The organism is Streptomyces flavofungini (assembly GCF_014650815.1).
GTDB classification, from domain to species: domain Bacteria; phylum Actinomycetota; class Actinomycetes; order Streptomycetales; family Streptomycetaceae; genus Streptomyces; species Streptomyces flavofungini.
The window spans coordinates 561,155-674,820 of record NZ_BMVR01000005.1 but is presented as its reverse complement, the minus strand read 5'-3'; the positions used below and the strand labels follow the sequence as shown (position 1 = coordinate 674,820).

Annotated in this window: 103 protein-coding genes, 1 tRNA gene and 1 riboswitch (2 of these 105 running past the window's edge); of the genes, 49 read left to right on the top strand and 55 right to left on the bottom strand. The window is 71.7% G+C overall.

What is annotated here, in order from left to right; all coding sequences use genetic code 11:
* From IE274_RS16425 to IE274_RS16405, 5 genes are all read right to left on the bottom strand, one after another.
* Positions 1–579 carry the 5' portion of an SIS domain-containing protein gene (locus IE274_RS16425; protein ID WP_190116446.1) on the bottom strand. It extends 720 nt beyond the left edge of the window, so the window shows 579 of its 1,299 coding nt (coding positions 1–579); it begins with the start codon at positions 577–579; its stop codon lies off the left edge, out of view.
* A gap of 96 nt (positions 580–675) precedes the next feature.
* The gene (locus IE274_RS16420; RefSeq protein WP_190116445.1) at positions 676–852 is read right to left on the bottom strand and encodes a Trm112 family protein; all 177 of its coding nucleotides are present in this window, start codon (positions 850–852) and stop codon (positions 676–678) included.
* A 112-nt stretch (positions 853–964) separates the two neighbouring features.
* Positions 965–2,329 carry a phosphomannomutase/phosphoglucomutase gene (locus IE274_RS16415; protein WP_190116444.1) on the bottom strand — a complete coding sequence of 455 codons (1,365 nt, stop codon included), beginning with the start codon at positions 2,327–2,329 and terminating at the stop codon, positions 965–967.
* 86 nt (positions 2,330–2,415) lie between these two features.
* Positions 2,416–4,032: an L-lactate permease gene (locus IE274_RS16410; RefSeq protein ID WP_190116443.1), complete on the bottom strand. Its 1,617-nt coding sequence runs from the start codon at positions 4,030–4,032 to the stop codon at positions 2,416–2,418.
* Positions 4,033–4,254: 222 nt separating this feature from the next.
* The gene (locus IE274_RS16405; RefSeq protein WP_190116442.1) at positions 4,255–4,680 is read right to left on the bottom strand and encodes a DUF3499 domain-containing protein; all 426 of its coding nucleotides are present in this window, start codon (positions 4,678–4,680) and stop codon (positions 4,255–4,257) included.
* Between the two features lie 262 nt (positions 4,681–4,942).
* On the opposite strand from IE274_RS16405, the gene IE274_RS16400 reads away from it, so the two are divergent.
* A complete protein-coding gene (locus tag IE274_RS16400) occupies positions 4,943–5,401 on the top strand; it encodes a metallopeptidase family protein (RefSeq protein WP_190116534.1) in 459 nt (152 codons plus the stop codon).
* 113 nt (positions 5,402–5,514) lie between these two features.
* Here the strand turns inward: IE274_RS16400 and IE274_RS16395 are convergent, their stop codons facing one another.
* The 3 genes from IE274_RS16395 to IE274_RS16385 all read right to left on the bottom strand — a co-directional run bounded on the left by IE274_RS16395 (position 5,515) and on the right by IE274_RS16385 (position 11,329).
* Complete coding sequence (locus IE274_RS16395) at positions 5,515–7,008, bottom strand: DUF5719 family protein (RefSeq protein WP_190116441.1); 1,494 nt, start codon at positions 7,006–7,008, stop codon at positions 5,515–5,517.
* Positions 7,005–10,796: a glycosyltransferase gene (locus IE274_RS16390; protein ID WP_190116440.1), complete on the bottom strand. Its 3,792-nt coding sequence runs from the start codon at positions 10,794–10,796 to the stop codon at positions 7,005–7,007. The genes IE274_RS16395 and IE274_RS16390 overlap by 4 nt, the downstream gene beginning before the upstream one ends.
* A gap of 269 nt (positions 10,797–11,065) precedes the next feature.
* The gene (locus IE274_RS16385) at positions 11,066–11,329 is read right to left on the bottom strand and encodes a WhiB family transcriptional regulator (RefSeq protein WP_016642094.1); all 264 of its coding nucleotides are present in this window, start codon (positions 11,327–11,329) and stop codon (positions 11,066–11,068) included.
* 741 nt (positions 11,330–12,070) lie between these two features.
* Between IE274_RS16385 and IE274_RS16380 the strand changes: the two genes are divergently transcribed.
* The 3 genes from IE274_RS16380 to IE274_RS16370 all read left to right on the top strand — a co-directional run bounded on the left by IE274_RS16380 (position 12,071) and on the right by IE274_RS16370 (position 15,081).
* Positions 12,071–12,574, top strand: coding sequence for a cysteine dioxygenase (locus IE274_RS16380; RefSeq protein WP_190116439.1), 504 nt, complete (start codon positions 12,071–12,073; stop codon positions 12,572–12,574).
* A gap of 75 nt (positions 12,575–12,649) precedes the next feature.
* Entirely contained in the window at positions 12,650–13,606 is a 957-nt protein-coding gene (cofD, locus tag IE274_RS16375; RefSeq protein ID WP_190116438.1) for a 2-phospho-L-lactate transferase, read from the top strand.
* A gap of 59 nt (positions 13,607–13,665) precedes the next feature.
* A complete protein-coding gene (locus IE274_RS16370; protein WP_190116533.1) occupies positions 13,666–15,081 on the top strand; it encodes a coenzyme F420-0:L-glutamate ligase in 1,416 nt (471 codons plus the stop codon).
* A 75-nt stretch (positions 15,082–15,156) separates the two neighbouring features.
* Here the strand turns inward: IE274_RS16370 and IE274_RS16365 are convergent, their stop codons facing one another.
* The 3 genes from IE274_RS16365 to IE274_RS16355 form a co-directional block, all read right to left on the bottom strand.
* Positions 15,157–16,161 (bottom strand): DNA-3-methyladenine glycosylase family protein, encoded by a 1,005-nt coding sequence (locus IE274_RS16365; protein ID WP_190116437.1) that lies wholly within the window; start codon positions 16,159–16,161, stop codon positions 15,157–15,159.
* Positions 16,162–16,417: 256 nt separating this feature from the next.
* Entirely contained in the window at positions 16,418–17,500 is a 1,083-nt protein-coding gene (manB, locus tag IE274_RS16360) for a mannose-1-phosphate guanylyltransferase (RefSeq protein ID WP_190116436.1), read from the bottom strand.
* Positions 17,501–17,594: 94 nt separating this feature from the next.
* A complete protein-coding gene (locus IE274_RS16355; RefSeq protein WP_190116435.1) occupies positions 17,595–19,013 on the bottom strand; it encodes a peptidoglycan recognition protein family protein in 1,419 nt (472 codons plus the stop codon).
* Between the two features lie 137 nt (positions 19,014–19,150).
* On the opposite strand from IE274_RS16355, the gene IE274_RS16350 reads away from it, so the two are divergent.
* The 4 genes from IE274_RS16350 (at position 19,151) to IE274_RS16335 (ending at position 25,505) form a co-directional block, all read left to right on the top strand.
* On the top strand, positions 19,151–19,903 hold the full coding sequence (locus tag IE274_RS16350) for a TIGR03089 family protein (protein ID WP_190116434.1): 753 nt from the start codon (positions 19,151–19,153) through the stop codon (positions 19,901–19,903).
* Positions 19,904–20,125: 222 nt separating this feature from the next.
* The gene (locus IE274_RS16345; protein ID WP_190116433.1) at positions 20,126–21,490 is read left to right on the top strand and encodes an LCP family protein; all 1,365 of its coding nucleotides are present in this window, start codon (positions 20,126–20,128) and stop codon (positions 21,488–21,490) included.
* A gap of 235 nt (positions 21,491–21,725) precedes the next feature.
* Complete coding sequence (locus tag IE274_RS16340; protein ID WP_190116432.1) at positions 21,726–23,540, top strand: LCP family protein; 1,815 nt, start codon at positions 21,726–21,728, stop codon at positions 23,538–23,540.
* A gap of 141 nt (positions 23,541–23,681) precedes the next feature.
* Complete coding sequence (locus IE274_RS16335) at positions 23,682–25,505, top strand: LCP family protein (protein ID WP_229909574.1); 1,824 nt, start codon at positions 23,682–23,684, stop codon at positions 25,503–25,505.
* Positions 25,506–25,620: 115 nt separating this feature from the next.
* Here IE274_RS16335 and IE274_RS16330 read toward each other — a convergent pair whose 3' ends face one another.
* A complete protein-coding gene (locus IE274_RS16330) occupies positions 25,621–26,652 on the bottom strand; it encodes a glycosyltransferase family 2 protein (protein WP_269821367.1) in 1,032 nt (343 codons plus the stop codon).
* 195 nt (positions 26,653–26,847) lie between these two features.
* Between IE274_RS16330 and IE274_RS16325 the strand changes: the two genes are divergently transcribed.
* Complete coding sequence (locus tag IE274_RS16325) at positions 26,848–28,347, top strand: LCP family protein (protein ID WP_229909572.1); 1,500 nt, start codon at positions 26,848–26,850, stop codon at positions 28,345–28,347.
* Positions 28,348–28,366: 19 nt separating this feature from the next.
* On the opposite strand, the gene IE274_RS16320 is transcribed toward IE274_RS16325, so the two are convergent.
* Both IE274_RS16320 and IE274_RS16315 read right to left on the bottom strand, forming a co-directional pair.
* Positions 28,367–28,849, bottom strand: coding sequence for a nuclear transport factor 2 family protein (locus IE274_RS16320; RefSeq protein WP_190116430.1), 483 nt, complete (start codon positions 28,847–28,849; stop codon positions 28,367–28,369).
* Between the two features lie 54 nt (positions 28,850–28,903).
* Entirely contained in the window at positions 28,904–29,446 is a 543-nt protein-coding gene (locus IE274_RS16315; protein ID WP_190116429.1) for an acyl-CoA thioesterase, read from the bottom strand.
* 161 nt (positions 29,447–29,607) lie between these two features.
* Here IE274_RS16315 and IE274_RS16310 point away from each other — a divergent pair, with 161 nt between their 5' ends.
* Together IE274_RS16310 and IE274_RS16305 are read left to right on the top strand one after the other, a co-directional pair.
* The gene (locus tag IE274_RS16310; protein WP_190116428.1) at positions 29,608–30,972 is read left to right on the top strand and encodes an LCP family protein; all 1,365 of its coding nucleotides are present in this window, start codon (positions 29,608–29,610) and stop codon (positions 30,970–30,972) included.
* A gap of 282 nt (positions 30,973–31,254) precedes the next feature.
* Positions 31,255–32,418, top strand: coding sequence for a dipeptidase (locus IE274_RS16305; RefSeq protein WP_190116427.1), 1,164 nt, complete (start codon positions 31,255–31,257; stop codon positions 32,416–32,418).
* 87 nt (positions 32,419–32,505) lie between these two features.
* Here the strand turns inward: IE274_RS16305 and IE274_RS16300 are convergent, their stop codons facing one another.
* Entirely contained in the window at positions 32,506–32,919 is a 414-nt protein-coding gene (locus tag IE274_RS16300) for a VOC family protein (protein ID WP_190116426.1), read from the bottom strand.
* Between the two features lie 99 nt (positions 32,920–33,018).
* Between IE274_RS16300 and IE274_RS16295 the strand changes: the two genes are divergently transcribed.
* Complete coding sequence (locus IE274_RS16295) at positions 33,019–33,543, top strand: CGNR zinc finger domain-containing protein (RefSeq protein ID WP_190116425.1); 525 nt, start codon at positions 33,019–33,021, stop codon at positions 33,541–33,543.
* Between the two features lie 55 nt (positions 33,544–33,598).
* Here the strand turns inward: IE274_RS16295 and IE274_RS16290 are convergent, their stop codons facing one another.
* Positions 33,599–34,942 carry a UDP-glucose dehydrogenase family protein gene (locus IE274_RS16290; RefSeq protein WP_190116424.1) on the bottom strand — a complete coding sequence of 448 codons (1,344 nt, stop codon included), beginning with the start codon at positions 34,940–34,942 and terminating at the stop codon, positions 33,599–33,601.
* Positions 34,943–35,131: 189 nt separating this feature from the next.
* Between IE274_RS16290 and IE274_RS16285 the strand changes: the two genes are divergently transcribed.
* On the top strand, positions 35,132–36,289 hold the full coding sequence (locus IE274_RS16285) for an acyl-CoA dehydrogenase family protein (protein ID WP_268255573.1): 1,158 nt from the start codon (positions 35,132–35,134) through the stop codon (positions 36,287–36,289).
* 200 nt (positions 36,290–36,489) lie between these two features.
* On the opposite strand, the gene IE274_RS16280 is transcribed toward IE274_RS16285, so the two are convergent.
* Positions 36,490–37,668, bottom strand: coding sequence for a tyrosine-type recombinase/integrase (locus IE274_RS16280; protein ID WP_190116423.1), 1,179 nt, complete (start codon positions 37,666–37,668; stop codon positions 36,490–36,492).
* Positions 37,669–37,796: 128 nt separating this feature from the next.
* Between IE274_RS16280 and IE274_RS16275 the strand changes: the two genes are divergently transcribed.
* The 6 genes from IE274_RS16275 to IE274_RS16255 all read left to right on the top strand — a co-directional run bounded on the left by IE274_RS16275 (position 37,797) and on the right by IE274_RS16255 (position 43,794).
* Complete coding sequence (locus IE274_RS16275) at positions 37,797–38,339, top strand: hypothetical protein (protein ID WP_190116422.1); 543 nt, start codon at positions 37,797–37,799, stop codon at positions 38,337–38,339.
* A 79-nt stretch (positions 38,340–38,418) separates the two neighbouring features.
* On the top strand, positions 38,419–38,583 hold the full coding sequence (locus tag IE274_RS16270) for a helix-turn-helix domain-containing protein (protein ID WP_229909571.1): 165 nt from the start codon (positions 38,419–38,421) through the stop codon (positions 38,581–38,583).
* A 1,095-nt stretch (positions 38,584–39,678) separates the two neighbouring features.
* A complete protein-coding gene (locus IE274_RS16265) occupies positions 39,679–40,584 on the top strand; it encodes a phage major capsid protein (RefSeq protein WP_190116421.1) in 906 nt (301 codons plus the stop codon).
* Between the two features lie 182 nt (positions 40,585–40,766).
* Positions 40,767–41,108: a phage terminase small subunit gene (locus IE274_RS40565; protein ID WP_443732145.1), complete on the top strand. Its 342-nt coding sequence runs from the start codon at positions 40,767–40,769 to the stop codon at positions 41,106–41,108.
* A gap of 474 nt (positions 41,109–41,582) precedes the next feature.
* Positions 41,583–42,335 (top strand): Lsr2 family DNA-binding protein, encoded by a 753-nt coding sequence (locus tag IE274_RS16260; RefSeq protein ID WP_190116420.1) that lies wholly within the window; start codon positions 41,583–41,585, stop codon positions 42,333–42,335.
* A gap of 88 nt (positions 42,336–42,423) precedes the next feature.
* Positions 42,424–43,794 (top strand): DUF3987 domain-containing protein, encoded by a 1,371-nt coding sequence (locus IE274_RS16255; RefSeq protein ID WP_190116419.1) that lies wholly within the window; start codon positions 42,424–42,426, stop codon positions 43,792–43,794.
* A gap of 57 nt (positions 43,795–43,851) precedes the next feature.
* Here the strand turns inward: IE274_RS16255 and IE274_RS40560 are convergent, their stop codons facing one another.
* The 4 genes from IE274_RS40560 to IE274_RS16240 all read right to left on the bottom strand — a co-directional run bounded on the left by IE274_RS40560 (position 43,852) and on the right by IE274_RS16240 (position 45,246).
* Positions 43,852–44,073: a DUF7848 domain-containing protein gene (locus IE274_RS40560; RefSeq protein ID WP_198897902.1), complete on the bottom strand. Its 222-nt coding sequence runs from the start codon at positions 44,071–44,073 to the stop codon at positions 43,852–43,854.
* Positions 44,070–44,567: a hypothetical protein gene (locus IE274_RS16250; protein WP_190116418.1), complete on the bottom strand. Its 498-nt coding sequence runs from the start codon at positions 44,565–44,567 to the stop codon at positions 44,070–44,072. The genes IE274_RS40560 and IE274_RS16250 overlap by 4 nt, the downstream gene beginning before the upstream one ends.
* A 95-nt stretch (positions 44,568–44,662) precedes the next feature.
* On the bottom strand, positions 44,663–44,893 hold the full coding sequence (locus IE274_RS16245; protein ID WP_190116417.1) for a DUF397 domain-containing protein: 231 nt from the start codon (positions 44,891–44,893) through the stop codon (positions 44,663–44,665).
* A gap of 38 nt (positions 44,894–44,931) precedes the next feature.
* Positions 44,932–45,246 (bottom strand): hypothetical protein, encoded by a 315-nt coding sequence (locus IE274_RS16240; protein WP_190116416.1) that lies wholly within the window; start codon positions 45,244–45,246, stop codon positions 44,932–44,934.
* Positions 45,247–45,399: 153 nt separating this feature from the next.
* Here IE274_RS16240 and IE274_RS16235 point away from each other — a divergent pair, with 153 nt between their 5' ends.
* From IE274_RS16235 to IE274_RS16225, 3 genes are read left to right on the top strand one after another with little or no spacing between them, the layout of a single operon-like run.
* A complete protein-coding gene (locus IE274_RS16235; protein WP_190116415.1) occupies positions 45,400–45,654 on the top strand; it encodes a hypothetical protein in 255 nt (84 codons plus the stop codon).
* Positions 45,626–46,141 carry a DUF6879 family protein gene (locus tag IE274_RS16230; RefSeq protein ID WP_190116414.1) on the top strand — a complete coding sequence of 172 codons (516 nt, stop codon included), beginning with the start codon at positions 45,626–45,628 and terminating at the stop codon, positions 46,139–46,141. The genes IE274_RS16235 and IE274_RS16230 overlap by 29 nt, the downstream gene beginning before the upstream one ends.
* Before the next feature lie 14 nt (positions 46,142–46,155).
* Complete coding sequence (locus IE274_RS16225) at positions 46,156–47,004, top strand: helix-turn-helix domain-containing protein (RefSeq protein WP_190116413.1); 849 nt, start codon at positions 46,156–46,158, stop codon at positions 47,002–47,004.
* Between the two features lie 246 nt (positions 47,005–47,250).
* On the opposite strand, the gene IE274_RS16220 is transcribed toward IE274_RS16225, so the two are convergent.
* From IE274_RS16220 to IE274_RS16205, 4 genes are all read right to left on the bottom strand, one after another.
* Complete coding sequence (locus tag IE274_RS16220) at positions 47,251–48,162, bottom strand: alpha/beta fold hydrolase (RefSeq protein WP_190116412.1); 912 nt, start codon at positions 48,160–48,162, stop codon at positions 47,251–47,253.
* Positions 48,163–48,334: 172 nt separating this feature from the next.
* Positions 48,335–49,531, bottom strand: coding sequence for a dipeptidase (locus IE274_RS16215; protein ID WP_190116411.1), 1,197 nt, complete (start codon positions 49,529–49,531; stop codon positions 48,335–48,337).
* 4 nt (positions 49,532–49,535) lie between these two features.
* On the bottom strand, positions 49,536–50,078 hold the full coding sequence (gene purE / locus IE274_RS16210) for a 5-(carboxyamino)imidazole ribonucleotide mutase (protein ID WP_190116410.1): 543 nt from the start codon (positions 50,076–50,078) through the stop codon (positions 49,536–49,538).
* Complete coding sequence (locus IE274_RS16205) at positions 50,075–51,247, bottom strand: 5-(carboxyamino)imidazole ribonucleotide synthase (protein ID WP_190116409.1); 1,173 nt, start codon at positions 51,245–51,247, stop codon at positions 50,075–50,077. The genes purE and IE274_RS16205 overlap by 4 nt, the downstream gene beginning before the upstream one ends.
* 263 nt (positions 51,248–51,510) lie before the next feature.
* Here IE274_RS16205 and IE274_RS16200 point away from each other — a divergent pair, with 263 nt between their 5' ends.
* Entirely contained in the window at positions 51,511–52,053 is a 543-nt protein-coding gene (locus IE274_RS16200) for a GtrA family protein (RefSeq protein ID WP_190116408.1), read from the top strand.
* Positions 52,054–52,111: 58 nt separating this feature from the next.
* Here IE274_RS16200 and IE274_RS16195 read toward each other — a convergent pair whose 3' ends face one another.
* Both IE274_RS16195 and IE274_RS16190 read right to left on the bottom strand, forming a co-directional pair.
* Complete coding sequence (locus tag IE274_RS16195) at positions 52,112–53,404, bottom strand: sensor histidine kinase (protein WP_190116407.1); 1,293 nt, start codon at positions 53,402–53,404, stop codon at positions 52,112–52,114.
* Positions 53,405–53,504: 100 nt separating this feature from the next.
* Positions 53,505–54,182 (bottom strand): response regulator transcription factor, encoded by a 678-nt coding sequence (locus IE274_RS16190; RefSeq protein WP_016644465.1) that lies wholly within the window; start codon positions 54,180–54,182, stop codon positions 53,505–53,507.
* Between the two features lie 546 nt (positions 54,183–54,728).
* On the opposite strand from IE274_RS16190, the gene IE274_RS16185 reads away from it, so the two are divergent.
* Positions 54,729–56,219 carry a peptide MFS transporter gene (locus IE274_RS16185; protein WP_190116406.1) on the top strand — a complete coding sequence of 497 codons (1,491 nt, stop codon included), beginning with the start codon at positions 54,729–54,731 and terminating at the stop codon, positions 56,217–56,219.
* A gap of 108 nt (positions 56,220–56,327) precedes the next feature.
* A complete protein-coding gene (locus tag IE274_RS16180) occupies positions 56,328–57,287 on the top strand; it encodes an alpha/beta hydrolase family protein (RefSeq protein ID WP_190116405.1) in 960 nt (319 codons plus the stop codon).
* 45 nt (positions 57,288–57,332) lie between these two features.
* Here the strand turns inward: IE274_RS16180 and IE274_RS16175 are convergent, their stop codons facing one another.
* The 6 genes from IE274_RS16175 to IE274_RS16150 all read right to left on the bottom strand — a co-directional run bounded on the left by IE274_RS16175 (position 57,333) and on the right by IE274_RS16150 (position 63,317).
* A complete protein-coding gene (locus tag IE274_RS16175) occupies positions 57,333–58,718 on the bottom strand; it encodes a hypothetical protein (RefSeq protein WP_190116528.1) in 1,386 nt (461 codons plus the stop codon).
* An 83-nt stretch (positions 58,719–58,801) separates the two neighbouring features.
* A complete protein-coding gene (locus IE274_RS16170) occupies positions 58,802–60,016 on the bottom strand; it encodes a hypothetical protein (RefSeq protein ID WP_229909570.1) in 1,215 nt (404 codons plus the stop codon).
* Complete coding sequence (locus tag IE274_RS16165) at positions 60,009–60,986, bottom strand: COG1470 family protein (protein ID WP_190116404.1); 978 nt, start codon at positions 60,984–60,986, stop codon at positions 60,009–60,011. The genes IE274_RS16170 and IE274_RS16165 overlap by 8 nt, the downstream gene beginning before the upstream one ends.
* Positions 60,987–61,024: 38 nt before the next feature.
* A complete protein-coding gene (locus IE274_RS16160) occupies positions 61,025–61,780 on the bottom strand; it encodes an LPXTG cell wall anchor domain-containing protein (protein WP_229909569.1) in 756 nt (251 codons plus the stop codon).
* A 377-nt stretch (positions 61,781–62,157) separates the two neighbouring features.
* Positions 62,158–62,667, bottom strand: coding sequence for an ATP-binding protein (locus IE274_RS16155; RefSeq protein WP_190116403.1), 510 nt, complete (start codon positions 62,665–62,667; stop codon positions 62,158–62,160).
* Positions 62,668–62,948: 281 nt separating this feature from the next.
* Positions 62,949–63,317 (bottom strand): STAS domain-containing protein, encoded by a 369-nt coding sequence (locus tag IE274_RS16150; protein WP_190116402.1) that lies wholly within the window; start codon positions 63,315–63,317, stop codon positions 62,949–62,951.
* A gap of 260 nt (positions 63,318–63,577) precedes the next feature.
* Between IE274_RS16150 and IE274_RS16145 the strand changes: the two genes are divergently transcribed.
* A complete protein-coding gene (locus IE274_RS16145) occupies positions 63,578–64,609 on the top strand; it encodes an RNA polymerase sigma factor SigF (protein WP_372447222.1) in 1,032 nt (343 codons plus the stop codon).
* 127 nt (positions 64,610–64,736) lie between these two features.
* Here the strand turns inward: IE274_RS16145 and hutI are convergent, their stop codons facing one another.
* From hutI to hutU, 4 genes are all read right to left on the bottom strand, one after another.
* Complete coding sequence (gene hutI, locus IE274_RS16140) at positions 64,737–65,906, bottom strand: imidazolonepropionase (protein ID WP_190116401.1); 1,170 nt, start codon at positions 65,904–65,906, stop codon at positions 64,737–64,739.
* A 231-nt stretch (positions 65,907–66,137) separates the two neighbouring features.
* Complete coding sequence (locus IE274_RS16135) at positions 66,138–67,532, bottom strand: formimidoylglutamate deiminase (RefSeq protein ID WP_190116524.1); 1,395 nt, start codon at positions 67,530–67,532, stop codon at positions 66,138–66,140.
* Positions 67,529–68,755: an allantoate amidohydrolase gene (locus IE274_RS16130; RefSeq protein WP_190116523.1), complete on the bottom strand. Its 1,227-nt coding sequence runs from the start codon at positions 68,753–68,755 to the stop codon at positions 67,529–67,531. Before IE274_RS16130 ends, IE274_RS16135 begins: the two co-directional genes overlap by 4 nt.
* A 203-nt stretch (positions 68,756–68,958) precedes the next feature.
* Positions 68,959–70,617: a urocanate hydratase gene (gene hutU / locus IE274_RS16125; RefSeq protein ID WP_190116400.1), complete on the bottom strand. Its 1,659-nt coding sequence runs from the start codon at positions 70,615–70,617 to the stop codon at positions 68,959–68,961.
* A gap of 116 nt (positions 70,618–70,733) precedes the next feature.
* Here hutU and IE274_RS16120 point away from each other — a divergent pair, with 116 nt between their 5' ends.
* Positions 70,734–72,173: a type III PLP-dependent enzyme domain-containing protein gene (locus tag IE274_RS16120; protein WP_229909568.1), complete on the top strand. Its 1,440-nt coding sequence runs from the start codon at positions 70,734–70,736 to the stop codon at positions 72,171–72,173.
* 43 nt (positions 72,174–72,216) lie between these two features.
* Here IE274_RS16120 and IE274_RS16115 read toward each other — a convergent pair whose 3' ends face one another.
* Positions 72,217–73,104 carry a LysR family transcriptional regulator gene (locus IE274_RS16115; protein ID WP_190116399.1) on the bottom strand — a complete coding sequence of 296 codons (888 nt, stop codon included), beginning with the start codon at positions 73,102–73,104 and terminating at the stop codon, positions 72,217–72,219.
* Between the two features lie 130 nt (positions 73,105–73,234).
* Between IE274_RS16115 and IE274_RS16110 the strand changes: the two genes are divergently transcribed.
* The 10 genes from IE274_RS16110 (at position 73,235) to IE274_RS16065 (ending at position 80,993) form a co-directional block, all read left to right on the top strand.
* Positions 73,235–73,876, top strand: a complete 642-nt coding sequence (locus IE274_RS16110; RefSeq protein ID WP_190116398.1) for a hemerythrin domain-containing protein — start codon at positions 73,235–73,237, stop codon at positions 73,874–73,876.
* A gap of 134 nt (positions 73,877–74,010) precedes the next feature.
* A complete protein-coding gene (locus IE274_RS16105; RefSeq protein WP_229909567.1) occupies positions 74,011–75,018 on the top strand; it encodes a GNAT family N-acetyltransferase in 1,008 nt (335 codons plus the stop codon).
* Between the two features lie 78 nt (positions 75,019–75,096).
* Positions 75,097–75,669, top strand: coding sequence for a dihydrofolate reductase family protein (locus tag IE274_RS16100; protein ID WP_190116397.1), 573 nt, complete (start codon positions 75,097–75,099; stop codon positions 75,667–75,669).
* On the top strand, positions 75,666–75,842 hold the full coding sequence (locus IE274_RS16095) for a hypothetical protein (RefSeq protein ID WP_190116396.1): 177 nt from the start codon (positions 75,666–75,668) through the stop codon (positions 75,840–75,842). Before IE274_RS16100 ends, IE274_RS16095 begins: the two co-directional genes overlap by 4 nt.
* Positions 75,827–77,029 carry a glycosyltransferase gene (locus IE274_RS16090; RefSeq protein ID WP_190116395.1) on the top strand — a complete coding sequence of 401 codons (1,203 nt, stop codon included), beginning with the start codon at positions 75,827–75,829 and terminating at the stop codon, positions 77,027–77,029. The genes IE274_RS16095 and IE274_RS16090 overlap by 16 nt, the downstream gene beginning before the upstream one ends.
* A 154-nt stretch (positions 77,030–77,183) precedes the next feature.
* A complete protein-coding gene (locus IE274_RS16085) occupies positions 77,184–78,551 on the top strand; it encodes an APC family permease (RefSeq protein ID WP_190116394.1) in 1,368 nt (455 codons plus the stop codon).
* A gap of 231 nt (positions 78,552–78,782) precedes the next feature.
* Positions 78,783–79,256: a hypothetical protein gene (locus IE274_RS16080; RefSeq protein WP_190116393.1), complete on the top strand. Its 474-nt coding sequence runs from the start codon at positions 78,783–78,785 to the stop codon at positions 79,254–79,256.
* A gap of 59 nt (positions 79,257–79,315) precedes the next feature.
* Positions 79,316–80,053 (top strand): transcriptional regulator, encoded by a 738-nt coding sequence (locus tag IE274_RS16075; RefSeq protein WP_190116521.1) that lies wholly within the window; start codon positions 79,316–79,318, stop codon positions 80,051–80,053.
* A 97-nt stretch (positions 80,054–80,150) separates the two neighbouring features.
* Positions 80,151–80,543, top strand: a complete 393-nt coding sequence (locus tag IE274_RS16070; RefSeq protein WP_190116392.1) for a roadblock/LC7 domain-containing protein — start codon at positions 80,151–80,153, stop codon at positions 80,541–80,543.
* A 75-nt stretch (positions 80,544–80,618) separates the two neighbouring features.
* Positions 80,619–80,993, top strand: a complete 375-nt coding sequence (locus tag IE274_RS16065; RefSeq protein ID WP_190116391.1) for a hypothetical protein — start codon at positions 80,619–80,621, stop codon at positions 80,991–80,993.
* A 121-nt stretch (positions 80,994–81,114) separates the two neighbouring features.
* Here IE274_RS16065 and IE274_RS16060 read toward each other — a convergent pair whose 3' ends face one another.
* Both IE274_RS16060 and IE274_RS16055 read right to left on the bottom strand, forming a co-directional pair.
* Positions 81,115–81,948: a MurR/RpiR family transcriptional regulator gene (locus IE274_RS16060; protein WP_190116390.1), complete on the bottom strand. Its 834-nt coding sequence runs from the start codon at positions 81,946–81,948 to the stop codon at positions 81,115–81,117.
* Entirely contained in the window at positions 81,945–83,558 is a 1,614-nt protein-coding gene (locus IE274_RS16055) for an aromatic amino acid ammonia-lyase (RefSeq protein WP_190116389.1), read from the bottom strand. Before IE274_RS16055 ends, IE274_RS16060 begins: the two co-directional genes overlap by 4 nt.
* A gap of 141 nt (positions 83,559–83,699) precedes the next feature.
* Between IE274_RS16055 and IE274_RS40385 the strand changes: the two genes are divergently transcribed.
* The 5 genes from IE274_RS40385 to IE274_RS16030 all read left to right on the top strand — a co-directional run bounded on the left by IE274_RS40385 (position 83,700) and on the right by IE274_RS16030 (position 86,813).
* Positions 83,700–83,828: a hypothetical protein gene (locus tag IE274_RS40385; protein WP_372447221.1), complete on the top strand. Its 129-nt coding sequence runs from the start codon at positions 83,700–83,702 to the stop codon at positions 83,826–83,828.
* A 29-nt stretch (positions 83,829–83,857) separates the two neighbouring features.
* A complete protein-coding gene (locus IE274_RS16045; RefSeq protein WP_373305742.1) occupies positions 83,858–84,004 on the top strand; it encodes a hypothetical protein in 147 nt (48 codons plus the stop codon).
* Positions 84,005–84,031: 27 nt separating this feature from the next.
* Positions 84,032–85,456 (top strand): purine-cytosine permease family protein, encoded by a 1,425-nt coding sequence (locus tag IE274_RS16040; protein WP_190116388.1) that lies wholly within the window; start codon positions 84,032–84,034, stop codon positions 85,454–85,456.
* A gap of 126 nt (positions 85,457–85,582) precedes the next feature.
* Positions 85,583–86,299 carry a carbonic anhydrase gene (locus IE274_RS16035; protein WP_190116387.1) on the top strand — a complete coding sequence of 239 codons (717 nt, stop codon included), beginning with the start codon at positions 85,583–85,585 and terminating at the stop codon, positions 86,297–86,299.
* 85 nt (positions 86,300–86,384) lie between these two features.
* Positions 86,385–86,813 carry a hypothetical protein gene (locus IE274_RS16030; RefSeq protein WP_190116386.1) on the top strand — a complete coding sequence of 143 codons (429 nt, stop codon included), beginning with the start codon at positions 86,385–86,387 and terminating at the stop codon, positions 86,811–86,813.
* A gap of 345 nt (positions 86,814–87,158) precedes the next feature.
* Here the strand turns inward: IE274_RS16030 and IE274_RS16025 are convergent, their stop codons facing one another.
* Entirely contained in the window at positions 87,159–88,550 is a 1,392-nt protein-coding gene (locus IE274_RS16025) for a cystathionine beta-synthase (protein WP_190116385.1), read from the bottom strand.
* 262 nt (positions 88,551–88,812) lie between these two features.
* Between IE274_RS16025 and IE274_RS16020 the strand changes: the two genes are divergently transcribed.
* From IE274_RS16020 to IE274_RS16010, 3 genes are all read left to right on the top strand, one after another.
* Positions 88,813–89,826, top strand: coding sequence for an SGNH/GDSL hydrolase family protein (locus IE274_RS16020; protein WP_190116384.1), 1,014 nt, complete (start codon positions 88,813–88,815; stop codon positions 89,824–89,826).
* 356 nt (positions 89,827–90,182) lie between these two features.
* On the top strand, positions 90,183–91,403 hold the full coding sequence (locus tag IE274_RS16015) for an acetyl-CoA C-acetyltransferase (protein ID WP_190116383.1): 1,221 nt from the start codon (positions 90,183–90,185) through the stop codon (positions 91,401–91,403).
* A 316-nt stretch (positions 91,404–91,719) separates the two neighbouring features.
* A complete protein-coding gene (locus IE274_RS16010; protein WP_190116382.1) occupies positions 91,720–92,535 on the top strand; it encodes a hypothetical protein in 816 nt (271 codons plus the stop codon).
* Positions 92,536–92,676: 141 nt separating this feature from the next.
* Here IE274_RS16010 and IE274_RS16005 read toward each other — a convergent pair whose 3' ends face one another.
* Entirely contained in the window at positions 92,677–92,988 is a 312-nt protein-coding gene (locus IE274_RS16005) for a hypothetical protein (protein ID WP_190116381.1), read from the bottom strand.
* 101 nt (positions 92,989–93,089) lie between these two features.
* Between IE274_RS16005 and IE274_RS16000 the strand changes: the two genes are divergently transcribed.
* Positions 93,090–93,320: a DUF4287 domain-containing protein gene (locus IE274_RS16000; RefSeq protein ID WP_190116380.1), complete on the top strand. Its 231-nt coding sequence runs from the start codon at positions 93,090–93,092 to the stop codon at positions 93,318–93,320.
* A 153-nt stretch (positions 93,321–93,473) separates the two neighbouring features.
* Here the strand turns inward: IE274_RS16000 and IE274_RS15995 are convergent, their stop codons facing one another.
* Positions 93,474–94,397 carry a Bax inhibitor-1/YccA family protein gene (locus tag IE274_RS15995; RefSeq protein ID WP_190116379.1) on the bottom strand — a complete coding sequence of 308 codons (924 nt, stop codon included), beginning with the start codon at positions 94,395–94,397 and terminating at the stop codon, positions 93,474–93,476.
* A 150-nt stretch (positions 94,398–94,547) separates the two neighbouring features.
* The gene (locus IE274_RS15990) at positions 94,548–95,723 is read right to left on the bottom strand and encodes a 4-hydroxybenzoate 3-monooxygenase (protein WP_190116378.1); all 1,176 of its coding nucleotides are present in this window, start codon (positions 95,721–95,723) and stop codon (positions 94,548–94,550) included.
* Positions 95,724–95,956: 233 nt separating this feature from the next.
* Here IE274_RS15990 and IE274_RS15985 point away from each other — a divergent pair, with 233 nt between their 5' ends.
* A complete protein-coding gene (locus IE274_RS15985) occupies positions 95,957–96,754 on the top strand; it encodes a VOC family protein (RefSeq protein ID WP_190116377.1) in 798 nt (265 codons plus the stop codon).
* 68 nt (positions 96,755–96,822) lie between these two features.
* On the opposite strand, the gene IE274_RS15980 is transcribed toward IE274_RS15985, so the two are convergent.
* Positions 96,823–96,906 (bottom strand) — tRNA-Leu (locus tag IE274_RS15980).
* Positions 96,907–97,390: 484 nt separating this feature from the next.
* Between IE274_RS15980 and IE274_RS15975 the strand changes: the two genes are divergently transcribed.
* Entirely contained in the window at positions 97,391–98,164 is a 774-nt protein-coding gene (locus tag IE274_RS15975) for an ABC transporter ATP-binding protein (RefSeq protein WP_190116376.1), read from the top strand.
* 188 nt (positions 98,165–98,352) lie between these two features.
* The gene (locus IE274_RS15970; RefSeq protein ID WP_190116375.1) at positions 98,353–100,869 is read left to right on the top strand and encodes an ABC transporter permease; all 2,517 of its coding nucleotides are present in this window, start codon (positions 98,353–98,355) and stop codon (positions 100,867–100,869) included.
* A 112-nt stretch (positions 100,870–100,981) separates the two neighbouring features.
* Here the strand turns inward: IE274_RS15970 and IE274_RS15965 are convergent, their stop codons facing one another.
* The 10 genes from IE274_RS15965 to IE274_RS15920 form a co-directional block, all read right to left on the bottom strand.
* Positions 100,982–102,298, bottom strand: a complete 1,317-nt coding sequence (locus IE274_RS15965) for a class I SAM-dependent methyltransferase (RefSeq protein ID WP_190116374.1) — start codon at positions 102,296–102,298, stop codon at positions 100,982–100,984.
* Positions 102,299–102,519: 221 nt separating this feature from the next.
* Positions 102,520–103,920 carry an NAD(P)/FAD-dependent oxidoreductase gene (locus IE274_RS15960; RefSeq protein ID WP_190116373.1) on the bottom strand — a complete coding sequence of 467 codons (1,401 nt, stop codon included), beginning with the start codon at positions 103,918–103,920 and terminating at the stop codon, positions 102,520–102,522.
* A 414-nt stretch (positions 103,921–104,334) separates the two neighbouring features.
* Positions 104,335–105,279, bottom strand: coding sequence for a Ppx/GppA phosphatase family protein (locus tag IE274_RS15955; protein WP_190116372.1), 945 nt, complete (start codon positions 105,277–105,279; stop codon positions 104,335–104,337).
* 266 nt (positions 105,280–105,545) lie between these two features.
* A complete protein-coding gene (locus IE274_RS15950) occupies positions 105,546–106,070 on the bottom strand; it encodes a DUF501 domain-containing protein (RefSeq protein ID WP_190116371.1) in 525 nt (174 codons plus the stop codon).
* Between the two features lie 74 nt (positions 106,071–106,144).
* Positions 106,145–106,657: an FtsB family cell division protein gene (locus IE274_RS15945; RefSeq protein WP_190116370.1), complete on the bottom strand. Its 513-nt coding sequence runs from the start codon at positions 106,655–106,657 to the stop codon at positions 106,145–106,147.
* A 120-nt stretch (positions 106,658–106,777) separates the two neighbouring features.
* The gene (eno, locus tag IE274_RS15940) at positions 106,778–108,064 is read right to left on the bottom strand and encodes a phosphopyruvate hydratase (protein ID WP_190116369.1); all 1,287 of its coding nucleotides are present in this window, start codon (positions 108,062–108,064) and stop codon (positions 106,778–106,780) included.
* Positions 108,065–108,418: 354 nt separating this feature from the next.
* Complete coding sequence (locus IE274_RS15935) at positions 108,419–109,153, bottom strand: LysM peptidoglycan-binding domain-containing protein (RefSeq protein WP_190116368.1); 735 nt, start codon at positions 109,151–109,153, stop codon at positions 108,419–108,421.
* A gap of 4 nt (positions 109,154–109,157) precedes the next feature.
* Positions 109,158–109,342: riboswitch (cyclic di-AMP (ydaO/yuaA leader) on the bottom strand.
* Positions 109,343–109,545: 203 nt separating this feature from the next.
* Entirely contained in the window at positions 109,546–110,652 is a 1,107-nt protein-coding gene (locus IE274_RS15930) for a transglycosylase family protein (RefSeq protein WP_190116367.1), read from the bottom strand.
* A 168-nt stretch (positions 110,653–110,820) separates the two neighbouring features.
* Positions 110,821–112,107: a cytochrome P450 family protein gene (locus tag IE274_RS15925; protein WP_190116366.1), complete on the bottom strand. Its 1,287-nt coding sequence runs from the start codon at positions 112,105–112,107 to the stop codon at positions 110,821–110,823.
* Between the two features lie 29 nt (positions 112,108–112,136).
* Positions 112,137–113,666, bottom strand: the 3' portion of a protein-coding gene (locus IE274_RS15920; RefSeq protein WP_190116365.1) for a tetratricopeptide repeat protein. It continues 282 nt past the right edge of the window; 1,530 of the gene's 1,812 nt are visible here — the last part of the coding sequence; the start codon falls outside the window, past its right edge — the gene reads right to left on this strand; it ends in the stop codon at positions 112,137–112,139.

Genomic DNA, 113,666 nt, shown 5'->3' with positions numbered 1-113,666 from the left:
GGGGTCCGCCTGCGCGGGGTCGGCGGGCTCCTCGCGCGTGCGGACGCGGCTCTCCGCCTCGCCGTACGTGCCGTACGCCGCCGCGGGCGAGGTGGCCATCGGGACCGTCAGGCCGTGCGAGCCCTCGACGCTCTCCGCCAAGGGCGTGCGGGCCGGGGCCACCGCGACGACGGTGCAGCCTCGGCGGTACGCCTGCTCGGCGAGGAGCGGCAGGCCCGGTTCCGTGCCGTCCGGGGTGACGATGAGCAGCAGGTCGACGGGGCCCGTCCAGCCGGGCAGGGACCAGCGCAGGGCGCCCGCGGCGGGGGCGACTCCGGTGGGCGCGAGGCGTACGACGGGGCAGCCGGTGCCCGCGAGCGCGCCGATGAGGTCGGCCACGCCGGTGGCCGCGGTGCCCGGGCCCGCGATCAGGACGGCGCGGGGGCGGCCGTCCGGCTTGAGCTCCGTGAGGCCGGACTCCGTGGCGTGCCGGACCGCGGTCCGCACGCGGGCGCCCGCCTCGGCGGCGCCCCGCAGCAGATCGTGCAGGTCGGCCCGGGCCAGGGCCTCGGGGGCGTCAAGGAGCGAGTCGTCGAGCATGAGGGGCGGCCTCCGATCGCCGCGCGCGGCGGGTGGCGGGCTGGGTGGTCGTACGGAGTGCCGGTCGCGGCGTCGTACGGTGCGCCTCTTCGATCGTTACGCGGGGCGGCGGGCCTCGTCGACCAGGAGGACGGGGATGTCGTCGCGGACCGGGTAGGCCAGGCCGCAGTCCGTGCCGCTCGCCGTGCAGACCAGCTCCGTGTCCGTCTCCTTGAGGGGGGCGTGGCAGGCCGGGCAGGCGAGGATCTCCAGGAGGCCGGCTTCGAGCGGCATGGTGCGGGTCCTTTCGGGCGTGCGGGTATGTGGCCGTGTGGCCTGGTCAGGGTACCGCTGGGCGGGGGGCCCGGGCTTGGTCGAGGCGGGGCTGCGCCGGGGCGGGGGCGGCTCAGCCCCTGATGATCGCCAGGGCCTCGTCCCGTACCTTCGCCATCGTTTGTTCGTCGCGGGCCTCCGCGTTGAGGCGGAGGAGGGGCTCCGTGTTGGAGGCGCGGACGTTGAACCACCAGTCCGTGGACGTGACGGTCAGGCCGTCGAGTTCGTCGATGGTCACGCCCTCCTGGCCCTCGTACGCGGCCCGGATCGCCGCGAGGCGCGCCGTCTGGTCGTCGACCGTGGAGTTGATCTCGCCGGAGCCCGCGTAGCGGTCGTACTGGGCGACGAGGCCGGACAGCGGGCCGTCCTGGCCGCCGAGGGCCGCGAGGACGTGCAGCGCGGCCAGCATGCCGGTGTCGGCGTTCCAGAAGTCGCGGAAGTAGTAGTGCGCGGAGTGCTCGCCGCCGAAGATGGCGCCCGACTTGGCCATCTCCTCCTTGATGAAGGAGTGGCCCACGCGCGTGCGCACGGGCGTGCCGCCGTTCTCGCGGACGACCTCCGGGACCGACCAGGAGGTGATCAGGTTGTGGATGACCGTGCCGGAGCCGCCGTGCTTGGCGAGTTCGCGGGCGGCGACCAGGGCGGTGATCGCGGACGGCGAGACGGGGCCGCCGTTCTCGTCGACGACGAAGCAGCGGTCGGCGTCGCCGTCGAAGGCGATGCCGAGGTCGGCGCCCTCCTCGCGCACGCGCGCCTGGAGGTCGACGATGTTGGCCGGGTCCAGTGGGTTGGCCTCGTGGTTGGGGAAGGTGCCGTCCAGCTCGAAGTACATCGGGACGAGCGTGAGGGGCAGGCCGTCGAAGACGGTGGGGACGGTGTGGCCGCCCATGCCGTTGCCCGCGTCGACGACGACCTTCAACGGGCGGATGGTGGTGAGGTCGACCAGGGAGCGCAGGTGGGCCGCGTAGTCCTTGAGGGTGTCGCGCCGCGTGACCGTGCCGGGGGTCGCGGCGGCCTCGGGGGCACCCTCGTCCGACCAGCGCTCGACCAGGGCGCGGATGTCCGCGAGGCCGGTGTCCTGGCCGACGGGGGCGGCGCCCGCGCGGCACATCTTGATGCCGTTGTACTGCGCCGGGTTGTGCGAGGCCGTGAACATCGCGCCGGGCAGGTTCAGCGCGCCGGAGGCGTAGTAGAGCTGGTCCGTCGAGCACAGGCCGATCTCGGTGACGTCGACGCCGAGTGCCGTCGCCCCGCGCGCGAAGGCGCCCGAGAGGCCCGGCGAGGAGGGCCGCATGTCGTGCCCGACGACGATCGCCGTCGCGCCCGTCACCTTCGCGAAGGCCGCTCCGAACAACTCGGCGAGGGACTCGTCCCACTGGTCCGGGACCACCCCGCGCACGTCGTACGCCTTCACGAGCTGGGACAGGTCAGCAGTCACGGCAACCCTCTCTGCAAGGTTCAGGGAGCTCGGCAAGCCCACGTCGGTGGCAACAAACTACCCGCACCGCCAAGCCCGAAGGCGCCTCAGGGCAGCATCCACCCCAGCACCGGCGTGCTCTGGCCGACCACGATCAGGCACATCACCAGGAGCAGCCCGAGGCTCCAGGGCAGCACCTTGCGCAGCAGGTCGCCCTCCTTGCCCGCGAGGCCGACGGCCGCGCAGGCGATCGTCAGGTTCTGCGGGGAGATCATCTTGCCGAGGACGCCGCCCGAACTGTTCGCGGCGGCGAGGAGTTCGGGCGAGAGCCCCGACTGCTGGGCGGCCGTCACCTGGAGCGACCCGAAGAGCGCGTTGGCGGAGGTGTCGGAGCCGGACACGGCGACGCCGAACCAGCCGAGCACGGGCGACAGGAAGGCGAGGCCCGCGCCCGCGTCGGCCACGAAGTGCCCGATGGTGGCGGCCTGTCCGGACAGGTTCATGACGTACGCGAGCCCGAGGACGCTCGTCACGGTGAGGATCGCGAACCGCAGTTCGTGCACGGTCGCCACCCACTCGCGCACGGCCACGCGCGCGTGGACGCCGAGGACGACCGCCGTGCCGACGCCGGCGAGGAGCACGAGCGTGCCGCCGGTGGACACGATCGGCAGCGAGAAGACGTTGCCGCCGACCGGCTTGCCCGTCGGGTCGCCGACGTTCAGGAAGGGCCAGTCGAAGGTGCGGGTCGCCTCGGCGAGGAAGTCCTTCACGGGCGGGATCTGGGCGACGGAGAAGATCGCGACGATGAGGGCGTACGGGGCGTAGGCGCGCACCACGTCCGCGCGCGGGTCGTCGTGGTCCAGGTCCTCGCTGCGGGCTCCGGTCAGGACGGCGGCGCGGACGGGCTCGGCGGCCGGTCTGCGGGCGCCCGGGACAGCGACGAGCGCCCCCGCGCCCGCCAAGGCGGCACCGATGTCCGCCAGTTGCGCGGAGACGTAGTTGGAGGCCGCGAACTGGGCGGCGGCGAAGGCGAATCCGCAGGCCGCAGCGGGCACCCAGGTCTCGCGGAGGCCGCGCCGCCCGTCGACCAGGACGACGAGCAGCAGCGGCACGACGAGGGCGAGCAGCGGTGTCTGGCGGCCGACGACGGTCGCGACGGTGTCCAGCGGGATGCCGGTGACCTGGGCGAGCGTCACCACGGGGGTGCCCATGGCGCCGAAGGCCACGGGTGCGGTGTTGGCGACGAGGGCGACGACGGCGGCGCGCACCGGGTCGAAGCCGAGCGCGACCAGCATCACCGAGCAGATCGCGACGGGGGCGCCGAAGCCGGCGAGCGCTTCCAGGAGCGCGCCGAAGCAGAAGGCGATGACGAGCGCCTGGATGCGCGGGTCGTCGGAGAGCCGTCCGAAGGAGCGGCGCAGGATGTCGAAGTGCCGGGTGCGGACGGTCATCCGGTACACCCACAGGGCGTTGACGACGATCCACAGGATGGGGAAGAGCCCGAAGACGGCGCCCTGCGCGGCGCCGGACGCGGTCTGGCCGAGCGGCATGCCGTACGCGAGCCAGGCGACGGCGACGGCGACCGCGAGGCCGATGAGTCCCGCGCGGTGGGCCTGCACGCGGACGGCGCCGAGGAGGACGAGGACGGTGAGCAGGGGCAGGGTCGCGACGAGGGCGGACAGGCCGAGCGAGTCGGCTACGGGCTCCAGTTCCTGGACGTACACAGGGGCCTCCCCGGACGTTCCGTGGGCTCGCGGTCAGCGACGGCCGAAACGGCCGACGCGGCACCACGAGCGTTTCCGTGATGCGGAAAGCGATCTCTCACGGATGAGGGGAATGGTCGTGTCCGCGCCAACGTCACGTCAATGGGGCGTGCGGGGCGGGTTGTTCAAGAGTGAAGGGCCGGTTGTTCAAGAGTGAATAACGGACCTCTACGGAGAGGGCCTTCAGGACTCCGGTGAGCGCAGCACCCGCAGGTGCCCCCGGCGGGCGACCTCCATCGGGTCCGCCGCCCGCGCCCCGCCGCCACCGGCTCCCGCGGCCCGTTCCTGCGGCCGCGCGGCCTCCCGCACGGCGTTGGCGAGCGCTTCGAGGTCGTCACCGCTGGGCCGGGCCGGACCGGAGCCGTCGGCGAGGCGGACGACCTCCCAGCCGCGCGGCGCGGTGAGGCGCTCGGAGTGCTCGGCACACAGGTCGTAGCAGTGGGGTTCGGCGTAGGTGGCGAGGGGGCCGAGGACCGCGGTCGAGTCGGCGTAGACGTACGTCAGCGTCGCGACGGCGGGACGGCCGCAAGCGGTGCGCGAACAGCGACGTACAGGGCTCACGACGTTGGACGGTACCGCACTCTTGAGCGGGCCGCGACGACTCTCCATGAGGTCACTCCCCCGTGTCGTGTCGTGATCCCGCGCCCGGGGCCGTCCGTGGGCGCGCCGCTGACCTGCGAAGACGCAAGGGACCAGTGGGGTCAGCGGTGTTGAACGCGGTCACCACTCGGTACAAATGCGGCCAATCGTCGCGAGATCGACGGTCCCGGAGAGATACGCAATCGAGCCCAAGCTTGGCTGGAATGGTCAGGAAGCGACATGCCGTGCTCCGTGCGGAAAGGGCGATCTCGAGGACTACGCTTCCCCAGTGATGGACGACCCCGTACAACCCCGCTCCAGTGAGCCGAGGCCCCGCCGACGCGACCGTCACGGCAGGGGCATGCGCGGCCCCGTGGCGCCGCCCCAGGTGCCGCTCTCGGCCAGCCGTGCGGAGGCCTTCACCGACCTCGTGCAGGACTCCGTGGAGCGCCTGGAGCGGCGCTGGCCGCAGCTCACCGAGATCGACTTCCTGGTGCTCGACGTGCCGCCGACCATCGGCGGGGACGCCACCGACGAGGAGTGGAGCACCGGGACGGTGCCGCTCGGCGGGACGATCTCGGCCTCCGAGGGGCGGCCCGCGCGGGTCGTCATCTACCGGCGGCCCGTCGAGATCCGCACCAAGGGCCGGGACGAGCGGGCCGCGCTGGTCCACGAAGTGGTCGTGGAACAGGTGGCGGAGCTGCTCGGCCTCTCACCGGAGTCGGTGGACCCCCGGTACGGCGAGGAGTAGGCCGGGGCCCTGGAGGAGCAGGCCGGGGTGCCCGCGGGGCGCCCCCCCCGGCCGCAGCAGGAAGCCCCTGGCCTCAACAGGAAGCCCCCGGCCTCAGCGGGAAACCCCCGGCCTCACTTCTGCAGCACGTCCAGGTCCTGCTCGGCCTCAGGAACGGCCACCATCCCCCGGTCGTCCGGCAGCGTCTGGACCGTGAACATCGGGATGCCGTTCTCCGGGAGCTCCAGCATGCGCGCGGCGTGCACGGGGCCGCCGGACTGGGTCTCCAGGGTGAGGGCATACGACCCCTTGAGCCCGGACGGGACCGGCGGTTCGACCGCGAGGGTCGTGCCGCCCTTGACCGTGTACGTCTTCGTGACGGGCTCCCCCGCCTCCGTGCCCGCCGACGCGGTGACCTTCACGCGGCCCGTCTTCCCGGGGGCCACGAGGGACAGCGTGGAGCCCTTGGCGCGGTTGTCGGCGACGGTGGCGCGGGCGCCGACGGGGCTCGTCGCCGGGATGAACGCGGTCTCCTGCTTGTCGCCCTTGCCGCGCGTGACCCGCAGCCCCGCGACCACGGGAACCGCGTCCTCCGTAGGCGTCAGGAGCAGCGAACCGGGCTCCCCCTTGGTGACGTCGCCCAGGTCGACGGCGGCCGTCATGCCGGACTTCACGTGCAGCGTCTCGTTCCCGGCCGGGGTGATCGGGCCCGTCGGCGAGGCGAGGCGCACCTTCAGGTCGGCGTCGTCGGCGCCGGGCGCGAAGGCGACCAGGCGCACCGACGTGGCGTCCTTGGGGATGCCGGGCAGGACCAGGCTGGGGGCGGGGTCGGTGGAGGCGGGCAGCCAGTCGCCGCCGAGCTTGTCGTCCGAGGAGTGCACGGCCGCGGCCACGCGCCCGCTGCGCGCGGCGACGTGCATCGTGATGTTCGTGTACGGCTTGCCGGTGAGCGTGGACAGCAGCACGGGGACGCTGGAGTGCGGCTGGATCTGGATGGACTGGCCGACGTCGGCCTTGATGCTCCCGTCGCGGCCGTACAGCTCGACGTCCACCACGGCCGCCGCGTCGTCCGGGTTGGTCAGGTGGATGTAGTCGCTGCGGCCCTTGGCGGTGCTGGCGCCGGGGAACCAGAACTCGGTGTCCGGGGCGACGCAGTTGGCACCCTGGACACCGCGCCCGGAGCCCGCGCTGACCGTGGTGGTCTGCTGGACGGTCCAGCCGGGCGCGAGGGCGCCGTCGGCGCTGCCCACGAGCGCGGGCGCCTCGGCACCGGACTCCTCCCCGGTCACGGGCTTGCCCGGCGCCTTCTGCGTGAGGAACGGCTTGAGGCCCTTCGTGCGGTCCTTGCTGCCCTGGTGGGTGTCCGTCAGGACCTTGGGGGCCGGGAGGAGCTCGGCCTTGCCGCCGCTCACGGCGCCCCCGGAGGAGGGCGTGAAGGCCGTGTAGCTCGTCTCCGCGAGGTCGGACGTGCTGGGCTCGGGGCAGAGCAGGCTGGTGCGCTCCACGGGCAGCCGCTTGGCGGTCTTCGCCGCGTCGTCGCCGCCGTCGGGGGCGTTGACCGAGGCGAAGCCGGTGACGGCGGCCAGGGCGGCCGTCGCGGCGATCAGGGACACGGTGGTGCGGTTCACTGCTGGCTCCCGTCGGGACGCTCACTGTCGGGGCCGCGCGGGGGCCGCGGCGGCATCGGCGGGGACTGCGGCGGGACCGGTGGGGGCTGCTGGGCGTAGCCGCCGTCCCCGCGGCCGGCCGGGTCCGCCTCGCCCGGAGCGCCGGAGCCCACCGTGCCCGCGGGGTCGTACGTCTGCCCGTAGCCCGGCTGGTCGCCCCCGTAGGACCCTCCGTAGGCGTACGGGTCGTACTGGCCGCTGTGCCCGGCGCCGCCGGGGCCCGCCTGGTAGGGGTCGGCCTGGTACGGCTGCTCGTAGGAGCCGTACTGCCCGCCCTGGTAGCCCTGTTCGCCGCCGTACGCGCCCTGGTCGGCGCCCGCCGGGGCGGGGGTCTGCCACGCGTCGTACCCGGGCGCCTGGTCCGGGGTGTGCTGGGCCGGGACGGCGCCCAGGCCCTCCGCGTCGGAGCCGTCCGGGCCGTCGGGGCTCGCCTCGCCCTGGGCCCGCAGCCTGCGCGCCCTGCGGCCCTCGCCCGCGACCGCCTGGGCGGGCACGACGGGCTCCTCGGGCAGGTCGTCGTCGACGTCCCGGCGCCGCCCGGGCAGCGCGAGGACCACCAGGACCACGGCGAGCGCGCCCTGCGCCCACAGCCAGCCCGTGTGACCGGCCGTCGGCTCGTACGTGACGTCGAGGCGGCCCGCGGTCGCGGGCAGCTCGAAGCCCTGCGCCCAGCCGTCCACGGTCGTACGGGTCAGCGTCCGGCCGTCCAGGGTGGCCGTCCAGCCCGCGTCGGCCGAGTCGGCCAGGCGCAGGACGCGGCCCTCCTTGCCCGCGGGGATGCGGGTGTGCAGCTCGACGGGGCCCGCGGCCACCGGCTCCGGGTCGCCGGACTTCGGCACGATGGCGGCGCGGGCGACCTGCCGGTCCACCCGCCACAGGGCGCTGCCGTCCTCCTGGCTGAGCCGGGTCAGGCCGGGGGTGGCGTCGAGGGTGCGGCCGAGCTGACGGGGGGCGCCGTCGCGGACGAGGACGTAGCGCACCGCGTAGCCGCCGAGCTGGTCGGCCTGGTCGGCGCCGGAGCCCGCGAGGAGGCGGCCGACGATCCGGTCGAGCCGCTCGTGGGTGCCGTCGGCCGCGGCGAGTTCCGCGTCGCCCAGGCGGGCGCCCGCGCCGCGCACGAGGGTGTACGACACCTCGGCGGTCGTGGCGCTGTCCAGGACGAGCGTGCGGGCCTGGTCCTGGGTGCCGCTCTCCTCGGCGACGAACGCGGGCACCTGCACCGGATCGCGCCGCTGCAGGGGCCCGTCGGCGCCGCCGATCATCCACCCGGCGGCGGCGAGCAGCGGCCCCGCGGCGGCGGCGAAGGCGATGAGCGCGGCCACCGGCTGCCGCCAGCCGAAGCTCTGCTCGGCGACCCGCGCGCGGGCCCCGTCGGCGCCGAGCGCGGCGGCGGCGAGCAGCGCGATGCCGTACGCGAGCGTGGCCGGGCCCGCCCAGGCCGAGCCGTTCGACAGGGCCGCGAAGACCAGTGCCACCAGGGCGACGGCCCAGGCGGTCCGGATCGCCGCCTGCCGCTGCCCGCGCAGCAGCGCACCGAGCGCGGCGAGGACGATGCCGATGAGCAGCAGGCCGCTGACGGTGCCGGGCCCGCCGGGGCTGGCGCCGAGCAGGTCGAGCGCCGACGCGGCGCCCGTGCCGTACTCGAGCCCGGCCTCCTTGAAGAAGCCGAACGGCAGCAGCGACAGCGACCACGGCGCGAGCACGAGCAGCGGCGTGCCGAGCGCGGCGAGGAACCGGGGTCCGTACGCGGTGAGGTCGCGGCGGTGCACCGCGAGCAGCGCCACGCCGAGGACGGCCGCGATGGGCCACACGATCGGCGTGAAGGCGGTCGTGACGGTCAGCAGGAGCGCGTACGCCCAGGTGGCGCGCCAGCTGCCGCGCGCGCCCTCCGGAGCGGCCAGGCCGCTGGCCGAGACGCCCGCGCGCGCGATGAGCGGCAGCAGGATCGCGAGGACTGCCGTGCCGATGCGCCCGCCCGCGAGCGCGCCCGTGGCGGCGGGCAGGAAGGCGTACGCGACGGACGCCCACGCGCGCAGGAGGCGCGACTGGACCAGCGGCCGCGACGCGAAGTACGCCGCGAAGCCCGCCAGCGGCACCGAGCCGACCAGGAGCACCGTGACGGCGAGGCCGCTGGAGCCGAGCAGGAGGGTCGAGAGGAAGCCGAGGAACGCCAGGTAGGGCGGCGCGGACTCGGTGCCGCCGATACCCACCGGATGCCAGCCGTCCAGGAACCGCGACCACAGCCCGGAGGCGTCGGCGGGCGCGGGCAGCAGCGCCCCGCCCGCGAGCGCGCCGCCGCCGAGCAGGGCCCGGCAGGCGATGAGCGAGACGAACAGCAGCACTACGAAGAGCACCGGTCCGGGCTTGCGGGCGATGCGCTTGACGCGGGCGAACTGCTCGATCTCCAGGAAGTCGGCGTCGTCGCCGCCGGGTCCGGACTCGACGGCGCCGCCGTGCCGGCCCGCGGCCGTGACCTCCGCGTCGGAGCGGCCGACCAGGTTGCTCGCGACCTGCTCGACGGTGGCGCGGACCGTGGCTCCGGGCGGCGGGAACAGCGGCCGGGTCTCACTGGCCTCGACGACCGGCTTGCCGCGCTTCCGGCGTCCGGCGAGGATCCGCTCGGGCCGCAACAGGGTGCCGAAGAGACCGGCGACCTCGTCGAGCGCCTGGCCGGGAGCCTTGCCGACGAGGTAGGCGAGGGTGCGCAGGACCGTGCCGACGACGAGCCGCACGAGGACCCAGGGCAGCACCGCCGTGCGGGAGTTCACCAGCAGGGTGTACGCCGCGCCCGCCTTGTCCACGCGGTGCGGCGAGGTGGCCGTGCGGCCCACGCAGTCGACGGTGCGGCGCTCGCGCGAGGACGCCTCGGCGTGCCGCACGACGGCGTCCGGGGCGACCAGGACGCGCAGCCCGGCCGTGTGCGCGCGCCAGCACAGGTCGACGTCGTCACGCATCAGCGGCAGCCGCCGGTCGAAGCCGCCGAGCCGTTCGTAGACCTCGCGCCGGACCAGCATCCCGGCGGTGGAGACGGCGAGCACGGGCCGCACCTGGTCGTGCTGGCCCTGGTCCTGCTCGCGCCGGTCCAGGCCGGTCCAGCGGCGGCCGGAGTGGGCGATGGAGACGCCGACCTCCAGGAGCTGCCTGCGGTCGTACCAGCCACGGAGCTTGGGGCCGATGATCGCGATGTCCTGGGTGTCCTGGCCGAGCTCGCGTTCGTTCTCGACGGCGCGCAGCATCTCGGCGAGGGCGCCGGGCTCGGGCGCGCAGTCGTCGTGCAGGAACCACAGCCACTGCTCGGGCTCGCCGTGCGGCAGCTCCGGCAGGTCGTACGCCTCGTCGCGCCAGCTGCGGCTCACCGGGTCCCAGCCGCTGGGGCGCTTGAGGTACGGCAGTTCCTCGGGGGTGAGCACGGGCGCCGTGCGGACCGCCTCGTCGACGGCGGTGCCGAAGCCGGAGCGGCGGGCCAGGTGCAGCACGCGGTCGGGGCCGAGGGCCTCGGTGAGCAGGCGCGCGGAGTCGTCGGCGCTGCCGGTGTCGGCCGCGATCGCGTTCTGCACGGGGCGGTCCTGGCCGAGCAGCCCGGCGACGGCGTCGGGCAGCCAGCGGGCGCCGTCGTGGGAGACGAGCACGGCGGTGACGACATGCCGCGGGAACTCGGGTGGGCTTGCCGGGTCGAGGCCGGCCGCGCGGGACGGGTCGAACCCGGCGGCAGCGCCTTCGTGGGCTGCCGGGTGGCTGTGCACGGACATCGAGGTACGGGCCCCGGTTCGCTGGACTGCGGTGGACGCGCGCGCCCCGTGGGGGCGCTGTGGCGTCTCGGACGGGGCCCCACACTAACGGCTGGCACCACAACAGCCCGCCGCCTGTGGATAACCCTTGGGCGACGGGCTGTTCGTTGTGCGGCGGGCAAGTGGCGTCAAGCGGCAACAAGGGGTATGTGTGCCGCTCGAAGGGGGCAGTGCGGAGGATCGGCACGGGTGGTCGTACGGCCCCGGGGCGGGGGCGGACGACTGCCCGGCTAGACGGCCGCCTTCTTCAGGCGGCGGCGTTCGCGCTCCGAGAGGCCGCCCCAGATGCCGAACCGTTCGTCGTTCGCAAGCGCGTACTCAAGGCATTCGGAGCGGACCTCGCAAGCGAGGCAGACCTTCTTGGCCTCGCGCGTGGAGCCGCCCTTCTCGGGAAAGAAGGACTCGGGGTCGGTCTGGGCGCACAGTGCGCGCTCCTGCCAGCCGAGTTCCTCGTCCGCGTCCTCGACCAGCAGTTCCTGAACCAGCTCGGTCATGTGCGCCCCTCGTCTGTCTTTGCGTCCCCGTGATGCTGCCGTTACCGATTTCGGCTGAACGACACGAGTGAAATTACAAGTGTGCCGATCCGGGGCAGTCAAGCCGAGATCTGCTATTGGGCCCCTTATTCACTCTGCGGAACCAAGGCTTTGCGGAAAGTGTTCAAATCTACCTAAAACGTGACACTTCCCAGCGGCCGGTCCGCCGCCCGCCCTGTCACGGGCACTCAATGACAGGGACGCCACGGCACTCACTCCCGTTGCATCGGACGACACCGAAGCGAACCGGATCACATTCGGATCACAGGATCACAACGGCGGACGAGCGCCGGTTGACGCGCCGGTTGACGCGCCCGCGAGCGCCGGTTGATGCGGCATGTGTCCCGCGGGGCGACTGCACAAACCTTTCGCCGCTCAGGGGAACCGGATGAGATGAAACATTGTCCACATTTCGGACGTCGAGTTGACACCACGGGTGTGAGCCGCTGTCCTGGTGGGCATGCTCGCGAACTTGGCGCTTTCCGTGACCCGCACTGGCGGGTCTTCCGGTGCTGCCCCCGCGCGCTGTCGCTGTCTCTGTACGTGCGCGTGTTCCAGCTGTTGAGGCGACCCGCCTCCCGCTGTTGAGCCACTCCCCCGCGTACAGCTCGTTTCCTACGTAGAGCTCGTTCTCCTCGTACGCCTGTGTACGACCCCTTCCTGCGACACCCCAGCACTCACACGTTGAGGAACCACCGCACCATGAACAGCGACAGCGACCTCCAGATCGCCGGCGACATCCTCGAAGTCCCGCACCTCCTCCAGCCCGCGCGCGAGCACCCCGCCACCGTCGCCGAGTTCGCGGGCCTCGCCCGCGCCATCGCCGCCGACCGCTCCCAGTGGGCACCCCTCGTCCAGTACGACGCCGCCACCCGCTGGTACCACCGCCTGCGCACGGGGCCCGGCTACGAGGTGTGGCTCCTGTCGTGGGTGCCCGGACAGGGCAGCGGATCCCACGACCACGGGCGCTCCAGCGGCGTACTGACCATCCTCCAGGGCGAACTGACGGAGCGTACGGAGCGCGGCACCCGCGCCCTGGACTCCGGCGCGCAGCGCGTCTTCGCGCCCGGGTACGTCCACGAGGTCGTCAACGACTCCCTCGAACCGGCCGTGAGCCTGCACGTGTACTACCCCGGCCTCACCGAGATGCCGATGCACACGGCCCACTGCGAGGCCCGCGCGCCGCAGGACCCCGTCACCGCCTGAGCCAGGACGCCTGTTCGGCCGCGGGATCCCGTGACCGCCTGACACGATGTCGTACCCGCCTGCGATGCTGGGCGCATGCGCATTGTGGTTCTGGCCGGCGGCATCGGCGGCGCCCGTTTCCTCCGCGGCCTCAAGAAGGCCGCGCCCGACGCGGCGATCACGGTCATCGGCAACACCGGTGACGACATCCACCTGTTCGGCCTGAAGGTCTGCCCCGACCTGGACACGGTGATGTACACGCTCGGGGGCGGCATCAACGAGGAACAGGGCTGGGGGCGGGCCGACGAGACCTTCAAGGTCAAGGAGGAACTCGCGGCGTACGGCGTCGGACCCGGCTGGTTCGGGCTCGGCGACCGGGACTTCGCCACGCACATCGTGCGCACCCAGATGCTCGCCGCCGGATATCCGCTCAGCGCCGTCACCGAGGCGCTGTGCGAGCGCTGGCAGCCCGGCGTGCGGCTCATCCCCATGTCCGACGACCGCGTCGAGACGCACGTCGGCATCGAACTCGACGGCGAGCGCAAGGCCGTGCACTTCCAGGAGTACTGGGTGCGGCTGCGCGCGTCCGTCGACGCGCACGCGATCGTGCCCGTCGGCGCCGAGCAGGCCAAGCCCGCGCCCGGCGTCCTCGAAGCCATCGCCGAGGCCGACGTCGTGCTCTTCCCGCCGTCCAACCCCGTCGTGAGCGTCGGCACGATCCTGGCCGTGCCCGGCATCCGCGAGGCCATCGCCGAGGCCGGGGTCCCCGTCGTCGGCCTCTCCCCCATCGTCGGCGACGCGCCCGTGCGCGGCATGGCCGACAAGGTCCTCGCCGCCGTCGGCGTGGAGACCACGGCCGCCGCCGTCGCCGAGCACTACGGCAGCGGCCTCCTCGACGGCTGGCTCGTCGACACCGTGGACGCGTCCGCCGTCGAGCGCGTCGAGTCCGCCGGGATCCGGTGCCGAGCCATCCCCCTCCTGATGACGGACGAGGACGCCACCACGGCGATGGCGCGGGAGGCACTGGCGCTGGCTGAGGAGGTGCGGGCGTGAGAGGGGCCGAGGGCGCGGGGCCGGGGGCGGCGGAGTCGGGTTCGGCGCGGTCGGGCCCTGTGGGGGCCCGGGCGGCAGGGTCCGGGGCGGGTTCGGGGGGTGTTCCGGGATTTCGGGTGTGGGCCGTGGGCGGGCTGCCCGAGGTGCGGCGCGGTGACGATGTCGCGAAGCTGATCGCCGCCGCCGAGCCCGCGCTCGCCGACGGGGACGTCGTGCTCGTCACCTCGAAGATCGTCAGCAAGGCCGAGGGGCGTGTCGTCGCCGCGGCCGACCGGGAAGCGGCCATCGACGCGGAGACCGTACGCGTCGTGGCGCGGCGCGGGACGCTGCGCATCGTCGAGAACCGGCAGGGCCTCGTCATGGCCGCCGCCGGGGTCGACGCCTCCAACACCCCCGCCGGGACCATCCTGTTGCTCCCCGAGGACCCCGACGCCTCCGCCCGCGCCATCCGCCGCGGCCTGCGCGACGCGCTCGGCGTCGACGTCGGCGTCATCGTCACCGACACCTTCGGGCGGCCCTGGCGGGCCGGGCTCACCGACGTCGCCATCGGTGCCGCGGGCGTGCGGGTCCTCGACGATCTGCGCGGCGGCACGGACTCGTACGGGAATCCGCTCGTCGCCACCGTCGTCGCCACCGCCGATGAGCTGGCCGCCGCCGGTGACCTCGTCAAGGGCAAGGCCACGGGGCTGCCGGTCGCCGTCGTCCGGGGGCTTTCGCATGTGGTCGGCCAGCAGGGGGCGGGCTCCGCGGGGTCGGGCTTCCAGGGGGCGGCGGCCGAGGAGCCGGGCTCCGAGGCGTCGGTCGCGGGTGCCGAGGACGTCGGGGCTCGGGCCCTCGTGCGGAACGCTCGGGACGACATGTTCCGGCTCGGCACGTCCGAGGCCGTGCGGGAGGCGTTGTCGCTGCGGCGGACCGTCCGGGAGTTCACCGACGAGCCCGTCGACCCCGGTGCCGTACGTCGTGCCGTCGCCGCTGCCGTCACCGCGCCCGCTCCGCACCACACCACTCCGTGGCGGTTCGTGCTCCTTGAATCCGCGGCGTCGCGGGTGCGGTTGCTCGACGCCATGCGGGACGCCTGGATCGCGGATCTGCGGCGGGACGGCAGGTCCGAGGACGCCATCGCCCGGCGGGTGCGGCGGGGGGACGTGTTGCGGAACGCGCCCTGTCTCGTGGTGCCTTGTCTCGTCATGGACGGGGCCCACACGTACGGGGACGCCCGGCGGGACGGGGCCGAGCGGGAGATGTTCGTCGTGGCCGCGGGGGCCGGGGTGCAGAACTTCCTCGTCGCGCTGGCCGGGGAACGGCTCGGGTCCGCGTGGGTGTCCTCGACGATGTTCTGCCGGGATGTCGTTCGGGGGGCTCTTGAGCTTCCTGGGGACTGGGATCCGATGGGAGCTGTTGCCGTGGGGCATCCGGTGTCGCCTCCGGCGGGGCGGGTGGGGCGGGAGGTCGAGGGGTTCGTGGCCGTGCGGTAGGGCCCTGCGGGGCTTTCCCCGGTCCCGCCCCGTCCCGTGACCAGGGGCGCCGCGCCCCCTGGACCCCGGCTCTCGTCAGAGTGCCGCGATGTTCGCCTTGCGCATCTTCGGGGTGCGGCGCGGCGGGGTGCGGCCGCTCAGGAGGATCAGGCGGGCCGCTCTGTGGCGGTGGCCCTGGTAGGGGGCCAGGAGTTCCAGCATGCGGGTGTCGTCGGCCGTGCGGTCGCCTGCCAGGGCGTAGCCGATGATGCCGGGGAGGTGGAGGTCGCCGACGGTGACCTCGTCGGGGGCACCGTTGCTGCGCTGGACGGTTTCGGCGGAGGTCCAGGGGCCGATGCCGGGGACCAGTTCGAGGCGGGTGCGGGCGGCCACGGGGTCCATCGCCGCCGCTTCCTCAAGCCGGGGGGCCACCCTTGCGGCGCGCAGGATCGTCGACGCGCGTTTGTTGTCGACGCCTGCCTTGTGCCACTCCCAGGACGGGATGCGGGACCACGTACGGGGGTCCGGCATCACGTGCATGGGGGCCCGGGCGGAGGTGGGGCCGGGGGCCGGTTCGCCGTACTTGCGGATCAGGAGGCGCCAGGCCCGGTAGGCCTCGTCCGTCGTGACCTTCTGTTCCAGGATCGACGGGATCAGGGACTCCATGACCAGGCCGGTGCGGAGGAGGCGCAGGCCCTGGCGGCGGCGTTCGGTTTGGGCGACCAGGCGGTGGCGGGGCTCGAAGTCCTCCGGGGTGTCCGCGGCGCCGAGGAGGCTCGGGAGGCCGTCCAGGAGCCAGCCCGCGCCCGGGCCCCAGGCTTCCGCCTCCGCGGCGCCTGCGCGGAGGGCCACGCGGAGGGTGGCGGGGCCCTGGGGGGTGCGGGTCGCCCGCCACACCGAGCCGTCCGGAGTGGTGCGGAAGGTGGGGTCCGCGGGGCCTCTGCGGAGGGGGCCGAGGGTGAGGCTCAGGTTCAGGGGGGTGGGGGGTGTCCAGGTGCGGGTGGCCGCTGCGGTGTGCCGGCGGGGGGTGCCCTGGGGGATCGGTGCTTCGCCGCCGCGCACTGTGGTGCGGGTGGGGCGCGGGACGAAGCGGGACGACACCCGTCGAGGGTACGTGGTGGCCCTTCCCCGATCCCGCCCCTTCCCGAAACCGGGGCGCTGCGCCCCCTGGACCCCAGCCCTCCCGCCGACGTCCCCTTCGGCTGGGACGGATCCGCGCCGGTCGCGCTCCGCGCCCGTCCGCAAACTCCCCCAAGCTCTTAAGGAGCAGGGGGACCCCCACGACGGGCTGACATACCGCCGGGGGCGGGCCGCCGTCCGGCAGGTGGCTCGGCGACCTGCCGGACGGCGGCACCAGCTACTGGTCCGAGGAGAAGCGCACCGACCCCGCCGGCAGCCGCGCCTCGCACCACACGCGGACGCCGTCCCGGAGCTCGTTGTCGGCGCCGACGTGCGCCCCGTCGCCGACGACCGCCCCGGTGAGGCGCGAGCGGGCGCCCACGGAGGCACGGGCGCCGATGAGGGAGTCGGTGATGACGGCGCCGGGCTCGATGACGGCGCCGGAGAGGACGGTGCTGCCGACGAGGCGTGCTCCCTCCCCGACGAAGGCGTCCTCGCCGATCACCGTGCCGCCGGTGAGCTTCGCGTCGGAGGCGACGTGGGCGGAGGGCAGGACGAGCCGGTCGCCGCAGCGGCCGGGCACGGCGGGGGACGGGGCGCGGCCGAGGACGAGGTCGGCGGAGCCGCGTACGAAGGCCTGGGGGGTGCCGAGGTCCAGCCAGTAGGTCGAGTCGACCATGCCCTGGAGGTGGGCGCCGGAGGCGAGGAGGTCGGGGAAGGTCTCGCGTTCGACGGAGACGGGCCGGCCGGCCGGGATCGTGTCGATGACGGAGCGGCGGAAGACGTACGCGCCCGCGTTGATCTGGTCGGTGACGATCTCCTGGGGCGTCTGCGGCTTCTCCAGGAAGGCGGTGACGCGGCCGGTCGGGTCGGTGGGGACCAGGCCGTACGCCCGCGGGTCGGGCACCTTCGTGAGGTGGAGCGACACGTCCGCGTCGACCCGCTCGTGCTCGGCGACGAGGGCGCGGATGTCCAGGCCGGTGAGGATGTCGCCGTTGAAGACCAGGACGGGGTCCTGCGGACCGGAGCGCAGCCGCGAGGCGACGTTGCGGATGGCGCCGCCGGTGCCGAGGGGCTCCTCCTCGGTCACGTACTCGATGTGGAGGCCGAGCTCCGAGCCGTCGCCGAAGTACGGCTCGAAGACCTCCGCGAGGTAGGACGTGGCGAGGACGATGTGGTCGACGCCCGCCGCGCGGGCGCGGGCCAGCTGGTGGGTGAGGAAGGGGACACCGGCCGCCGGGACCATCGGCTTGGGTGTGTTCACCGTGAGCGGGCGCAGCCGGGTGCCCTTGCCGCCGACCAGGAGAATCGCTTCTGTCACCTGTCGTCTCTGCTTCCTGCTGGGGCCGGCCGAGGTTTCGTGTCGGCCGGCCAGTGTATGCAGATGGATGAGCGGGTCCGCAGGGCGAGGGACCTCAGCGGCCCTGGTAGCGAGCCGAAGCGGACCGAGCCGTTCCGAGCTTGGAGTACAGGCGGCGGCCAGGGCACTCGGTGGCGAATCCGTCCCGGTGACCGGAGATCACGTTGAGCCTGACGATGCTGCCCTTCTTGTAGAGGTTCCCACCGCCCGACTTCAGGTATGTCGTTCCGCGTGGATTCGCGCCGTACAGGCCGAGCTTCCACGCGGTGAGCTTCGCGACCGCCGTCACCGCGGCCTTGGGCGGCCTGGTGTTGGTGAACGTGCCGAGGACGGCGATGCCCATGCTGTTGCTGTTGAAACCGAGAGTGTGCGCGCCGAGGACGGCCTTGGCCACTCCCCCGGCACGGCCTTCGTAGATGTTTCCGCACTTGTCGACGGCGAAGTTGTAGCCGAAGTCGCGCCAGCCGCTGCTCTTGACGTGGTAGCGGTAGATACTGCGCAGGACGGAGGGCGACTGCGAGCAGCTGTAGTTGTTGCCGGTCGCGCTGTGGTGCACGAAGGCCGCCTTGACGGTCCTGGTGTACGCGAAGTTCCGCTCGCGCAGGCTCTCGTCGGCGCCCCAACCGCGCCGGGTGACGATGCGCGGGCGCGGCCCGATGTACGGCCTGGCCTTGGCGACGTCACCGCCCCGCGCGTCCAGGAGGTCCGCCTGCGTGTGGGCCCGGTCGAGCGGGGTGACGGCGGTGGCGCCCAGCGGGGCGAGGTCGGCGTTCACGGCGGAGGCGGCCGCGGACTCGGCGGTCAGGAGGCCGCCGGCGGCGTCCGGCAGCCCGGCCTGGTGGACGCCGTCGGCCTTCGCCGGGGCTCCTTGCGGCGCTCCCGCGCCGGCGGGCGGCGCCGGGTGCTCGCCGGGGTCGACGAGTTCGAGGCGCAGCCCCGCGGGCAGGGCCGACTCCGCCTCGGGCAGTACGCGCCCGGCGCGTCCGGTGGCCCGCCCGGCGTCGGCCCCGTCGGCGTCCGGCCGCACCCGCAGTTCGACCCCGTCCGAGTCGCCGACCCACAGGGGTGCCGTCGATCCGCGTACGCGGCCCGAGTCGCCCTCGGCCGTGCCGGGGTCGGCCGCGTGTTCGTGGTTGTGGGTCTCGACCTCCTGCCAGCTGGACCAGGTCGTGGTGCCGGTCGCGCGGGTGCGGACCTGGACCCGGCCGTGGAGTTCGACGTCCGGGTCGTCCCAGACGACACCCACGAGGGAGAACGGGCGTACGTCGCGGCGGGCGAGCCCCTGGTCGCGCGGCTCGGCGCCGCCCGCGCGGTCGGCGCCGAGCGGTCCCAGGGGCAGCGACTGGGTGCTGCCGGGCAGTGTCTCCGCGGCGGGCCGGGTGACGGCCGCGGTATCGGACGACGTCAGGGCGAGGGGGAGGGCGAGCGCCGTGGCGCAGGTGACACCGATCGAGGAAGCAAGGAATCCACGCATACAACTGATAGTTGACATACCTGTACTTATCTGTCCATCGGGAGGCGCCCGGAACTGACGACCCGTCGGCCCGGCCGACGGCCCCAACTGGGCCGCCCGCAGCGGCGACACGCCGTCGCCCGCGTACCCTTGCGGCCGTGAACGCCAACGACCGCACCCCTGCCGACCTGCTGCGATCCGCGCTCGCCACGGACCCGGCGCGCCCGCTCGTGACGTACTACGACGACGCCACCGGCGAACGCGTCGAATTGTCCGTGGCCACCTTCGCCAATTGGGTGGCCAAGACCGCCAACCTCCTCCAGGGCGAGCTGTCCGCCGAGCCCGGCGACCGGCTCGCGCTGCTGCTTCCCGCGCACTGGCAGACGGCGGTGTGGCTGCTCGCCTGCTCCTCCGTGGGCGTCGTCGCGGACATCGGCGGCGACCCGGCGGCGGCCGACCTCGTCGTCAGCGGCCCGGACGGCCTGAACGCCGCCCGCGCCTGCTCCGGCGAGCGCGTGGCCCTCGCCCTGCGCCCCCTCGGCGGCCGGTTCCCCGAGGCCCCGGCGGGCTTCGCCGACTACGCCGTGGAGGTGCCGAGCCAGGGCGACCGCTTCGCCCCGTACGCGCCCGTGGACCCCGACGAGCCCGCGCTCGCCGTCGACGGCCTGGAGCTGACCGGCGCCGCCCTGGTGGAGCGGGCCCGCGCCGACGCCGCCGAGCTGGGCCTCGCCCCGGGCTCCCGGCTGCTCTCCGACCGCCCCTACGGCACCTGGGACGGCCTGAGCGCCGGGCTCTACGCGCCGCTGGCCGCAGGCGGCTCGGTGGTCCTGTGCCGCCACCTCGACCGGCTCGGCGAGGGCGGCCTGGAGAAGCGGATCGAGAGCGAGCGGGTCACGGCCACGGCCCGCTGACGTCCCGGCGGGTCACCGCGGCGGCCTGCCGACGTTCCGGCGGACCACCGCGGCGCCCCGCCCACGCCCACGCCCCGCCACCGTCCCCCGTTCAGCCCAGCCGAGCCCCTGGCCCGCAGGCCCTCCGGCCCGCGCCGGTCCATGGTCGTAAGAGCACGCGGAGCGCACTGAGCGAGCAGCGCGACCGTGCACCGACCGCTGCGATGAGGGGTGGACCGCCACGTGACCGACACCGCGCGCACGCCGTCCGAGCCGGGCGAGGAAGCGGCAGGGGCCGCGTCCACGTCACGCGAGGCCACGTACGCGCCGGGGGCGGGCGCGAGCCCCGCGGGGTTCGCGCCGCGCCGCCGCAGGCTCCGCTGGCTGCGCTGGGCCGCGCTGGCCACCGCCGTCCTCGTGCTCGCCGCGGGCGGCGTCGGCTGGGCCGCGTACAACAAGCTCAACGGGAACATCACCAAGGACACCGGCGCCGCCGCCGAACTCGCGCGCTACGAGGCGGAGCGGCCGACGCCGCTCGTGCACGACGCCCAGAACATCCTGCTGATCGGCTCCGACTCCCGCTCGGGGCGCGACAACCGCAAGTACGGTCGCGACCTGGGCACCCAGCGCTCGGACACCACGATCCTGCTGCACCTGGCCGCGGACCGGCAGAGCGCGACCGCCGTGTCGCTGCCGCGCGACCTGATGGTGGACATCCCGAGCTGCCGCCGCCCGGACGGCTCCCGCACCCGCGCCCAATTCGCCCAGTTCAACTGGGCGTTCGAGTTCGGCGGCACGGCCTGCACGATCCGTACGGTGGAGAAGCTCACCGACATCCGGATCGACCACCACATGGTCGTGGACTTCGCCGGGTTCAAGGGCATGGTGGACGCGGTCGACGGGGTGCGGGTCTGCCTGAAGGAGCCCGTCGACGACCGCGCGGCGAAGGTACGGCTCCCGGCCGGACCGCAGACCCTCGACGGCGAGCAGGCGCTCGGCTATGTGCGGGCCCGCAAGTCCCTCGGCAACGGCAGCGACACCGATCGCATGGACCGCCAGCAGGAGTTCCTCGCCGCGCTCGTCAACAAGGTGCGCAGCAATGACGTCCTGCTGAATCCCGTGAAGCTCTATCCCGTTCTCGACGCGGCCACGTCGTCCCTGACGACGGACCCGGGCCTGGCGAGTCTGCGTGGTTTGTACGAACTGGTGCGCGGGATGCGCAATATCCCCACGGAGCGGGTTCAATTCCTCACCGTGCCACGGCGTTCGTACACCTATGACGTAAATCGCGACGAGCTGGTCGAGCCCGCCGCGGCGGAGCTCTTCACGCGCCTCCGCGAGGACGAGCCGCTGCGGGTGACGCGCGACGCCGCGGCGGCGGCGTACGAACGGCGGGCCTCCAAGGCGTACGAGGACGACTCCGAAGACACGTACGACGAAGGCGAATCCGCGTACGAGGACGGCGAATCGGACGATTACTCCGAAGACGGCGCCGACTCCGAGAGCTACGACTCCGAGAGCGACGAAAAGCCCGACGACCCGAGTCACACGCCGAGCCCCGCCCCCACATTCCGGGGCAACACGGCCGACCGGACCGCGTGCGAGTAGAACCGGCATCGCCGGGAAGGGCCGTTCGCCAAAGAAATTGGGTGGATTGCCCAGTTGTAGGTGCCCGGCTGAGGAGTGGAATTTGTCACCGGCGTCGTTGGACGCTGAACTGGGCGGATAGTGTGAGCCGATCCGGTACCCGGTCTTCGCGACCGCGCACCGTTGTACGACTGACCGAGCGCCTTCTTGAGGGGGGAAAGGCGCCGCGTGGCCCTGACGGAGGACGCAAACAACCGTGGACGCGCAAGGCCGTGGGCGGGACGACATCGACCCCGCAGACCAGTGGGTACTGAACCCGCAGACCGGCGACTACGAACTGCGACTGAGTCCTTCCACAGGGCAGTCGGCGCCGCCTGGAGTTCCCGGACCGCGGGGCGCCGCGCCCCGGCCGCCGGGGCGGGCCTCCGAGCGCCCGGGCGGCCGTGAGCGCGGGCGCGAGCCCGGCCGCGGCCAGGGCCGGGAGCACGGCCGCCGCCACGGATCCGAGCCCGGCGCCACCGGCAGCCGGGAGCACGGCCGCGAGCAGGTGCCCGGCCAGCGCAGGCGGCGCGGCGCGCAGCCGGAGCCGACCGCGGGCGGGCGCCGCAAGCAGCGGCCCAAGAAGAAGAACACCGGCAAGAAGATCGCCATCTGGACGGGCGGCACGGTGGCCTTCGTGGTCGTCGTCGCGGCGGTCGGCGGGTACCTCTACTACCAGCACCTCAACGACAACATCACGGCCGTCTCCGACGACGGCGCGGGCACCGGCGGGTTCAGCAAGGACCGCGCCATCAACATCCTGCTCGTCGGCACGGACAAGCGCAGCGGCAGCGGCAACAAGGGCTACGGCGACGAGGGCAGCGTCGGCCACGCGGACACCACCCTCCTGCTGCACGTCTCCAAGGACCGCTCCAACGCGACCGCGTTGAGCATCCCGCGCGACATGATCACGGACATTCCGGACTGCCCCACCAAGCAGGACGACGGCTCCATGAAGACCATCCCCGGCTCGCAGCAGGTCCGCTTCAACGAGAGCCTCGGCCAGAGCGAGCGCACGCCGAGCTGCGTCATGCGCACGGTCACCAAGATCACCGGCATAAAGCTCGACCACTTCATGGTGGCCGACTTCAACGCGGTCAAGACGCTGTCCAGCGCGGTCGACGGCGTGGACGTGTGCCTCGCCAAGGACATCGACGACCCCAAGTCGCACCTGAAGCTGTCCAAGGGCGAGCACACGATCGAGGGCGAGGAGGCCCTCGCGTTCGTGCGCACCCGGCACACCGTGGGCAACGGCGGCGACCTCAGCCGGATCGAGCTGCAGCAGCAGTTCCTCAGCTCGCTGATGCGCAAGCTCAAGTCCGGGGGCACGCTGACCAGCCCGAAGAAGATGATAAGTCTGGCGGAGGCGGGCACGAAGGCGCTGACCGTCGACTCCAAGATCGCCGACATAATGAAACTCCGTGACCTCGGCATGGAGCTCGGCAAGCTCGACATGAAGAACCTGACCTTCGCGACGACCCCGGTGGACGACAACCCCGCCGAGCCGACGCCCGTCACGGTCGTCCTGAACAAGGCGAAGTCCGACAAGCTGTTCTCGATGATGCGCGAGGACGTGTCGCTGACCGAGGTCAAGAAGAAGGAGAAGAAGGAGAAGGCCGCGGTGGCCGCCCGCCTCAAGGGCCCCAAGGCCGACCCCGCCGACGTGCGCGTCGACATCTACAACGGCAGCGGGAAGACGGGCGCCGCGCAGGCGACCCTGGCCTGGCTGCAGAACACCGAGGGCGTGACGAAGTCCAGCCAGCTCGGCAACGCGCCGAAGAACCTGGGCAAGACCACCCTGGAGTACGGCAAGGGAGAGGCCGACCAGGCGCGGCGGCTCGCCCAGCTCATGGGGCTGCCCGGGGCGGCGCTGAAGCAGGGCAAGAGCGAGAAGAACGCACAGGGGCTGCCCGCGATGGTGCTGACCCTGGGTGCCGACTTCAAGGGCGCGGGGGAGCCCATAAGCGCTCCGTCGAAGGCCCCGGACGGCATTCAGAAGGTCGGGGCCGACAAAACCGTGTGTGCCAAGTGACCTGAGACGGTTGTTTGACGTCTCACAGAACGCCACACGTGGCGGCGGGCCGGCGACCGCCGCCATGTGTGGCGCGCGGCACCGCGCCGCAAGTCGCCGTGGGGCGGCCGCACTTGTGAAGCAGGGCGGGGAGGGACAGGGATGGGGCAAAGCAGTGTCCGTGGGGAGGGAGCGTCCGGTGGGGCGGGGACGCGGAACACTTCGCCCGACGCGGGCCCGGGGACGGACGGCCCAGGTGCCAGGGGCGGGGGTGGCCGAGGCGCCGCTGCCAACGGCGGGGGTGCCCAGCGCGTCGCCGCCAAAGGCGCGGGAGCCAAAGGCGTAGGAGCCAAAGGCGCGGGAGCCAGAGGCCGACATGCCCAAGGGGGTGCCGCCAGAGGCGAGGCCGCCCAGGCCGTCGCTGTCAAAGACGGCACGTCCGGCCCGCCCGGCAAGGGCACGAAGGGCGGCGGCGGGGACAGTGGTGGCGGCAGGCCCAGACGCCCGCGCAAGCGCCGTGTCCTGCGCTGGTCGGCGATCATCCTGTCGGTCCTGATACTCGGCACGGCCGGCGCCGGTTACCTCTACTACCAGCACCTGAACAACAACCTGGAGACGGACGACCTGAACCTGGGCGACCACCGGGCCCCCGAGCCCACGCCCAACTCCGCGGGTCAGACGCCCCTGAACATCCTCCTGATCGGCTCCGACGCCCGGGACTCCAAGGAGAACCAGAAGCTCGGCGGCGCCAAGGAGACCTTCGGCGGCCCGCCCCTGGCCGACGTGCAGATGCTCCTGCACCTGTCGGCGGACCGCAGCAACATGTCCGTCATCAGCATGCCGCGCGACACCCTCCTGACCATCCCCAAGTGCACCGACCCGGACGACGGCAAGGTGTACGACGAGACCGGGCCGCGCTCGATGACCAACGAGTCCCTGGGCCGCGGCGGCCCCGGCTGCACGGTCGCCACCTGGGAGAAGCTGACCGACATCCACATCGACCACTTCATGGAGGTCGACTTCTCGGGTGTGGTGTCGATGGCCGACGCGATCGGCGGCGTGCCCGTCTGCGTGGACAAGAACATCCACTCGCGCACCAGCCAGGGCAAGGGCTCGGGCCTGAAGCTGGAGAAGGGCACCACGAACATCAAGGGCGAGCAGGCCCTGCAGTGGCTGCGCACCCGCTACGGCTTCGAGGACGGCACCGACATAGCGCGCGCCAAGGCCCAGCACATGTACATGAACTCGCTGGTCCGCACGCTCCGCGAGAACACCGGCCTGACCAGCCCCAACCGGCTGCGCAAGCTCGCCGAGAACGCGACGAAGGCACTGAAGGTCGACCCGGGCCTCGGCTCCCCCATGAAGCTCATCGGCCTCGGCAACGAGCTGAAGAAGGTCTCGCCGGAGCGCACGACGATGACGACCATGCCGTTCGAGTACTCCGGTTCGCGGGTGGTCCCCAAGCCGGGCGACGCCGAGCAGCTCTTCCGGCTGGTACGCGACGACATCGCCCTCGACGGCAAGGACAAGCGCAAGCCCGCCAAGGAGAAGCTGTCGGACGACCCGGCGGCGCCGGACGGGGAGATCGCCCTGCAGGTCCAGAACGGCACCCGCACGGCCACGGAGCCCGCCGTGAGCGGCCGGGCGAGCGCCGTCGCGCAGTCGCTCGCCGGTCTGGGCTTCGCCAAGGCGGCCCCGGACACCTCGGCGTCGGTGACCGAGGACAGGACGGTCATCCGCTATCCGAGCGTGGACCTGGAGGGCGACGCCCAGCGGGTCGCCAAGTCCCTCGGCCTGCGCCTGAGTTCGGTGAAGAAGTCGACGGACGTCTCCGGCATCACGCTGGTCGTCGGCGCCGACTGGCGCGCGGGCGACAAGCCGAAGAAAGCGGCGAAGCAGGACGACTCGACACCGGATTCGGCGGACGCCCTGAGCGGCTCCGACAAGAAGGCCTGCATGAAGGTGGACCCGAACTTCACCTGGTAGCCCGGGAGGCCCCCGGTGGGGGCCCAGGGGGCCGGTGACGGCACCCTGGGTCTCCCGGGAGCCATGAAGCCCATAGGGCCCACGAAGCCCACGGGGCCCACGAAGCCGCCGGGGCTCAGGCCTCCTGCGTCTCCCCCAGCACCGCCGGGCGGCGCGAGGCGATGACCCGCTTGGCGAGCGAGCGCGGGCTGGTGAGGAAGCCCCAGCCCCACGACATGTGCATGGTCGCGAGCGCCACGGGGATCTGCAGCCGCGCCTTCAGGGACAGCCCCTTGCCCGCCGGGACGGAGCCCGCGGCGATCGCGGCGAGGTAGCCGCCGGGCACGACGAAGCCCCACGGCGTCAGGGCCGCGCCCACGACCAGGCCCAGGGCGATCGCGCAGACCGCGACCGGCGGCGCGAGGTAGCGCAGGTTGATGGAGCCCTGGTGGTAGCGGGCGACGACGTGGCGCCAGCGGCCGTAGTCCTTGTACTGCTTGGCGAGCGCCTTCACACTCGGCCGCGGCCGGTACGAGACCTTCAGCTCCGGCGAGAACCAGATGAGGCCCCCGGCCTCGCGGATGCGGAAGTTCAGCTCCCAGTCCTGGGCGCGGATGAACTCCACGTTGTAGCCGCCCTGTTGCTCCAGCGCCTCGCGCCGGAAGACGCCCAGGTAGACCGTCTCGGCCTGCTGGGCGTCGCCGCCGGTGTGGAAGGCGGCGTTGCCCACGCCGATCTTCGAGGTCATGGCGGCGGCGACGGCCTGCTCCCAGGCGTTGGTGCCCTGGGCGTGCATGATGCCGCCGACGTTCATCGCGCCGGTCTCCGCCAGGAGGCGCACGGCGGTGGTGATGTAGCCCGGCGAGAGCGCGGCATGGCCGTCGACGCGTACCACGATCGGGTGGCGCGAGGCCTTGATCGCGGCGTTCAGGGCGGCGGGCGTACGACCCGTGGGGTTCGGGACCGTGTGCACCCGCGGGTCCTCCTTCACCAGCTCCGCGGCGATCTCGTCGGTGCGGTCGGTGGAGGGGCCGAGCGCGACCACGACCTCCATCTCGCCCGCGTACTCCTGCTGGAGGATCGCGTGCACGGCTTCACGCAGGTGCCGCTCCTCGTTGAGGACCGGCATGATCACAGAGACAGCGGGGGGATGCACGTCGGACTTCAACTGCGCGGGGTCCTTTTCATCGCTCGGCCGGGAGTCCGGGGGTCGCCCCCGGGAAGTGGAGCATCGGGCGTCACGTTACCGCGAACGGGGGACACGGGCGCGCGCCGTCCGGGTCGCTACCCCGGTCCGCAGATCGTATGGGCCTACGGTTCTGGCGTCCCCCGCCCAGGACCACGACCGCGGAGGTGCCCCGCAGTGCCCACACCGCCCCGCTCCCCCGCCACCCCACCGCGCCGCCCGCGACCACCGCGACCGGTCCCGAAGGGGGGCCCGAAGGCGGGTCCCAGGGCGGGCCGGCGGGTGCGCAGGCCGCGCTGGGCCATGCGGGTGGCGACCGCCGTGTCCGTCGGGGTGCTGGCCGCCGCCGGCATCGGGCACTCCATCGTCTCCGGCCTGGAGACCGGCATCAGCCGCGTCGACGCCTTCAAGGACATGAAGAACAGGCCCGAGGCGGGCAACGGCATGAACGTGCTGCTCGTCGGCACCGACGGCCGCGACAAGATCACCCGCGAGGAGCGCAGGAAGTACCGGCTCGGCGGGGCGCCCTGCCACTGCACGGACACGGTCATGATCGTGCACATCTCGGAGGACCGGGACCGGGCGAGCGTCGTCAGCCTGCCCCGGGACTCGTACGCGGAGATGCCGGAGCACATCGACCAGAACTCCCGCAGGCACCACCGGGCGCACCCGGTGAAGCTGAACGCGGCGTACGCGGAGGGCGGCCCGAATCTGACCGTGCGGACGGTCGAGAACATGACGAAGGTGAAGATCGACCACTATCTGGAGGTCGACTTCACCAGCTTCATGAAGACCGTGGACGTCCTCGGCGGCGTCGAGATCTGCACCACCCGCCCCCTGAAGGACTCCCACACCGGCCTGAACCTGCCCGTCGGCACGCACGAGCTGAACGGCGGCCAGGCCCTGCAGTACGTCCGTTCGCGGTACGTCGACGGGGCCGCCGACCTCGGCCGGATGCAGCGCCAGCAGCGCTTCCTGGCGGCGCTCATCGCGAAGGCGACGAGCAGCGGCGTGCTGCTCAACCCGGTCAAGTTCAACGACGTCACCAGGACGCTGCTCGAATCGGTGCGGGCCGACAAGGGCTTCGGGACGACCGAGATGCTGACCCTCGGGCGGGCGATGCGGAACTTCTCGCCGTCGTCGTCGGAGTTCACGACCGTGCCGATCGGCAAGATGGGCTTCAAGGTGCCGGGCATCGGCTCGACCCTGAAGTGGGACCCGGTGAAGTCCGGGAAGCTGTTCCAGGCCCTGCGCGACGACAAGCCGCTCGCCCCGCACCGGGTCAAGCAGAAGGCCGCGATGGTGCCGGTGTCCCCGCAGCAGATCCGGGTGCAGGTGGACAACGGCACGGCCACGCCGGGCCTCGGCAAGCGGGTCGACGCGGCGCTGCGGACGACCGGGTTCCGGACCACCCGGGCACCGGGCAGCGCCCTGCCCCCGCCCGGCACCCCGCCCGTCACGCGCAGCGTGGTCGCGTACGACCCGCGCTGGGACCGCTCGGCGAAGTCCCTGGCCACGGCGCTGCCCGGCTGCCAGATGCGGATGGTGAAGGGGCAGGGCGCGACCCTGAAGGTGATCGCGGGCAGCGACTTCAAGGGCGTGCGTCCGGTGCGGGCGGAGGACGCGTACCAGGGCGAGTACGGGGCGCTGACCGGGGACCAGGTGGTGTGCCCGTAGGCGGGGCGGGGGCCCGGGGCTAGGGGCCCTCCGGCGGGTCGTCCTCCCGTACGGCGTCGGTGCGCTCGTAGCAGTCGTAATTGTGCTGCTCGACGATCCTGCCGTCGCGGAACTGCAGGAACGTCGCGATGTGCGCGCGCAGCACCTGCCCGGCGGGCAGATCGCCCAGCGGCACGGCCAGCACACCGGTCCAGGTCACTTCGAGCGCGACCTGATCGCCCGCCGCGACGGCGTTGAGCACGTCGAAGGTCTGCCGGCTGAGCAGATTGGCGCCCTGCTCCCCCGCCTTGAGGATCGCGGTCAGATCGCGCACCGCCCCGTCCGGCAGGAAGGCGTTGGGGTACTCGCGGTGCACGGCGGTGTCGTGGAAGAACCCGGCGAGCTCCTCACCGAGCGCACCGCGGGCGACGGCCCGGTGATAGCGAATCGCCGTGTCGATGTTGTCGGTGCCATCGGTATTGCCGGTACTGCCGGTGTTCGGGGGCCGCTGCGCATCCGCCATGCGTCCAGGGTAGGACGGGCCTTCCTGGGGCCACCAGATCGCCTGGCGTCGCGCTCAGCTCTCGTCGGGCTCCTGGGCGCGGAGCTCCTTGATGGCCCGGCGCCGCGCGAGGCGATGCGTACGGCGAATTTGAGCCTCCTTGAAGCGGCGCTCGTTGCGCTCGGAGTCCGGCCGCACCGGGGGGACCGTGCGCGGCTTGCCGTCGGCGTCGACGGCGGCGAAGACGAGGTAGGCGGAGCCGACCTGCTGGGCGGGGGTGGACTCGTTCCAGCGCTCGGCCATCACGCGGACGCCGACCTCCATGGAGGTGCGGCCCGTCCAGTTCACTTGGGCGTGTACGTGCACCAGGTCGCCGACGCGGACCGGGGACAGGAACGCCATCTCGTCCATGGAGGCGGTGACCGCGGGCCCGCCGGAGTGGCGGCCGGCGACGGCGCCCGCCGCGTCGTCCACCAGTTTCATGATCACGCCGCCGTGCACCGTGCCGAGGAGGTTCGTGTCACCCGCGGTCATGATGTGGCTCAGTGTCGTGCGGGATGCCGAGGTCGGCTTGCCGGAAAGGTCGTCTCCGGCCCCTATCGGGGCGTGATCAGTCATGGAACCAGCGTAAACGCCCGGTACGCGCCATCCACCGGCCGAAAACGATCGCGAAGCGGTCGAAGTGGCGTGCGGCACATTGCATCAGCTCTGCAACAGCCCTGACCCGAAACAACGCCCTCCCTGTGAGGCGCGGGGTGCGGCACTGCACACTAAGCCACATGAGCGATTGGCCAGACGCGCGGAACAACAACGGTGACCGCCACGGGTACGGCAACGACGGCGCACAGCCCGAGGGCGCCCGTGTGATGCGCCATGTCCAGCGCGGCGGCCCCTCGGCCCCCGGCCAGCCCGGCTCGGTCCCGCAGCCTCGCCAGACGCGCCAGCCTTCGTACGACGACAACGTCTACGACGACCTGTACCGCGACCAGCGCGCCCAGGACCCGCACGCTCGTCCCGACGGCCACGGCCAGGACGGCTACGACAGCGGCTACAACACCGGCCAGGTGTACGGCTCGCCGTCCGGCCCGCAGGGCCCCCAGGGTCCCGGCGGCCCGCCCGCGCCGCCGCGCGCGCCCAAGCCGCCGGTCAACTGGAAGAAGCGCATCACCTGGGGCCTGGTGACGTTCCTCGCGCTGCTGATCGTGGTCTCCGTGAGCACGTACTTCTGGGCGGACTCCAAGCTCAAGCGCGAGGTCGACCTGTCGAAGGTCATCGAGCGGCCCGACGGCGGCAAGGGCACGAACTACCTGATCGTCGGCTCCGACAGCCGCGCCGGGATGTCCGACGAGGAGAAGAAGAAGCTCCACACCGGCTCCGCCGAGGGCAAGCGCACCGACTCGATGATGATCCTGCACGTCGCGGACGACGGCGGGAACACGATGATCTCGCTGCCGCGCGACTCGAACGTCATGATCCCCTCCTTCAAGGGCTCGGACTCCGGCAAGATCTACCCGGCGCGGAACTGCGACACGACGAATCAGGTCTGCAAGAAGCTGAACGCCGCGTACGGGGAGGACGGCCCCGAGCTGCTCGTGCGCACGGTCGAGGCCAACACCGGCCTGCGCATCGACCACTACGCCGAGATCGGCTTCGGCGGCTTCGCCAAGATCGTGGACGCGGTCGGCGGCGTCGAGCTGAACATCCCCAAGGGCTTCAAGGACAAGAAGTCCGGCGCCGACTTCGAGGCGGGCAAGCAGACCCTGAACGGCGAGGAGGCCCTGGCCTTCGTCCGCACCCGCTACGCCCTGCCGGGCAGCGACCTGGACCGCACCAAGAACCAGCAGAAGTTCCTGGCCGCGCTCGCCAACCAGACGGCGACGCCCGGCACGGTCATGAACCCGTTCAAGCTGTACCCCACGATGGGCGCGGGCCTGGACACCCTGGTCGTCGACAAGGACATGGACCTGATGGACGTGGCCTCCATGTTCTGGGCCATGAAGGGCGTCACCGGGGGCGACGGCAAGTCCATGAACATGCCGAGCTCGGGGTTCGCGGGCGGCAACGTCGTCTGGGACAAGCCCAAGGTCAAGGAGCTGGTGTCGCAGCTCAACAACGACGAGAAGGTGACGGTGTCCGGCAACTAGCCGACCCGTCCGGCCCGCCGCTCACGGCGACGGCCCCGGTACCGCGCAAGTACGCGGTACCGGGGCTGTCGGCGTTCTCGGGGCATCCGTGTTCCGGGGCCGGAACTCCGGGACGCCGGGGGTCCGGGACACCGGCTGTCCGGGGCTCCCGGAGTGCGGACTTCAGGGGGGTACGAGCCCGGGCGTACCCCGAACGCCTCGTCCGCCGCGAAGCCGCGCGGCCCCCGTGGCACGGTGGTTCGACCACCAACCAGAAGCGCCACCACCGAGCGGAGCCCTGCCATGGCGGACCTCCAGGACGAACTCGACTCCCCCGCCGAGGCCGGGGCGGACGACGAGCGCGCCGCGCGCACCCACGACGTGCGCCCGGTGCCCTCCCCCACCGACGACCGACGAACGCCCGAGCCCGCGCCGGAGCCCCTGGAACCGGAGCTGCGGGACGCCCTTGAGCGGGCCGAGGCCCTGCTCGGCACGCACCCCGTCGCGGACGGCTACAGCGGCCTGCCCGGCGCGCTGCGCGAACTCCCCTGGTACGACCTGGAGTTGGGCGACAGCGGCCTGGAGACCGATCTGCCGCGGCTGCGGGCGGGCCGGGTCGGCATGCAGTTCTGGTCGCTCCAGATGCCGGACGCGGAGCCGGACGGCGACCGCGCCGTCAGCTCGGCGCTCGAACAGCTCGACCTGGTCAAGCACGTCGTCGCCCGGTACCCGGACGGGCTGCGGGTGGCCCGCGACGCCTCCGAGACCACCGACGCCCGCAACTGCGGCCGCATCGCCACCCTGATCGGCCCGGCGAGCGCCCGCGCCATCGGCGACTCGCTCGGCGCCCTGCGCTCGCTGCACACCCTCGGCCTCAGCTCCCTCACCCTGACCGGCACCTCCTGGGCGGGCGCGGACGGGCTGAGCACGTTCGGCGAGGAAGTGGTGCGGGAGATGAACCGGCTCGGCGTCCTCGCCGATCTGTCGGGGGCGTCCGAGGCGACCGCGTACCGGGTCCTCGCCGTCTCCAAGGCACCGGCGCTCTGGACCCGCTCCGGGGCCCGCGCGCTGCGCGAGCACCCCGCGAACCTCAGCGACGAACTGCTCGCCTCGGTGGGCGCGGCGAAGGGCCTGTGCCTGGTGCCGCTCACGGCCGACCGGACGGGACCGAAGCTCGGGGACGTCGCCGACCACCTGGAGCACGTGCGCCGGGTGGCGGGCGCCGAGTGCGTCGGGATCTCCGGGATGTACGACACCAGGTCCGGGCACCCCGGGGAGCTGACCGACGCCTCGCGCTATCCGCGGCTGGTCGCCGAGCTGTTCCGGCGGGGCTGGTCCGAGGCCGAGGTCATGGCACTCACCTGGGGCAATGTGCAGCGCGTGCTGCGCGGCGCGGACTTCACGGCGCGGGCGGCGCGGGAGCGGCGGGGGGCGTCGACGGCGACGATCGGGCGGCTCGACGGCTGAGGGCGGCCGCGCGGGCCGGGGGCGGCCTTCGTCGGGCGGGCGGCCGGGAGTCGCCCGCCCCGCTCCGCCCGCTCCGGTCAGACCCGGTCAGACCCGGTCGGGCTCGGCCACCAGGCAGAAGCAGAACGGGTGCCCCGCCGGGTCCGCGTACACCCGCCAGTCCCGCTTGCCGCCGTCGTCGTCCACGTCGAGCGGGCGGGCGCCGAGGGCGTACGCGCGCTCCTGGGCCGCGTCGATCTCGGCCCAGGTCGAGCCCCCGTCGAAGTCCAGGTGGAACTGCTGGCCGTTGGTGTCGGAGCGCGGCCAGTCGGGCGGGGTGTGGCCCTCGGCGCGTTGGAAGGCGATCCGCACGCGGCCGGGGGCGAGCAGTTCGACCCACTCGCCGTCGCCGTCGTCGTCGTGGATCGTGCCGCCGATGAGCCCGGCGTAGAACTCGGCGAGGGCGTGGGGATCGGGACAGTCGAGAGCGACGGTGCGAAGGCGGACGACAGGGGTGGCCATGAACTCTCCTCGGTCGAAATCTCTGTTACCGGTATATGGCGTTCTCTGGTAACCACTCTGGTGACCCCATAGTGGCCCTATACCGGTAACGTCGCAACCATGAACGACAGATCGCCCGCGCCTGGCGGCCTCGCGCTGATCCAGGACCTGGTGAACACGCTGGACATCGGGGCGGGCACCGACGAGCTCGACACCGGGGCGGGGCGGGCCCGCTTCGGCCTCGCCCCGGCGGACGTGGCCGCGGCGCGGGAGCTGCGGGAGTCGCTGCGGGCCGTCTGCCTCGCCCACGCCGGGCACGCGCCGCACCAGGAGGTACGCCCGCTCGGCGAACTCCTCGCCGCGGCGCCCCTGTTGGTACGTGTCGACGCGTCCGACGGCGCCGCGTCGCTCGCGCCCGCCGACCCCGGCCCGCTCGCCTCCCGGGTGGCGGCGGCCGTCGCGGAGGCCGTCGCGGCGGGCACCTGGGCGCGCCTGAAGGGCTGCGAGGCCGAGACCTGCCACTGGGCGTACTACGACCGCAGCCCCGGGGGCCGGGGCCGCTGGTGCGACATGGGGGTGTGCGGGGCGCGGGCCAAGATGCGCGCGTACCGGGCGCGCCGGGCCGCCGACGGGAGCCGGACCTAGGGCCGGGCCGCCGCCAGGGCCGAGGCACCCGCGAAGGGCCCCGCCCGGACGCGCGCTACGCCGCCGGACGCCCCATCGCCCGGTACGTCCACCCCGCCGCGCGCCACCGCTCCGGGTCCAGCGCGTTGCGGCCGTCCAGGAGGACCCGGCGGCCGACCACCGCGCCCAGGGCCTCGGGGTCGAGGTCCCGGAACTCCTGCCACTCCGTGAGGTGCAGGACGACGTCGGCGCCGCGCACGGCGTCCTCGGCGGTGTCGGCGTACCCGAGGGTCGGGAAGAGGCGGCGGGCGTTGGCCATGCCCTTGGGGTCGTACACGGTGACCTGGCCGCCCTGGAGGTGGATCTGGCCTGCCACGTTCAGGGCGGGTGAGTCGCGCACGTCGTCCGAGTCGGGCTTGAAGGCGGCACCGAGGACCGCGACCCGCTTGCCCAGGAAGGACCCGCCGCCCACGGCGTCGCGGGCCAGCTCCACCATGTGGCCGCGGCGCCGCATGTTGATCGAGTCGACCTCGCGCAGGAACGTCAGGGCCTGGTCGGCGCCCAGCTCACCGGCGCGGGCCATGAAGGCGCGGATGTCCTTGGGCAGACAGCCGCCGCCGAAGCCGATGCCCGCGCGCAGGAACTTCTTGCCGATGCGGTCGTCGTGGCCGAGGGCCTCGGCGAGCTTCACCACGTCGCCGCCCGCGGCCTCGCAGACCTCGGCCATGGCGTTGATGAAGGAGATCTTGGTGGCCAGGAAGGAGTTCGCGGAGGTCTTCACCAGCTCGGCGGTGGGGAAGTCGGTGACGATGAAGGGCGAGCCTTCGGCGACCGGCGTCGCGTACACCTCGCGCAGCACCTTCTCGGCGCGCTCGCTGCGGACGCCGACGACGATCCGGTCGGGGTGCAGGGTGTCGTTGACCGCGAAGCCCTCGCGCAGGAACTCCGGGTTCCAGGCCAGCTCGACCTCGGCGCCCGCGGGGGCCAGCTCGGTGAGGCGGGCGGCGATGCGCTCGGCGCTGCCGACCGGCACGGTGGACTTGCCGACGACCAGGGCGGGCTTGGTGAGGTGCTTGGCCAGCGACTCCATGGCGGCGTCGACATAGCTCATGTCGCAGGCGTACTCGCCGTGCTTCTGCGGGGTGTTCACGCACACGAAGTGCACATCGCCGAAGTCCGCGGCCTCGGCCCAGTCCATCGTGAAGCGCAGCCGCCCGGTGGCGCCCTCGATGCCCGCGACGTGCTTGCGAAGGAGCTCGTCCAGGCCCGGCTCGTACATCGGGACCTCGCCGCGGCGCAGCGTCTCGATCTTCTCCGGCACCACGTCGAGCCCGATGACCTCGAAGCCGAGCTCGGCCATGGCCGCGGCATGCGTGGCTCCGAGATAGCCGGTGCCGATCACGGTGATCTTGAGGGCCATGCGGTGCTCCAGTGGATCGGGTACGACGGCTGCGCGGTGCCCGAGCATAGTCCTGGCGTAACAGGGGCTCCCACCGGGCACATCTTCCGCTGTCGTCAAGCTCACGTATCCCTGGCGTGAGCTGACCCCTAAAATTCGGGTTACTTAACGGTAATTAGCGTCCACCGCGTGCTTGGAGCGTGAGACACCTTGGCCGGATCGGCTGACTTCGACCTGTACCGCCCGTCCGAGGAGCACGACATGCTCCGCGACGCGATCCGTTCGCTCGCGGAGGCGAAGATCGCTCCGTTCGCCGCCGCGGTGGACGAGGAGGCCCGCTTCCCGCAGGAGGCCCTCGACGCCCTGGTCTCCTCCGACCTGCACGCCGTGCACGTACCGGAGAGCTACGGCGGCACGGGCGCCGACGCCCTCGCGACCGTCATCGTGATCGAGGAGGTGGCCCGCGTCTGCGCGTCGTCCTCCCTCATCCCGGCCGTGAACAAGCTCGGCTCGCTGCCCGTGATCCTCTCCGGCTCCGAGGACCTGAAGAAGAAGTACATGACGCCGCTGGCCAAGGGCGACGCCATGTTCTCGTACTGCCTCTCCGAGCCGGACGCCGGTTCGGACGCGGCGGGCATGAAGACGCGGGCCGTCCGGGACGGCGACTCCTACGTCCTGAACGGCGTGAAGCGCTGGATCACCAACGCGGGCGTCTCCGAGTACTACACGGTGATGGCCGTGACCGACCCCGAGAAGCGCTCCAAGGGCATCTCGGCGTTCGTCGTCGAGAAGGGCGACGAGGGCGTGTCCTTCGGCGCCCCGGAGAAGAAGCTCGGCATCAAGGGCTCGCCGACCCGCGAGGTCTACCTCGACAACGTCCGCATCCCCGCCGACCGCATGATCGGCGACGAGGGCACCGGCTTCGCCACCGCCATGAAGACCCTGGACCACACCCGCATCACCATCGCGGCCCAGGCCCTCGGCATCGCGCAGGGCGCCCTCGACTACGCCAAGGGCTACGTCCAGGAGCGCAAGCAGTTCGGCAAGCCGATCGGCGACTTCCAGGGCGTGCAGTTCATGCTCGCGGACATGGCCATGAAGATCTCCGCCTCCCGCGCCCTCACGTACCAGGCCGCCGCGGCCTCGGAGCGCGGCGACGCCGACCTGACCTACCTCGGCGCCGCCGCCAAGTGCTTCGCCTCGGACACCGCCATGGAGGTCACCACGGACGCCGTGCAGCTCCTCGGCGGCTACGGCTACACGCGCGACTACCCGGTCGAGCGCATGATGCGCGACGCGAAGATCACGCAGATTTATGAAGGAACGAATCAGGTTCAGCGGATCGTCATGGCGAGGAACCTGCCGTAACTGGGTTTTCGCAGGTCAGCGGCCATTTTTGATGGCTCGCGGGCTGTGATCGGCTTCAGGTCCGTTCAGGTCCGTTTCGGGCCGATCATGGGCGTCATGCTGGGGAAATCCTGGGCTAAAGCTGGGCGGGACACCGCCTCTCACCTGCACAAACACAACGACCCCCGGCTCTGTGCCGGGGGTCGTTCACGTGGGCTGCGTCAGGCGACCTCTGTCTGCCCTTCGGTGGGGTCGTCGGCGCCGGGCGTGAGCATCGTTGCGATGGCTGCGCGTCCGCGCTGTTCGGCGCCTTCGAAGATGTAGTGGTAGTGCTCGCGCAGCACATCCGTACTGCTGTGGCCCATCCAGTCGGCCACGTCGTTCTCGGGGACGCCCGCGTACAGGAGCCGTGATCCGTAGTAGTGCCGCATCGAGTGCGGCTTGCAGTACGGCACGTGCCCCTTGCTCAGAGCCACCATCCAGATTTGCCGGTAGAAGTACGAGGCGTAGACGTAGCCGGTCCGCGTCACGTTGGGGAAGAGGAGCCGTTCGGGCCCCCACACCCCGTGGTTCTTGATGTGCCGCCGCAGCTCGAACGCGACGTTGGGCGGCAGGGGCACGATGCGCCCCGGCTCCTCCTCGTCACGAGCCTTGATGTGCCGTCGCTGTAGGGCACTGTTCTTGCCCGACTCGGACTCGCCGTCCTCCGCGATCTGGAAGTCGACCCGCAAGACCTCCGCCTTGAAGTCGATCTGATCCCGAGAGACGGCCATGGCCTCACCGATGCGGAGCCCGCAACCGGCCATCAGCCACAGCATCGCCCGGTACCGAGGCGGGGCACCGTCGAGCATCGCCAAGACTTCCCGCGTCGTGAGCCGCCGGGCCTTGCTCTTGTGCTCCCGTATCTCCTTGGCGCGGCTTCCGGCGTGCTTGATCTTCTTGCATGGGTTGCGCCCGATGATCTCGTTGACGACGGCCCAGTCCAACATCCCGGAGAAGAAGGAGAACCGCTGACGCCGAGTCCGCGCGGACAGCTTGCGGTCCCTCTCCATCCACAAGAGCCACTGCTCAATGTCGGCCACCTTCAGGGACACGATGGAGCGGGCCTTGAAGAACGGCTCAATGGTCGTGTTCAGGATCGACCGGTACTGCTTCTTGGTGCTGTTCTCCAACTTCCTTTGATTCGACCACTGTTCCCAGACGGCCGTCACGGGCTGCTTGCCCAACTTGTCGTCCAGGTAGGTCCCTGCGTCGAGTTCCTGCTCCTTGCGCTTGCGGTGGTCGTCCGCGCGCTTCTTCGTCTCAAACGACTTCTGCCGCTGCTTGCCGTCCGGGTCGTACCAGTAGGCCGTCCACTTCTTCGGGTCGTCCGTCGATCGCGTTACCCATGCCCTCGCCACTGCCGCACTGGCCTCTCTGATCGGTGAGCAGGTGCCGCACCGTGGGCGCCCGCATCTCCAGTTTGGACCCTGACCACCCTGGGTTGTCAACACAGGGTGGACCACCCAGGGTGGTGTAGTCTGGTGCTATGCGAGCAGATGAGAGCGGATTCGAGATCACCCAGCAACAGGGGGCGTGGGTGGTCCGCATGTGGTGGCCGACCGGTCCCGTAACGGGCGGGCCGCAGCGGATCACCGTCGAGCAGGCGGAAGACGCGCCTGCTCGTGACGTGGCACGCGGGATCTCCACCACCGTTCTCCGCAGGCTCGATATCGCTGCGGCCCTGAATCTGGCGAAGAAGGCGCCAGAGATGCAGCGCACGCTGGAGGACGTAACGCAGCAACTCGAAACGACAGGGGAGACTGCCGGTCGCCTCCTGGCCGAGGAGGGCGTGTCCGAGCGCTACTTGGCCACACTCGCTTTCACCTACAAGGCCATGGCCGACATCGGTGCCCCTGCCCCCGTTCCCTGGCTGGCTCGACTGATTGGCCGCCGCCCCGAGACAGTCAAGGACCACTTGAAGCGGGCGCGTCGGGAGGGGTACTTGAGCACGCTCGCCGGCAAGGCCGGAGGAGAGCTGACCGACAAGTCCCAGGCCGTGCTGGATGCGATGAGCGGCGCGGAGAGTTAGCGCCGACGCGGGAACCACAACTTCATATTTCGACAGCCCCCGAGGCTACTCGGGGGCTGTCCTTTTCCCTGGAGAGTATGTGACCAAGCTGATGACGGTTAATGACGTTGCCGAGTTTCTGAGCAAACCTCGCTCGTGGGTGTATGACAACTGGAAGCGCGAGGAGATCCCGTTCCGAAGGGTCGGCCAGTCTCTCCGGTGCCGCCCAAGGGATCTGGAGAAGTGGCTCGATCAGCAGAACTGAACGGCACGACGAACGACGCCCCCGAGGCAACCGGGGGCTTTTTGTTTTCCAGGATGGGGACGGCATGGCGGCGGTAGCGACAAAGCGCGTTGATTTGGTTTGCGGGTGGTGCGGAGAGCCTTGGACATACGACCGGCCGAGGGGGAAGCGGGGGCGCAACCCCGTGACCAACCCTGAGCATTCAATGTGCGGGACGAAACGACAGAACCAGAATCGCGCACGAGGCCGCGAGCGGGCCGCTAAGGGCGAACAGTACGAGCCTTGGAACATACCCCCAGTTGACTCTGAAGAGGGCCTTACGGAGGAAGAGGTATCCATACGTGATGAAGCATTGGAGCGCCCTTGGTGGCGCACCCCTCACAGTTCATCTCAGCGCGCGGAGGTGGAACTGAGCATTGCCCAGGGGGCTCACTACTGGGATGACTACCGGGCCCCGGCCGAGGATGACCACGCGTACATCGAGTACTCCACGCATGAGGATAAGCGCGAGGTGGCCCGATGGATCTCCCGCGAGCGAGCCCCCAGGACTGCTACGTCGAATGGCCGTACCAGCAAGAAGCGGCTGCCCGTGATCGGCTCCCCCCGGCCCTGGGCAGAGGCGGCCAAGCCGCGAGAAACGGCCCCATGCGTACGGGCGCCCGGACCGTTGCTGGAACCGTTCGTGCGCACCTTCTGACATCAGGCCCCCGGATCGCTCCGGGGGCCTGTCCGTTTTTTTCAGATAGTGGAGAGCAGTGCATCCCACCCATGGCGCTCTCTGGAGTTGGTACTCACTGGGCGATGAGTCACTGACGCGGTGGTGGGCCGGGGCCTTTCAGAAGTCCAGAGCATTTCGTGAAGATGCTCGAATGCGACTCTGCGGACACCTCCCTGGAAGTCAAGGGGATGACGTAGAGGGTTCCTCTGCCACGTGAAGTTGAATTCACGGGGGTAGGGGAGCCTTCTTCTCTTACGTTTTCCTCTTGGAAGTACCCCCGAGCCACTAGGGCGAGGGAACAGAGAGTGTCTACAAGCCAGGGCCTTAGAAGCCCTGGCATTTGTGAGGGACCTTACGGAGTTTCTGCGAATCAAAACCATTGACCTTCAGGAGTAACTATGACCGATCAGAAGCCCATGACCGTCCAGGAAGCCGTTCAGTCTGAAAACAGCTTCGCCATATCCAAGATTGTTGCGGTCACGGCCCTTGACATGCTGGTGGGGTCCAAGGGCCTGGCCCACACCGTGCACCGAGATGCCGAGGAAGATTTCCGGGGCGGTGTTGGTGACTCGGTACGTATCCGCCGCCCGGAGGTGCTGAAGGCTGGGAACTTCACCGGCTCGGTGAACAGCATGGTGCAGCCGGTCAAGGACACGACCATCGAGCTGGAGATCACCGACCATGCCCTGTCGGCGGTGGAGATCACCGATAAGGAGATGCGCTTCGACCTCTACACCTTCGAGCAGCAGATCACGCTTCCCCAGTCCGCGGGCGTCGGTGACTACCTGGAACAGAACATCGCCAACACGATGAACCAGCGCACCGCCGACGGCGCTTCGGGCCTGATCACCATGAAGGCCACCCAGCCCCGGCACGCGATCATCGATGCGGGCACGGTCCTGGACAAGAGCCGCACGGCGGGCCGCCGTTGGCTGGCCGTCTCACCGGACGTGAAGAACGTCCTGCTGAAGGACGACAACTTCTCTCAGGTGGCCCAGGCCGGTTCGGACGAGACGCTGCGCGGCGGCATCATCGGCGAGGCGTACGGCTTCACGGTGGTCTACTCGCCGTTTCTGGCAGACAAGACCGCCGTTGCCTACGTCGGCTCGGCGTTCGCCATGGCCGTCTGCTCGCCGCCTGTGGTGCGGAGTGAGTTCTCCGCCTCGGCCGGGCACCAGGGCTACTCGATGCGCTGGCTGATGACCTTCAACGACGACAGCCTCAACCAGCGCTCCATCATGGACGCCTACGTGGGCTCGACTGTCCTCGACGAGCGGCGCTCGGTCGGCCTCAAGCTCGCCTGACCCACGTCACGGGTTGCTTCTGAAGGGAATGGTCCGGGGCCTCTGCTGAAACGGTGGAGGCCCCGCTTTCCTTTGTTTGCTTCGAGCCTCGGCACAGGCTCGGGGCGCTCCCGTTCACACTCCGTCGTCCGAGCCGGTGAGCCGGCCGTGACTCCCCGCGACACAAACCGGAGGACACCTCTATGCCCAAGATTCGTAACCCCAATTCTCCGCACTCTCGATACAAGGGCCTGGAGGTACTTCCCAACGACCATGGGCTACCTGTTCCGAAACTGCCTTCTGGTCGGGAGTGGACCAGGGCTGAACGAGATCAATGGGCCCAGTGGTGGGAGTCGCCCCAGGCCGGTAAGTGGGATGAGTCTTATGTGCCCACAGTAGCCGTAATACTGACCTATTACGGCAAGATTCTGGATGGCACCGCGACGCGAGACCACCTCACGGAATACCGGCAACTGGCTACGGCTCTTGGCCTCACTGCTGACGGGATGAAGCGGCTCGGCTGGGTCTTTGAGGGGGATGAATGAGCAGGCGAGCAGCCAAGGCCGGGACGAAGGCCCAGCCTGCCGAGCATGCGCCGGGCGTCGAGTGCCCTCGTGTGAACTGGTCTGATGAGTGCGGCCTCTGCAACGTGGAGGGAGACATTCACCTGTACTGGTTCCTGAACCGCGCAGACGGGATAGATGTGGAGGGCCACGACGCCGACAAGTGCTACATGTGTCGGCAGGGCCGAGAACTGTACTGAACGGTGACGGGGAATTGATTGGCAAACGTGGTCGGAGGAAGGCACCCCCGGTGGGTCCTGTGAAATCAATTCAAGGGATTACCCCCGTTATTTAATTCATGAGAGTAATGATCTAGATATCTGCACGTTACCGTTCCGTGATAGGAGACCGGCAAGGTTGATCTCGCACCGCATCAGCGAATGCGGCGGCCGTCAGAGACTCACTCCGGCCACCACTGAGACTTCTCCGTTCCGTCCTATCTAAGGAATTCGTGCCATGCGTAAGACTGTCCTGGTACCCGTCCTCAAGACGCTTTGCGATGCCCACATAGCGCGGGACGGGAGCGAGCAAGAGGCCACGGACACGCTCACGCTGGGACCCCGTACCTGGGACCTGTGCACGGAACACGCGGCCACCTTCGGCCGGTACCTGGTAGATGCCCTGGGGGTGCCGGAGGGCGCCCCCGCCGAGCCTGAGCCGGTGGCAGTCGTTGAGCCTGTGCCCGTGACTGAGCCGTCGCCCGTTGTCGAGTCGGAGTGCGATGCGGAGGACGTGAGCGAGGCAGTGGCGGAGCCTGAGCCCATGCCTTCCGTGATGTTGGCGGGGGAAGTGCCCGGATATGACTGGGAGTCGGCCCGTGACGCCGTGCGGAACGCTGGCTATGAGGTGGTCGGCCGCGCCGATGACTCCACTGTCCTGCTCATCCTGGGTGAGGGAGGAGGCCGGAACGCGACCAAGCTGCGCGATGCGTCCGAGCGGGGCATCCCGTGCATGGACGTGCGATCCCCCGGCCGCTTCAAGTCGGCCGTCCTTGCTGGTGAGTTCGTCGGTGGTGACCCGCTTCCTGCGCCCGCCAAGGTCGATCGGTCGGGCATGAGCGATCGGGAGCGTAACCGTGTGATCCGGGCGTGGGCCCGCGAGAACGGTTGGCCCAACCTCCCCGTGCAGGGCCGTGTCCCGATGCAGGTCCGCCACGCGTACGAACTGGCTCACCAGGACGCGACGGAGGGAAAAGCGGCAGCGGCCTGAGCGTCGCCCCCACCGTGCCGGGCGCTGAGTGCGCCCGGCCGCACCGGCCAGAGGCCACCCAAGCAACCCTTTTCGAGATAGAGGCAGCATGAACACCCCCGTTCTGTACGGTCCCATCGGTCGCGCGGTCCGCAAGATCGCTCCGTTTCTGGAAGCGGATGCCCTTGGGGTGTATGTGGCCGCCCTGTCGATGTGGTCGGCCGCGATCGGTGGCACGGTCAAGGTGTCGTCCCGGGGCAACGCTCGCCCCGTGCTCGTCTGGAGTGCGTTGGTCGCTGGTATCGGCAGGGGCAAGGGGACCGCACTGCGGGCGGCGCTTCACGTCCTGGACAAGTCCTTGGGCCGCTTCCTGGCAACACACACCACTTCTGGGATCACGTCCGGGGCCAGCCTGGTCAACCACCTGTGGGAGCAGCAAGAGGCCACGGCGGAGACTGAACAGGGCAGGGATGTCAGGGCGTTTGTGTGCGAGGAAGAGTGGAGCGAGGTGCTTCGACGGGTGAAGCGGGATGCTTCATTCACGGCCAAGCTCAGGACGGCCTTCGACGGGGCGCCGCTACGCAACACCACGAAGGAAGAGGCTCAGGTAGTCGAGTCTCCGGCCCTGGTGCTGCACTGCCACATCACGCCTACGGAGTGGATCAAGAACGTCTCCGAGAGCGACGCGGCCGGAGGCTCGTACAACCGCATCCTGCCCTTCCTGCTCGGTTCCGTGCCCATGCTCGACGACGACCGCGTGAGCCTGCCGAAGGTGGATGGCTCCGAACTGTCCGACGCTTACGGATGGGCCACCGCCCGCCCCCGCGTGATCACCCTCTCCGAGAACGCCCGGCCGCTGTGGCGGACCGTTCGCCGGTACGCCCGCATCCTGGGCGAGACGCTTCCGGAAGCTCAGGCCGTGTTCATCGAGCGGACCGCAGAGCAGACGCTCAGGGTCGCGGCCTGCCTCGCCGCCTCCGAGTGCTCCGAGACCATCACGGACGAGATCCTGACAGCCGCCTTCACTCTCGTACGCCGCTCCGTCCAGGACGCAGTACGGATCAATAGGGGGGCCGACACTCCGAAGGTGAAGCGGCAGCCGCTCAGCCTCGCGGACAAGGTCCGCGCCCGGATCGAACTCCACGGCGGTCGGGCAATGTCCTCTCAGGTACTGCCCTACGTCGGAGCGAGCGCCGAAGAGGTCAAGGCACTCCCCGAAATCGCCGTGACCGTGGAACGGGAAGGGAAGACCGGTCGGCCGAAGACCGTTTTCACGCTCCGCGGTGACACTCCCGTTCACGCGCCGCCGCCGGACCCGACTCCGCAGCCGATGCCGGCCGCTCCAGAGCGTGAGCAGAACCGGGCCACGGTTGTGCAGATGGACGCCTACCGCCTGTCCCCCACGCAGGCCCCGAAGCCCGCGCCCGAACCGAAGCGCCCGGAACCGCTCGACGCCAACCCCTTCCGAGCACTCCTCTAACCAACCAAAGAACCGCCCCAGCCCTTAACGGGCTGGGGCGGTTTCGTTGCTTCGGCTCTACTCAGCCCGTTCCACCAGGGCGACCGATGTGCACAGGCGCCGGAATTGGTCGTGCTGGGTCCGGCCGGTGTGGCTCATGCACTCCACGTCGACGGTCGCACCATCCGATGAAGGCTCGGCCTCCCAATCGCACGTCAGGCACTTGGCCTCGAACGTCACTTCCGTATCCGGGTGCTGTGTGATCCGGTGCTTCGTGTACCGCAGGATTGAGCGGGTCATCGTTGCGTGCTCCCCCTCGTCAGGCGTCCGGTCGTCGGGCAGGGAAGGTCCGGCATGGCGCGATTCGGGGAGCAACACACCAGGGCCAGCGACAGGAACGAGGGGTGTTCGAGGTAGAAGCCGTGGGACACGTCCCCGCCCCAACCAAGCCGTTCGGCAGCGGAGTTGACCAGTAGCGCCAACCGCGTACTATCGCGGTCCGACTCGGAGGCGAATCGGGGTGCGTACTCGGCAAGCCGTTCCCCGAGCCATTGGGCCGCTTCCTTCGGCTCTTCCCAGGTGCCTCGGATCAGCTTCGCTGGCTTGATCAGCCAGTACGCCGTTTCGAGCGGCGGGAGGTCCACGACGGGGAACTCCGCCTTCACTTCCCTGTGCCGCTGGATCAGTTCCGGCTTGCCGTCTGCCGGGGGTGGATCAAGGTGCGGGGGCCGTCTCAGCGCCTCGTCGTCGAACCGTTGCTTGGAGCCGGTCCACAGGTAGCCGTGGTGGTGCAACTGTCGTCCCGTTCAGTGCAGGAAGCAGAGGAGCGCCCAACCGGCCCCGTCTCTCGGGGGATCGAGACAGGGCCGGAGGACACCAGGAATGGCCGTCAGGCCGAGACGGTGAAGCGGGCCGGGTCGATACCGGCCGCGCTCAGTTCGGCGGTGGTGAACCTCAGCGGCGCCGCACCGGGCCGCTTACTGTCTCCCAGCGCCCACACGTCGGGGCCGATCTTCGCCAGCGTGGCGCAGGACTCGCCGTCCGGATGCGTGCTGCCCCCGCACGCCTTGAGGAACTTGGCTCCGTCGATGGGCAGGCTGTACAGGTCGGTTCCGGGCATGGGTGTGCCTTCCTGTGAGGTCAGTGACAGGGGCAGGCTCAGAACTGGTACTGCTCCGCCTTCGACACGAGTACAACGCCAGGGGCAAGAGCTGTCGCGGACTCCCGAAGCAGCTCGTGCAGGACCGACCTGGAGTTGTCCGTCATAGCGTTGGTCAGGTTGTCGGCCAGTAGGGCGGCCTCAGACGGAAGCAGAACCATTTCCGTGTCTGCCATATGCCGACCGTTCTTCGTCAGCCACACAGGAATGCGGATGTTCCCATCACTATCCCGGTACGCCGGACGGCTTGGGATCGGGTCCATCCGCCAACCCTGCGGGGCCTTCTGTCTGTCGTTCTTCGGTTCGGTCGGCATGGAGCCATCGTTCTCTCGGCCGATGACACCGGTCCACGTTCTTGCATGAACTTGCACGCCAATTAGCTTGGCTGGTAGCGGTATTGATGCCGTCCTCACTGGTCGGCGAAGCTTGTGCAAGTCCGAGCAAGCATCTAGACCAGGGAGCCAGCCATGGCCACAGAGTTCGTCGGCATCGACCCTGAAACTGACCGGGACCACTGCCCCACTGTGTGGGCGGACGCGGAGGCTCAGGAGATCTTGTTGCAGGGATGGAAGCCGAGCACCGAGACTCAGGCGGAGTGCGAGGCAACCAGCCCCGCGAACGGTCCGGTACCTGATGGCGAAGCCATCGTCAGGCTTCCGGCCCGGATGATCCCGATGATTAGGGAGGCGTGTGATGCCGTCGAGCGTGCCCAGCTTCGCTGAGCTGCTTGGCCAGTGCGAGCGGTCCGCCGTCCACCTGGAGCTGCGCGACTCCTACGCCGCCACGGACCGGTTCGAGGCGTGGAAGCAGGGGGACCGGATCAACTGGGGGGATCGCGAGTCCTGGTGGCATCCCTATGACCAGTTGATCGCTGACACCGTAGCCAGGGGCGTGATGATCCGAAGGGCGCGGGTGGTCTCCGAGCCGGTATCGGAGTACATCCGCTGGGAGCACTACGTCACTCATGCCAACGTCACGGCAGGGGAGCAAGTCCGCTGGCTGCCCCGGCGACGAGCCACGACCATCCCCCTGCCGGGCAACGACTTCTGGCTGTTCGATGACACGCTGCTCCGGGTACACCACTTCTCGGGTGATGGCGTGGTGGTGGAGGACGAGATCACGGCCGATCCGGAGGCAGTGAAGCTGTGCTCCGCTGCGTTTGAAGCGGTCTGGGAGCGAGCGATCCCGCACCACCAGTACAAGGTCTGACGAAAGCCAACTCCGTGTCCCCTCACCCCTCTTCACGCGTTCAGAAGGCCCGCGAAGTCCTGGCTGGCCGTCTGCGGGAGATCCGAAAAGACGCGGGGATCAGCGGGCGGGAGTTGGCCGTCAGGTGCCGTTGGTCGGAGTCGAAGTCGTCCCGGATCGAGAACGCCAAGACGCCTCCGTCCGATGCCGATATCCGAGAGTGGTGCCGGGCCTGCGCCGCCGAGGACCAGGCCCCCGATCTGATCGCGGCCAACAGACAGTCCGCTGAAGCGCATGTCGAGTGGAAGCGGCTTCAGCGGACCGGCCTCCGGCGCCTGCAAGAGAGCACCGGCGACCTGTATCAACAAACTAAGAGCTTCCGCGTTTACGTATCCGACGTGATTCCTGGCTTCCTTCAGACACCGGGGTACGCCTCCGCCTTGCTGTCCTCCATCGCGGATTTCCGAGGGACACCGGACGACGTGAGCGAGGCCGTGGCAGCCCGGATACGGCGTAACGAGGTGCTGAGCAAGGGCGGGCGCCGGTTCTCCTTCGTGTTGGAGGAGTCGGTGTTGCGGTATCGACTGTGCGGCGCCGAAACCATGGCGGCGCAGCTCGGCCACCTGCTCGGGGTCATGGACCTTCAGAACGTCGCCGTGGGCATCGTCCCGTTCTCGGAACAACGGGCCGTTTGGCCCATGCCGACCTTCACGATCTTCGACGACCAGAGGGTGCACGCCGACACCTTGGACGCCGCCTCCACGCTCACACAGCCCAGCCAGGTAGAGCTATACGCCCGTGCCTTTGAACGCCTCTCGCAGCAGGCCGTACGGGGAGCGGCGGCCCGCGCCCTCATCGCGGACGCGGTGGCATCCCTGGGCTGACCAGCGACGGCAACGCCTCACGTACGGATGATCATGGGGAAATGCTGGGGAGGCACCCCATGAAGGGGGTGTTCATGCAGGTCAGAGCGATACATGCTGTAAAGCACGCAGATCTACGAGGGCACGAACCAGGTCCAGCGCATCGTGATGGCGCGCAACCTGCCGTAGTTCCGGGATCGCCCCACCGCACGAGACGTCGCCCTCTCCCCGCGCCGGGGAGAGGGCGACGCGCGTGTCCGGGCGGGTTCAGCCGAAGAACTCGACCAGCTGCCCGGTGACGAACTCCGGCTGCTCCTCCGGCAGGTAGTGGCCCGAGTCCGGTACGGCGCGCACCACCGCGTCCGTGCCGTGGCGGGCGAGGGTCTCGCGCAGGTAGGCGAGGTTGCGCTCGCCCGCGAGGCCGAGGAGCGGGGTGCGTACCGGCTCGTAGGTCGCGAAGTCGGCCACGTCCTGGCGGAAGGTCTGGTACCAGGCGTTGCCCGCACGGACCGCGTCCGGGGTGCTGTACGCCGCCGCGTACACGGCACGGGAGTGTGCGTCGATCGACGACTGGTCCTTGAGCAGGTAACCGAAGAGCCAGTCGCTCAAGGCGCCCATGCGGCCGTCGAGCAGTTGCTCCGGGAGGCCCTTGACCTGGTTGAAGGCGAACCACCACAGGTAGATGCCGGGGGCGGTCTCCCAGTCGGTGCCGGCTTCGACCGCCGGGAGCAGAGGGAACTTCCGGAGGTTCTCGTCGGGGTGGGCCACGTCCAGGAGCGCCACCTTGCGGGTGGCCTCGGGGTGGTTGGCGGCGTGGGCGTACGCGACCATGGCGCCGATGTCGTGCCCGACGAGGTGGGCGCTGTCGTGGCCGAGGTGGCGGACGAGGTCGCGCACGTCGCGCGCCATCGTCTTCTTGTCGTAGCCGCTCTCCGGCTTCGCCGAGCCGCCCATGCCGCGCAGGTCCACCGCGATGACGCGGTAGCGGCGGGCCAGGGTCGGCATGATCTTGTGGAACTGCCACCAGGTCTGCGGCCAGCCGCCGAGCAGCACGAGGGGTTCGCCGCTGCCGCCGGTGACGTAGTGCAGCCGGGTGCCGTTCACGTCGGCGTGCGCGCTGGTGAAGTCGCCTGCCAGCGAGCGGGCCAGTTCGGTGTCCGTCAGTCGTGCGTCGGTCATGTCGCTCTCCCCCACCGGAGTTGTGTACTGGTCATCCCAATACCGGGGCGAGCGGGTTCACGTCCGCCCCGGCACGAGCACGCTAACTCATTTGGACTGCCCAGTCCATAACTTGCCGCGAAGCCGGGGCGCGACCCCAACAGCCGCGCCCCGAAAGCCCGTTGCCCCGCCGTCAGCCGTCCAACTGCTCCAGCGTCGCGATCGACGGACCCCGCCGGGACCGCAGGTCCCGCGCCACGTCCTCCGCCGCGCCGAGCACGCGCACCGCGTTCTGCCAGGTCAGCTTGGCGAGGTCGGACGTGGACCAGCCTCGGTCGAGGAGTTCCGCGATGAGGTTCGGGTAGCCCGCGACGTCGTCGAGGCCGGACGGCGTGAAGGCGGTGCCGTCGTAGTCGCCGCCGATGCCGATGTGGTCGACGCCCGCGACCTCGCGCATGTGGTCGAGGTGGTCGGCGACCGTGGCGGCGGTGGCGATCGGGCGCGGGGTCGACTCCTCGAAGGCCGCGTGCACCTTCATCGCCTCGGGGGTGGTGTCGAGGTGGTGGAAGCCGTGGGCACGCATGTTCTCGTCGGCGGCGAGGGTCCAGTCGACGGCCGCCTGGAGGACGAACTTCGGGACGAAGGTGGCCATCGCCAGGCCGCCGTTCGCGGGCAGCCGCTCCAGGACGTCGTCCGGGATGTTGCGGGGGTGGTCGCACACCGCGCGGGCGGAGGAGTGCGAGAAGACCACCGGCGCGACCGAGGTGTCCAGGGCCGCCCGCATCGTCGTCGCCGCGACGTGGGAGAGGTCCACGAGCATGCCGACGCGGTTCATCTCCCGGACCACCTCGTGGCCGAACGGGGAGAGCCCGCCGACGCCCGGCTCGTCCGTCGCCGAGTCCGCCCAGGCGATGTTGTCGTTGTGCGTGAGCGTCATGTACCGCACGCCGAGGGTGTGCAGCGCCCGCAGCGTGGCCAGCGAGTTGTTGATGGAGTGGCCGCCCTCGGCGCCCATCAGGGAGGCGATGCGGCCCTCGCCGCGGGCCGCCTCCATGTCGGCGGCGGTCAGGGCGGCGCGCAGGTCCGCGGGGTAGCGGGCCAGCAACCGGCGTACGCAGTCGATCTGTTCGAGCGTCGCGCTGACCGCCGTGTCGCCGGCCATGTCCGCGCGGACGTACACCGACCAGAACTGCGCGCCGACGCCGCCCGCCCGCAGCCGCCCGATGTCCGTGTGCAGCCGGCCCGTCTGGTCGGCGGCGATGTCCAGGCGGTCGATGTCGTACCCGGCCTTCTCGCGCAGCGCCCACGGCAGGTCGTTGTGACCGTCGACGACGGGGAACTCCGCGAGCAGGGAACGGGCTTCGGCCAGGGATGCGGGCAGCGTGGTCATGCGCTCACTTTCCCGAGCCGAAGCCGAAACCGGAACCCGCGCCCTCGACCTTGGCGCGAAGGCGCTTGCCCTTCTCCGTCGCCTGGTCGTTCAGCTCCTGCTGGAACTCCCGCATCCGGCCGAGGAGTTCCTCGTCGTGCGCGGCGAGCATGCGGGCGGCGAGCAGCCCGGCGTTGCGGGCGCCGCCCACGGAGACCGTCGCGACGGGCACGCCCGCGGGCATCTGCACGATGGAGAGGAGGCTGTCCATGCCGTCGAGGTACTTCAGCGGCACCGGGACGCCGATCACCGGCAGCGGCGTGACCGAGGCGAGCATCCCGGGCAGGTGGGCGGCGCCGCCCGCACCCGCGATGATCGCCTTCAGGCCCCGGTCCGCGGCCCGCTCGCCGTAAGCGACCATCTCGCGCGGCATGCGGTGCGCGGAGACGACATTGACCTCGTAGGGGATCTCGAACTCGTCGAGGGCCTTCGCGGCGGCCTCCATCACGGGCCAGTCGGAGTCGGAGCCCATGACGATGCCCACGACGGGAGCAACGGGAGTACTCATTCGGTGATCGTCCCTCTGAGGTAGCCGGCCGCGTGACGGGCGCGCTCCAGCACGTCGTCAAGGTCGTCGCCGTAGGTGTTGACGTGGCCGACCTTGCGGCCGGGCTTCACGTCCTTGCCGTACATGTGGATCTTCAGCTGCGGGTCGCGCGCCATGCAGTGCAGGTACGCGGCGTACATGTCGGGGTAGTCGCCGCCGAGGACGTTCGCCATGACCGTCCACTTGGCGCGCGGACGCGGGTCGCCCAGCGGCAGGTCGAGGACCGCGCGGACGTGGTTGGCGAACTGGGAGGTGACCGCGCCGTCCTGGCTCCAGTGGCCGGAATTGTGCGGTCGCATCGCGAGTTCGTTGACCAGGATCCGGCCGTCGGCGGTCTCGAACAGCTCGACGGCGAGGTGCCCGACGACCTCCAGCTCCTTCGCCACGCGCAGCGCCAGCTCCTGCGCCTGCCCCGCCAGCTCCTCGGAGAGCCCGGGCGCGGGCGCGATCACCGTGTCGCACACGCCGTCGACCTGCCGCGACTCCACGACCGGATACGCCACGGCCTGCCCGTGCGGCGAGCGGACGACGTTCGCCGCCAGCTCCCGTACGAAGGCGACCTTCTCCTCGGCGAGGACCGGGACGCCCGCACGGAACGGCTCGGCCGCCTCCGCCGCGGAGCGCACCACCCACACGCCCTTGCCGTCGTACCCGCCGCGCACGGTCTTGAGGACGACGGGGAACCCGTCACTCTCCGTGCCCACGCCAGGGGAGGCCGCGACGCCCTCAGCCGCGAAGGCGGCCACGTCGGCCGGGTCCTCCACGATCCGATGGCGCGGGCAGGGCACCCCCAGCTCGTCGAGCTTCGCGCGCATCACACCCTTGTCCTGGGCGTGCACCAACGCGTCGGGCCCCGGGCGCACGGGGATGCCGTCCGCCTCCAGGGCCCGTAGATGCTCGGTGGGTACATGTTCGTGATCGAAAGTGATCACGTCGCAGCCCCGCGCGAAGTCACGCAGCGTGTCGAGGTCGCGATAGTCGCCGATGACGACATCGCTGACGACCTGCGCCGCGGAATCCTGCGGGGTGTCACTGAGGAGCTTGAACCTGATGCCGAGCGGGATGCCCGCCTCGTGTGTCATACGAGCGAGCTGACCCCCGCCGACCATGCCGACTACCGGGAACGTCACACCCACAGGGTATCGGCCATCCGGGAGCGGCCCGATTCCGCGCACGGGCGTCACAGGCGCGCCACAGAGTGACGGCGTCCCCGAGCGCCGACGGAGGTCGCTGGTTAGCATGGCTGGGTTGACGCGAACGAAATGACGGATCGACCGGGAGAGGCGACGGATCGACTGGGGAAACCGACCGGCGATACCGACGCGGACCACCCGCTCGACATCGATCCCGTCGACGGACCACATGAAATCGACGGGGGCTGGGGCGACCAACCATGACGGAGCGCGGCGCACTGAGGGTGCGGTTCGACCGACTCGCACGTGAAGTGGCCAAGTTCGGGGCCGTGGGGGCGGTCGGGACGCTGGTCAACTTCGCCGTGTTCAACCTGGTGCGGCACCTCACGGATCTGCAGGTGGTGCGCGCCAGCGTGATCGCGACCGTCGTCGCCATCGCCTTCAACTACGTCGGGTTCCGGTACTTCACCTACCGTGATCGCGACAAGAGCGGCCGCACCAAGGAGCTGACGCTCTTCCTGCTGTTCAGCGCGGTCGGCCTGGTCATCGAGAACGGCGTCCTGTACGTCGCCACGTACGGCTTCGACTGGGACAGCAGGCTGCAGTCCAACGTCTTCAAGTTCGTCGGCATGGGCATCGCGACGCTGTTCCGCTTCTGGTCGTACCGCACCTGGGTGTTCCGTACGCTGCCCGCCCGCGAGGCCGTGGCGCATGCGGAATCGTTCCTGGAGGACGGGGAGCGGGAGTCGGGGAGCGGCGAGGGGCGGACGAGCACGGCTTCGGGGGCCCGGGGACAGGGCTGAGGCCCGCCGGGCGGGCCCGGCGGGCCGGGGCAGGGCAGGACGCCCGACGCCTGCCGCGCTAGCGCACCGTGTCCCCTGGCACGTCCGACGGGCCGTCGTGGTCCCTGCCCTCCCGGTACGGGGGCGTACGCGACAGGAAGAGCCCGAACACCGGCGGCTTGCCCTGCAGCATCTCCAGGCGGCCCCCGTCCGCTTCGGCCAGATCCCGGGCCACCGCGAGGCCGATCCCTGTCGAATTGCGGCCGCTGATGGCGCGCTCGAAGATCCGCGCGCCGAGGTCGGCGGGCACGCCCGGACCGCTGTCCGTGACCTCCACGACGGCCTGGTTGCCGGTGACGCGGGTGCGCAGGGCGACGGTGCCGCCGCCGTGCATCAGGGAGTTCTCGATCAGCGCGGCCAGGACCTGGGCGACCGCGCCCGGGGTGCCGACCGCGTGCAGATGGCGCTTGCCGGAGCTGACGATGGCGCGGCCCGCGCTGCGGTAGGCGGGGCGCCACTCCTCCAGCTGCTGCTTGATCACCTCGTCCAGGTCGAAGGTGACGGCGGACCCGGTGCTGGGGTCGCGGGAATTGGTGAGCAGCCGCTCGACGACGTCCGTGAGCCGCTCCACCTGGGTGAGCGCGACCGTCGCCTCCTCCTTCACCGTGTCCAGGTCGTCGGTGAGGGTGATCTCCTCCAGGCGCATCGACAGGGCGGTCAGCGGCGTACGCAACTGGTGCGAGGCGTCGGCGGCGAGGCGCCGCTCGGCGGTGAGCATGCGGGCGATGCGCTCGGCGCTGCCGTCCAGGACGTCGGCCACGCGGTCCAGCTCCGGGACGCCGTAGCGGCGGTGGCGGGGGCGGGGGTCGCCGGAGCCGAGGCGCTCCGCGGTCTCGGCGAGGTCGGTGAGGGGGGAGGTCAGACGGTTGGCCTGGCGTACCGCGAGCAGGACGGCGGCGACGATGGCGAGGAGGGCCACACCGCCGATGATCAGCAGCGTCCGTCCGACCTCCTGCGTGACGGCCGTCCGGGGCTCCTCGACCGTGACCTTCTCGCCCTCCTCCCCGTCCCGGGTGGCGCGGATCACGTCGCCCGTGGGGCGGGTGCCGACCTCGATGGCGGCGCGGCCCGGGATCTCGATGCGCGCGTAGCGGTCCGTGTCGACCTGCTCGCGCAGCACGTCCCCGCTGACCCGCTCGTCGCTCAGCAGCCGGCTGTCCACGATGCCCGCGAGCCGCAGGGCCTCCGAATCCACCCTCTCCTGCGCGCTGTTGCTGATCGTGCGGGTCTCCACGATCACCAGCGAGACGCCGAAGACAGCGATCACCACGAGTACTACGGCGAGGGTCGAGTTGATGAGACGGCGACGCACAGGGCCCTCCGGCCGGGCAGGGGGACGGACCAGACCAGTGTGCCCCTCGCCCGGCGCCCCCCCGGTCCACCCCGCCCCGGCGGCGACCGCCCCGTGCGGCCTAACTCTTCTCGAAGCGGAACCCGACCCCGCGCACCGTCGCGATGTACCGGGGGTTCGCCGCGTCGTCGCCCAGCTTCTTGCGGAGCCAGGAGATGTGCATGTCGAGGGTCTTCGTGGAGGACCACCACGTCGTGTCCCAGACCTCGCGCATGAGCTGGTCGCGGGTGACCACGCGGCCGGCGTCGCGGACGAGGACGCGGAGGAGGTCGAACTCCTTGGCGGTGAGCTGGAGTTCCTCCTCGCCCATCCAGGCGCGGTGCGACTCGACGTCGATGCGGACGCCGTGGGTCGCGGGCGGCTGGGCGGGTTCGGTGGCGCCGCGCCGGAGCAGGGCCCGGACGCGGGCGAGGAGTTCGGCGAGGCGGAAGGGCTTGGTGACGTAGTCGTCGGCGCCGGCGTCGAGCCCGACGACGGTGTCCACCTCGTCGGCGCGGGCGGTGAGGATGAGGATCGGCACCGTATGACCCTCGGCGCGCAGCCTGCGGGCGACTTCGAGGCCGTCCATGCCGGGCAGGCCCAGGTCGAGCACGACCAGGTCCACACTGCCCTGCAGCCCGGCGTCGAGGGCGGTGGGACCGTCCTCGCGCACTTCGACCTCGTAGCCCTCGCGGCGCAGTGCGCGGGCCAGCGGCTCCGAGATGGACGCGTCGTCCTCGGCGAGCAGTACACGGGTCATGGGGTGATGGTAGTCCGCGCCGGACCAGCGCAGGAGGGTGATCGCCGGACGACCCCGCGCCCCCGGCCGCGCCCGCGCTCCCCCAAGAACGGAGGAACACGTTCCACCGTCCACCACGTGGGATCCTCGGAGTGGTCTTCCGTACACCTTCGAATGTGGGATGTTGGTTCCTGAGTCACCTGTGATCCATGTCTCAAGTCCTTCCAAATCCCGCTCTGTCGTGGCGTATGGTGGCGAGACGCCTGTAGCACTACTCAAGGACCTTTGGCCCGCTATTGCGCGCCAAGGGTCGCTTTTGTGTGTGGGCCGGTACCGATGTCACCGGCCTTTGAAAGGAATGACCTGTGGTCGGGCCCCGCACGCGATGATGCGTCCCGGGGTGTGGATCTCGGTGTCACCGTCCCTCGTGCTCCACGGACACCGTGGCACTGACCCCTCCTCAGGCGTGTGGGGTGGACGGCGGGACGCCGGTGCCGACCGCCCCCCACCGGGCGCGCCCCGCGGTCCCCCGCCGTCGGCCGCGTCCCGAACCACGAGGATCGACCCATGGCGTCCAGCCTGACGAAGGACTCGGCCAGCACTCCTGGTTCCGAGAAGACCTTCTTCGGCCACCCCCGCGGCCTGGCCACTCTCTTCATGACCGAGATGTGGGAGCGCTTCAGCTTCTACGGCATGAAGGCCCTGCTCCCCCTGTATCTGGTCGCCCCCGGCGGCATGGACATGGACGCCGCCACGGCGACGGCGATCTTCTCGATCTACATGGCGATGGTCTACCTGCTCGCCATGCCCGGCGGCTGGTTCGCGGACCGCCTGTGGGGCCCGCGCAAGACGATCACGATCGCCGCCCTGGTGATCATGGCGGGACACATCACCCTGGCCCTGCCCGGCCAGGCGGTGTTCTTCCTCGGCCTGGTCCTGGTGGCCATCGGCTCCGGCCTGCTGAAGGCCAACATCTCGACGATGGTCGGCCACCTCTACGACGGCCCGGACGACCCGCGCCGCGACGGCGGCTTCACCGTCTTCTACATAGGCATCAACCTGGGTGCCTTCTTCGCCCCGCTGGCCATCGGCACCGTCGGCGAGAAGGTCAACTGGCACCTGGGCTTCGCCCTCGCCGCGTTCGGCATGGCCCTCGGCCTGGTGCAGTTCCTGCTCGGCGGCCGCCACCTGAGCGAGCGCAGCAGCGTCGTGCCGAAGCCGGTGGACAAGCCGGAGCTGACGAGCCTGCTGCGCAAGGCCATGCTGTGGGTCATCGCCGCCGTCGTCTTCTACGGCGTCACGATCGCCACCGGCGTCTACACCCTGAACTGGGCCATCGTCCCGATCACGGTCGCGGGCCTGGTCATCCCGATCTGGGTGCTCGCCCGCATCAAGCGGGACAAAGAGCTGGACCAGGTCGAGCAGTCCAAGATGACGGCGTACATCTGGTTCTTCGTGGCCGCCGCGGTCTTCTGGATGATCTACGACCAGGGCGCCTCCACCGTGGCCCTGTTCGGCAAGAACTCCACGGACACCTCGATCTTCGGCTTCGACTTCCCGGTCTCCTGGTACCAGTCGGTCAACCCGGTCCTGATCATGGCCCTGGCCCCGGTCGTCGCCGTCCTGTGGCTGGCACTGAACCGCCGGGACAAGGAGCCGACCACGGTGGTGAAGTTCGCCGTCGGTCTGGTCATCACCGGTGCCTCGTTCTTCGTCTTCCTGATCCCGCTGACGATGGCGGGCGACGGCGAGAAGGTCGGCGCGTACTGGATGGTCGCGATCTACTTCATGCACACCGTCGGTGAGCTGTGCGTCTCCCCGGTCGGCCTGTCGGTCACGACGAAGATGGCCCCGGCGAAGTACGCCTCGCAGATGCTCGGTGTCTGGTTCCTCGCCGTCACCGCCGGTGACTGCACCACCGGCCTGCTGTCCACGGCCGGTGTCGACCTGAACAAGACCGGCGTGGTCGCCATGGAGGCCACCCTCGCCGTCATCGCGGGCATCGCCGTCTACATGTACCGCAAGAAGGTCAAGGCGCTCATGGGCGACGTCAACTGACACCCGCCTGAGCCCGTTCGTACGAACTGAGGGCCGCCGCACCACCCGGTGCGGTGGCCCTTGGCGTTTCCCGGGGCGCGGTGGCGGCGCGCGGTGGACCATCGCCCCATGACCGTGCGCCATCGCCGCCCGACCGCGCGCCATCGCCGGAAGCCCGGGCGCCCGCTCCGTACGACCGGGCGCCACCGCCCCCTGACCGTGCGCCGCGCGCTGCTGACCCTGTCCCTGTGCGGCACGCTGCTCTCCTCCAGCGTCGCCGCCGAGGCGGCACCCGAGGCCCCGCCGCCCGGCCGCGTCTTCTCCTACGGCGAGCACACCCGCCAGACCGTGACGGTGTACGGCCCCTCCGGGGGCGGGAAGCGGCAGTCCCTCGTCGTCCTGCACGGCGGCTCGTGGGCCCGGGACACCGACTGGAGCGGCTGGTCACGGTGGTTCGCGGCGCGCGGCTTCACCGTGTACGAGACCGACTACCGGCTCTCCTCGGACGCCGCCTGGCCCGCCCAGCGCACCGACGTGCTCGCCGCCCTGCGCTGGATCGCCCGCCGCGAGGGCCCGCGCGCGCCCCGGCCGCTGCTCCTCGGCTCGTCGGCGGGCGGGCATCTCGCGGTGAGCGTGGGCGCGTACCGCGACGGCCTCTCGTACGTACGCGGGGTGGCCGCCCTGTCCCCCGTCGCCTCGCCGTACCGGGCGTGGGCGGACGGGGCGCGGCCCGGCGCCCCGGCCCGGCAGCGGGCGCTGCGGCAGGCGGCGAAACGTCTCGCCGGATGCGACCCGGACACCTCGGGGCGGCGCTGCTGGGAGCGGTGGGGCGACCTGGCGGCGGTCTCGCACGCGTCGGGCGCCCGGGACGCTCCCCTGTACCTGGTGCACTCGGCCGGCGACTACGTACCGCCCGCGCACTCCGCCGAACTCGCCGCCGCCCAGCGCCGGGCGGGCCTGCGGGACGTGACCGTGCGGACCCTGTCGGGCTCGGCGCACGGCGGCCCGCTCCTCAGGGCGCCGGGCCTCGCGCGGGACGTACTGGCGTGGCTGCGGGCGCACGCGGGCACCCGCAGCCAGCGGCCCTAGCTCAGCACGGCCAGCGGCCTCGGCAGCGCAGTCGGCGGCCCCGGCTCAGCGCAGCCACCGGCGGCGCCCGCGCGGCAGGAACGTGAACACCGCGCCGCCCAGCAGGATCGCCGTGCCCGCGACCAGGCCGAGCGCCCGCAGCGCCCCGTTGTCCTCGGCGCCGGTGTCCGCGAGCCCGCCGCCCGACGTCGCCGCGCCGCCCGCCGAGCCGGAGGCGGAGCCACCCGACGTACCGGAACCGCCGGTGCCGCCGCTGCCCGACGAGCCGCCGGACGCGCCGCCCGGCTGCGCCGACGTGTCGAGCTCCAGGGACACTTCGGTCTTGGCCGGGGTGCAGGTCGTGGTCGTGCCCAGGGCCTTCACGGTGAGGACGCCCGGGGACAGGGTGGACTTGCCGTCGGCGCCCGGCTTGTACGTCCCCGTGAGGTCGGGGATGGTGATCGGGGCGCCGGACTTGATCGGCTCCTTGTTCGCGGGGCCCTCGACGGCCACGGTGCCCTTGTCGGCGCCGCCCAGCCCGACCGCCATCGACGGGGTCACGGAGTTCGCGGGGATGTCGGCGGGGCTGTCCATGACGGACTTCTTGAACTGCACGGTGAGACCGTAGCTGCCGCCGTTCTTCTTGGCGTTGATCTGCACCGGCGAGGTGGCTTCCTTGTCGCCGATGGGGGTCTTGCACTTGTAGGGGATCTGGACTTCCTTGCCGGTGAAGTCCCTCTGGTCGCCCCCGCCACCGGTGGAGCCGCCGGAGCCCGAGCTGCCGGACGTGCCGCCGCCGCTGGTCGTACCGCCGTCGTCACCGCCACCGGAACCCGAACCCCCGGTGTTCCCACCGGAGTTGCCGCCGGACGAAGTACCGCCCGTGGTCCCGCCGGAGCTGCCGCCCGACGTCGTGCCGCCCGAACTGCCGCCGCCCTCGGTCACCTTGATGGTCGCCGCGGCCTTCACGGCCTCCTCCGGCTTGCACTTGGTGTCCGTGGAGATCGGCTTGTCGACGTTGATGTCGTACGCGTCCGGGGTGAGCGTCACCTCGCCCGGCTTCGTCAGCTTCAGCTTGGCCTTCATGTCGGACAGGACCATCGGACTGCCCTTGGGTATGGGCGGGTTGGTCCGCGTCCCCGTCAGCTTCAGGTCGCCGCTCTGGGCGCCGCCCAGCTTGATCGTGCCGGTGGGCAGGACGGTGTCCTTGCCGAGATCGAGGATGTCGGGGTTCTTGGACGCGGCCTCGACGGTCTTCCACACCACCTCGACCTCGTCGCCGACCTTCGCCTCGGCGGGCACCTTGACGTCCACCTTCGTGGTGCCGTGCACCGGCGGCAGATTGGAGATCGGGGGCGGCACGCACTCCGTCTTGTACGCGACCTCCGCGGCCTGCGCCGGACCGGCGGCGGCGAGCAGGACCCCGCCCACGAGCCCCGAGCCGCCCAGCATCAGGGCGACGCCGGCCGCGGTCGCTCTGGTACGGGGTGGCGCCTCCCCGGCCGCCCTCGCGCTCCCTTTCCTCCGCGTCCTCCTCATGATTCTCCCTTCGTCGTGGGGCCGTTGTCGGACGGTGCGGAGAGCTGTCCCGCTGGTGCGCCCGGATCGGCGTCCGGGCTGAACCAGGGCAAGGTGGTGGTGGTCGCCGCGGGCGCGGCGGTCTCGCGTTCGGCGGTCACGGCCGACTGCGGCAGGCGCAGCCGGGGCAGGCGTACGGTGAACTCGCCGACGCGGGAGGTGCGGTGGCGGCCGGGCGGGCGGCGGCCCCGGTCGGGGCGGAGCCGGTCGACGAGCACCATGCCGACGCGGAAGACGGCCGCGGGCACGACCACGCAGAGCAGGACCCAGAACAGCGTGACGCCCCAGGGTCGGCCCACGCCCCACGGCTGCTCGGCGAGCACCCGGTCGGCGTACCGCAGCGACACCAGATAGTCGCCGTGCGCCCCCGCCGGGAGCTCGACGGACAGCTCGATCTGCGCCTTCCTGCCCGGCGCGATGGTGCCGCGCCACTGCTGTTCCTCCCACTGCGGGGCGAACACGCCGTGCGAGGTGCCGACCTGGAACACCGGGTTCCTGACCGGCGTGGAGCCGACGTTGCCGACGGTGAAGACGAGCCGTCGCGTCGGCGGGGAGCCGAACCAGGTGAGGAGGGAGCCCGACCCGTCGAGCCGGGTGTCGGTGAGGACGGACAGCCTGCCGCCGCCGTCCTGCCGCGCGGGCAGCGGTCGCACCGGGTGCCCGGCGACCTTGAAGGCCGCGTCCACGGCGGTCTTCCTGCCGGTCACCGTGGCGACGTGCACGACGCACGGGCAGGCCTGCGGGGGCTCGGCCACGGGCAGCCGCTTGCGGAAGGCGCCGTCGCCGTCGGTGGTGACGGCCCGCCCCCGGGAGTTGGCGCAGGAGTTGGTGCCGCCCGGCACACCGACGGCGGGCGCGGCCTGCCCGCACACGAGCATCATCAGGAGGGTGTCCGGCCGCCAGCCCTTGCCGCTCACGGTGACCGAACCGCCCGTGCCCGCCTGGGACTTGGAGAGGGTGAGGGTGGGCTTGTCGGCCGCGCGGGCGGGGGCGGGCGCGGCCAGGGCGACGCCCAGGGCGGCGAGGAGGAGCGCCAGGGCCAGGGCGGCGCGCGGCAGGGCGGCGGGGGCGGGTGCCGGGTGCCGGGACCGGTGGCCGCCGCGCCGACCGCGGCCGCCGGGCCGCCGGGGGGCTGCCGCCGCGCGGCGGCGGGCTCGTGCCGACTCAACCATCACTCGGGACCTCCGCCCGCCGACGCCGACGTACCACGACCAAGCCCCCCACGAGGACCGAGGCGCCCCCGAGCGCACTCCCCACGACCGCGGGCCACGGCACGATCCAGGCGGAGGCGCTCGCCCGCTCCGCCACCCCGCCCGCCGCCGTCACCGTGAGCCGTACGTCCACCGAGTCGAGCGCGGGCACCGCGTCCCAGGGCTCGCTCAGGGACACCCGCCGACCGGGCGCGAGAGCGCGCGGCACCTGCCGCGCCCGCCGGTCGAGCAGTTCGCCGAACATCCCGTCGGCCCGCACCACGACCTTCGGCGCGAGCACGGTGGTGCCGCGGTTGACCAGGTCGTACGAGATCCGGCCCGCCCCCGCGTCGAGGCGCACCCGCTCCACGGTGAGCGCGGCGAGCGCGGGCCCGCTCACCCGCAGCCGCACGGCGACCCGCGCGTCCCGCCCGCCGCCGCGCGCCACGACCTCGCCGAGGTGGTCGCCGGGCGCGGCCCCCGACGGCACCGTCACCGTGAACGGCACCTCGGCCCGGGTCCGCGGCGGCACGGTCACCGCGCGCCGCGCGAACGCGAGCCACTTCCCGGTGCCCGCGGGCCCGGCGCCGCGCAGGGTCACGGTGCGCGGCGCGGCACCGGGGTTGGTGACGGACAGGGTGTCCTGGAGTACGGCGCCGGGGGCGCCCTCCGCGTAGAAGCAGGGCCGCCCGTCGTGCCGCGCGGGCCGCGAACCGCTGCCCGCGGAGGGCGCGATGGACCAGGCCCCGCCGCTGTCGGCGGCCCGCGCCGCACCACCGCCGTCGGCGGAGCGCACCGGTCCGCCCGCGTCGGCGGAGCACACCGAACCGCCCGCGTCGGCGGCCCGCGCCCCCGGCACCGGCCCCGCGCACCACGACGCGAGCAGCACGGCGGCGCCCGCGCACAGCGCTCGCGCTCCGCGCGTACTCCACGTCGACGGCATCAGCGGCATCGGCGGCTCCCCGCGTTCGTACCCGGTCTCCGTGCGGGTCAGCGCTGTCGCGCCGCCTGGTTGCGGCGGGTCAGCCAGAGCACTCCGGCCGCGCCCGCGAGCAGCACGGTGCCGCCGAGGGTGCCGAGGGCGATGGCGGAGTCGGCGGGTCCGGTCTGCGGCAGCGCGTCGCCGCCGGACTGGTCGGAGCCGGAACCCGAGCCGGAACCCGAGTCCGAGCCGGAGCCGGACGCCGAGCCCGCCCCGGCGCCCTGACCGGTGTCGTCGGAGCCGCCGGCGCCGCCGGAGCCCTTGACGTCCAGGGTCAGGGACGGCTTGGGGTTGTTCGCGGGCGTACACGTCGTGGTCGTACCGAGCGCCTTGATCGTGAGGACTCCGGCCGTGAACGTGACCTTCCCCGACTTCTTCGGCGTGTACGTGCCGGACAAGTCACTGATCTTGATGGGGGTGTTGGCCGGGATCGCCGCCGCGTTGGTCGCCCCGGAGACCGCGACCGTACCGCTCTCCGCGCCGCCCAGCTTGATCACCGCGCTGGGCTTCATCGCGCCCTTGCCGAGTTCGACGGGGCTGGAGGAGACGCCCTTCTCGAAGGACATCGTGAGCTTGTAGCCGCTGCCGCTCTTGACGCTCTTGATCTCGATCGGCGAGACCGCCCCCTTGTTCCCGATGGGCGTCTTGCACTGGTAGTCCACGTCCTGGACCTCGGCCTGGGCGGCGGGTGCGGCAAGGAGCAGAGCCGATCCGGCCATGGCCGTGGCGAGCACGAGCGCGGCCGTCTGTTTCTGGTACGACACCTCGTTTTCCCCTCATGCCGGTGGTGCGGGCGAGTCCGTGCCGCTGTGCGAAGTTACTGACGGCACATCAGATTTGGCGCTCAAGGTACGCCCGGGACCTTGCCGAGGGAAGACAAAGGACGCGCCGGATCCATGCTGATCCGGCGCGTCGGGGAAGCGGGGCGGCGGCCGTTCGGCGACGGCGGCCGGGGGCGCGAGGGCGCCGGGGTGACGGAAGGGGCCCACGGGGCGGGGGCCGGATGGCCGGAAGCCGGGGGCGGGGTGGGGCCGGTGGCCGGAGGGGCCGCGCGCGCCCGGAGGTGGGGGCGATGAGGGGACTGGGGCTGCGGGAGCCCCGGAACCACAGCGGAACGGAAGAAGAGGGCCCGGCCCGCGCGCTAACCCGGCGCGCCCAGCTCCGCCCAGACCGTCTTGCCCGTCGACCCGGGCGTCCGTACGACCCCCCAGTCGAGGCACAGCCGCTGCACGATGAACATCCCGTGGCCGCCGGGCCGTCCCGCGCGGTGCGGGGTGCGGGGTGCGGGCTGGCCCGCGCCGCGGTCGGAGACCTCGACGCGCAGGACCTTGCCGTCGCACGACAGCCACAGCTCCTCGGGCCCCTCGGCGTGCAGGCAGGCGTTGGTGACCAGCTCGGAGACGACGAGCAGCACGTCCTCCGCGGCGGCGCGGCGGTCGGCACCCGCCGCGGGCAGCCAGCCCCAGGCGTGCAGCGCCTCCCGGGTGAAGTCGCGCGACAGCGGCACGACGCCGCTCGCCCCGTTCAGGCTCAGCCTGCGGACCTGGCGGCCCCCGGACTCCGGGGTGGCCGCGGGCGCGGGAGCATCCGCGACGGCGGCCTCCGGTTCCGGGCCGCGGTCGCCCGGCGAGTAAGGCCGGGTGGTGCTCATCAGCACTTCACCTCACCGACGAGAGGACTGGGCAAGGAGGGAAGTGCGGCGACCGGCGGACCCCCGCCCGCCCGGCTGCCTTCCCGGCCGCTTGCCGTTCTGACTTTGACTTGATGAATGACTTGATGGATGTGGACGACGGACTCAGGGTGTCTCCTGCCCTGCCGAACCGACCGGACACCCATGGATTCTGCACGAACCGTGTGACACTGGTAACGCAACGATCACACAGCGACAACTGACGCGTAACTCTTTGCGCCATGCGCGAGAATCACCCCGACTCAGTCGGCCAGCGCCGCTTCGAGCGTCCCGTGGACGGTGAAGACGGCATCGGCTCCGGTGATCTCGAACACACGGGCCACCACCGGCTGCATCCCCGCCAGATGAACCCCACCCCCCACGGCCTCGGCTTTGAGCCGGGCGCCGAGGAGCACGTTCAGCCCCGTCGAGTCGCAGAACTCCAGTCGCGAACAGTCGACCACGAGGCGTTTGAAGCCGTCGTCGACACAGGCCTCAAGCGGCTCGCGCAACAGATCGGCGGTGTGGTGATCCAACTCACCCGCCGGGGTCACGACGGCGCTGCGGCCCTCTTTCCGGACTTCGACCAGAAGCCGGCCCCTGTGTGCACTGCCGACCGTCCCGCGGTCCATGCCGTCACTCTCTTCCCGACCGTCGTGGGCTGTTTCCCGCGCGCTACGACGCGCGATGACGCCCCTGAACATTACGCCTTCCCTAACGCCCCGGGTAGCCGAACAACCCCCCGAATTCGGACATTTAGCTACAGAACGCACTTGCGACTCCGACGCGGAAGCGGGTAGGGGTAGAAGAGACACCAATCGACACGGACGGCCATGGAGGCGCCGCACACCGCAGTGCACGTAGTGGCATCGGCAGCCATATGCCGAGAACGATGGAGGAGACCATGTCACCCCGGCTCGACGAATCGCGCACTGACCAGGCGACGTCGACACCCCCGCCGAACCGCACCGACACCGTGATCCCCGGGATCCCGGGTCCCGCCCACGAGGCCGCACGGGCCGCGACGGCTGAGCCCCCGCTCGCCGCCGCCGACACCGACCCCGCGGCCCCCGCGGACACCGCGGACACCGGCGAGCGACCCGAGAACCTCGGCGAGGTCCTTTCCGGGCTCCCCGAGATCCCCCCGTACGACGAAGTGGCGCCACTGGACGCCCGGGCGCTGTCCAAGACCCTCTTCGAGCGGCTCGAATCCCTTGAGGAAGGCACGCACGAGTACGCGTACGTGCGCAACACCCTCGTCGAACTGAACCTCGCCCTGGTGAAGTTCGCCGCCTCCCGGTTCCGCTCCCGCAGCGAGCCGATGGAGGACATCATCCAGGTCGGCACCATCGGCCTGATCAAGGCGATCGACCGCTTCGAGCTCAGCCGCGGCGTCGAGTTCCCCACGTTCGCGATGCCGACGATCGTCGGCGAGATCAAGCGTTTCTTCCGCGACACGTCGTGGTCGGTGCGGGTGCCGCGCCGGCTCCAGGAGCTCCGCCTCGACCTCGCCAAGGCGGGCGATGAACTCGCCCAGAAGTTCGACCGCGCGCCGACAGTGGCCGAGCTCGCCGAACGCCTCGGCATCTCCAACGAAGAGGTCGTCGAGGGCATGGCGGCGTCCAACGCCTACACCGCCAGCTCGCTCGACGCCCAGCCGGAGGAGGACGACTCCGAGGGCGCCCTGGCCGACCGCATCGGCTACGAGGACCACGGTCTCGAAGGCATCGAGTACGTCGAGTCCCTGAAGCCGCTGATCGCCGAACTCCCGCCCCGGGACCGGAAGATCCTCTCCCTGCGCTTCGTCGCCAACATGACGCAGTCGGAGATCGGCGAGGAACTCGGCATCTCGCAGATGCACGTGTCGCGCCTGCTCTCGCGCACGCTGGTGCGCCTCCGCAAGGGGCTGACCCTGGAGGAGTAGCGGACGTCGTCCCGGCCGGACCGTCCTGACCGAACCGTCCCGGCCGGACACGCGAACGGCTCGGGGGCCGCCCTCTTCAGGGCGGCCCCCGAGCCGTTCCCGCGTGTCCGACGAGCGGACGAGCCCGTCAGCGCACCCGCGTGCCGCGCTGCCACACGCCCGACACCAGCGGTACGCCCGGCCGGTACGCCAGGTGGACGTGGCTCGGGGCGTCCAGGAGGGCCAGGTCGGCGCGGGCGCCCGCGCGGAGTACGCCGACGTCCGTGCGGCGCAGGGCCGCCGCGCCGCCCGCGGTGGCCGCCCACAGTGCCTCGTCCGGGGTCATCCCCATGTCCCGTACGGCCAGGGCGATGCAGAAGGGGACCGAGGACGTGAACGACGAGCCCGGGTTGCAGTCCGTGGAGAGGGCCACCGTCGCGCCCGCGTCCAGGAGGCGGCGGGCGTCCGGCCACTCGGCGCGGGTCGAGAACTCGGCGCCGGGGAGCAGGGTCGCCACCGTGCCGCTGTTCGCGAGGGCGTCCACGTCGGCGTCCGTCAGGTGCGTGCAGTGGTCGGCGCTCGCCGCGTCCAGCTCCACGGCGAGCTGGACGCCCGGGCCGTAGCCGAGCTGGTTCGCGTGCACGCGCGGGTGCAGGCCCTTCGCCCTGCCCGCCGTCAGGATCGCCCGCGCCTGGTCCCCGTCGAACGCTCCCTTCTCACAGAACACGTCCACCCAACGGGCGTGCGGGGCGCAGGCCTCCAGCATCTCGCCCGTCACCAGCGCCACGTACGCCGCCGGGTCGTCGGCGTAGTCCGGGGACACGATGTGGGCGCCCAGGAACGTGACCTCGTCCGTGTGCCGGGCCGCGATGCGCAGGGCGCGGGCCTCGTCCTCCGTCGTCAGGCCGTACCCCGACTTCGTCTCGAACGTCGTCGTGCCCTGGAGCAGGGCTTCCCGCAGATAGCGGACGACGTTCGCCTCCAGGTCGGCGTCCGTGGCCGCGCGGGTCGCCGCCACCGTCGTGCGGATGCCGCCCGCCTGGTACGGGCGGCCCTCCATGCGGGCGTTGAACTCCTTGGTGCGGTCGCCCGCGAACACGAGGTGGGAGTGGGAGTCCACGAAGCCGGGGACGGCCGCGCGGCCCCCGGCGTCGTACGTCTCGTCCGCCACGGGGGCCTTGGCGGCCGGGCCCGCCCACGCGACGGTCTCGCCGTCCAGGACGACGGCTGCGTCCTCGACGAGGCCGAGGGGGCCTTTGCCGAGGGCGGGGTCGTTGGTGACGAGGCTGGCGATGTTGGTGATGAGGGTGGTGGTCATGGTCCTGTCCGTGGGTGGGTGGGTGCCTCCGGCGGTTTCCCCAGTCCCGCCCCTTCCCGAAACTGGGGGCTGCCGCCCCCCCTGGGCCCCCGCTTGTCGGCGCTCCGCGCCTCGTCCTCAAGCGCCGGACAGGCTGATACTCACCGGCACATTCTCTAGCCCCTCCGGCGTTTGAGGAGCGGGGTCCGGGGCGGAGCCCCAGTTTCGGGAAAGGGGCGGGTCGGGGAAGGCTCAGCGCAGCGCCGACACCGCCTCCGCCAAGGCCGACGGCACGTCGGGGATCGACGTGTGCGCGCCGTCGCGGACGACCTGGCGGCCGCCGACGACCGTGTGCCGCACATCCACCGCGGAGGCCGCGAACACCGCCACCTCCGCCCCGAGCCGCGGCACCGCCCCGGCGGTCCGGACGGAGTCGAGGGCGACGGTGGCGAAGTCGGCGAGGGAGCCGGGTTCGAGGGACCCGGCGTCGGCCCAGCCGAGCGCCGCGTGCCCGTCGGCGGAGGCGGCCCGCAGGAGCGCCGCAGCGGTCCAGTGCCCCCGCGTCCGCGTACGCAGGCGTTCGTTGAGCTCCATCGCCCGCGCCTCTTCGAAGAGGTCGATGACGGCGTGGCTGTCACTGCCGAGGGACAGGGGGCTCCCGGCGCGCTGGAGGGCGGGGGCGGGACCGATCCCGTCGGCGAGGTCCCGCTCGGTGGTGGGGCACATGCAGGTGCCCGTCCCGGACCCGCCGATGAGGGCGATGTCGGCGTCGGTGAGGTGGGTGTTGTGGACGCCGGTGGTACGCGGCCCGAGCACCCCGTGGTCGGCGAGGAGCCGGGTGGGCGTACAGCCGTGGACGGCGAGGCAGGCGTCGTTCTCGGCGGTCTGCTCGGACAGGTGGACGTGCAGCGGCGCCCCCCGCACGGCGGCCCACTCGGCGACGGTCCCCAACTGCCGTGCGGGCACGGCCCGCACGGAGTGGATGGCGGCGCCGAGGCGCACGTGCTCCCGGTCGCCCTCCTTCAGGAGGGACACGCGCTCGGCCCAGGCGTCGGCCGTACCGTCGGAGAACCGGAGCTGGTGCCGGTTGGGCTCCTCGCCGTGGGTGGCGCTGCGCAGCCCCGCGGCGACGTACGCCGTGTCGAGCAGCGTGATCCGGATGCCCGCGTCGGCCGCGGCGGCGATCAGCGCCTCGCCCATGGCGTTCGGGTCGGCGTAGCGCGCCCCGCCGGGCGCGTGGTGCAGATAGTGGAACTCGCCGACGGCCGTGACCCCGGCGAGCGCCATCTCCGCGTACACGGCCCGCGCGAGGGCGTAGTACGTCTCCGGGGTGAGCCGGTCGGCCACGGAGTACATGACCTCCCGCCACGTCCAGAACGTACCGCTGCCGACCTGGACGGTGGAGCGCAGCGCCCGGTGGAAGGCGTGCGAGTGGGCGTTGGCGAGGCCCGGCAGGGTCAGACCGCGCAGGACGGTCGCGCCGGGCGGCGGGGTTTCGACGCCGGTGCGGACGGCGGCGATCCGGCCGTCGGCGCCGACGTCGAGGGCGACGCCCGGCTCGACGCTGGGGTCGAGCCAGGCGTGCTCCAGCCAGTACGTGGCCGCCGTGGACCGCGCGGGCGACGGCTCCGGCGACGGGGTGTTCATCGGCACGCCAACCCCTCCAGTACGTCCGCCAGCGCCTGCACCCCGGCCAGGCAGTCGTCCTCGGCCGCGTGCTCGGCGGGCGAGTGCGAGACGCCGGTCGGGTTCCGCACGAACAGCATGGCGGTCGGGATCGACCCGGACAGGATGCCCGCGTCGTGTCCCGCGCCCGTGCCGAGCACGGGGACCTCCCGGCCGGTGCGCTCCCGCAGGACCGCGCCCAGCTCGTCGCGCAGGGCGTGCTCGAACTCCACGACCGGCGTGAAGGACTCCCGTACGACGTCCAGGTCGATGCCGTGCCGGTCCGCGTACTCGCGGGCCGCCTTCTCGATCGCCGTGACGACGGTGTCGAGGGTGGCCTGGTCGGCGGCCCGGGAGTCCAGCCAGCCGCGGACGAGCGACGGGATCGCGTTGACGCCGTTCGGCTCCACCGCGATCTTGCCGAACGTGGCCACCGCGCCCGCGAGTTCCGCCTCGCGGCGGGCCGCGAGGACCGTCTCCGCGTACGACAGCATCGGGTCGCGGCGGTCCACCAGGCGGGTGGTGCCCGCGTGGTTGGCCTCGCCGCGGAAGTCGAAGCGCCAGCGGCCGTGCGGCCAGATGGCGCTCGCGATGCCGACGGCGTCGCCGGAGCCCGCGGCGGAGCCGCTGCCGGACAGAGCGAGGGCGCGGCCCTGTTCCACGTGCAGTTCCACGAACGCGCCGATGCGGGCCAGGCGTTCGGGGTCCGCGCCGATCGTCGACGGGTCGTAGCCCGCCGCCTCCATCGCCTGCGGCAGGCTCACGCCGTCCGCGTCCCGCAGCTCGTACGCCGCCTCGCGGGTCAGCTTGCCCGCGGTGAGGCGGGAGCCCACGCAGGCCAGGCCGAAGCGGGCGCCCTCCTCGTCGCCGAAGTTGGTGATCGCGAGGGGTTTGGTGAACCTCGCGCCGCGGGCGCGGAGTTCGTCCAGCGCGGCGAACGACGACACGACGCCCAGGGGGCCGTCGAAGGCGCCGCCGTCGGGGACCGAGTCCAGGTGGGAGCCGGTGACCACGGCGTCGCCCTGGGACGGGTCGCCGAGCCACGCCCACTGGTTGCCGTTGCGGTCCGTCTCGTAGGCCAGGCCCCGGCTTTCCGCCTGCTCCTGGAACCAGGTGCGGCAGTCGGCGTCCGCGCCGGTCCAGGCGTAGCGGCGGTAGCCGCCGGTTTCGGGGTTACGGCCGATGGGGCCGAGGTCGGCCCACATCTGCAGGAAGGAGGGCCCTGCCGGGGGCTTCCCCAACCCTGCCCCTTCCCGGAACTGGGGCTCCGCCCCAGACCCCGTTTCGGCGCTCCGCGCCTCGTCCTCAATCGCCGGACGGGCTGGAGAGTTGCCGGGGCGGGCCGGGACTGTGCCGGTGTTCTCAGCCCGTCCGGCGTTTGAGGACGAGGCCGCAGGCCGATCGGCGGTCACTCGCCCTCCCGCATGGGAACGCGTACGCCCCGCTCGTCCGCCACCGAGTCCGCGATGTCGTACCCGGCGTCGACGTGCCGGATGACCCCCATGCCGGGGTCGTTCGTGAGGACGCGCCGCACCTTCTCGCCGGCGAGCTTCGTGCCGTCGGCCACCGAGACCTGGCCCGCGTGGATGGAGCGGCCCATGCCGACGCCGCCGCCGTGGTGGAGGGAGACCCAGGAGGCACCCGACGCCACGTTCACCATGGCGTTGAGGAGCGGCCAGTCGGCGATCGCGTCGGAGCCGTCGAGCATGGCCTCGGTCTCGCGGTACGGGGAGGCGACGGAGCCGCAGTCGAGGTGGTCGCGGCCGATGGCGAGGGGCGCGGCCAGTTCGCCGGACGCCACCATGTCGTTGAAGCGCTCGCCCGCCTTGTCGCGCTCGCCGTAGCCGAGCCAGCAGATGCGGGCGGGCAGGCCCTGGAAGTGCACGCGCTCGCCGGCCATCTTGATCCAGCGGTGCAGGGACTCGTTCTCGGGGAAGAGGTCGAGGATCGCCTTGTCGGTCTTGTGGATGTCGGAGGCCTCGCCGGAGAGGGCCGCCCAGCGGAACGGGCCCTTGCCCTCGCAGAAGAGCGGGCGGATGTAGGCGGGTACGAAGCCGGGGAACGCGAACGCCCGGTCGTAGCCCGCGAGTTGCGCCTCGCCGCGGATGGAGTTGCCGTAGTCGAAGACCTCGGCGCCCGCGTCCATGAAGCCGACCATGGCCTCGACGTGCCGCGCCATGGACTCGCGGGCGCGCTGCGTGAAGCCCGCCGGGTCCTTCTCGGCCGCCGTCGCCATGTCGTCGAAGTCGACGCCGACCGGGAGGTACGCGAGCGGGTCGTGGGCGGAGGTCTGGTCCGTCACGATGTCGATGGGGGCGGACTCGGCGAGCATGCGCGGGAGCAGTTCCGCGGCGTTGCCGAGGAGGCCGATCGACAGCGGGCGGCGGGCGTCGCGGGCCTCGACGGCGAGCTGGAGGGCGTGCTCCAGGGAGTCGGCCCGCACGTCCAGGTACTTGTGCTCGATGCGGCGCTCGATGGCGCGCGGGTCGACGTCGATACAGATCGCGACGCCGTCGTTCATGGTGACGGCGAGCGGCTGGGCGCCGCCCATGCCGCCGAGCCCGGCGGTGAGGGTGATCGTCCCGGCGAGGGTGCCGTTGAACTTCTTGGCGGCGACGGCGGAGAACGTCTCGTAGGTGCCCTGGAGGATGCCCTGCGTGCCGATGTAGATCCAGGAGCCCGCCGTCATCTGGCCGTACATGGTGAGGCCCAGCGCCTCCAGGCGGCGGAACTCCTCCCAGTTCGCCCAGTCGCCGACCAGGTTGGAGTTGGCGATGAGCACGCGCGGCGCCCACTCGTGGGTCTGCATGACGCCGACCGGGCGGCCGGACTGGACGAGCATCGTCTCGTCCTGCTTGAGGGTGCGCAGGGTGCGCACCATGGCGTCGAAGGAGCGCCAGTCGCGGGCCGCCTTGCCGGTGCCGCCGTAGACGACGAGCTTGTCGGGGTGTTCGGCGACCTCGGGGTCGAGGTTGTTCTGGAGCATCCGGAGGGCGGCCTCCTGCTGCCATCCCAGGGCGCTCAGCTCGGTTCCGCGCGGCGCTCGAACGGGGCGGGGTCCTGACATGGCGGTGCCTCCTCGCATGCTGTGACGTTGATATTCACATCCTGGGGTCGTGAATAGACCTAGTCAATAGCGCAGCGGGGCAGCGAGGGCGGCGCACGGGTGATTGTCTGGATCACATGGGCCTCGACGACAGGACCGACCGGCGGTCGGACGAAGACGAAACCGATCAGCTCACCCGCGTCCTCGGGCAGGCGGCGCCCCAGGCCGCGCCCCAAGTCACCCCCGCCAGTGACCGCCGCGACCAGGCGGTCCGCGCCGCCGTCGAGCAAGGCGTCGTCAGCCCCGCCACCCCGCTCGCCGGGCTCCTCGACGTCGCCGGGATCCGTGCGGGCGCCGCCGCCCTGCGCGCCGCCTTCGCGGAGGTGACCGCGCCCGGCACCCCCGTCCTGCACGCCTTCGCCGTGAAGGCCACGCCCCTCGTCCCGGTCCTGCGGCTGCTGCACGACGCCGGGATCGGCGCGGAGGTGGCGAGCCCCGGTGAGCTGGCCCTCGCCCGCGCCGCCGGGATACCCCCCGCGCACACCGTCCTCGACTCCCCCGCCAAGACCCCGGCCGAGCTGCGCGAGGCCCTCGCCCTCGGCATCGCCGTCAACGCCGACAACCCGCAGGAACTGGCCCGCATCGACGCCCTCGTGCAGTCCGCGCCGACCCGCTCCCCCGTCGGGATCCGGGTGAACCCGCAGGTCGGAGGGGGCGCCATCGAGGCCCTTTCCACCGCAACGGCCACCTCCAAGTTCGGGGTGCCGCTGCGGGACGAGGGCGCGCGGGAGTGGGTCGTGCGCGCGTGTCTGGACCGGCCGTGGCTGACCCGGCTGCACGCGCACTCCGGGTCGCAGGGCATGCCCCTGGAACTGATGGTCGGCGGCGTCGCGGCCACGTACGAACTCGCCGAGGAGATCAACGCGCGCGCGGGCCGCCGCCAGATCGACACCGTCGACATCGGCGGCGGCCTGCCCGTCAACTTCGCCTCCGACGAGCAGACACCCACGCACGCCGACTACGCGCGGCTGCTCGCCCGCGAGGTGCCCGGACTGCTCGACGGGCGCTACGGCCTGGTCACCGAGTTCGGCCGCTCACTGCTCGCCAAGCACGGGACGCTGCTGGCGCGCGTGGAGTACGTGAAGTCGGCGGGCGGGCGCGGCATCGCGCTGACGCACGCGGGCGTGCAGGTGGCGACGCGCACGGTGTACGCGCCCGAGTCCTGGCCGCTCAGGATCGCCGCGTACGACGCGAAGGGGCGCCCCAAGCCGGGGCCCGCCACCGGCCAGGACATCGCGGGCCCGGCCTGCTTCGCGGGCGACCTGCTCGCCCGGGACCGGGCGCTGCCGCCCCTGGAACAGGGCGACTACGTGGCGGTGCTGGACACGGGCGCGTACTACTTCGCCCACCACTACTCGTACAACAGCCTTGCCAGGCCCGGGATCCACGGGTTCGCGGCGGACGCGCGGGCGGCGGGCGGAGCGGTGCGGTTCTCGACCGTGCGGGAGCAGCAGCGCGTCGAGGAGATCGTCGCCGAGTCGGGCGGCGGGGCGCGGGACGCGCTGCGCGAGCTCTGAGGTTGCCTGGCTTCGTACGGCGGGGCGCTGGGCGCTGGGCGCGTCAGAAGCGGAACGTGCCGAGGTCCCGCACCGTGTCGGCCAGCGCGCGGATGAGGTCGTTCTCGGTCTCGGTCCGCCAGACCAGGGCGTAGGTCATGGTCCGCATGTCGGGGACGGGCAGCCAGCGGACGTTCCGCATGCCCCAGTGCCGGGTGACATGGCCGGGGAAGCTGTGGATGATCTCGCCCATGCCGACCAGGCTGATCAGCTCGTCGGCGGTCTCCGCGGCCACAACGCGCTCGATCGTCCGGCCCCCCGGGGTCTGGAAGGGCAGATAGCTCTCCTCCCAGTAGTCCGCCAGGCCGTGGGCGGTGGCGTGCGGGAAGTCGGCGAACAGCTCCAGGGACACGGAGTCCCGGCCCGCGAACGGGTGGTCGGCGGCCACGGCGAGGATCCGGGAGTCGGTGCACAGGCTCGGCCCGACGGTGAAGTCCGGCTCCGTCACCGGCAGCCAGGCGACGACGACGTCCATGTCACCGTTGCGGAGCTGGCCGAACACGTCGTGGAAGGTCGTCTGGCGGATCTGGAGTCCCCACTGCGGGTACCGCGCGCGGAACGCCTTCCAGTAGGGGTGCAGATCGACGACGTTGAAGGGCAGCATGCTGACGCGGAGCTGGGCGGTGATGCCGCGGGCGGCCAGCTGGGCGCGCTCCAGGGATTCGTGCAGGCCCGCGTAGACCGGCTGCAGATCGTCCCGGAACCGGCGGCCGACCTCGGTCAGGTGCACCGCGCGGCTGGTGCGGGTGAACAGTTCGGCGCCGATGCGCCGCTCCTGCTTCTTGATGGCCTGGCTGACGCGCGCCTGCGAGACGTGCAGCCGCTGCGCGGTCCTGCCGAAGTGCAGCTCCTCGGCGAGCACCAGGAAGATCTCGATGTCCCGCAGCTCCACCGGCCCTCCAGTTCCTCCGGCGATAACCCAGCGGTTATCGCACGTCGCGGAATTGCGCGTTGATCATACGTGCGGTCCGCAAGAGGGTTGAGGGCATGCCAGGACGCGTGCAAAGCCCCGTATACCGCCCATGAGCGATGCCATCGATCTGACCGCGATGTACGTGATGCACGACGCCCTGCGCCGGGAACTGGCCCATCTGGACCGGGTCACCACCACCGCGGACCACGACCCCTGCCGGGTACTGGCCACCGCCGCCGGCTGGCAGCTCTTCAAGAAGGCCCTGCACGCCCACCACACGGCCGAGGACGACGCCCTGTGGCCGCCGCTGCGCCACCGCCTCGCCGGCCGCCCGAAGGACCTGGTCGTCCTTGAGGTGATGGAGGCCGAGCACGCCGTCATCGCCCCGGTGATCGACGCCATCGACGCGACCCTCGCCGACCCGGCGGCCGACGCGCTGCGGCTCGGCCAGCTCACCGACGCGCTGGCCTGCGGCCTCGCCGGGCACCTCAGCCACGAGGAGGACGCGGCCGTGCCGCTGATCCGGCGGGCCTTAACGGCCGAGCAGTGGGGGCACTTCGACCAGGTCCACGCCCAGCGGATCGGCCGGGACACGCCCTTGCTGCTGCCGTGGCTCCTCGACGGCGCCGACGAGCCGACGGTGGCGAAGGTCCTCGCGCCGCTGCCCGCGCCCACGTGCGCCGCGTACACCGCCCGGTGGGTCCCGGCCTACACCGCGCTGGACCGCTGGAGCGCGGGCACCGCGGTCTGACGCGGCCCACCCGCCGCCGCGCTCCGCGGTCCGACGCGGCGCACCGGCCGCCGCCCGCGCCCTCGGCCGACCGGCGCGAGCACCCGTACGCACCGCCCAGCAGCCCCACCGACCCGATCACAGGAGTCATCGCCTTGTCCGAGCACGCCCCGCCCCGTCCGCTCCCCCGCGACCTGGTCACCGACGCCGACGCCGCCGCCTGGCACCGGGTCGTCGTCGCCTCGATGGCCCACGACCTGCCCGGCGTGCCACCGCCCGGCGTCGAGCAGATCCACGCCCAGCTCACCAGGCCCGCCCTGGACGGCCACCGCCTCGCGTGGCTGGCCGCCGGGCCGGACGGCGTCCCGGTCGGCGTCGCGTGCCTGCGCGTCTTCGCCTCCGCGGGGCGGGACCACCTGGCCGAGCTGGACCTCCACGTGGACCCCGCGCACCGGCGCCTCGGCACCGGCTCCCGGCTGCTTTCGGCGGCCGTGGCCCACTGCCGCGCAAAGGGGCGGCGCAGCCTGATCGCGGCGGCCGCGGCCGACGGCCCGGGCGAGGCGTTCAGCGAGCGGCGGGGCTTCCGCCGGGCCATGACCCTGGACCACCTCCTCCTGCGGTTCGAGGAACTGGACGAGGCCGGGCTGCGCCGGGCCGCCGACGCCCCGCACCCCGGCTACCGGCTGACCGGCTGGACCGGCACGGTGCCCGACGGCCTCGCCGACGCCTTCGCCGCGGCCAAGAACGCGATGAACGACATGCCCGTCGGCGACCTGGACTACGGCAGCGTGGCGTGGGACGCCGACCGGGTCCACGCCATGGCCAAGGTGGTGGCCGACCGTGGGGACGCGCTCCTGACGCTCGCCGCCGTCCACGACGACGGCACCATGGCCGGTTACACCGAGATCGTGGTCCCCCGGGGGGCGCCGCCGCGCGTCCAGCAGTACGACACGGCGGTGGTGCCCGGACACCGCGGCCACGGCATCGGCCTGTGGGTCAAGGCCGCCATGGTGCGCCGCCTGCGCGCCGAGCACCCCGGTGCCGTCGAGATCGAGACGGACAACGCCGACGACAACGTCCACATGCTGGCGGTCAACCGCGCCCTGGGCTTCCGCTCCTACCGGCGCACGCGCGAGTTCCAGCTCGATGTGCCCGCGGCCTGACCCCCGTACCCGCTCCGGGTACGCCCCCGCGTACCGAAGACCCGCACCCACCCTCGTAACGAAGAGAGCGAGCAGCGCATGCGCAAGCTGACCTACTACGTGGCCGCCACCCTCGACGGCTACATCGCCGGTCCCGACGGCCAGTACGACTTCCTCCCCTTCGAGGGCGAGGAGGCCGCCGCGATCATGGCGGACTTCCCCGAGACCCTGCCCACGCCCGCGCACGAGGCGCTGGGCATCGTCGGCCGGGCCGCCGAGCGGTTCGACACCGTCATCATGGGCCGCGCGTCCTACGAACCGGGCCTGCGGCTCGGGTGGACCAGCCCGTACGCCCACCTCAAGCAGTACGTCGTCTCCCGCTCGCTCGTCAGCCCCGATCCGGCGGTGACCGTCGTCGCCGACCCGGTCGCGCTGGTCCGCGAGCTGAAGCAGCAGGACGGCAAGGGCATCTGGCTGTGCGGCGGCGGCAAGCTGGCGGGCGCGCTGCGCGACGAGATCGACGAACTGATCATCAAGCGCAACCCCGTCGTCATCGGCTCCGGCATCCCCCTGTTCGACGGCCCCTTCACGCCGACGGAATTCGCCCCGGTCGGCACCCGGGCCTTCGACTCCGGCCTCGCCATCACCCACTTCTCGCGGGTGCGCGCGTGAGCGCCGCCGCCACGGACCCGGGCACGACGGGCCCCTCGCCCGAACAGCGCGCCCAGCGGGCGGCCGGTCTGCGCCTGGCGCTCACCCTCACCGACCTCGCGGCGGAAGTGGCCCGGCTGCGCACGGAGTCCACCGAGACGAGAACGAGAAGGACGTCATGCGCGTCTTGTTGATGGCGTACGGGTCGCGCGGCGACATCATGCCCCTTGCGGGCTTCGCCGCGCGGCTGCGGGAGTTCGGCGCGGACGTGCGGGTGTGCGCGCCGCCGGACGAGGAGTTCGGGGCGCTGCTGGCCGGGGTCGGCGTGGCGCACGTGCCGTTCGGGCGGCCGGTGCGGGCGCTGGTGACCGGGGCGCCGCCGTCGGATCCGGCCGGGTTCGCGGCCGAGTTGGTCGCGGCGCACTTCGGCCCGGTCGCCGCGGCGGCCGAGGGCTGTGACGTCCTGGTGGCGAGCGGCCTGATGCCGGCCGGGGCGCGGTCGGTGGCCGAGAGGCTGGGCATCCGGTACGTGTACGCGTGCTTCCATCCGTTCGAGATGCCCTCGACGCACTACCTGCCGTCGCCGCGCCCGGGCCCGCAGCCCCCGTCCGGCATGACCGACAACCGGGCGCTGTGGGACCTGGACGCCCAGAAGGTGAACGCCTGGTACCGGGCGCCCCTCAACACCCACCGGGCGGCTCTCGGGCTGCCGCCGGTGGACAACGTCCGCGACCACGTCTTCACCGACCGGCCGTGGCTGGCGGCGGACCCGGTCCTGGGACCGTGGCACGAGCTGACGGATCTCGACGTCGTACAGACCGGCGCGTGGCTCCTGCCGGACGAACGCCCGCTCCCGGACGACCTGTCGGCGTTCCTGGACGCGGGTGCGCCCCCGGTGTACGCGGGCTTCGGCAGCATGCCGATGCGCACGGCGACCGATGTCGCCCGGGTGGCCGTGGACGCGGTCCGCGCGCACGGCCGCCGCGTCCTCGTCTCCCACGGCTGGGCCGGCCTCGGACCGATCGACGGCTCGGACGACTGCTTCGCCGTCGGCGAGGCCAACCACCAGGCGCTGTTCGGGCGGGTGGCCGCCGTCGTGCACCACGGCGGCGCGGGTACGACGACGACGGCCGCGCGCGCCGGAGCGCCCCAGGTGGTGGTGCCCCAGTGCGTGGACCAGCCGTACTGGGCCGCCCGGGTGGCCGCCCTCGGCATCGGCGCGGCGCACGAGGGGCCGACCCCGACCTTCGAGTCCCTGTCGGCCGCGCTGGGGGCGGCCCTGACACCCGCGACCCGCGCGCGGGCGGCCGAGGTGGCCGACACGATCAGCGTGGACGGGGCGACGGTGGCCGCGAAGCTGCTGTTCGACGCGGTCGGCTGAGCGGGCGGGGCCGCAGACGCGGGAGTGACCGGGTGCGCCGCCGCGTACCCGGGTGCCGGTTGTTCCCCAACTCCCGCTTCGTCGGCCCCCGTAGCGGGAAGAAGATCCTTCCCAGCCGGAAACGGCACACCCGTCACACTCGGGGGAGGCTCCTGTGACGACGTCAGGAACCAGCGGAACCACCAGCCCACCGGCGGCCGAGGATCCGGGCCTGAAACGGGTGCTCGGCCCCAGGCTGCTGATCCTCTTCGTGATCGGCGACATCCTCGGCACCGGCATCTACGCCACCACCGGCAAGGTCGCGGGAAAGGTCGGCGGCGCGCTGTGGCTGCCGTTCGCGATCGGGTTCGTCGTGGCGATCCTGACGGCCGCTTCGTACGTGGAGCTGGTCGGCAAGTACCCGAAGGCGGCCGGGGCCGCGCTCTACACCCAGAAGGCGTTCAAGGTCCCCTTCGTCACCTTCATCGTGGCGTTCATGGTGATGGCCTCGGGCCTGGCGTCGGCGAGCGCGGCGGCCCGGGCCTTCAGCGGCGACTATCTGAACGAGCTGACCGGTGACGCGCTGCCGCCCACACTCGTGGCGATCACGTTCATCCTCGTCCTCGCGGCGCTGAACCTGCGCGGCGTCTCGGAGTCCGTGAAGACCAACGTCGTCCTCACCGTCGTCGAGCTGACCGGCCTGCTGATCATCCTCGCGATCGGCGCGTGGGCGGTGCTCGGCGGCGACGGGGAGCCCGCCCGGCTCACCGAGTTCGAGGCGGACGGCACCGGTTACGCCCTGCTGACGGGCGTGCTCGGGGCCACGGCGCTCGGCTTCTTCGCCTTCGTGGGCTTCGAGGACTCGGTGAACATGGCCGAGGAGACGAAGGACCCGACGCGCACGTTCCCCAAGGCGATCTTCATCGGTGTCGCCGTCACCGGCACGATCTACGTCCTGGTCGCCCTGGTCTCGTCGCTCCTGGTCGACTACAAGACCCTGTCGGGGTCGTCCGGCCCCCTCCTTGAGGTGGTGAAGGCCGGGGGCGTCGACTTCCCGCACAAACTCTTCGCCCTGATCGCCCTGTTCGCGGTCACCAACTCGGCCCTCATCAACATCATGATGGCCTCGCGGCTCTGCTACGGCATGGCCAACGAGCGCATCCTGCCCCGGGCGATGAGCCGCGTCCTGCCCCACCGCCGCACCCCCATCGTGGGCATCGTCTTCGTCTCCCTGCTCGCCGTCGGCCTGGTCTCCACCGGCGAGATCGAAGGCCTCGGCGACACCACGGCCTTCCTCCTCCTCTGCGTCTTCGCCGTCGTCAACGTCACGGTCCTGGTCCTGCGCCGCGACCCCGTCGACCACCCCCACTTCCGCGCCCCCACCGCCCTCCCCGTCCTCGGCGCGATCACGGCCCTCATCCTGGCCAGCCCGCTCGCGGACCGCCCCGCGGAGGTGTACATCCGCGCCGGTGTCCTGGTAGCCATCGGGGTCGTGCTCTGGGGCGTGAACAAGGTGGTACTGCGGACACGCGGCGAGGACTGACACCGGGCCGGGGGACGGCTCGATCACATGCCCGATACATCCGGTCACCCATGAGCCGTTCCCGAAGCGCCCATCGCACCGATCTTGTCGCGCTAGGGCATGTTCCCGAGGGAAATGCCCATTCCGCACGACCCTTCGGCTTCTCCGCATAACTTCCTCCCACCGGGCGGCGCGGACCGCCTGGTGGGGGTGGTGGGGACCGCCCCTGTCCACCTGGGGAGGGGAAGCCGCGTGCCCGGTATCGACGAGTGTCTGCTGGAAGCGATGACACTGCCCGGCGCGCGCGGCGCAGCGATCGTCGACTGGACCAGCGGGCTCGCCCTCGGTTCGGTCGGCGATTCGCCGAACAGGGACCATGAGGCGACCGCCGCGGAGACCGCGGAGGTGGCGCGCTCCGCGGCCGAGTACCGGGCGTTCGCCGACGTGCACGACCCGTTCGGGAGCTGTACGGCCGCCGACGAGGCCTGGGGCACCGACGGCACCGCGGCCGTCGAGGACACCGCCGCCGACGGCACGTCCCGCAAAGGGCTCCCGGTCGAGGACCTCATGCTCAGCACGAGGAACGGATTCCATGTGATCCGCTTCGTGCGGACCACCTTCGACAGCAGCGTCTTCCTGTATCTCTGGCTCGACCGGCACACCGGCAATCTGGCTCTCGCGCGCATGCGGCTGCGGGACCTGTCCGAGCGGCTGGTGCTGCTGTGACGACCACCCACGCGGGCACCGAGGTGACGGCGCACGAGGTGGTGGCCGCCGGCTCCCCCATGCTGACGCGCCTGGCCGACGAGCGGGCCACCGGGGCGTTCCTCCGCGCCCAGGGCATCCTCTACCTCGCGGAGGGCCGCATCGTGCACGCGGAGAGCCCTTCCGCGCCCGGCCTGGAGGTGCTGCTCACGGTCGGCGGGGCGTTGCCCGCGCAGGGCTGGCAGGAGGCCCTCACCCGGGCGGGAGCCCGCCACGAGGTGGGCCGGGACCTGGTCGGCAGCGGCCGGGTGAGCGCGGGCGAGCTGGAGTTGTGCCACCTGGGCGCGCTGTTCGACGCCGCGTTCTTCGTCCTCGGCCCGGCGAGCGGGCCCACCCACTTCCGCTACGGCGTCACGCACTGGTTCGGCCAGGTGCACCCGGTGCCGGTCGCCGCCGTGGAGCGGGAGGCGCGGCGGCGCCGGGCGCTCCTGGACAGCGTCTGGCCCTGCGCGGACGTCGACACCGCCCCGGTCGTGCCCCGTACGCCGGCCTCCGACCAGACGGTCACCGGGCGCCAGCGCGCCCTGCTGCGCCTCGCCGACGGGGTGCGCACGCCGACGGCCATCGCCTGGGCCCTGGGCCGCCCCACGTTCCACACCCTGGTCGAGATCAGACGCATGGCCGCGGCCGGACTCGTGGAGCCCCCGCGCGCCCGCGTCCCGGCCGCGGCCCGCACCGTTCCCGGCCCGTTGGACTGCGACGAGCCGAACATCGCCCTGCTACGCCGGCTCCGTGACGCGCTGGAGGAATCACTGTGACTCTCCGATCCGCGCACCGGTCCCGGCCCTCGCCCTCATGAAGTGCACCCGCATGAAGTTCACCGCGCCCTGGAAGCGCGCCGGGAGGAGACAGCTGATGGCTGCCGAAGCCGATGTACTCGGCGAACTGAGACGGCTGCGGACCCGGATTCCCCAGCTCAGGGGCGCCCTGACCGCCAGCGTCGACGGTCTTGTGCTGGCGCAGGACGCCACGGACATCGAGGCGGAGGGCGTCTGCGCGCTCACCGCCGCGGCGCTCGGAGTGGCCCTGCGGCTTTCCGAGGCGACGCACCAGGGCGGCTTCCGGGAACTGCTCATCCGCGGCGAACAAGGCTATGTGGCCACCTATACGGCCGGTTCGTCGGCGGTGCTCACGCTGCTCGCCGAGCCCCGCGTCAACGTGGGCCGACTGCATCTGGAAGGCCGCCGCTCCAGCGTACTCATCGGCGAGCTGGTCGACGCCAGCACCGGACGAACGGAGGACGCCTGAGCCATGACCCCCACCACACCCTCATCGCCCTCGTCACCACGGGCATCCAACAGACGGAAAGGAAGTGCAGCACGCATGGCCAACACAGAGACAGCGCTGAAGGAAGCGAGCACCTCGATCGAAGGCGTCATCGGCGCCGCGCTGGTCGACTACACGAGCGGGATGGCGCTCGGCACCCTCGGTGGCAGCAAGGACCTGGACCTGTCCGTCGCCGCGGCGGGCAACACCGACGTCGTACGCGCCAAGCTGCGCACGATGGAGATGCTGGGCCTCAAGGACGAGATCGAGGACATCCTGATCTCGCTCGGCTCCCAGTACCACCTGATCCGGCTGATCAAGGGGCGCAACAACAACGGCCTCTTCCTCTACGTGGCGCTCGACAAGGGCAGGGCCAACCTGGCCATGGCCCGGCACCAGCTGAAGCGCATCGAGGCGAGCCTGGAGGTCTGACCCGGACCGGGCGGGCGGTCCAGCCCCCGGGACGGCACCGCCTGCCCGGTCCCGGCACCTCCCGGCTGTCACCGCCCGCCCACACCTGCCGTACGAGCTGCCCGTCGCGCCGAAGCCGCCCCTACTCCACGAACAGCCCCCGCTCCGCCGCCCCCACGTCGAACTCCTCCAACCGTGCCTGCGCGTCCGGCAATCCGTCGCACATGGCCTCCAGCAGCACCCGCCCCAGCAGCATCGGCGCACAGGCGGTGTCGAAGGCGAGCCCCGTCCCGACGGCGGCGGGCAGGAGCAGATCACTGTGCGCGGCGACGGGCGCGAACGCGGAGTCGGCCACGGTGACCACGGTCAGCCCGGTGGACCGCGCGTACTCCAGCGCCTCGACGACTTCCCGAGGATGCCGGGGCAACGCGAAGCAGAGCAACGCGGAGGCCCCGGCCCGCACGGCCGCGTCGACGCGGTCGGTCAGCATGGACCCGCCCTCGTCGAGGAGCCGCACGTCGGGGTGCACCTTCGCGGCGAAGTACGAGAAGCCGTACGCCTGGGAGGCGGCGGCCCGCAGCCCGAGGACGGGCAGGGGGCGCGAGGAGGCGAGGATCCGCCCGGCCCGCTCGACCGGCGCGGGGTCGGCGAGGATGTCGGAGAGGTGCCGCAGGTTCTCGATCTCGGCCTGCACGGCCTGCTGGTACTCGTTCAGGTCGGCCGACGCACCGGCGTCGGCGGGGGCCACCTCCCGCAGGTGCCGCCGCAGCGCCGGGTACCCGTCGAAGCCGAGGGCGACGGCGAACCGCGTCACGGACGGCTGGCTGACGCCGGCGAGTTCGGCGAGCTCGACGCTGGAGAGGAAGGGCGCGTCGGCGGCGCGCCGCACCATGCAGTGGGCGATGCGCCGCTGGGTGGGTGTGAGCCGATGCCCTTCGAAGAGCACTTGAAGCCGCGCCGCGGGACTGTCACTCATGCCGTACCTCGTCGCTCTGTCCACGTGATTCCCTCGTCGGCGCCCGCGTCCCCCACACCCGCCGTGCCCAGTCGCTCCCACAGCTCCGTGAACCGGTCGAGGAGGACGGCCGCCGCCGTCACATCATCCGTCAGCGGACGGTCCACGGCATCCTGCTCAAGGACGGAGGCGGCGAGTTCGTACGCCCAGGCCACCGGCAGGCCCGGATCGAGCCGCAGCTCCCGCTGCCGCAACGCCCGTACCGCGGCGACCAGTTCGCACCCCACCACGAGCCGATAGGCGCCGCACGCCCGCAGCGTCTGGCGGGCCGCGAGGGAGGCGAAGCTGGCCTGCTCCTCGACGCCGCGCGAGAGGACCGCGTGCCCGAGCGACGCCGGGGCGGAGAAGGCCCGCAGGTCACCGAGGGCGGCGCCCGCCGCGTACTCCAGGATCATCACCCCGGACGAGGCGGGTTCCGCGTCGGCCAGGAAGGGGCGCAGGCGGGTGAACGCCGGTTCGTTGAGGGTGGAGAGGCGGGAGCTGGACAGCCGCGCCGCCTGGGTCACCGCGAGCCTGAAGTGGTCCAGGGACAGGGCGAGTTGGGCCATGCAGAAGCCGCCGTGGTGGTACGCCGCCATGTCCGCGGGCGAGATCAGGGGGTTCTCGGCGGCCGCGTTGATCTCCACGGTCAGGACGTTCTCAAGCCCGTCGGCGGCGTCGTGCGCGGGCCCGTGGATCTGCGGGACGCAGCGGAATCCGTACGGGTCCTGGATCCGGCCGAGCGGCGGCGTCGGCCGGTCGGCGGCACCGAGCAGACGGCGCATGCGCTCGGCGACGGTGTAGGAGCCGGGGTGCCGCCGCGCCTCGTGGACGGGCAGCGCGTACGCCTCGTACGAACCGTCGACCGCGAGCAGGGAGAGCCCCGCCACCACCTGGGTCGCGCCGAGCAGCCCGCGCAGTTCGTGCAGGGCGAGGGCGGACTGGCCGAGGGTGAGGGCGTTGCTGCTGATCAGGGCGAGGGCGTCGTTGTTGTCGAGGGGCTGGGGCCGGGGGGCAGGGCCCTGCCAGGGGTGTTCGCCCGCGAGGGCCAGGCCCATCTGGGAGAGGGCCGCGATGTCGCCCGTGCCGACCGACCCGAACTCATTGACCCTCGGGTAGGCCCCGCTCTCCAGGGCTTCGCAGAGCGCCGTGACGACGGTGGGCCGCAGCCCCGCGCCGCCCGCGAGGAGCTGGTTGGCGCGGACGGCGAGCATCGCGCGGACCTCGCGGGCGGGCAGTTCGGCGCCGATCGCGCCCGCGTGGGAGCGCAGGAGCCTGAGGCCGTGGTCGGCGGCGGCCTCGGTGGGCACGTCCTCGGTGCGATTGGCGCCGACGCCGGTGGAGCGGCCGTACACCCGGCCCCAGGAGGCGATCTGGCGGGCCGCGTGCCAGGACTCCTCGACGCGCTTCATCGCGTCGGTGCCGGGGACGGGCCGGGCGGCGGAGTCGGCGAGGCGGACGACGTCGGCGACGGGGAGGCCGAGCCCGTCGAGGACGACGACGGGGACGTCGGCCGGGGGCGCCGGGTGGCTCTCCCCGCCGGGCGCCCCACCCGCACCACCGGCCACGACGTCCGCGATATGAGACGGCATCACGCGCTTTTCCTCCTCAACCGGACCTCTGGTCTCGCCCGCCGAGCACTCGTAACCAGTGATTTACGCCGGAGCATTGACAACCTATTCAGGTAACGAGAACTCTGCATGACGATATACAGCCGGGCAAGGGACTCACTCATGATCCAGTTCGACACGGTCCACAACCGCTTCCCGAACGGCACCACGGCAGTCGACGATCTCTCCCTCGACCTGCCGGAAGGCGGCGTCACCGTACTGGTCGGATCCTCCGGCTGCGGCAATCCATGAAGTCGGCGTCCCTCCGCATGATCAACCGAATGGTCGACCCGACGTCGGGCACCATCCGCCTCGGCGCCACCCTGACGACCGAGCACCTCACCGAGCCGAACCGCCTCGTCGACAAGGACCCCGAGGACGTGGCGAACGACTGGGCGTCGCGGCACGGCATCACGAAGAAGCAGTAGCCAACCAACGAGATGAGGGGTGCGGGCATGACAGAGTCCCTGGTGGAGCGGCGCTCCATCGACGTGGTCCCCGACGCCGAGCGGCACGGCACGGCGTTCAGCCAGTTCACGCTCTGGCTCGGCGCGAACCTGCAGATCACGGCCGTGGTCACGGGTGCGCTCGCCGTCGTGTTCGGCGGGGACGTGGTGTGGTCGATCGTCGGCCTGGTGCTCGGCAACGTCGTGGGCGGCGCGGTGATGGCCCTGCACTCGGCGCAGGGCCCGAAGCTCGGCCTGCCCCAGATGATCCAGTCCCGGGCGCAGTTCGGGGTGCGCGGCGCCGTCGTACCGCTGCTGCTCGTCATCCTCATGTACGTGGGCTTCTTCGCGAGCGGCAGCGTCCTCGCGGGCCAGGCCACGGCGGAGCTGACGCACACGAACGACACGACCGGCATCGTGCTGTTCGCGGCGGTCACGGCGGTGATGGCGGCGGTCGGATACCGCGTGATCCATGCGCTGGGCCGGGTGGCGAGCGTGATCTGCGCCCTGGCGTTCATCTATCTCGGCATCCGCCTCCTGGACCGCGTCGACCTGTCCGCGCTCCTCTCCGACGCCCACTTCGGCCTGCCGATGTTCCTGCTCGCGGTCTCCCTCTCGGCGTCCTGGCAGCTCGCGTTCGGCCCGTACGTCGCGGACTACTCGCGCTATCTGCCGCGCACGACGTCGGGGCGGGCCACGTTCTGGTGGACGCTGTCCGGCTCGGCGCTCGGCGCGCAGTGGTCGATGACGTTCGGCGTCCTGGTGGCGGCGAGCGCGGGCGGGGCGTTCATGGGCAACCAGGTCGAGTACGTCGTGGGGCTCGGCGGCACCGGTCTGGTCGCGTCGCTCCTCTACTTCGTGGTCGCCCTCGGCAAGCTGACGATCAACGTCCTGAACACGTACGGCGGGTTCATGTCGATGGTGACGAGCGTCAGCGGATTCCGCGGCCAGAAGGAGCTGTCGCCGCGCGGCCGGTCGGCGTACATCGCGCTGATCATGGTCGCGGGCACGACGGTCGCGCTGCTCGGCAAGGACAGCTTCCTGACGTCCTTCAAGGACTTCCTGCTGTTCCTGCTGACCTTCTTCACCCCGTGGTCGGCGATCAACCTCGTCGACTACTACCTGATCTCCAAGGAGCGCTACGACATCCCGGCCCTGTCCGACCCGAACGGCCGCTACGGCGCCTGGCGCTGGGACGCCCTGACCGTCTACGTCGTCGGCCTCCTCGCCCAACTCCCGTTCCTGGTCACGCACTTCTACACCGGCCCGCTGGTGGACCCGCTCGGCGGCGCGGACATCTCCTGGATCGTGGGGCTCGCGGTCCCGGCGCTCCTGTACTGGGCCGTGGCGCGCCGGAACACCGCGCACATCCCCGAGCGGACGCTGTACGAGGCCCCGGCGCCGGTTCAAGAGCCGGTATCGCGCACGTCATGATCTGACGCGGACTCAACAAAGCCCGGACCAAGGCCACTTGGCGCTTCGGGGCCGGTACGTACTCTGAACCGCCGCCCGCCCCGCTCCCGCCCGAGCGGCCCCGCTCCGGACCCCAGAGGACGCCCCATGCCCGCCACCACCCCCCGCAGATCCCCCGCCAACCGCAGGGCCTTCCTGACGGCTACGGCCGCCACCGTGCTCACCTCCGCCGGCTCCGCAACCCACGCCGCCGCGGCACCCGCCACCGGCCGCCCGGCGGCCGGCCGCGCCCGCCCCGCCACCGGCGACGAAGCCCTCGCCGCACTCCTCGAAGGCAACCGGCGCTGGGCACGGGTCCGCTCGCGCCACCCGCACGAGGACCGGGCGCGGCGCGTGGCGCTCGCCCACGAGCAGCATCCGTTCGCGACGATATTGTCCTGCGTCGACTCCCGGGTGCCGCCGGAGCTGGTCTTCGACCAGGGGCTCGGCGATCTGCTGTGCATCCGCACGGCGGGCGAGGTCCTGGACGAGGCGGTGCTCGGCTCCCTCCAGTTCGGAGTGACCGAACTGCGCATACCGCTCATTCTGGTCCTCGGACACGAGCGCTGCGGGGCGGTGGCGGCGACCATAGACCAGCTGCGCACCGGCACCCGGGCCCCCGGCCACCTCGCCCGCCTCGTCGAGGGGATCGGCCCGTCCGCGTGGGCCTGCCGGGACGAGCCCGGCGACTGGGTCGACCACACGGTGGCGGCGCACGCGCGGCGGATGCGGGACGCCTTGCGCGCGGACGCGGCGTTCCGGCCCGCCAAGGTGGTGGCCGCGCGCTTCGATCTCGACTCCGGCCGGGTGCGCGTACTGCCCTGACCAGGCCTCCGTGGGGCTTGGCCCAGTGCCGAAAGGGGGGCTACCCCCACTGCCGACGGTGCCGGGCCCCCGTACCGTATGGGTTATGGAAGCCCCTCGTGACGCCGAACTCAAGAAGGAACTCGACGCCGCCTTGCACGCGCGCAAGGACCTCGGCGAAGAGTACGAGTCCGCGCTCGTCGACTCGTTCCTCGAAAAGATCGAGAACCGCCTCGACGGTACGATCGACCGCCGCATGCGCCGTCATCTCGCCGAGCAGCAGATGATCGTGGCGCGCGGCGCCCGCAGCCCCGGCAGCGGCGTCGACTCCTGGGGCGAGCGCTTCGGCTTCGGCGTCGTCTCGCTCATCCTCGCCATCCCGCTCTCGGCGATCGGCGTGGTCAACGCGGACCTCCCGGGCCTCTTCGTCACCTGGTTCGGCATCGTCGGCGTCAACGCGGTCCACGCCATGCGCGGCACGGGCTTCATGTCGTTCCTGCGAGGTCGCGACCGCAAGTCCTCCTGGGAGGACTAGTCCGGGCAGGGCCCGTCGGGGCCCGGTGCGGCCCGGGCCGGACGGAAAGCGCGGGTAGCGCGGGGACCGCCGAACCCCCGGGCTGGCCCGGAGGTCGGGACGACGGCGGTCCCCGCGAGGGACGCGGGCCGGGTCAGGACCGGGCGGCGCGTCCAGGCGTCGCTGGAGGTCCGGGAGCCGCTCCGGAAGTCCTGACGCCGACACCTCCCAAGGTGCCGCACACGTGTTAAGCGGGTGCTGCGCGGACGTGTCGCCTTCGTACCGGTTCCGCGAAGTCCCCCCGCCCGGCGTCGGGTGCGGGCCCGGCCGCCCTGCGACCGGCCGCGCCCGCACCCGGGGAACCGGCTACGACCCCTGCTGCTCCGCGAGGAACGCCAGCAGGTCCTGACGGCTCACCACACCCGTGGGCTTGCCCTCGACGAGCACGATGGCGGCGTCGGCGGAGCCGAGGACCGACATCAGGTCGGCGACGGGCTCGCCGGAGCCGACCTGCGGCAGCGGGTCGGACATGTGCTTCTCCAGCGGGTCACCGAGCGAGGCGCGCTGGGTGAACAGCGCGTCGAGCAGCTCCCGCTCCACGACCGAGCCGATGACCTCGGCGGCCATCACGTCCGGGTGTCCGGCGCCCGGCTTGACGATCGGCATCTGCGAGACGCCGTACTCGCGCAGCACCTCGATGGCCTCGCCGACGGTCTCCTCGGGGTGCATGTGGACGAGGGAGGGCAGCTCGCCGCCCTCCTTGCGGCGCAGGACGTCGCCGACGCGCGGCTGGTCCCCGGCCTCCTCCAGGAAGCCGTAGTCGTTCATCCACTCGTCGCTGAAGATCTTGCTCATGTAGCCGCGCCCGCTGTCCGGGAGCAGCACGACCACGACGTCGTCCGGACCGAGGCCCTCCGCGACCCGCAGCGCCGCCACGACGGCCATGCCGCAGGAGCCGCCGACGAGCAGCCCCTCCTCCTTGGCGAGGCGCCGGGTCATCTGGAAGGAGTCCTTGTCGGACACGGCGACGATGTCGTCGGTGATGTTCCGGTCGTAGGCCGTCGGCCAGAAGTCCTCACCGACGCCCTCGACGAGGTACGGCCGCCCGGACCCGCCGGAGTACACGGACCCCTCGGGGTCGGCCCCGACGACCTTGACCCGGCCCTCGGAGACCTCCTTCAGATACCCGCCGGTGCCGGAGATCGTGCCGCCGGTGCCGATGCCGGTGACGAAGTGGGTGATCTTCCCCTCCGTCTGCTCCCACAGCTCGGGGCCGGTGGAGTGATAGTGCGAGAGGGGGTTGTTGGGGTTGGAGTACTGGTCCGGCTTCCACGCGTCGGGAATCTCGCGTACGAGGCGGTCGGAGACGTTGTAGTACGAGTCCGGGTGCTCGGGGTCGACGGCGGTCGGGCAGACCACCACCTCGGCGCCGTACGCGCGCAGCACGTTGATCTTGTCGGTCGACACCTTGTCCGGGCACACGAAGACGCACTTGTAGCCCTTCTGCTGGGCCACGATGGCCAGGCCGACGCCCGTGTTGCCGCTGGTCGGCTCGACGATCGTGCCGCCGGGACGCAGCTCGCCGCTGGCCTCCGCGGCCTCGATCATGCGCAGCGCGATGCGGTCCTTCACGGAGCCGCCGGGATTGAAGTACTCGACCTTGGCGAGGACCGTGGCCTCCAGGCCCGCGGTCACGTTGTTGAGCCGCACCAGCGGGGTGTTGCCGACGAGGCTGATCATCGAGTCGTGGAAATGCACCGTGGTCTCCGTCTTTTCCGGGGTATCCGGGCTGCGTGTCGTGGGCGCCCACCGTGACGGACGAGCCGTGTGGGCCGCAGGTGTCGTACGGCCCCCACCGGCCCGCGCCCGGGGACGCCGCACGAGGTTTTCGGTGCCGTCAGCCTACGGCTCCGACTCGCCCGTTCACCTCCGCACGCGATTGGCCGACCGGCCCGACGGGGCAATGACTGGATGTACGGGACGAAATGGGCTCATGACTGGACTGGGGTGACGGCGGAGCATGTCGAGGGCGAGGGTGGCGCGGCGCATCGCCGCGGGCGCGGCGTACGGCGGCGGAGGCATCGGGCTGCTCGGCGCGGCCACGGTCGGGGTCGTCCTCGCCGAGGTGCAGCTGGCCAAGCGATCGGTGGGCAACGGCGGGTACGGGGCGCCGCCGCGGGCGAACGGGCGCTACGGGGCGGCGTTCGCCGAGCGCTCCGAGTGCGGGGAGGCGCTGCGGTTCGCCATGCTCGGCGACTCCACGGCCGCGGGCCAGGGCGTCCGCCGGGCCCAGCAGACCCCGGCCGCGCTGCTCGCCTCCGGCCTGGCCGCGGTGGCCGAGCGGCCGGTGGACGTGCGGGTGGTGGCGCAGCCCGGGGCACAGTCCGACGACCTGGAACGACAGGTGTCCTTGGTCCTGTCCGACGAGACGGGCTGGCTGCCCGACGTGTGCGTCGTGATGATCGGCGCGAACGACGTCACGCACCGGATGCCCGCGACACAGTCCGTGCGGTTCCTGTCCGCGGCGGTCCGCAGGCTGCGCACCGCCGGGGCGGAGGTGGTCGTGGGGACGTGCCCCGACCTCGGCACCATCGAGCCCGTCTACCAGCCGCTGCGGTGGCTGGCCCGCCGGGTCTCGCGGCAGCTCGCCGCCGCGCAGACGATCGGGGTGGTGGAGCAGGGGGGCCGGACGGTGTCCGTGGGCGATCTGCTCGGCCCTGAGTTCGCGGCGAACCCGCGGGAGATGTTCGGCCCCGACAGCTACCACCCCTCGGCGGAGGGGTACGCCACCGCGGCGATGGCCGTCCTGCCCACGCTGTGCGCGTCCCTGGGCCTGTGGCCCGAGGAGGAGCGGCCCGACGTCTCCCGCCGCGAGGGCTTCCTGCCCGTGGCCCGCGCGGCCGCCAAGGCCGCCTCGGAGGGCGGCACGGAGGTCACCGGCGCCATGCCCACAGGCCCCCGTGGCCCCTGGGCCCTCCTCAAGCGCAGGCGCCGCCGCCGCATCCAGGAGCCGGACCCGTCACCGATTCCGTAGCGGGGGCTCCCCCATCCCACCCCTTCCCGAAACCATGGGGGCTGCCGCCCCCCGGACCCCCGCTGTCGGCGCTCCGCGCCTCGTCCTCAAACTCCCCCAAGCTCTTAAGGAGCAGGGGGACCCCCACGACGGGCTATGGACAGCCCCTCCGGCGTTTGAGGAGCGGGGGTCTGGGGGCAGAGCCCCCAGTTTCGGGAAGGGGCGGGTTGGGGAGCCCCCGGCAAGGCCCCCTGAGCGCTCGCTTAGAAATGCGGCCGGGGTCACACTCCTCACCCAGTGCCCCAACACACTACGGGCAGGTAACTTCCCAGTGAGCCCTGCCCTGTTAAGGGCGCCCCCGCCAGTAGGAGCCCGTGATGCCCGAAGCCGTGATCGTCTCCGCCGCCCGCTCCCCCATCGGCCGCGCCTTCAAGGGCTCCCTGAAGGAGCTGCGGCCGGACGACCTGACCGCCACGATCATCGAGGCCGCCCTGGCCAAGGTGCCCGCGCTCGACCCGAAGGGCATCGACGACCTGATGCTGGGCTGCGGCCTGCCCGGCGGCGAGCAGGGGCACAACCTCGGCCGGATCGTGGCCGTGCAGATGGGGATGGACCACCTCCCGGGCTGCACGATCACGCGCTACTGCTCCTCCTCGCTGCAGACGTCCCGCATGGCCCTGCACGCCATCAAGGCGGGCGAGGGCGACGTCTTCATCTCGGCGGGCGTGGAGATGGTGTCCCGCTCGGTGAAGGGCACCAGCGACGGCCAGCCCGACACCCACAACCCCCTGTTCGCCGACGCCGAGGCCCGCACGGCGGCGCGCGCCCAGGAGACGGGCACCGACTGGCACGACCCGCGCGCGGACGGCCTGGTCCCGGACGCGTACATCGCGATGGGCCAGACCGCCGAGAACCTCGCCCGCGCCAAGGGCGTCACCCGCGCGGACATGGACGAGTTCGGCGTCCGGTCCCAGAACCTCGCCGAGGAAGCCCTGAAGAACGGCTTCTGGGAGCGGGAGATCACCCCGGTCACCACGCCCGACGGCACCGTCGTCAGCAAGGACGACGGGCCGCGCGCGGGCGTCACCCTGGAGGGCGTGGCCGGGCTCAAGCCGGTGTTCCGCCCCGACGGCCTGGTCACGGCGGGCAACTGCTGTCCCCTCAACGACGGCGCCGCCGCCCTGGTGATCATGAGCGACACCAAGGCCCGCGAGCTCGGCCTGACCCCGCTGGCCCGGATCGTCTCCACCGGCGTCACCGGCCTCTCCCCGGAGATCATGGGCCTCGGCCCGGTCGAGGCCAGCAAGCAGGCCCTCCAGCGGGCCGGGCTGACCATCGGCGACATCGACCTGGTCGAGATCAACGAGGCCTTCGCCGCCCAGGTGATCCCCTCCTACCGCGACCTGGACATCCCGCTGGAGAAGCTGAACGTCAACGGCGGCGCGATCGCCGTCGGCCACCCCTTCGGCATGACCGGCGCCCGCATCACCGGCACGCTGATCAACTCCCTCCAGTTCCACGACAAGCAGTTCGGCCTGGAGACGATGTGCGTCGGCGGCGGCCAGGGCATGGCGATGGTCATCGAGCGCCTGAGCTGAGCGCCACCACCGTACGGCCGGAGTGACGCCCCGAAGCGGCCGCTCCGGCACCCAGAGTGGCCGCTCGTCTCACGAGCCGGGACGCGGCGGCCACTTCGGCCCCTCCACACATTCGTGACCCAATCTCCCTCAGGATGTGACCAATCTCCTGGGGGAGGAGCAATTGCCCAGGTCAGCACGGATCCACGGATAAACGCCGGGCCGAAAGTCCTGTCCAATTCGTGACGTAATGCACTGACAGCAGGATGGTGCAGGCTTCAAGCTGATGTAGGAAGTCGGGGGTCGACTTGAAACCGGGAGTACGTCAGTGAGCGCCATGCATCTTGCCTTGCTGCTCTCCGCGGCCGCTGCCACGGCCGTGGGCACCGCCACCCTGCACACCGTGCGGGGCCTGCGGCAGCAGATCACCGAGCTGCGCACCGAGCTGGCCGAGAGCCGCGGCGCGGCCGTCAGCCGCGTCTCCGTACCCGCGGCCCGCACCGCTGTGGACACCGAGGAGATACGCGCGGCGGTCGCCGAGGCCCTCGCCGAGGAGCGCGAGCGCGAGCTCGCCGAGGCCCGCGCGTTCTGGGCCGCCCAGGAGGCGCGGGACATCGCGGACACGCCCTCGCTCCTGAGCGGGCTGCCCGAGGGCATCGCGGACGAGCTGTTCCTGCCGCGCCAGGCCGATCTCGCGGGCCTGGAGTCGGAGAGCCTGGAGCCGGTCGTCGAGCCCTTCACCGACCCGGCCGGGGTCGCGGACGAGTTCGCCGCGGACTCCCCCGAGCTGGCCGCGGCCCGCCGCCGGCACCCCTCGCACCCGGACTTCGTGCCGGTGCAGTCCAGCGCGGGCGCCGACCACGAGCGCACCGTGGCCTGCCTGGAGGAGCTGGCGGACGCCCGCACGGCGCTCGCCGACGTCCGTCCGGGCCCGCTGGGCACCCTGGACGTCTACGTCTTCACGGACGGCACGACGCTCTGCATGACCCCGGGCCACCGCGAGACCGCGGAGCTCCTCGCCGCCGCCCTGCGCGACGGCCAGGCCCCGGTCCTGCTCGGCGGCTCCGGCGTCTCGGGCGCGTACGCGCTCACGTTCGCGTGCGGCGCCGAGAACGTCTACATCCTGGCCGACCGTGTGATCGCCAGCGTCTGAGCCCTCGACGGCGCCTGCGCGGCCGGGGGTGGCTGCGCGGCCGGGTGTGACCGATGGCCGGGGGTGACCGATGGCCGGGGGCGGCTGAGCCGTCGGGAGCGTCCGACAGCGGCTCCCCGTCCGATTTCGGTCAGGTTCCGGTCAGATCCCGGCCCGCCCCAGGGCCAGCTCCACCAGCTCCACGGCTTCCGCCAGCTCCCGCTCGTCGGCGAGCACCAGCGCCAAGTCCCGCCCGGCGACGGTGACTTGGTCGGCCGCCGCGAACATCCCGGCGTCCGGCATCCGGCGCGGCTCGCTGCCCGGCGCCTCCCGCACCTGCGTGCGCACCGCCAACTCCCTCGCGAGCTCCAGCGCTTCGGCCGCCGCGCCGCGCTGCAGTCTGGACTGCGGGGCGGCCCGCAGCCGGTCCGCGAAACGGTCAACGGCCGTGATCAAAGGCGTCGTATCGAGCACTGTGCGACCCTACGCGCCGAGCAGGGACTGTTGCCAATACCCGAACGCTCAGGCACCGTGGCGTGAAGGACGGACCACATCGAACGCGTCCGGAGGCGCCGATGTCCCAAGTCTTCTCCGAGGAGACCCACCGAAATCTGCTCGCGCGAATCCCCCACTGCACAGGTCGTGAAGTCTCCGACTGGCTCCGCACCGTCGACGAGGGCCCCTCTCTCTTCCGCTTCGAGGAGAAGGTCAGCTGGCTCCGCGGCGAACACAACCTCGCGTACGGCCACGCCAAGGCGATCATCCATGAGTACGACCTGCGCCGCGCCGCACGCAAACTGATCTGACCCCGACTCCCCGTTCCCCCGCGAAGAAGACAGGCAGGCAGACAGCAGCACAGGAGCAGACAACGGCGAAGGGCCCGCGGAAAGCATTCCGCGGGCCCTTCGGCCGTTCTCAGGACGTCAGCCGTGCGGGCTGCCGTCCTCCAGGGGCGGCCGTCAGTCGTTGCCCTGCAGGATCGCGATGAGCCGCAGGAACTCCATGTAGATCCACACCAGCGTCATCGTGAGGCCGAAGGCGGCGAGCCAGGCCTCCTCGCGCGGGGCGCCGTACGCGATGCCGTCCTCGACCTGCTTGAAGTCCAGGGCCAGGAAGCACGCGCCGAGCAGGATGCCGATGATGCCGAACATGATGCCGAGGCCACCGCTGCGGAAGCCGAGACCGTCACCGCCGCCGAAGACGGCGAAGAGCAGGTTCACCGCCATCAGCAGGACGAAGCCGAGGGCGGCCGCCATCACGAAGCCGTAGAAACGGCGGTTGACGCGGATCCAGCCTGCCTTGTACGCCACCAGGACGCCGAGGAAGACCGCCATCGTGCCGAGCACGGCCTGCATGGCCGCGCCGCTCGCGATGCGGTTGTCGACGACGCTGGAGATGACGCCGAGGAAGACACCCTCAAGGGCGGCGTAGGCCAGGATCAGCGGCGGCGAGGCCTTGCGCTTGAAGGCCTGGACGAAGCCCAGGATCATCGCGACGAGACCGGCACCGACCGCGATGCCGACGGACTTGTTGAAGTTGGCGTCGTCGACGGGGAGCAGCGCCCAGGCGAGCGCGGCCGTCACGACGAGGACACCGAGCGTGGTGGCCGTGCGCATGACGACGTCGTCCATCGTCATGCGGCCGGTGGTCACCGGGGCCTGCGGCGGCGCGCCTTGCAGGTCCTGCTGGGCGTACGGGTTGTTGGCGTACGGGTTGGCGGGGGCCTGCTGGCCCGCGCCCGCGTACGGGTTGCCCTGCGCGTACGGATTCGGCTGCGTCCCGACGGCGGCGGCTCCCCCGGCCTGCGGCTGCGCGTTGAAGCCCGCATAGCCGTTGTCGCGGCTGAACCCCCGTCGCGAGAAGACCGGGTTACTGCTCCTCATTTCACTCCTCCATGGCCACCGTGCGTGGCTTTGGTTCAAGAGTAATGGGCTGGCAAAGATCCAGCCCTAGTGCTCAGGGAGGATCTTTCCCCATCTGTTACGAGGAACGCTCACCGAGGCTCCGGTGTTCCGGGCCTTCCAGATGCCCGCTCAGCCGAACGGCAGGCCCGTGTAGCTCTCGGCGAGGTCCGTCGCCGCCGCCCGCGAGCCGGCGATCCGGTCGAGCCGGGCGCGCTGGAGCCGGTCGTCGAAGGGGGTCGCGGCCGGGTCGCGGTGCAGCATGGCCGTCATCGCGTACGCGAACCGCTCGGCCTGCCAGACGCGGCGCAGACAGGTCGCGGAGTAGGTGTCGAGGCCCGTCGGGTCGCCGGTGCCGTGGTGGGCGACCAGGGCGCGGGCCAGGGTGACGACGTCGCCCACGGCGAGGTTGAGGCCCTTGGCGCCGGTGGGCGGCACGATGTGGGCGGCGTCACCGGCGAGGAAGAGCCGGCCGTGCCGCATCGGCTCGTGCACGTGGGAGCGCATCGGGGTGACGGACGTGGCCGTGATCGGGCCGCGCTCGAGGCGCCAGCCGTCGTCCGTGGCGAGCCGCAGGTCCAGCTCGTCCCAGACGGCCGCCGCGCTCCAGTCGGCGGCCCGGGCGCCCGCGGGGACCTGGAGGTAGAGCCGGGAGACCGTCGGCGAGCGCATGCTCAGGAGGGCGAAGCCGCGGTCGTGCCGGGCGTAGACCAGCTCGTCGTGGGAGGGCGGCACGTCGGCGAGGACACCGAGCCAGGCATAGGGGTACGTACGCTCGTACGTCCGCGAGAGCGCGGGCGGCACCGCCGCGCGGGACACGCCCCAGTAGCCGTCGCACCCGGCGACGTACGCGCAGTCGAGGACGCCCTCGCGGCCCTCGTGGCGGTAGCGCACGCGCGGGGACGCGGTGTCGGCGTCCTCCACGGCGAGCGCCTCGGCTCCGAAGAGCAGCGGGCCGCCGCCGCGGAAGCGCAGGGCGATCAGGTCCTTGCACACCTCGGTCTGGGCGTAGACGGTCACCGACCGGCCGCCGGTGAGCGAGGGGAAGTCGACGCGGTGCCTGCGGCGGTCGAAGCGCAGCTCGATGCCGGTGTGGACCAGGCCCTCGCGGTCCATGCGGGCGCCCGCGCCCGCCGCGCGCAGGGCGTCGGCCGTGCCCTGTTCCAGGATCCCGGCGCGCTGTCGCCGCTCTACGTAGGCGCGGTCGCGGCTCTCCAGGACGACGGAGTCGATGCCCGCCCGGTCCAGGAGACGGGCGAGCAGGAGGCCCGCGGGCCCGGCTCCGATGATCGCGACGGTGGTGCGCATCACGGGAGTGTCGGGCCGGGTGGGGCGGGTGTCAACGGTGGGGCGGCGCGCGGGGCCGACTCCGTGCCCCCGGTGCCACCGCGCTCGTGGCGCGGTTGTCAGTGGCTGCTGCCATGCTGACAACAGCCCAGGAAACCAGGGCCCGGGCGGCGCGCCCGGGCCCGTGCGGACCGCGTCCCGCCCCCGCTCAGGCGTGGTGGGACCGCCCCGCCGACCCCGCGAAGGGCAGGACCATGCTTTCCACCGACTTCGTCCCCGGCGCCCCGAACTGGCTGGATCTCGGTGCCCCGGACACCGACGCCGCGGTGTCCTTCTACTCCGCCGTCTTCGGCTGGCAGTTCCAGTCGGCAGGGCCCGAGGGCGGCGGGTACGGCTTCTTCGTGCAGGACGACAAGACGGTCGCCGGGCTCGGCCCGCTGACCGAGGAGAACGCGTCCTCCGCCTGGACGCTGTACTTCCACACGGCGGACGCGGACGCCACCGCCAAGGCCGTCGAGCAGGCGGGCGGCTCGGTCCGGGTGGCCCCGGGGGATGTGTTCAGCTTCGGCCGGATGGGCCAGTTCAGCGACCCGGCGGGCGCGGACTTCGCCGTCTGGCAGCCGGCCGACACCAAGGGCGTGGACCTGGTGAACGCGCCCAATTCGCTGACCTGGGCGGAGCTGTACACGACGGACGCGGCGGCGGCGAAGGACTTCTACCGCGCGGTGTTCTCCTGGCAGCTCACCGACATGGAGATGGGCCCGGACATGACATACACCGTGCTGACCCCGGCGGGCGGCACGGAGGAGAACAGCCACGGCGGACTGATGCAGCTCCACCAGGACAACCTGGACGCGGGCTCGGGCCCGGAATGGCATCCGTACTTCGAGGTGGCCGACTGCGACGCGGTCTTCGCGAAAGCCGTGGCGGCCGGGGGCAAAGCCCTTATCCCCGCCATGGACGCCCCGGGGATCGGCCGGATGGCGATGCTCACCGACCCCGCGGGAGCGCCGTTCGCGATCATCAAGAGCGAGCAGCCCCCGGCGAGTTGACGAGCCGTCACCTGGGCCCGCGCCGGGCATATGCCGGCCGCGTGCCCTGCGGGAAATGAGGGATGAGGTGCCCGGAACCGGACTTGAACCGGTACGCCCGCTAAGGGGCAGCGAGGTTTAAGCTCGCCGTGTCTGCATTCCACCATCCGGGCAGGTGCGTGGGCTCCGCAACAAGGCTTCGACCCTATCGGGAGGCATCCCCCGAACAGCGGAACGACAGCCCGACGTTGTCTTATTTTATTGACGTCTGAGGGTGCATCAGCACCCGGTACTGGCCGGTGGTACTTGCCATCTGCCCTGTGGGCGGGGGCACGCACCGGTGAGGGAATTGACGGAATTTAGCCGTCCACAGGCGACACGTCCGCGCTCCGTTTCCGCGCCCCTTTAGCGCCCCCTCATGACCCCTGCGGTGACCTCCGCCCGAAGACCTCGTGAACGCCCGCGCAAGGGCCCTCGCAAGGGGGCCCGCCCCGATCTCGCGTAGGGGCCGCCCGTCATCCCCAGGTATGACATGGCCCCACCGAGTCCGACCGGAGTCGCCCCCCGGAACCGGAACAGCGGCTGACTACACGGGCCCCTTCCGCCGTGACGATGGAGTACGTACCCCACTCGCCGTCCCGACAGGAGCACCCGCCCGTGACCACCACCACTTCCTTCGCCGCCCGCGCCACCCAGGTGGCCGCTCGCGCCACGGACCTGTCCAAGGTGTACGGCCAGGGCGAGACCCAGGTGGTCGCGCTGGACCACGTGTCCGTGGACTTCGGGCAGGGCGAGTTCACCGCGATCATGGGGCCGTCGGGCTCCGGCAAGTCCACGCTGATGCACTGCGTGGCGGGCCTGGACAGCTTCAGCGGCGGCTCCGTGCGCATCGGCGACACCGAGCTCTCCACCCTCAAGGACAAGCAGCTCACCAAGCTCCGCCGGGACAAGATCGGGTTCATCTTCCAGGCGTTCAACCTGCTGCCGACACTGACCGCCCTGGAGAACATCACGCTCCCCATGGACATCGCGGGCCGCAAGCCGAACAAGCAGTGGCTGGAGCAGGTCATCTCCATGGTGGGGCTGGCCGGGCGCCTCTCCCACCGGCCCACCGAGCTGTCCGGCGGCCAGCAGCAGCGCGTCGCCGTGGCCCGCGCCCTCGCCTCCCAGCCGGAGATCATCTTCGGTGACGAGCCGACCGGAAACCTGGACTCGCGGTCCGGCGCCGAGGTGCTCGGCTTCCTCCGGAACTCGGTCCGTGAGCTCGGGCAGACCGTCGTGATGGTCACCCACGACCCGGTGGCCGCGTCGTACGCCGACCGGGTGATCTTCCTGGCCGACGGCCGGATCGTGGACGAGATGATCCACCCGACCGCTGACGGGGTCCTCGACCGGATGAAGGACTTCGACGCGAAGGGCCGGACCAGCTAGCGCTGGTCGGCCCGCTGCGGTTGCCCCTGGCCGCCGCTTCGGCTGAGCGTTCGTCCGGGACCGCAGGCCGGTCGTGGCTGGTCGCGCAGTTCCCCGCGCCCCTTCAGGGCGCTCCTCTCACGCCCCCGTCGGGGCGCTCCCGCCCGGGCCCCTCACTGACCGGCCCGCCCTCACCTGGACTCACTCTCATGTTCCGTACCGCTCTGCGCAATGTGCTCGCGCACAAGGCCCGGCTGTTGATGACCGTGCTCGCCGTCATGCTCGGCGTCGCGTTCGTCTCCGGCACCCTGGTCTTCACCGATACCTTCGGCTCCGCCTACAAGAACAAGTCGGCGAAGAGCTTCGACCACGTGTCCGTCGCCATCAAGCCCGACGGCGGCACCCGGGACGACGGCCAGGAGGCCAAGCAGCCGGAGCGTCTTACGGACTCCCTGCTCGACAAGGCCGAGAAGCTGCCCGGCGCCCGGTCGGCACTCGGCAGTGTCTCCGGCTTCACCGCCCTCGCCGACAAGGACGGCAAGCTGGTCGGCAGCGAGTGGGGCACCACGGGCTCCAACTACTTCCCCGGCAAGGACGGCAAGGACCCGCGCTACGACTTCAGCGACGGCGCCGCCCCGAAGCGGGCCGGTGACATCGCCCTGGACAGCCGCACCGCCGACCGCACCGGCTACAAGGTCGGCGACACGGTCCGCTACTCCACCGACGGACCGGTGCGCACCGCCAAGGTCAGCGGCGTCTTCGACACCGACGACGGCAGCGTCGTCGCGGGCGGCAGCCTCGTCGTCTTCGACAACGACACCGCGCGCAAGGTCCTCGGCAAGTCCGAGTACGACGAGATCGACGTGAAGGCCGCCGCCGGTACCTCCGAGACCGCCCTGAAGGGTGCCGTCGAGAAGATCCTGCCGAAGGACACCGAGGCCGAGACCGGTGTCTCCCTCAAGGACGAGCAGGACCGCCTGATCGAGCAGAACACCAGCTCCATGAGCCAGGTGCTGCTGATCTTCGCCGGGATCGCGCTGTTCGTCGGCATCTTCATCATCGCCAACACGTTCACCATGCTGGTCGCCCAGCGCACCAAGGAACTGGCCCTGATGCGCGCCGTCGGCGCGTCCCGCCGCCAGGTCACGCGCTCGGTCCTGATCGAGGCGTTCATCGTGGGCCTGGTCGCCGCCGTCGCGGGCTTCGCGCTCGGCATCGGCGTGGCCGTGGGCCTGGAGGCCCTGATGAACGCGGGCGGCGCCTCGCTGCCCGACGGCCCGCTGGTCATCGGCCCGACGACGATCATCACGGCGCTGCTCATCGGCGTGGTCGTGACCATGCTCGCCGCCTGGCTGCCCGGCCGCCGCGCCGCGAAGATCCCGCCGGTCGCCGCGATGAACAGCGTGCACGCCTCGCCCACCACGCGCGGCCTGGTCGTGCGCAACACCATCGGCTCGCTGCTCGTCGCCCTCGGCGTGGTCATGCTCTTCATGGACGACAACTACGTGAAGTCCGGCGGCGCCGCGACGATCCTCGTCGGCGTCATCGTCCTCACGCCGCTGCTGTCCCGCCCGTTCATCGCCGCCGCCGGCCCGCTCCTGAAGCCCTTCGGCGTCACCGGCAAGCTGGCCCGCCTGAACTCGGTCCGCAACCCGCGCCGCACGGCCTCCACCGCCTCGGCCCTGATGATCGGCCTGACCCTCATCACCGCGATGACCGTCGTCGCCGTCTCCATGGGCAGCGCCATCAACAAGATGGCCGCCGACTCCCTGAAGGCCGACTACGCCGTCTCGATGGCGAACTTCCAGCCGCTCACCCCCAAGGTCCACGACCAGCTGGCCAAGCTCCCCGAGGTCGAGGCCAGCAGCGCCCTGCGCACCACCTGGGGCGAGGCCGACGGCCGCGACACCCGGATCTCCGGCGTCGACCCCAAGGCCTTCGACAAGCTCGTCGGCCTGGACTTCACCAGCGGCTCCGCGGCCGGGCTCAAGGGCAACGCCGTCCTCGTCGACAAGGAGACCGCCGACGCCAAGGGCCTCAAGGCCGGTGACACCGTCCCGGTGAAGTTCGACGACGACAAGACCACCCGGCTGAAGGTCGCGGGCGTCTACAAGTCCAACGAGATGCTCGACGGCCTCTTCGCCCCCACCCCCGTCGTCACCCCGCACCTGTCGAAGATCCAGGACCAGCAGGTCCTGCTGAAGATGAAGGGCGGCGTGTCCGACAAGGCCGAGGACGCCGTCGTGAAGGCCCTCGGCGACAACCCCGCCATCAAGATCCAGGACAAGGACGACATCAGCAACGAGGTCGGCGGCGCCATCAACATGCTGCTGAACATGCTGTACGGCCTGCTCGCCATGGCGATCCTCGTCGCCGTCCTCGGTGTCATCAACACCCTGGCGATGTCCGTCTTCGAGCGGAAGCACGAGATCGGAATGTTGCGCGCGATCGGGCTCGACCGCGCGAAGATCAAGCAGATGGTGCGCCTGGAGTCGGTCGTCATCTCCCTGTTCGGCGCGGTGCTCGGCGTCGGTCTCGGCCTCTTCCTCGGGTGGGTCGCCGGAGACAGCATCTCCGGCAGCGTGACCACGTACTCGATGGAGATCCCCGTGGGCCGGATCGCGATCTTCCTCGCCATCGCGGGCGTGGTTGGTGTGCTGGCCGCGGTCTGGCCCGCGCGGAGCGCGGCTCGCCTCAACCCGCTGCAGGCCATCAAGTCCGAGTGACGCCTGCGCTGAGCTGAGCGGGGCCCCGGGGTGAACGCACCCCGGGGCCCCGCCGTCGTCATCCGGGGGCTTCGCCTCCTGCCCCCCTTTGTCGCCGCTTCGCGGCTCGTCCTCAAACGCCGGACGGGCTGGATTCCCTCCATGTCCTCGACCTCAGCGGCATCCCTGATCCACCCCTCTCCGGCGTCCGTACCGCAAGGACCTGGTTGACCCCTATGCGGTTGCTCTCGAAGGCCAGGGCCGATGCCGCCATGTAGAGGCGCCAGACGCGGGCCCGGCCCGGGGTGGTCAGGCGGACGCCGTCCTGCCAGCGCTGTTCCAGGCGGGAGACCCAGTGGCGCAGGGTGAGGGCGTAGTGCTCGCGGATGGACTCGACGTCGCGGACCTCGAAGCCCGCGCGTTCCAGGAGGCCGACGGTGGTGCCGAGCGGGGCGAGCTCGCCGTCGGGGAAGACATAGGCGTCGATGAACTCGTCCACCGAGTAGGCCGTCTCGTCGGCCTGGGGGCGGCGGGCGATCTGGTGGTTCAGGAGGCGGCCGCCGGGCTTCAGGAGGGCGTACAGGTCGTTGGCGTAGTCCAAGTACCGCTCGGCGCCGACGTGTTCGGCCATGCCGATGGAGGAGATGGCGTCGTACGGGCCGTCGCGCACGTCGCGGTAGTCCTGGACGCGGATCTCGATCCGGTCGGTGAGGCCCTCCTGGGCGATGCGCTTCCTGGCGTACGCGGCCTGCTCCTGCGAGAGCGTGACGCCGATGACGCGCACGCCGTGCTCACGGGCCGCGTGGATGGCCATGGAGCCCCAGCCGCAGCCGACGTCCAGGAGCCGCATGCCGGGCTTCAGGCCGAGCTTGCGGGCGATGAGTTCGAGCTTGTCGCGCTGGGCGTCCTCCAGGCTGGACTCCGGGGACTCCCAGTAGGCGCACGAGTAGACCATCGAGGGGCCGAGCACCAGCTCGTAGAAATCGTTGCCGACGTCGTAGTGGTGGCTGATGGCCTTCTTGTCGCTGCCCTTGGTGTGCCGGTGCGGCCTGCCGGGCCTGCGCGTCTCCTCGCGCGGCACGGGCGGCGGCACGAACGGCGCGGCGAGCGCGAGCAGCGACCGGGCGGCGGCGCGGACCTGCGGGTCGCGCAGCTTCTCGGCGAGGCCCGGGGCGTCGTCGGAGCGCTCCCAGATGAACTCGGCGAGCAGATCGAGCACCGCGTACAGGTCCCCGTCGACATCGATGTCCCCGGCCACCCACGCCCGCGCGAGGCCCAGCTCGCCCGGCTTCCACAACAGGCGGCGCAGGGCGCGGCGGTGGCGTACGACGAGGGTGGGGGCGCCCGGCGGCCCCGCCTCCGAACCGTCCCAGGCCCGGATCCGAACCGGCAGCTCGGTTCCCACCAACTGCTCGGCAAGATTCTGCAGCCGCAGTGCGGCGTCCTGCATGGCGCACACCTCCGTGATCACAACCCGGAACGGAACGGTCCAACACCACGTAAACACCAACGGGCCGCCCGCGCAGTCCCGTTGCATCGTTACGAATATGCAAAATGCGTGCAGAGGGCATCTAGCGACTGCCGGGAATGCCGAAAGGGCCCCCGCACCACGGATGGCGGGGACCCTTTCACGCTGTACTACGGGCCGTCAGACGGCCTCGGCCTGGGCCGTCAGGAGGCCTTGGCCTTCTCCTCGACCGGAGCGGCCGGGACCTCGGCCTTGGCCGCGGGCTTCGGGGCCGGCTTGGCGGCCTCGTAGAACTCCTCGCGGGGCGTCTCCATGGCGCCGAGCGAGACGACCTCGCGCTTGAGGAACATGCCCAGCGTCCAGTCCGCGAAGACGCGGATCTTGCGGTTGAACGTCGGCATCGCCATGCCGTGGTAGCCACGGTGCATGTACCAGGCGAGACGGCCCTTGAGCTTGATCTTCATCTTGCCCATGACGATCATCGCGACGCCCTTGTGCAGGCCGAGGCCCGCGACCGCGCCCTTGTTGGCGTGGCTGTACTCCTTCTGCGGGAAGCCCCGCATGCCGGAGATCACGTTGTCGCCGAGGACCTTGGCCTGGCGCAGCGCGTGCTGGGCGTTCGGCGGGCACCAGGCGTTCTCGTTGCCCGCCTTGCGGCCGACCATGTCCGGCACCTGGGCGTTGTCGCCCGCGGCCCAGATGTAGTCGGTGCCCTGGACCTGGAGGGTCGTCTGGGTGTCGACGTGGCCACGGGGGCCGAGCGGCAGACCGAAGCGCGCGAGCGCCGGGTTGGGCTTGACGCCCGCGGTCCACACGATGGTGTTGGAGTCGACCTCGAGGCCGTTGTTCAGGACCACGTGGCCGTCCACGCAGGAGTCCATGCCGGTCTTCAGGTAGACCTCGACGCCGCGGCCTTCCAGGTGCTCCTTGCCGTAGGCGCCGAGCTTCGGGCCGACCTCGGGGAGGATCTTGTCGGCGACGTCGACGAGCAGGAAGCGCATGTCCTCGCGCTTCACGCTCTTGTAGTACTTGGCCGCGTCGCGGGCCATGTCCTCGACCTCGCCGATGGTCTCGGCACCGGCGAAGCCACCGCCGACGAAGACGAAGGTGAGCGCCTTGCGGCGGACCTCCTCGTCCGTCGTGGAGTCGGCCTTGTCGAGCTGCTCGAGCACGTGGTTGCGCAGGCCGATGGCCTCCTCGATGCCCTTCATGCCGATGCCCTGCTCGGCGAGGCCGGGGATCGGGAAGGTGCGGGAGACCGCGCCCATCGCGATGACCAGGTAGTCGAACGGCAGCTCGTACGCCTCGCCGACGAGCGGCGCGATCGTGGCGACCTTGCGGTCCTGGTCGATGGTCGTGACCCGGCCGGTGAGAACTTCCGCCTTGGGCAGCACGCGTCGCAGCGGGACGACGACGTGCCGAGGCGAAATGCTGCCGGCCGCGGCTTCGGGGAGGAAGGGCTGGTACGTCATGTACGAGCGCGGGTCGACGACCGTGACGGTCGCCTCTCCGTAGCGCATCTTCTTCAGAATGCGTCGAGCTGCGTACAGGCCTACGTACCCACCGCCTACTACGAGGATCCTGGGACGCTCCGTGGTGCTCATGCCATCGAGTATCCACCCCCTCCCGGGGGGTCGCTCGTGCGCCCCTTCACAAGCATGGGTGGGGCCTCTGCTACACTTCGCCGCCCACGTGACGGAGGTCATGACCTCACGGGGGAACCACCGCCCCGCGCGAGTCGTTGTCAACCCCTCGTGAGCTGCCGCTCCTGGCTCCGGCGCCCGGTGGACCACACCCTGGTTCACACCCCGGCAACACCCCGGAAGCGCTCCCGGCACCCGCCTTCGGGCCCTCCCCCCGCCCGTTCCCGGGCCGAACTCCTCAAAACCTCGCCCAACAGGGCCGATTTCCTTGTGAAGAACTTCACGAACTTTCTCGGCGGAGCCCCGGAAGGAGGCATTCCAACCCCCTTCCGGGCCGCTCAGACGTCGTCCGGAGCGCTCAGCCGATCAAGGTACTCAGGCGATCGACCAGGCGATGCCGTCGAGGATGTCGTGCTCGCTCACGACGAGTTCGGTGGCCCCGGCCCGCTCCATGATCGCGAGCAGCACGAGGACGCCCGCCGCGATGACGTCGACGCGGCCCGGGTGCATCACGGGGATGGCCGCGCGCTCGGCGTGCGTGGAGCGCACGAGCATGTCGGCGATCTCCGCGACGCGGGCGTACGGGAAGCGGGAGTGGTGGATCGCGGCGGAGTCGTACGCGTCCAGGCCCAGCGCGATACCGGCCACCGTGGTGACCGAGCCCGCGAGGCCCACGAGGGTGCGGGCCGCGCGCAGCGGGACGGTTTCCTCGGCGAGGTCCAGGGCCGCCTCGACGTCCGCGCGGATCGCGGCGAGCTGGGCCTCGGTGGGCGGGTCCGCGGAGACGACGCCGCCGCGCGCGAGGTGGCGCTCCGTCATGCGTACGCAGCCGACGTCCACGGAGCGGGCCGCGCGGACCTGGTCGTCGCCGACCACGAACTCCGTGGAGCCGCCGCCGATGTCGACGACCAGGTACGGGCCCGGCATGTCCGCGTGGCCCTTGAGTTCCCTGGTCGCGCCCGTGAAGGAGAACTCGGCCTCCTGGTCGCCGCTGATCACCTCCGGTTCGACGCCGAGGATGTCGAGGACGCCGCGGACGAAGTCGTCGCGGTTCTCGGCGTCCCGGGAGGCGGAGGTGGCGACGAAGCGGAGGCGCTCCGCGCCGTGTTCCTTGATGACCCCGGCGTACTCGCGGCAGGCCGCGAACGTCCGCTCCAGCGCCTCCGGCGCGAGCCGTCCCGTCCTGTCCACGCCCTGCCCCAGCCGGACGATCTCCATCCGGCGGTCCAGGTCGACGAGTTGGCCCGTCGCCGGGTCGGCGTCGGCCACGAGCAGGCGGATCGAGTTGGTACCGCAGTCGATGGCTGCCACGCGGGTCATCGGGGTTCTCCTAGTCGTTGACGGTGCCGTGGGCCGGGGCTCTGCCCACCCTTCCCCAAGCTCTCGGCTTCGCTCGAGCAGGGGATGCCCCTATCGCCCTCTGGGCGGCCCAGCTGCCCACAGGGTGGGACGGACAGCGGCTGAGGCTGCCCACGGCCGGGCGAAGCCGGGAGGCGGCTGGCCGCTCGCGTCGAACGGCCTGCCGACGCGGGTGGGCGGGGAATGCCCGCCGCGGAGCGGTGGGCCGGGGCAGCTCCGGTGCCGGGTCAGGCGGAGTCGGCGCGGCCCACGCACGGGCCCTTGCGCCACCACTCCGGCAACATGGCAATGGCTTCGTCGCCGAGCGGGTTCACCCCGGGGCCCGCGGCCAGTGAGTGGCCCACGAGGACGTGCAGGCACTTCACGCGGTCGGGCATGCCCCCGGCCGACGGGAAGCCCTCAAGGACCTCGATGGAGTCGCGCCGGGCGATGTAGTCCTCGTGGGCGGCACGGTACGCGGCGGCCAGCTCGGGATCGGTGGCGAGCCGCTCCGTCATCTCCTTCATGACCCCGTTGGCCTCCAGCGTGCCGATGGCGGAGGCGGCCCGCGGGCACGTCAGGTAGTACGTGGTGGGGAACGGCGTGCCGTCGGGCAGCCGCGGCGCCGTCTCGACCACGTCCGGGTTGCCGCAGGGGCAGCGGTGGGCGATCGCGCGCAGACCGCGCGGCGGGCGCCCGAGCTGCTCCTGGAACGCGGCGATGTCGGCGTCCGTGGGCGCGGTGGACTCGGTCTGGGGCGGGGGCGTCTGCATGCCTGTCTTTCGGTTCGATCGTTCGGTTCTGCGACGGGGTTCCAAGGTAGAGGGGCCGACCGGTGCGGGGCACGTCAGTCCCGGTCGGCCTTGTCGGCGCTCCCGGCACGGTCGGCGTTGTCGGCGTTGTCGACGCCGTCCCACACGTTCGCGTACCAGGGCCGGTCCGCCGCCCCCTCGTCCCCGCGGTGGTCCGCCGCGGCCGCGGGGTCGATGACGGTGAACCCGGTCTCGCCCGGCAGCACGTAGTGCAGCCGGTCCCGGACGCGCTGCTCGGCGTACGCGTCGTCCTGCCAGCGGGCCTTCTCGTCGCGCAGCCGCTCGACGTTCTCGCGGTGCTCGGCCTGCTTCTGGCGCTGCTCGGCGATCTCGGCGCGCTGGGACACGTACTGCCGTATCGGATAGGCGAGCGCCACGACCAGCGAGCAGACGACGAGCACCAGGAGCGCGGCGCGGCCGGTGAGCCGGGAGCGGCGGGCCTGGCGCTTGGTCTGCGAGCGGTAGACACGCTCGGCGGTCTGCTCGCCGAGCAGCTTCAGCCGGGTGGCGGTGGAGAACCGGTCCTTGTCCCGGACTTTCCCAGCCATGCCTCTCGCCTCCCCAGTACGCGCGTACGTCCCCGCACACGGTACGGGACCGAGTACGAGGACGTACGTACGACTGGCTAGGGCTTGGCCCCCGAAGCGGCTCAGCCCTTCAGGTGGAGCTCAGCCCTTGAACCGCGGGAACGCCGAGCGGCCCGCGTACACCGCCGCGTCGTCGAGGATCTCCTCGATGCGGAGCAGCTGGTTGTACTTGGCGACGCGGTCCGAGCGGGCCGGGGCGCCGGTCTTGATCTGGCCGCAGTTCACGGCGACGGCGAGGTCGGCGATGGTGACGTCCTCGGTCTCGCCGGAGCGGTGCGACATCATGCACTTGAAGCCGTTGCGCTGGGCCAGCTCGACGGCGTCCAGGGTCTCGGTCAGCGAACCGATCTGGTTGACCTTCACCAGGAGGGCGTTGGCGGAGCCCTCCTCGATGCCGCGGGCGAGGCGCTCGGGGTTGGTGACGAAGAGGTCGTCGCCGACGATCTGGACCTTGTCGCCCAGCTTGTCGGTGATGACCTTCCAGCCCGCCCAGTCGTCCTCGAACAGCGGGTCCTCGATGGACACGAGCGGGTACGCGGCGACGAGCTCGGCGTAGTACTCGGTCATCTCGGCGGCCGAGCGGGACTTGCCCTCGAACTCGTACTTGCCGTCCTTGTAGAACTCGGACGCGGCGACGTCGAGCGCGAGCGCGATCTGCTCGCCGGGGACGTAACCGGCCTGCTTGATGGCCTCGACGATGAGGTCGAGGGCGGCGCGGTTGGACTCCAGGTTCGGCGCGAAGCCGCCCTCGTCGCCGAGGCCGGTGGACAGGCCCTTGGTCTTCAGGACCTTCTTCAGCGTGTGGTAGACCTCGGCGCCCCAGCGCAGCGCCTCGGAGAACGACTCGGCGCCGATCGGCGCGATCATGAACTCCTGGATGTCGACGTTGGAGTCGGCGTGCGACCCACCGTTGAGGATGTTCATCATCGGAACGGGCAGCAGGTGCGCGTTCGGGCCGCCGAGGTAGCGGAACAGCGGCAGGTCGCTGGCCTCGGAGGCCGCGTGGGCGACGGCGAGGGAGACGCCGAGGATGGCGTTGGCGCCGAGCGAGCCCTTGTTGTCGGTGGCGTCGAGGTCGAACATCGCCTGGTCGATCAGGCGCTGCTCGGTGGCGTCGTAGCCGACGAGCTCCGGGCCGATCTGCTCGATGACGGCGAGAACGGCCTTCTCGACGCCCTTGCCGCCGTAGCGGTTGGCGTCTCCGTCACGCAGTTCGATGGCCTCGAAGGCGCCGGTGGAGGCGCCGGACGGGACCGCGGCGCGGCCGGTGGACCCGTCGTCGAGGCCGACCTCGACCTCGACCGTGGGGTTGCCTCGGGAGTCCAGGATTTCCCGGGCTACGACGACGTCGATGGACGGCACGAGCATCTCCTTATGGGATGTGACGCTAGGGGCGCATGGCGTGCACCACTGGGGGCGCGGGCTTGCGCATGGCTTGCATGGTCTTCATCGGCCCTGCGTCTCCTGAGCCTAACGGGCCCGGGAGCTTCGGCCAGCCGACCGCCCGCCCCGTGGGACGGCCATCGGGCCAATTCCCAGGGAATCCGGACGTAACCCAAGGTTCTTACCGACCGGTAGCTTCGCCCTGGGCGTACTCCCGGACCGGGACACCCGCCGCGCGGCCGCCCCCGGACAGCACCTCGCCCCGGTGCGTACGGGGGGTACGCACCGGGGCGAGGGAGACCCGTGGGGACGGGGAGGGCGAGGCGGCGGGGCTCAGCGTCAGCTGAGGTGCAGCTGCTGGCCCGGGTAGATCACGTCGGCGTCGGCGATGATGTCGCCGTTGAGCTTGTACACCTTGTGCCAGCCGCCCTTGACGTCGTGCTCCTCGGCGATCTTGGAGAGGGTGTCGCCGGTCTTGACCTTGTACTCGCCGTCGCCCTTCTTCACGACCTTGCCGGTCGGGGTCTCGACGGTCTTCTTCGACTCGGTCTGCGGGGCGGCCTGCTGCGGCTTCGGCTGCGGCTTGGCCTGCTGCTGGGGCTGGGCCTGCTGCTGCGGCTGCTGCTGGGGCTTGGCCTGCTGCTGGGGCTGCTGCTGCGGCTTCGGCTGCTCGGCACCGCCACCGTTGTACGCGGCGCCGGTGAGGCCCACGCCACAGCTCGGCCAGGCACCCTTGCCCTGGCCCGCGAGGACCTTCTCGCCGATCTCGATCTGCTGGGCCTTGGTGGCCTGGTTGGCGGTCGCGGCGTACTTGGTGCCGCCGTACGCGGCCCAGGTGGAGGCCGAGAACTGCAGACCGCCGTAGTAGCCGTTGCCGGTGTTGATGGACCAGTTGCCGCCGGCCTCGCACTGGGCGACCCGGTCCCACTGGTCGGCGGTGGCGGCGTTGGCGGTGCCGGCGGCCATCAGCGGGGCGGCGACAGCGGCGCCGGTGACGCCGACCACGGTGGCGGCACGGGTGGCCTTGTCGACAGCGGTCGGACGGCGGTGCTTGCCCTTGCCGGAAAACAGCATGGAGTGATCCCCTCACCGACGCCTGCGAGGTGAGCTGTCGGGTTCGGGCGGGTGAGTGCCCGGTCGTACGGCTTCCGCACGACTTCACCCCTAGCCGGTCCTCCTCGCGTCGCACGGCTGCTGCCGTTCAACGCGCGGGCCCGGCGCTTACCTTGGGTCCCCCGCTCCTGCCTTCGGCGCTCGAAGCGACGACTGTTCCCGTCCGGCCGTTGGCAGGATTCGGCGTACCGACCGGCGGGGCCCGCTGTGGCGAGCGGTCACGACCGTAGACAGGCAATCACCGGAATTTCAAAGACGATCAGGGCTTCTGAGACCCATCTCTCACTTGCCTCTCACCGTCTTTAACCCGGACATTCAACGCGAACCGCCGGTCAACTTCCGCCCTGGAATGTCTACTTCCGGTCTGCTTCGGCGGCCTGGTCCGCACTCAGGTCGAGTCGCTGACCGGGCAGGATGAGATCCGGGTCACCGCCGACGGTGCGCTTGTTCTCGGCGTACAGAGTGGACCAGCCGCCGTCAAGGTCGTGCCGGTCGGCGATCTGCGAGAGGTTGTCGCCGGAGCGGACCGTGTAGGTGCTCGCGGGGTCGGTCGCGTCACGCGCGTCGCGCCCCTCACCGCGCGACGCGTGGCGTCCCGCGGAACCCGCGTCGCCCTTCCCGCTCTTGTCGGCCTCGTCGGCACTGGAGCCGCGGTGGCGGCCCGAGGGGGAATCGGACGACGGGTCCTCGGAGTCGTCGGAGCCCGATGGCTCGCGGCCCGCCTCGGACTCGGCGTCGGGCGAAGCGGTGCCGCCGTCGCCGGACTTGCCGTCCTCGTCCGCGCCCCGCTCCCCCTTGTTGCCCTTCTTGCCGCTCTCCTTGCCCTTTTCGGCGTCGTCACCCTCGCCGGTCGAGCCGGAGTTGTCGGGCTTGCGGTGTTTGCCGCTTTCCTTGCCCGTGGCGTCCTTGTCGTCCGCGCCGACCGAGTCCTTGGCGTCCTCGGCGTCCTTGGCGTCCTCGGCGTCCTTGTCGCTCTTCTCGCCGTCCTTGTCGCTCTTGCCGTCCTTCTCGTCCTTGGCGTCGTCGGACGGCTCGGCGGACTCGGTCGGCGCGACCGGGAGGCCCGGGTCGACGTCGGCGGCCTTGCCGTCCTTGCTGAGGCCCGCGGTCGGGCCGCAGTTCGGCCACGCGGCGGGGCCCTGGTCGGCCAGGATCTTGTCGGCGACGGCGATCTGCTGGGAGCGGCTCGCCTGGTCGGCGCTCGGCGCGTAGGCGAGGCCGCCGTAGTTCTCCCAGGTCTCCTGCGTGAGCTGCAGGCCGCCGTAGTACCCGTCGCCCTTGGCGCTCCACGCGCCGCCGCTCTCGCACTCCGCGACCTTGTCCCACGTCGTGGCGTCCGCCGCGTGCGCGCCCGTGGCGCCGAGCAGCGGGATGGCGATGGCGGATCCGGTGACGCCCGCCGCGACGACTATCGCCGGGGCCTGACGGGGACGGCGGTGACGGCCTTGACCGGAGAGCATGCACGTGCCTTTCGAGCGACGACAAGAACGGCTGTGACCCATGGTGCCGAGGGGTGCCGAGCCGTCGTGAACGTAGCCGCAGTCGAACGTCAGTCACAAGTCGATGCAGCGCAGATCACGTGAAAGTCACAGTCTTGACGGTACGTCAGACGAGTGCCGGACGCCCCGTCAGCGGCCGGGCGGCGTGAACGTCACCGGCAGTGTGCGCAGGCCACGCATGATGAGCCCGCCGCGCCACCGCAACTCCTCCGGCTCGACGGCCAGTTGGAGGTCCGGCAGTCTGCGTAGGAGCGTCGCCAGCGCCGTCTGGCCCTCCAGCCGGGCCAGCGGGGCGCCGAGGCAGTAGTGGATGCCGTGGCCGTATCCGAGGTGCTGGTTGTCGACCCGGGACAGGTCCAGGAGATCGGGGTCGGGGAAGCGGGCCGGGTCGCGGTCGGCGGCGGCGAGGACGACCAGGACGGGGTCGCCCGCGGCGATGTCCTGGCCGCCGATGCGCAGCGGTTCGGTGGCGAAGCGCCAGGTGGCGAGCTCAACGGGCCCGTCGAAGCGGAGCAGTTCCTCGACGCCGGTCTCCAGGAGCGCGGTCTCCCCCGCCCCCAGGGAGCGCTGCAGCTCGGCGCGCTGCTCGGGGTGGGTCAGCAGCGCGTACGTCCCGTTCCCGATGAGGTTGACGGTCGTCTCGAAACCGGCGAAGAGCAGGATGAAGGCCATGGCTGCGGCCTCGTTCTCGGTGAGGTGCTCGCCGTGGTCGGAGGCGCGGATGAGCCCCGAGATGAGGTCGTCGCCCGGGTCGGCCCGCTTGCGGTGGATGAGGTCGGCGAGATAGTTCCGCATCTTCTTCACCGACCGCGCGACCCCGCCCCGGGGGCCGCCGCCGTGCCGGATCATCATGCCCGCCCAGTCCCGGAAGTCGTCCTGGTCCTCGCGCGGGACGCCCAGCAGGTCGCAGATCGCGTAGATGGGGAGCGGGAAGGCGAACTCGTGGATGAGGTCGGCTTCGCCCTTCTCCCCGAACCGGTCGATGAGCTGGTCCGTCAGCTCCTGCACGCGGGGCGCGAATTCGGCCACCCGGCGCGGGGTGAACGCCTTCGACACCAGGCGGCGCAGGCGGGTGTGGTCCGGCGGGTCGATGTTGAGCAGATGCGTCATCAGCTCGGCCTTGCGCTCGCCCGGGATGCCCGTCTTGCCCTTGGCGTGCGCGGGTTCGTCGTGGTGCGCCGGGTTCTTGCTGAGCCGCTGGTCGGCGAGGGCCTGCCGGGCGTCCGCGTACCGCGTCACCAGCCAGGCCTCCACCCCGCTCGGCAGCTCGGTGCGGTGCACGGGGGCGTGCTCGCGGAGCCAGGAGTACGCGGGGTAGGGGTTGGACGCGAACTCCCACGTGAAGAGGTCGGGCGCGGAGGGCCGCGGCGCGGCGGGGCCGCCGTGGGGGCAGGCGGACGGGGGCTGGTCGTGCATGGGTCGACCGTATCCGGCCCGGGGCAGGGCTAGCGCGGCCCTGGGGGCTCGGGGGGCTCCGCGGGCCTGCCGGGGGGCTCCGCGGGATTGGGGGTGGCGGTGATCCCGACCCGCAGGGCGTGCAGGGCGAAGGCGGCGTCGAGATCTCCGGCCTCGGCCGCCGCGTGGTACCAGCGGACCGCCCGGTCCACGCCCCCCGGCCGCAGCACCAGCTCGGCCAGGTGGAAGGCCGCCCGAGGGTTCCCGGCCTCCGCGCCCTTGGTGAGCCAGTGCCGGGCGCGGTCGCGGTGCAGCTTGCCCAGGGTGACGTACGCCGCCTTCCAGCCCGCCTCGGCTGCCTTCTCCAGGTACGTGATCGCTTCCACGGCGGCACCGCGACCCGCGAGGATGTGGCCGAGTCGATCGCAGGCCAGGCCGTTGCCCCGGTCGGCGGCCTTGCGGTACAAGACCTCCGCCTCCGACACATCGCCCGCGCGCTCCGTGACGAAGCCGAGCAGGACGTACGCGTCGACGTCGCCCGCGGCCACCCGAGGCTCCGTGGCGGCACGGCATGCGGCGAGCACGGGTGCGAGGTCGAACCCGTAATCGCTCGCCCCTTTGGCCACGCCGAGCCACAGCCAGTCCGGCACCGCCCCGAGCTCTCCGGACCGCACGGCGTCCGCCACGAGGGAGCCGTACGCCCGGTAGGCGCCCGCCTTCGCCCCGGGCACCAGCAATCCGGTCGCCTCGTACCGCAGCTTGGTGGCCCAGGCGAGGTTGTCCTCGACCGACTCGTCCCTGCGCTCCTCACCGCCGGGGGCCTCGTGCAGGTCGTAGGACACACTGATCGCGTGCAGCATCGTCAGCGGGATGTCCTGTTCGAGACCGCAGCGCGCGAAGTCGACGGCCGCGCGCACCAGTAGGTGGCCGCGCGGGTGCGCCTGTGGGCGTCGGGCCCTGCGCCACTCGTCCCACAGCTCCGGGCCCAGGGCCAGGTATTCGGTGACGCCACGGCCGCCGCGCCACTTCGTGGCGTCCGTGAGGCGCGGGTCGTCGGCCTGCCCGAGCCGTGCCAGTTCGGCCTCGCTCCAGCCGCGGCTCAGCTCGACGGTGCGGGCGCCGCTCAGGACCCGGGCGGCGGGGCCGCCGCCGAAGCGGTGCTCGTCGTACGCCTTGTCGCGCATGGTGGCGAGGACGAGGACCTGCTCCTGGGTGAGCCTGGACAGGAGCGCCGCGGTGAGGCCCTGCGGGCCGAGATGGCCCTCCAGTTCGTCGAGCCAGAGGACGTGGTGGCCGGTGTGGCCGCGCAGCTCGGACGCGACGTCCCGCAGGTCCGCACCCGGGTGCGGGGCGTGCACGCGCGGCTCTGGCGCCAGCGCGGCGCCGGCGCACAGCGCGGCCCAGGCCGTCGTCGTCTTGCCGGACAAGGGCCCGCCGGTGACGACGATCAGGCCGCCTTCGCGCAGGCCGCGGGTGACGAGGGAGCGCAACTCTTCGTCGCAGTCCCGCCGCACGTACGGCGGGAGGCTCGGCTCGTCCCCGAAGCGGCTCGTGGGGCGCACGCCGAACCACAGGCGGCG

Coding starts and splice junctions, on each gene's coding strand:
- hutI (WP_190116401.1), bottom strand. CDS start 65,906: ATGACCACCACCCTCATCACCAACATCGCCAGCCTCGTCACCAACGAC.
- IE274_RS16065 (WP_190116391.1), top strand. CDS start 80,619: ATGGCCAACACAGAGACAGCGCTGAAGGAAGCGAGCACCTCGATCGAA.
- IE274_RS16380 (WP_190116439.1), top strand. CDS start 12,071: ATGAACAGCGACAGCGACCTCCAGATCGCCGGCGACATCCTCGAAGTC.
- IE274_RS15925 (WP_190116366.1), bottom strand. CDS start 112,107: ATGCACGACCAGCCCCCGTCCGCCTGCCCCCACGGCGGCCCCGCCGCG.
- IE274_RS16030 (WP_190116386.1), top strand. CDS start 86,385: ATGGAAGCCCCTCGTGACGCCGAACTCAAGAAGGAACTCGACGCCGCC.
- IE274_RS16300 (WP_190116426.1), bottom strand. CDS start 32,919: ATGGCCACCCCTGTCGTCCGCCTTCGCACCGTCGCTCTCGACTGTCCC.
- hutU (WP_190116400.1), bottom strand. CDS start 70,617: ATGTCAGGACCCCGCCCCGTTCGAGCGCCGCGCGGAACCGAGCTGAGC.
- IE274_RS16405 (WP_190116442.1), bottom strand. CDS start 4,680: ATGGAGAGTCGTCGCGGCCCGCTCAAGAGTGCGGTACCGTCCAACGTC.
- IE274_RS16315 (WP_190116429.1), bottom strand. CDS start 29,446: ATGACTGATCACGCCCCGATAGGGGCCGGAGACGACCTTTCCGGCAAG.
- IE274_RS15955 (WP_190116372.1), bottom strand. CDS start 105,279: ATGACCCGCGTGGCAGCCATCGACTGCGGTACCAACTCGATCCGCCTG.
- IE274_RS16230 (WP_190116414.1), top strand. CDS start 45,626: ATGCCGTCGAGCGTGCCCAGCTTCGCTGAGCTGCTTGGCCAGTGCGAG.
- IE274_RS15990 (WP_190116378.1), bottom strand. CDS start 95,723: ATGCGCACCACCGTCGCGATCATCGGAGCCGGGCCCGCGGGCCTCCTG.
- IE274_RS16000 (WP_190116380.1), top strand. CDS start 93,090: ATGTCCCAAGTCTTCTCCGAGGAGACCCACCGAAATCTGCTCGCGCGA.
- IE274_RS40565 (WP_443732145.1), top strand. CDS start 40,767: ATGCCCAAGATTCGTAACCCCAATTCTCCGCACTCTCGATACAAGGGC.
- IE274_RS16150 (WP_190116402.1), bottom strand. CDS start 63,317: ATGGACCGCGGGACGGTCGGCAGTGCACACAGGGGCCGGCTTCTGGTC.
- IE274_RS40385 (WP_372447221.1), top strand. CDS start 83,700: ATGATCCAGTTCGACACGGTCCACAACCGCTTCCCGAACGGCACCACG.
- IE274_RS16055 (WP_190116389.1), bottom strand. CDS start 83,558: ATGCCGTCTCATATCGCGGACGTCGTGGCCGGTGGTGCGGGTGGGGCG.
- IE274_RS15950 (WP_190116371.1), bottom strand. CDS start 106,070: ATGCAGACGCCCCCGCCCCAGACCGAGTCCACCGCGCCCACGGACGCC.
- IE274_RS16070 (WP_190116392.1), top strand. CDS start 80,151: ATGGCTGCCGAAGCCGATGTACTCGGCGAACTGAGACGGCTGCGGACC.
- IE274_RS16035 (WP_190116387.1), top strand. CDS start 85,583: ATGCCCGCCACCACCCCCCGCAGATCCCCCGCCAACCGCAGGGCCTTC.
- IE274_RS16170 (WP_229909570.1), bottom strand. CDS start 60,016: ATGGTTGAGTCGGCACGAGCCCGCCGCCGCGCGGCGGCAGCCCCCCGG.
- IE274_RS16165 (WP_190116404.1), bottom strand. CDS start 60,986: ATGCCGCTGATGCCGTCGACGTGGAGTACGCGCGGAGCGCGAGCGCTG.
- IE274_RS16245 (WP_190116417.1), bottom strand. CDS start 44,893: ATGCCCGGAACCGACCTGTACAGCCTGCCCATCGACGGAGCCAAGTTC.
- IE274_RS16355 (WP_190116435.1), bottom strand. CDS start 19,013: ATGCGTGGATTCCTTGCTTCCTCGATCGGTGTCACCTGCGCCACGGCG.
- IE274_RS16120 (WP_229909568.1), top strand. CDS start 70,734: ATGGGCCTCGACGACAGGACCGACCGGCGGTCGGACGAAGACGAAACC.
- IE274_RS15995 (WP_190116379.1), bottom strand. CDS start 94,397: ATGAGGAGCAGTAACCCGGTCTTCTCGCGACGGGGGTTCAGCCGCGAC.
- IE274_RS16255 (WP_190116419.1), top strand. CDS start 42,424: ATGAACACCCCCGTTCTGTACGGTCCCATCGGTCGCGCGGTCCGCAAG.
- IE274_RS15945 (WP_190116370.1), bottom strand. CDS start 106,657: ATGGCTGGGAAAGTCCGGGACAAGGACCGGTTCTCCACCGCCACCCGG.
- IE274_RS16110 (WP_190116398.1), top strand. CDS start 73,235: ATGAGCGATGCCATCGATCTGACCGCGATGTACGTGATGCACGACGCC.
- IE274_RS16200 (WP_190116408.1), top strand. CDS start 51,511: ATGACGGAGCGCGGCGCACTGAGGGTGCGGTTCGACCGACTCGCACGT.
- IE274_RS16305 (WP_190116427.1), top strand. CDS start 31,255: ATGGCGGACCTCCAGGACGAACTCGACTCCCCCGCCGAGGCCGGGGCG.
- IE274_RS16075 (WP_190116521.1), top strand. CDS start 79,316: ATGCTGACGCGCCTGGCCGACGAGCGGGCCACCGGGGCGTTCCTCCGC.
- IE274_RS16060 (WP_190116390.1), bottom strand. CDS start 81,948: ATGAGTGACAGTCCCGCGGCGCGGCTTCAAGTGCTCTTCGAAGGGCAT.
- IE274_RS16220 (WP_190116412.1), bottom strand. CDS start 48,162: ATGACCGACGCACGACTGACGGACACCGAACTGGCCCGCTCGCTGGCA.
- IE274_RS16100 (WP_190116397.1), top strand. CDS start 75,097: ATGCGCAAGCTGACCTACTACGTGGCCGCCACCCTCGACGGCTACATC.
- IE274_RS16090 (WP_190116395.1), top strand. CDS start 75,827: ATGCGCGTCTTGTTGATGGCGTACGGGTCGCGCGGCGACATCATGCCC.
- IE274_RS16215 (WP_190116411.1), bottom strand. CDS start 49,531: ATGACCACGCTGCCCGCATCCCTGGCCGAAGCCCGTTCCCTGCTCGCG.
- IE274_RS16235 (WP_190116415.1), top strand. CDS start 45,400: ATGGCCACAGAGTTCGTCGGCATCGACCCTGAAACTGACCGGGACCAC.
- IE274_RS16010 (WP_190116382.1), top strand. CDS start 91,720: ATGCATCTTGCCTTGCTGCTCTCCGCGGCCGCTGCCACGGCCGTGGGC.
- eno (WP_190116369.1), bottom strand. CDS start 108,064: ATGCTCGTGCCGTCCATCGACGTCGTCGTAGCCCGGGAAATCCTGGAC.
- IE274_RS16400 (WP_190116534.1), top strand. CDS start 4,943: ATGGACGACCCCGTACAACCCCGCTCCAGTGAGCCGAGGCCCCGCCGA.
- IE274_RS16420 (WP_190116445.1), bottom strand. CDS start 852: ATGCCGCTCGAAGCCGGCCTCCTGGAGATCCTCGCCTGCCCGGCCTGC.
- IE274_RS15960 (WP_190116373.1), bottom strand. CDS start 103,920: ATGAGCACCACGGAGCGTCCCAGGATCCTCGTAGTAGGCGGTGGGTAC.
- IE274_RS15935 (WP_190116368.1), bottom strand. CDS start 109,153: ATGCTGTTTTCCGGCAAGGGCAAGCACCGCCGTCCGACCGCTGTCGAC.
- purE (WP_190116410.1), bottom strand. CDS start 50,078: ATGAGTACTCCCGTTGCTCCCGTCGTGGGCATCGTCATGGGCTCCGAC.
- IE274_RS15970 (WP_190116375.1), top strand. CDS start 98,353: ATGTTCCGTACCGCTCTGCGCAATGTGCTCGCGCACAAGGCCCGGCTG.
- IE274_RS16135 (WP_190116524.1), bottom strand. CDS start 67,532: ATGAACACCCCGTCGCCGGAGCCGTCGCCCGCGCGGTCCACGGCGGCC.
- IE274_RS16390 (WP_190116440.1), bottom strand. CDS start 10,796: ATGTCCGTGCACAGCCACCCGGCAGCCCACGAAGGCGCTGCCGCCGGG.
- IE274_RS16240 (WP_190116416.1), bottom strand. CDS start 45,246: ATGCCGACCGAACCGAAGAACGACAGACAGAAGGCCCCGCAGGGTTGG.
- IE274_RS16045 (WP_373305742.1), top strand. CDS start 83,858: ATGGTCGACCCGACGTCGGGCACCATCCGCCTCGGCGCCACCCTGACG.
- IE274_RS16130 (WP_190116523.1), bottom strand. CDS start 68,755: ATGTGGGCCGACCTCGGCCCCATCGGCCGTAACCCCGAAACCGGCGGC.
- IE274_RS16320 (WP_190116430.1), bottom strand. CDS start 28,849: ATGGCGGATGCGCAGCGGCCCCCGAACACCGGCAGTACCGGCAATACC.
- IE274_RS16295 (WP_190116425.1), top strand. CDS start 33,019: ATGAACGACAGATCGCCCGCGCCTGGCGGCCTCGCGCTGATCCAGGAC.
- IE274_RS16020 (WP_190116384.1), top strand. CDS start 88,813: ATGTCGAGGGCGAGGGTGGCGCGGCGCATCGCCGCGGGCGCGGCGTAC.
- IE274_RS16145 (WP_372447222.1), top strand. CDS start 63,578: ATGGAGGAGACCATGTCACCCCGGCTCGACGAATCGCGCACTGACCAG.
- IE274_RS15985 (WP_190116377.1), top strand. CDS start 95,957: ATGCTTTCCACCGACTTCGTCCCCGGCGCCCCGAACTGGCTGGATCTC.
- IE274_RS40560 (WP_198897902.1), bottom strand. CDS start 44,073: ATGACCCGCTCAATCCTGCGGTACACGAAGCACCGGATCACACAGCAC.
- IE274_RS16335 (WP_229909574.1), top strand. CDS start 23,682: ATGGGGCAAAGCAGTGTCCGTGGGGAGGGAGCGTCCGGTGGGGCGGGG.
- IE274_RS16015 (WP_190116383.1), top strand. CDS start 90,183: ATGCCCGAAGCCGTGATCGTCTCCGCCGCCCGCTCCCCCATCGGCCGC.
- cofD (WP_190116438.1), top strand. CDS start 12,650: ATGCGCATTGTGGTTCTGGCCGGCGGCATCGGCGGCGCCCGTTTCCTC.
- IE274_RS16040 (WP_190116388.1), top strand. CDS start 84,032: ATGACAGAGTCCCTGGTGGAGCGGCGCTCCATCGACGTGGTCCCCGAC.
- IE274_RS15930 (WP_190116367.1), bottom strand. CDS start 110,652: ATGCTCTCCGGTCAAGGCCGTCACCGCCGTCCCCGTCAGGCCCCGGCG.
- IE274_RS16175 (WP_190116528.1), bottom strand. CDS start 58,718: ATGCTGGGCGGCTCGGGGCTCGTGGGCGGGGTCCTGCTCGCCGCCGCC.
- IE274_RS16190 (WP_016644465.1), bottom strand. CDS start 54,182: ATGACCCGTGTACTGCTCGCCGAGGACGACGCGTCCATCTCGGAGCCG.
- IE274_RS15965 (WP_190116374.1), bottom strand. CDS start 102,298: ATGCAGGACGCCGCACTGCGGCTGCAGAATCTTGCCGAGCAGTTGGTG.
- IE274_RS16290 (WP_190116424.1), bottom strand. CDS start 34,942: ATGGCCCTCAAGATCACCGTGATCGGCACCGGCTATCTCGGAGCCACG.
- IE274_RS16310 (WP_190116428.1), top strand. CDS start 29,608: ATGAGCGATTGGCCAGACGCGCGGAACAACAACGGTGACCGCCACGGG.
- IE274_RS16385 (WP_016642094.1), bottom strand. CDS start 11,329: ATGACCGAGCTGGTTCAGGAACTGCTGGTCGAGGACGCGGACGAGGAA.
- IE274_RS16275 (WP_190116422.1), top strand. CDS start 37,797: ATGCGAGCAGATGAGAGCGGATTCGAGATCACCCAGCAACAGGGGGCG.
- IE274_RS16185 (WP_190116406.1), top strand. CDS start 54,729: ATGGCGTCCAGCCTGACGAAGGACTCGGCCAGCACTCCTGGTTCCGAG.
- IE274_RS16180 (WP_190116405.1), top strand. CDS start 56,328: ATGACCGTGCGCCATCGCCGCCCGACCGCGCGCCATCGCCGGAAGCCC.
- IE274_RS16260 (WP_190116420.1), top strand. CDS start 41,583: ATGCGTAAGACTGTCCTGGTACCCGTCCTCAAGACGCTTTGCGATGCC.
- IE274_RS16265 (WP_190116421.1), top strand. CDS start 39,679: ATGACCGATCAGAAGCCCATGACCGTCCAGGAAGCCGTTCAGTCTGAA.
- IE274_RS16155 (WP_190116403.1), bottom strand. CDS start 62,667: ATGAGCACCACCCGGCCTTACTCGCCGGGCGACCGCGGCCCGGAACCG.